105 protein-coding genes and 3 pseudogenes (1 of these 108 running past the window's edge) are annotated in these 113,177 nt (G+C 72.7%); 31 read left to right on the forward strand and 77 right to left on the reverse strand.

Annotated features, from left to right (window positions below; genetic code table 11):
• The 4 genes from ACZ7LK_RS29840 to aroA all read right to left on the reverse strand — a co-directional run.
• The coding region (locus ACZ7LK_RS29840; RefSeq protein WP_471144491.1) for a flavodoxin-dependent (E)-4-hydroxy-3-methylbut-2-enyl-diphosphate synthase at positions 1 to 176 on the reverse strand (176 nt) is incomplete at its 3' end.
• A 149-nt stretch (positions 177 to 325) separates the two neighbouring features.
• Positions 326 to 1,627, reverse strand: a complete 1,302-nt coding sequence (locus tag ACZ7LK_RS29845) for a M50 family metallopeptidase (RefSeq protein WP_469465293.1) — start codon at positions 1,625 to 1,627, stop codon at positions 326 to 328.
• Positions 1,624 to 2,874, reverse strand: a complete 1,251-nt coding sequence (gene dxr, locus ACZ7LK_RS29850) for a 1-deoxy-D-xylulose-5-phosphate reductoisomerase (RefSeq protein WP_392277848.1) — start codon at positions 2,872 to 2,874, stop codon at positions 1,624 to 1,626. Before dxr ends, ACZ7LK_RS29845 begins: the two co-directional genes overlap by 4 nt.
• Complete coding sequence (gene aroA / locus ACZ7LK_RS29855; RefSeq protein ID WP_471144416.1) at positions 2,871 to 4,151, reverse strand: 3-phosphoshikimate 1-carboxyvinyltransferase; 1,281 nt, start codon at positions 4,149 to 4,151, stop codon at positions 2,871 to 2,873. Before aroA ends, dxr begins: the two co-directional genes overlap by 4 nt.
• A gap of 295 nt (positions 4,152 to 4,446) precedes the next feature.
• Between aroA and ACZ7LK_RS29860 the strand changes: the two genes are divergently transcribed.
• The 4 genes from ACZ7LK_RS29860 (at position 4,447) to ACZ7LK_RS29875 (ending at position 8,149) form a co-directional block, all read left to right on the forward strand.
• Complete coding sequence (locus ACZ7LK_RS29860) at positions 4,447 to 5,343, forward strand: alpha/beta hydrolase (protein WP_392277846.1); 897 nt, start codon at positions 4,447 to 4,449, stop codon at positions 5,341 to 5,343.
• 14 nt (positions 5,344 to 5,357) lie between these two features.
• On the forward strand, positions 5,358 to 6,641 hold the full coding sequence (locus ACZ7LK_RS29865; RefSeq protein ID WP_469465296.1) for a serine hydrolase domain-containing protein: 1,284 nt from the start codon (positions 5,358 to 5,360) through the stop codon (positions 6,639 to 6,641).
• A 169-nt stretch (positions 6,642 to 6,810) separates the two neighbouring features.
• A complete protein-coding gene (locus ACZ7LK_RS29870) occupies positions 6,811 to 7,509 on the forward strand; it encodes an IclR family transcriptional regulator (protein WP_392277844.1) in 699 nt (232 codons plus the stop codon).
• Positions 7,510 to 7,684: 175 nt separating this feature from the next.
• Positions 7,685 to 8,149: a hypothetical protein gene (locus ACZ7LK_RS29875; protein ID WP_469465297.1), complete on the forward strand. Its 465-nt coding sequence runs from the start codon at positions 7,685 to 7,687 to the stop codon at positions 8,147 to 8,149.
• A gap of 84 nt (positions 8,150 to 8,233) precedes the next feature.
• On the opposite strand, the gene ACZ7LK_RS29880 is transcribed toward ACZ7LK_RS29875, so the two are convergent.
• Positions 8,234 to 10,171 carry an acyl-CoA dehydrogenase family protein gene (locus ACZ7LK_RS29880; RefSeq protein ID WP_392277108.1) on the reverse strand — a complete coding sequence of 646 codons (1,938 nt, stop codon included), beginning with the start codon at positions 10,169 to 10,171 and terminating at the stop codon, positions 8,234 to 8,236.
• A 518-nt stretch (positions 10,172 to 10,689) separates the two neighbouring features.
• Between ACZ7LK_RS29880 and ACZ7LK_RS29885 the strand changes: the two genes are divergently transcribed.
• Positions 10,690 to 11,151 carry an AbfB domain-containing protein gene (locus ACZ7LK_RS29885; protein ID WP_392277107.1) on the forward strand — a complete coding sequence of 154 codons (462 nt, stop codon included), beginning with the start codon at positions 10,690 to 10,692 and terminating at the stop codon, positions 11,149 to 11,151.
• Positions 11,152 to 11,221: 70 nt separating this feature from the next.
• Positions 11,222 to 11,584, forward strand: a complete 363-nt coding sequence (locus ACZ7LK_RS29890) for a hypothetical protein (protein WP_469465047.1) — start codon at positions 11,222 to 11,224, stop codon at positions 11,582 to 11,584.
• Positions 11,585 to 11,698: 114 nt separating this feature from the next.
• Here the strand turns inward: ACZ7LK_RS29890 and ACZ7LK_RS29895 are convergent, their stop codons facing one another.
• The 5 genes from ACZ7LK_RS29895 to ACZ7LK_RS29915 form a co-directional block, all read right to left on the reverse strand.
• Entirely contained in the window at positions 11,699 to 13,141 is a 1,443-nt protein-coding gene (locus ACZ7LK_RS29895) for an aldehyde dehydrogenase family protein (protein ID WP_471144419.1), read from the reverse strand.
• Positions 13,142 to 13,250: 109 nt separating this feature from the next.
• Positions 13,251 to 14,261 carry an EamA family transporter gene (locus tag ACZ7LK_RS29900; RefSeq protein ID WP_471144421.1) on the reverse strand — a complete coding sequence of 337 codons (1,011 nt, stop codon included), beginning with the start codon at positions 14,259 to 14,261 and terminating at the stop codon, positions 13,251 to 13,253.
• A gap of 201 nt (positions 14,262 to 14,462) precedes the next feature.
• Complete coding sequence (locus tag ACZ7LK_RS29905; protein WP_471144423.1) at positions 14,463 to 14,918, reverse strand: GNAT family N-acetyltransferase; 456 nt, start codon at positions 14,916 to 14,918, stop codon at positions 14,463 to 14,465.
• An 89-nt stretch (positions 14,919 to 15,007) separates the two neighbouring features.
• A complete protein-coding gene (locus tag ACZ7LK_RS29910) occupies positions 15,008 to 16,570 on the reverse strand; it encodes a PucR family transcriptional regulator (protein WP_392277102.1) in 1,563 nt (520 codons plus the stop codon).
• A gap of 140 nt (positions 16,571 to 16,710) precedes the next feature.
• Positions 16,711 to 18,753 (reverse strand): ATP-binding protein, encoded by a 2,043-nt coding sequence (locus ACZ7LK_RS29915; RefSeq protein ID WP_392277101.1) that lies wholly within the window; start codon positions 18,751 to 18,753, stop codon positions 16,711 to 16,713.
• Between the two features lie 251 nt (positions 18,754 to 19,004).
• Between ACZ7LK_RS29915 and gabT the strand changes: the two genes are divergently transcribed.
• Positions 19,005 to 20,339, forward strand: coding sequence for a 4-aminobutyrate--2-oxoglutarate transaminase (gene gabT, locus ACZ7LK_RS29920; protein WP_392277100.1), 1,335 nt, complete (start codon positions 19,005 to 19,007; stop codon positions 20,337 to 20,339).
• A gap of 133 nt (positions 20,340 to 20,472) precedes the next feature.
• Positions 20,473 to 21,252 carry a phosphatase PAP2 family protein gene (locus tag ACZ7LK_RS29925; RefSeq protein WP_471144426.1) on the forward strand — a complete coding sequence of 260 codons (780 nt, stop codon included), beginning with the start codon at positions 20,473 to 20,475 and terminating at the stop codon, positions 21,250 to 21,252.
• Here ACZ7LK_RS29925 and ACZ7LK_RS29930 read toward each other — a convergent pair.
• From ACZ7LK_RS29930 to ACZ7LK_RS29965, 8 genes are all read right to left on the reverse strand, one after another.
• On the reverse strand, positions 21,188 to 23,023 hold the full coding sequence (locus ACZ7LK_RS29930; protein WP_471144428.1) for a chitinase: 1,836 nt from the start codon (positions 23,021 to 23,023) through the stop codon (positions 21,188 to 21,190). The genes ACZ7LK_RS29925 and ACZ7LK_RS29930 overlap by 65 nt on opposite strands.
• Before the next feature lie 99 nt (positions 23,024 to 23,122).
• A complete protein-coding gene (locus ACZ7LK_RS29935; protein ID WP_469465041.1) occupies positions 23,123 to 23,581 on the reverse strand; it encodes a hypothetical protein in 459 nt (152 codons plus the stop codon).
• Between the two features lie 277 nt (positions 23,582 to 23,858).
• Complete coding sequence (locus ACZ7LK_RS29940) at positions 23,859 to 25,277, reverse strand: NAD(P)/FAD-dependent oxidoreductase (protein WP_471144431.1); 1,419 nt, start codon at positions 25,275 to 25,277, stop codon at positions 23,859 to 23,861.
• Positions 25,278 to 25,299: 22 nt separating this feature from the next.
• Positions 25,300 to 26,094, reverse strand: coding sequence for an ABC transporter permease (locus ACZ7LK_RS29945; RefSeq protein WP_392277095.1), 795 nt, complete (start codon positions 26,092 to 26,094; stop codon positions 25,300 to 25,302).
• Positions 26,094 to 27,035 (reverse strand): ABC transporter permease, encoded by a 942-nt coding sequence (locus tag ACZ7LK_RS29950; protein ID WP_469465039.1) that lies wholly within the window; start codon positions 27,033 to 27,035, stop codon positions 26,094 to 26,096. Before ACZ7LK_RS29950 ends, ACZ7LK_RS29945 begins: the two co-directional genes overlap by 1 nt.
• Complete coding sequence (locus ACZ7LK_RS29955; protein WP_392277093.1) at positions 27,032 to 28,201, reverse strand: ABC transporter ATP-binding protein; 1,170 nt, start codon at positions 28,199 to 28,201, stop codon at positions 27,032 to 27,034. Before ACZ7LK_RS29955 ends, ACZ7LK_RS29950 begins: the two co-directional genes overlap by 4 nt.
• A gap of 47 nt (positions 28,202 to 28,248) precedes the next feature.
• On the reverse strand, positions 28,249 to 29,496 hold the full coding sequence (locus tag ACZ7LK_RS29960) for a polyamine ABC transporter substrate-binding protein (protein WP_392277092.1): 1,248 nt from the start codon (positions 29,494 to 29,496) through the stop codon (positions 28,249 to 28,251).
• A gap of 62 nt (positions 29,497 to 29,558) precedes the next feature.
• A complete protein-coding gene (locus tag ACZ7LK_RS29965; RefSeq protein ID WP_469465038.1) occupies positions 29,559 to 31,064 on the reverse strand; it encodes a gamma-aminobutyraldehyde dehydrogenase in 1,506 nt (501 codons plus the stop codon).
• 175 nt (positions 31,065 to 31,239) lie between these two features.
• Here ACZ7LK_RS29965 and ACZ7LK_RS29970 point away from each other — a divergent pair, with 175 nt between their 5' ends.
• Positions 31,240 to 31,788 carry an NADAR family protein gene (locus tag ACZ7LK_RS29970; RefSeq protein ID WP_392277090.1) on the forward strand — a complete coding sequence of 183 codons (549 nt, stop codon included), beginning with the start codon at positions 31,240 to 31,242 and terminating at the stop codon, positions 31,786 to 31,788.
• A 108-nt stretch (positions 31,789 to 31,896) separates the two neighbouring features.
• On the opposite strand, the gene ACZ7LK_RS29975 is transcribed toward ACZ7LK_RS29970, so the two are convergent.
• The gene (locus ACZ7LK_RS29975; protein ID WP_392277089.1) at positions 31,897 to 32,484 is read right to left on the reverse strand and encodes a DUF4190 domain-containing protein; all 588 of its coding nucleotides are present in this window, start codon (positions 32,482 to 32,484) and stop codon (positions 31,897 to 31,899) included.
• Between the two features lie 91 nt (positions 32,485 to 32,575).
• Between ACZ7LK_RS29975 and ACZ7LK_RS29980 the strand changes: the two genes are divergently transcribed.
• The 3 genes from ACZ7LK_RS29980 to ACZ7LK_RS29990 are packed head-to-tail and all read left to right on the forward strand — an operon-like array spanning position 32,576 to position 35,075.
• On the forward strand, positions 32,576 to 33,601 hold the full coding sequence (locus ACZ7LK_RS29980; protein WP_469465037.1) for an adenosine deaminase: 1,026 nt from the start codon (positions 32,576 to 32,578) through the stop codon (positions 33,599 to 33,601).
• Positions 33,601 to 34,293: a glycerophosphodiester phosphodiesterase gene (locus tag ACZ7LK_RS29985; protein WP_392277087.1), complete on the forward strand. Its 693-nt coding sequence runs from the start codon at positions 33,601 to 33,603 to the stop codon at positions 34,291 to 34,293. The genes ACZ7LK_RS29980 and ACZ7LK_RS29985 overlap by 1 nt, the downstream gene beginning before the upstream one ends.
• Positions 34,290 to 35,075, forward strand: a complete 786-nt coding sequence (locus ACZ7LK_RS29990) for an SAM-dependent methyltransferase (RefSeq protein WP_392277086.1) — start codon at positions 34,290 to 34,292, stop codon at positions 35,073 to 35,075. Before ACZ7LK_RS29985 ends, ACZ7LK_RS29990 begins: the two co-directional genes overlap by 4 nt.
• A 19-nt stretch (positions 35,076 to 35,094) precedes the next feature.
• On the opposite strand, the gene ACZ7LK_RS29995 is transcribed toward ACZ7LK_RS29990, so the two are convergent.
• From ACZ7LK_RS29995 to ACZ7LK_RS30005, 3 genes are all read right to left on the reverse strand, one after another.
• Positions 35,095 to 35,628 (reverse strand): hypothetical protein, encoded by a 534-nt coding sequence (locus ACZ7LK_RS29995; RefSeq protein WP_392277085.1) that lies wholly within the window; start codon positions 35,626 to 35,628, stop codon positions 35,095 to 35,097.
• A 91-nt stretch (positions 35,629 to 35,719) separates the two neighbouring features.
• On the reverse strand, positions 35,720 to 35,926 hold the full coding sequence (locus tag ACZ7LK_RS30000) for a hypothetical protein (protein WP_392277084.1): 207 nt from the start codon (positions 35,924 to 35,926) through the stop codon (positions 35,720 to 35,722).
• 110 nt (positions 35,927 to 36,036) lie between these two features.
• Positions 36,037 to 37,473, reverse strand: a complete 1,437-nt coding sequence (locus tag ACZ7LK_RS30005) for a gamma-aminobutyraldehyde dehydrogenase (protein ID WP_471144436.1) — start codon at positions 37,471 to 37,473, stop codon at positions 36,037 to 36,039.
• Positions 37,474 to 37,660: 187 nt separating this feature from the next.
• Between ACZ7LK_RS30005 and ACZ7LK_RS30010 the strand changes: the two genes are divergently transcribed.
• The 6 genes from ACZ7LK_RS30010 to ACZ7LK_RS30035 all read left to right on the forward strand — a co-directional run bounded on the left by ACZ7LK_RS30010 (position 37,661) and on the right by ACZ7LK_RS30035 (position 44,181).
• Complete coding sequence (locus tag ACZ7LK_RS30010) at positions 37,661 to 38,167, forward strand: Lrp/AsnC family transcriptional regulator (protein WP_392227249.1); 507 nt, start codon at positions 37,661 to 37,663, stop codon at positions 38,165 to 38,167.
• Positions 38,152 to 39,531 carry an aspartate aminotransferase family protein gene (locus ACZ7LK_RS30015; RefSeq protein ID WP_469464481.1) on the forward strand — a complete coding sequence of 460 codons (1,380 nt, stop codon included), beginning with the start codon at positions 38,152 to 38,154 and terminating at the stop codon, positions 39,529 to 39,531. The genes ACZ7LK_RS30010 and ACZ7LK_RS30015 overlap by 16 nt, the downstream gene beginning before the upstream one ends.
• A 212-nt stretch (positions 39,532 to 39,743) precedes the next feature.
• Complete coding sequence (locus ACZ7LK_RS30020; protein WP_471144439.1) at positions 39,744 to 40,472, forward strand: ABC transporter ATP-binding protein; 729 nt, start codon at positions 39,744 to 39,746, stop codon at positions 40,470 to 40,472.
• Entirely contained in the window at positions 40,454 to 41,629 is a 1,176-nt protein-coding gene (locus ACZ7LK_RS30025; RefSeq protein ID WP_471144441.1) for a hypothetical protein, read from the forward strand. The genes ACZ7LK_RS30020 and ACZ7LK_RS30025 overlap by 19 nt, the downstream gene beginning before the upstream one ends.
• 117 nt (positions 41,630 to 41,746) lie before the next feature.
• Complete coding sequence (locus ACZ7LK_RS30030) at positions 41,747 to 42,862, forward strand: LOG family protein (protein WP_392277079.1); 1,116 nt, start codon at positions 41,747 to 41,749, stop codon at positions 42,860 to 42,862.
• 125 nt (positions 42,863 to 42,987) lie between these two features.
• A complete protein-coding gene (locus ACZ7LK_RS30035) occupies positions 42,988 to 44,181 on the forward strand; it encodes a serine hydrolase domain-containing protein (protein WP_392277078.1) in 1,194 nt (397 codons plus the stop codon).
• On the opposite strand, the gene ACZ7LK_RS30040 is transcribed toward ACZ7LK_RS30035, so the two are convergent.
• Positions 44,175 to 45,296, reverse strand: a complete 1,122-nt coding sequence (locus ACZ7LK_RS30040) for a glycosyltransferase family 4 protein (RefSeq protein ID WP_471144444.1) — start codon at positions 45,294 to 45,296, stop codon at positions 44,175 to 44,177. The two genes, ACZ7LK_RS30035 and ACZ7LK_RS30040, sit on opposite strands and share 7 nt — an antisense overlap.
• A complete protein-coding gene (locus ACZ7LK_RS30045) occupies positions 45,230 to 46,474 on the reverse strand; it encodes a glycosyltransferase 87 family protein (protein ID WP_471144446.1) in 1,245 nt (414 codons plus the stop codon). The genes ACZ7LK_RS30040 and ACZ7LK_RS30045 overlap by 67 nt, the downstream gene beginning before the upstream one ends.
• A 143-nt stretch (positions 46,475 to 46,617) precedes the next feature.
• On the opposite strand from ACZ7LK_RS30045, the gene ACZ7LK_RS30050 reads away from it, so the two are divergent.
• From ACZ7LK_RS30050 to ACZ7LK_RS30065, 4 genes are all read left to right on the forward strand, one after another.
• Positions 46,618 to 47,802 carry a sensor histidine kinase gene (locus tag ACZ7LK_RS30050; protein ID WP_471144448.1) on the forward strand — a complete coding sequence of 395 codons (1,185 nt, stop codon included), beginning with the start codon at positions 46,618 to 46,620 and terminating at the stop codon, positions 47,800 to 47,802.
• A complete protein-coding gene (locus ACZ7LK_RS30055; RefSeq protein ID WP_392277074.1) occupies positions 47,796 to 48,473 on the forward strand; it encodes a response regulator in 678 nt (225 codons plus the stop codon). Before ACZ7LK_RS30050 ends, ACZ7LK_RS30055 begins: the two co-directional genes overlap by 7 nt.
• A 70-nt stretch (positions 48,474 to 48,543) precedes the next feature.
• On the forward strand, positions 48,544 to 49,464 hold the full coding sequence (locus tag ACZ7LK_RS30060; RefSeq protein ID WP_392277073.1) for a DMT family protein: 921 nt from the start codon (positions 48,544 to 48,546) through the stop codon (positions 49,462 to 49,464).
• Positions 49,465 to 49,503: 39 nt separating this feature from the next.
• Positions 49,504 to 50,760 (forward strand): sensor histidine kinase, encoded by a 1,257-nt coding sequence (locus ACZ7LK_RS30065; protein WP_392277072.1) that lies wholly within the window; start codon positions 49,504 to 49,506, stop codon positions 50,758 to 50,760.
• A 27-nt stretch (positions 50,761 to 50,787) separates the two neighbouring features.
• Here the strand turns inward: ACZ7LK_RS30065 and ACZ7LK_RS30070 are convergent, their stop codons facing one another.
• The 9 genes from ACZ7LK_RS30070 to rpsB form a co-directional block, all read right to left on the reverse strand.
• On the reverse strand, positions 50,788 to 51,804 hold the full coding sequence (locus ACZ7LK_RS30070; RefSeq protein WP_392277071.1) for an ABC transporter ATP-binding protein: 1,017 nt from the start codon (positions 51,802 to 51,804) through the stop codon (positions 50,788 to 50,790).
• A 2-nt stretch (positions 51,805 to 51,806) separates the two neighbouring features.
• Complete coding sequence (locus ACZ7LK_RS30075) at positions 51,807 to 53,411, reverse strand: ABC transporter permease (RefSeq protein WP_471144493.1); 1,605 nt, start codon at positions 53,409 to 53,411, stop codon at positions 51,807 to 51,809.
• A gap of 35 nt (positions 53,412 to 53,446) precedes the next feature.
• Positions 53,447 to 54,541 carry a thiamine ABC transporter substrate-binding protein gene (locus ACZ7LK_RS30080; RefSeq protein ID WP_392277070.1) on the reverse strand — a complete coding sequence of 365 codons (1,095 nt, stop codon included), beginning with the start codon at positions 54,539 to 54,541 and terminating at the stop codon, positions 53,447 to 53,449.
• A 217-nt stretch (positions 54,542 to 54,758) separates the two neighbouring features.
• Complete coding sequence (gene rlmN, locus ACZ7LK_RS30085; RefSeq protein WP_392277069.1) at positions 54,759 to 55,871, reverse strand: dual-specificity RNA methyltransferase RlmN; 1,113 nt, start codon at positions 55,869 to 55,871, stop codon at positions 54,759 to 54,761.
• Between the two features lie 140 nt (positions 55,872 to 56,011).
• A complete protein-coding gene (locus ACZ7LK_RS30090; protein WP_392277068.1) occupies positions 56,012 to 57,271 on the reverse strand; it encodes a phosphatidate cytidylyltransferase in 1,260 nt (419 codons plus the stop codon).
• Positions 57,271 to 57,828, reverse strand: coding sequence for a ribosome recycling factor (frr, locus tag ACZ7LK_RS30095; RefSeq protein WP_064070288.1), 558 nt, complete (start codon positions 57,826 to 57,828; stop codon positions 57,271 to 57,273). Before frr ends, ACZ7LK_RS30090 begins: the two co-directional genes overlap by 1 nt.
• Before the next feature lie 146 nt (positions 57,829 to 57,974).
• A complete protein-coding gene (gene pyrH, locus ACZ7LK_RS30100) occupies positions 57,975 to 58,739 on the reverse strand; it encodes a UMP kinase (protein ID WP_392277067.1) in 765 nt (254 codons plus the stop codon).
• Between the two features lie 159 nt (positions 58,740 to 58,898).
• Positions 58,899 to 59,735, reverse strand: coding sequence for a translation elongation factor Ts (gene tsf / locus ACZ7LK_RS30105; RefSeq protein ID WP_392277066.1), 837 nt, complete (start codon positions 59,733 to 59,735; stop codon positions 58,899 to 58,901).
• A gap of 99 nt (positions 59,736 to 59,834) precedes the next feature.
• Positions 59,835 to 60,758 carry a 30S ribosomal protein S2 gene (rpsB, locus tag ACZ7LK_RS30110; RefSeq protein WP_392277065.1) on the reverse strand — a complete coding sequence of 308 codons (924 nt, stop codon included), beginning with the start codon at positions 60,756 to 60,758 and terminating at the stop codon, positions 59,835 to 59,837.
• A gap of 640 nt (positions 60,759 to 61,398) precedes the next feature.
• On the opposite strand from rpsB, the gene ACZ7LK_RS30115 reads away from it, so the two are divergent.
• Positions 61,399 to 61,749, forward strand: a complete 351-nt coding sequence (locus ACZ7LK_RS30115) for a peptidoglycan DD-metalloendopeptidase family protein (RefSeq protein WP_392277064.1) — start codon at positions 61,399 to 61,401, stop codon at positions 61,747 to 61,749.
• 78 nt (positions 61,750 to 61,827) lie between these two features.
• On the opposite strand, the gene ACZ7LK_RS30120 is transcribed toward ACZ7LK_RS30115, so the two are convergent.
• From ACZ7LK_RS30120 to ACZ7LK_RS30200, 17 genes and pseudogenes are all read right to left on the reverse strand, one after another.
• Entirely contained in the window at positions 61,828 to 62,388 is a 561-nt protein-coding gene (locus tag ACZ7LK_RS30120) for a TetR/AcrR family transcriptional regulator (RefSeq protein ID WP_471144494.1), read from the reverse strand.
• Between the two features lie 53 nt (positions 62,389 to 62,441).
• Positions 62,442 to 63,278, reverse strand: a complete 837-nt coding sequence (whiG, locus tag ACZ7LK_RS30125; RefSeq protein WP_392277063.1) for an RNA polymerase sigma factor WhiG — start codon at positions 63,276 to 63,278, stop codon at positions 62,442 to 62,444.
• A gap of 263 nt (positions 63,279 to 63,541) precedes the next feature.
• Positions 63,542 to 64,706, reverse strand: a pseudogene (gene dprA, locus ACZ7LK_RS30130) (DNA-processing protein DprA).
• 224 nt (positions 64,707 to 64,930) lie between these two features.
• Positions 64,931 to 66,544, reverse strand: coding sequence for a YifB family Mg chelatase-like AAA ATPase (locus ACZ7LK_RS30135; RefSeq protein WP_392277061.1), 1,614 nt, complete (start codon positions 66,542 to 66,544; stop codon positions 64,931 to 64,933).
• On the reverse strand, positions 66,544 to 66,906 hold the full coding sequence (locus ACZ7LK_RS30140; RefSeq protein WP_392277060.1) for a YraN family protein: 363 nt from the start codon (positions 66,904 to 66,906) through the stop codon (positions 66,544 to 66,546). The genes ACZ7LK_RS30135 and ACZ7LK_RS30140 overlap by 1 nt, the downstream gene beginning before the upstream one ends.
• A gap of 299 nt (positions 66,907 to 67,205) precedes the next feature.
• The gene (locus ACZ7LK_RS30145; RefSeq protein ID WP_005311352.1) at positions 67,206 to 67,514 is read right to left on the reverse strand and encodes a DUF2469 domain-containing protein; all 309 of its coding nucleotides are present in this window, start codon (positions 67,512 to 67,514) and stop codon (positions 67,206 to 67,208) included.
• A gap of 55 nt (positions 67,515 to 67,569) precedes the next feature.
• The gene (locus tag ACZ7LK_RS30150) at positions 67,570 to 68,085 is read right to left on the reverse strand and encodes an NUDIX hydrolase (RefSeq protein ID WP_392277059.1); all 516 of its coding nucleotides are present in this window, start codon (positions 68,083 to 68,085) and stop codon (positions 67,570 to 67,572) included.
• The gene (lepB, locus tag ACZ7LK_RS30155; RefSeq protein ID WP_392277058.1) at positions 68,078 to 68,824 is read right to left on the reverse strand and encodes a signal peptidase I; all 747 of its coding nucleotides are present in this window, start codon (positions 68,822 to 68,824) and stop codon (positions 68,078 to 68,080) included. Before lepB (ACZ7LK_RS30155) ends, ACZ7LK_RS30150 begins: the two co-directional genes overlap by 8 nt.
• 178 nt (positions 68,825 to 69,002) lie before the next feature.
• A complete protein-coding gene (gene lepB / locus ACZ7LK_RS30160; protein ID WP_392277112.1) occupies positions 69,003 to 69,911 on the reverse strand; it encodes a signal peptidase I in 909 nt (302 codons plus the stop codon).
• Entirely contained in the window at positions 69,796 to 70,887 is a 1,092-nt protein-coding gene (gene lepB / locus ACZ7LK_RS30165) for a signal peptidase I (protein WP_469464493.1), read from the reverse strand. The genes lepB (ACZ7LK_RS30160) and lepB (ACZ7LK_RS30165) overlap by 116 nt, the downstream gene beginning before the upstream one ends.
• Positions 70,880 to 71,617 carry a signal peptidase I gene (lepB, locus tag ACZ7LK_RS30170; protein WP_392277056.1) on the reverse strand — a complete coding sequence of 246 codons (738 nt, stop codon included), beginning with the start codon at positions 71,615 to 71,617 and terminating at the stop codon, positions 70,880 to 70,882. The genes lepB (ACZ7LK_RS30165) and lepB (ACZ7LK_RS30170) overlap by 8 nt, the downstream gene beginning before the upstream one ends.
• A gap of 70 nt (positions 71,618 to 71,687) precedes the next feature.
• Positions 71,688 to 72,038 carry a 50S ribosomal protein L19 gene (gene rplS, locus ACZ7LK_RS30175; protein WP_064070301.1) on the reverse strand — a complete coding sequence of 117 codons (351 nt, stop codon included), beginning with the start codon at positions 72,036 to 72,038 and terminating at the stop codon, positions 71,688 to 71,690.
• A gap of 129 nt (positions 72,039 to 72,167) precedes the next feature.
• Complete coding sequence (gene trmD / locus ACZ7LK_RS30180; RefSeq protein WP_471144456.1) at positions 72,168 to 72,989, reverse strand: tRNA (guanosine(37)-N1)-methyltransferase TrmD; 822 nt, start codon at positions 72,987 to 72,989, stop codon at positions 72,168 to 72,170.
• The gene (rimM, locus tag ACZ7LK_RS30185) at positions 72,989 to 73,540 is read right to left on the reverse strand and encodes a ribosome maturation factor RimM (protein ID WP_392277054.1); all 552 of its coding nucleotides are present in this window, start codon (positions 73,538 to 73,540) and stop codon (positions 72,989 to 72,991) included. Before rimM ends, trmD begins: the two co-directional genes overlap by 1 nt.
• Before the next feature lie 92 nt (positions 73,541 to 73,632).
• On the reverse strand, positions 73,633 to 73,872 hold the full coding sequence (locus ACZ7LK_RS30190) for an RNA-binding protein (RefSeq protein WP_018850017.1): 240 nt from the start codon (positions 73,870 to 73,872) through the stop codon (positions 73,633 to 73,635).
• Between the two features lie 2 nt (positions 73,873 to 73,874).
• Positions 73,875 to 74,318 (reverse strand): 30S ribosomal protein S16, encoded by a 444-nt coding sequence (gene rpsP, locus ACZ7LK_RS30195; protein ID WP_359855716.1) that lies wholly within the window; start codon positions 74,316 to 74,318, stop codon positions 73,875 to 73,877.
• 155 nt (positions 74,319 to 74,473) lie between these two features.
• Positions 74,474 to 75,067, reverse strand: a complete 594-nt coding sequence (locus ACZ7LK_RS30200; RefSeq protein ID WP_471144459.1) for a hypothetical protein — start codon at positions 75,065 to 75,067, stop codon at positions 74,474 to 74,476.
• A gap of 577 nt (positions 75,068 to 75,644) precedes the next feature.
• Between ACZ7LK_RS30200 and ACZ7LK_RS30205 the strand changes: the two genes are divergently transcribed.
• Positions 75,645 to 76,505 (forward strand): methyltransferase domain-containing protein, encoded by an 861-nt coding sequence (locus ACZ7LK_RS30205; RefSeq protein ID WP_392277051.1) that lies wholly within the window; start codon positions 75,645 to 75,647, stop codon positions 76,503 to 76,505.
• Between the two features lie 75 nt (positions 76,506 to 76,580).
• Here ACZ7LK_RS30205 and ftsH read toward each other — a convergent pair whose 3' ends face one another.
• The 6 genes from ftsH to nsdA form a co-directional block, all read right to left on the reverse strand.
• Complete coding sequence (ftsH, locus tag ACZ7LK_RS30210) at positions 76,581 to 78,464, reverse strand: ATP-dependent zinc metalloprotease FtsH (protein WP_392277050.1); 1,884 nt, start codon at positions 78,462 to 78,464, stop codon at positions 76,581 to 76,583.
• Between the two features lie 305 nt (positions 78,465 to 78,769).
• Positions 78,770 to 80,320, reverse strand: coding sequence for a signal recognition particle protein (ffh, locus tag ACZ7LK_RS30215; RefSeq protein WP_469464496.1), 1,551 nt, complete (start codon positions 80,318 to 80,320; stop codon positions 78,770 to 78,772).
• Between the two features lie 144 nt (positions 80,321 to 80,464).
• Positions 80,465 to 82,894, reverse strand: coding sequence for a [protein-PII] uridylyltransferase (locus ACZ7LK_RS30220; RefSeq protein ID WP_392277048.1), 2,430 nt, complete (start codon positions 82,892 to 82,894; stop codon positions 80,465 to 80,467).
• A 12-nt stretch (positions 82,895 to 82,906) separates the two neighbouring features.
• Positions 82,907 to 83,245 carry a P-II family nitrogen regulator gene (locus ACZ7LK_RS30225; protein ID WP_037689863.1) on the reverse strand — a complete coding sequence of 113 codons (339 nt, stop codon included), beginning with the start codon at positions 83,243 to 83,245 and terminating at the stop codon, positions 82,907 to 82,909.
• Positions 83,242 to 84,603 (reverse strand): ammonium transporter, encoded by a 1,362-nt coding sequence (locus ACZ7LK_RS30230; protein WP_392277047.1) that lies wholly within the window; start codon positions 84,601 to 84,603, stop codon positions 83,242 to 83,244. Before ACZ7LK_RS30230 ends, ACZ7LK_RS30225 begins: the two co-directional genes overlap by 4 nt.
• Positions 84,604 to 85,028: 425 nt before the next feature.
• Positions 85,029 to 86,501 carry a transcriptional repressor NsdA gene (nsdA, locus tag ACZ7LK_RS30235; RefSeq protein ID WP_392277046.1) on the reverse strand — a complete coding sequence of 491 codons (1,473 nt, stop codon included), beginning with the start codon at positions 86,499 to 86,501 and terminating at the stop codon, positions 85,029 to 85,031.
• Positions 86,502 to 86,931: 430 nt separating this feature from the next.
• Between nsdA and ACZ7LK_RS30240 the strand changes: the two genes are divergently transcribed.
• A complete protein-coding gene (locus tag ACZ7LK_RS30240; RefSeq protein WP_392277045.1) occupies positions 86,932 to 87,582 on the forward strand; it encodes a bifunctional DNA primase/polymerase in 651 nt (216 codons plus the stop codon).
• A gap of 189 nt (positions 87,583 to 87,771) precedes the next feature.
• Here the strand turns inward: ACZ7LK_RS30240 and ftsY are convergent, their stop codons facing one another.
• Positions 87,772 to 88,998 (reverse strand): signal recognition particle-docking protein FtsY, encoded by a 1,227-nt coding sequence (gene ftsY, locus ACZ7LK_RS30245; protein ID WP_392277044.1) that lies wholly within the window; start codon positions 88,996 to 88,998, stop codon positions 87,772 to 87,774.
• On the opposite strand from ftsY, the pseudogene ACZ7LK_RS30250 reads away from it, so the two are divergent.
• Positions 88,970 to 89,158 (forward strand): annotated as a pseudogene (locus ACZ7LK_RS30250) (cytosine permease); the annotation flags it as partial. The gene ftsY and the pseudogene ACZ7LK_RS30250 sit on opposite strands and share 29 nt — an antisense overlap.
• Before the next feature lie 100 nt (positions 89,159 to 89,258).
• Here ACZ7LK_RS30250 and ACZ7LK_RS30255 read toward each other — a convergent pair.
• The 4 genes from ACZ7LK_RS30255 to ACZ7LK_RS30270 all read right to left on the reverse strand — a co-directional run bounded on the left by ACZ7LK_RS30255 (position 89,259) and on the right by ACZ7LK_RS30270 (position 95,678).
• A complete protein-coding gene (locus ACZ7LK_RS30255; protein WP_392277043.1) occupies positions 89,259 to 90,677 on the reverse strand; it encodes a sugar porter family MFS transporter in 1,419 nt (472 codons plus the stop codon).
• A gap of 221 nt (positions 90,678 to 90,898) precedes the next feature.
• A complete protein-coding gene (locus tag ACZ7LK_RS30260; RefSeq protein WP_471144465.1) occupies positions 90,899 to 94,549 on the reverse strand; it encodes an AAA family ATPase in 3,651 nt (1,216 codons plus the stop codon).
• Between the two features lie 226 nt (positions 94,550 to 94,775).
• The gene (locus tag ACZ7LK_RS30265; protein WP_073754570.1) at positions 94,776 to 94,985 is read right to left on the reverse strand and encodes a hypothetical protein; all 210 of its coding nucleotides are present in this window, start codon (positions 94,983 to 94,985) and stop codon (positions 94,776 to 94,778) included.
• 411 nt (positions 94,986 to 95,396) lie between these two features.
• Positions 95,397 to 95,678 (reverse strand): acylphosphatase, encoded by a 282-nt coding sequence (locus ACZ7LK_RS30270; protein ID WP_392277041.1) that lies wholly within the window; start codon positions 95,676 to 95,678, stop codon positions 95,397 to 95,399.
• A 150-nt stretch (positions 95,679 to 95,828) separates the two neighbouring features.
• Between ACZ7LK_RS30270 and ACZ7LK_RS30275 the strand changes: the two genes are divergently transcribed.
• A complete protein-coding gene (locus ACZ7LK_RS30275; protein ID WP_471144467.1) occupies positions 95,829 to 96,680 on the forward strand; it encodes a CAP domain-containing protein in 852 nt (283 codons plus the stop codon).
• 23 nt (positions 96,681 to 96,703) lie between these two features.
• On the opposite strand, the pseudogene ACZ7LK_RS30280 reads toward ACZ7LK_RS30275, so the two are convergent.
• From ACZ7LK_RS30280 to ACZ7LK_RS30330, 11 genes and pseudogenes are all read right to left on the reverse strand, one after another.
• Positions 96,704 to 96,925 (reverse strand): annotated as a pseudogene (locus ACZ7LK_RS30280) (site-specific integrase); the annotation flags it as partial.
• Between the two features lie 24 nt (positions 96,926 to 96,949).
• Positions 96,950 to 97,144 (reverse strand): hypothetical protein, encoded by a 195-nt coding sequence (locus tag ACZ7LK_RS30285; RefSeq protein ID WP_392277038.1) that lies wholly within the window; start codon positions 97,142 to 97,144, stop codon positions 96,950 to 96,952.
• Positions 97,145 to 97,527: 383 nt separating this feature from the next.
• Positions 97,528 to 98,400, reverse strand: coding sequence for a bifunctional DNA-formamidopyrimidine glycosylase/DNA-(apurinic or apyrimidinic site) lyase (gene mutM / locus ACZ7LK_RS30290; RefSeq protein ID WP_392277037.1), 873 nt, complete (start codon positions 98,398 to 98,400; stop codon positions 97,528 to 97,530).
• Between the two features lie 121 nt (positions 98,401 to 98,521).
• Positions 98,522 to 99,406, reverse strand: coding sequence for a ribonuclease III (rnc, locus tag ACZ7LK_RS30295; RefSeq protein ID WP_471144470.1), 885 nt, complete (start codon positions 99,404 to 99,406; stop codon positions 98,522 to 98,524).
• An 8-nt stretch (positions 99,407 to 99,414) separates the two neighbouring features.
• Positions 99,415 to 99,588 (reverse strand): 50S ribosomal protein L32, encoded by a 174-nt coding sequence (gene rpmF / locus ACZ7LK_RS30300; protein WP_030496967.1) that lies wholly within the window; start codon positions 99,586 to 99,588, stop codon positions 99,415 to 99,417.
• A 2-nt stretch (positions 99,589 to 99,590) separates the two neighbouring features.
• A complete protein-coding gene (locus ACZ7LK_RS30305; protein WP_392277111.1) occupies positions 99,591 to 100,226 on the reverse strand; it encodes a YceD family protein in 636 nt (211 codons plus the stop codon).
• Between the two features lie 141 nt (positions 100,227 to 100,367).
• Positions 100,368 to 101,408: a cell division initiation protein gene (locus tag ACZ7LK_RS30310; RefSeq protein ID WP_392277035.1), complete on the reverse strand. Its 1,041-nt coding sequence runs from the start codon at positions 101,406 to 101,408 to the stop codon at positions 100,368 to 100,370.
• A gap of 99 nt (positions 101,409 to 101,507) precedes the next feature.
• Entirely contained in the window at positions 101,508 to 101,987 is a 480-nt protein-coding gene (gene coaD / locus ACZ7LK_RS30315) for a pantetheine-phosphate adenylyltransferase (protein WP_392277034.1), read from the reverse strand.
• Positions 101,988 to 102,013: 26 nt separating this feature from the next.
• Positions 102,014 to 102,598, reverse strand: coding sequence for a 16S rRNA (guanine(966)-N(2))-methyltransferase RsmD (rsmD, locus tag ACZ7LK_RS30320; protein ID WP_392277033.1), 585 nt, complete (start codon positions 102,596 to 102,598; stop codon positions 102,014 to 102,016).
• Between the two features lie 65 nt (positions 102,599 to 102,663).
• Positions 102,664 to 104,781, reverse strand: coding sequence for an ATP-dependent DNA helicase RecG (gene recG, locus ACZ7LK_RS30325; protein WP_471144496.1), 2,118 nt, complete (start codon positions 104,779 to 104,781; stop codon positions 102,664 to 102,666).
• A gap of 173 nt (positions 104,782 to 104,954) precedes the next feature.
• Entirely contained in the window at positions 104,955 to 106,541 is a 1,587-nt protein-coding gene (locus ACZ7LK_RS30330; protein WP_469464500.1) for a DAK2 domain-containing protein, read from the reverse strand.
• A 242-nt stretch (positions 106,542 to 106,783) separates the two neighbouring features.
• On the opposite strand from ACZ7LK_RS30330, the gene rpmB reads away from it, so the two are divergent.
• Entirely contained in the window at positions 106,784 to 106,969 is a 186-nt protein-coding gene (gene rpmB / locus ACZ7LK_RS30335; RefSeq protein WP_031074643.1) for a 50S ribosomal protein L28, read from the forward strand.
• 100 nt (positions 106,970 to 107,069) lie between these two features.
• On the opposite strand, the gene thiD is transcribed toward rpmB, so the two are convergent.
• Together thiD and ACZ7LK_RS30345 are read right to left on the reverse strand one after the other, a co-directional pair.
• Entirely contained in the window at positions 107,070 to 107,876 is an 807-nt protein-coding gene (gene thiD / locus ACZ7LK_RS30340) for a bifunctional hydroxymethylpyrimidine kinase/phosphomethylpyrimidine kinase (protein WP_392277031.1), read from the reverse strand.
• Positions 107,873 to 108,835: a thiamine-phosphate kinase gene (locus ACZ7LK_RS30345; protein ID WP_392277030.1), complete on the reverse strand. Its 963-nt coding sequence runs from the start codon at positions 108,833 to 108,835 to the stop codon at positions 107,873 to 107,875. The genes thiD and ACZ7LK_RS30345 overlap by 4 nt, the downstream gene beginning before the upstream one ends.
• Positions 108,836 to 109,038: 203 nt before the next feature.
• On the opposite strand from ACZ7LK_RS30345, the gene ACZ7LK_RS30350 reads away from it, so the two are divergent.
• Both ACZ7LK_RS30350 and ACZ7LK_RS30355 read left to right on the forward strand, forming a co-directional pair.
• Positions 109,039 to 109,272 (forward strand): Lrp/AsnC family transcriptional regulator, encoded by a 234-nt coding sequence (locus ACZ7LK_RS30350; protein WP_028802415.1) that lies wholly within the window; start codon positions 109,039 to 109,041, stop codon positions 109,270 to 109,272.
• A gap of 20 nt (positions 109,273 to 109,292) precedes the next feature.
• Entirely contained in the window at positions 109,293 to 109,784 is a 492-nt protein-coding gene (locus ACZ7LK_RS30355; protein WP_392277029.1) for a DUF3515 domain-containing protein, read from the forward strand.
• Positions 109,785 to 109,908: 124 nt separating this feature from the next.
• Here the strand turns inward: ACZ7LK_RS30355 and ACZ7LK_RS30360 are convergent, their stop codons facing one another.
• From ACZ7LK_RS30360 to ACZ7LK_RS30370, 3 genes are all read right to left on the reverse strand, one after another.
• Entirely contained in the window at positions 109,909 to 111,057 is a 1,149-nt protein-coding gene (locus tag ACZ7LK_RS30360) for a D-alanine--D-alanine ligase family protein (protein ID WP_469464501.1), read from the reverse strand.
• A gap of 63 nt (positions 111,058 to 111,120) precedes the next feature.
• A complete protein-coding gene (locus ACZ7LK_RS30365) occupies positions 111,121 to 112,158 on the reverse strand; it encodes an NAD(P)H-dependent glycerol-3-phosphate dehydrogenase (protein ID WP_392277027.1) in 1,038 nt (345 codons plus the stop codon).
• The gene (locus tag ACZ7LK_RS30370) at positions 112,155 to 112,907 is read right to left on the reverse strand and encodes a lysophospholipid acyltransferase family protein (protein ID WP_392277026.1); all 753 of its coding nucleotides are present in this window, start codon (positions 112,905 to 112,907) and stop codon (positions 112,155 to 112,157) included. Before ACZ7LK_RS30370 ends, ACZ7LK_RS30365 begins: the two co-directional genes overlap by 4 nt.
• A gap of 177 nt (positions 112,908 to 113,084) precedes the next feature.
• Here ACZ7LK_RS30370 and cofC point away from each other — a divergent pair, with 177 nt between their 5' ends.
• Positions 113,085 to 113,177: the 5' end (the start) of a 2-phospho-L-lactate guanylyltransferase gene (gene cofC, locus ACZ7LK_RS30375; protein ID WP_471144477.1), read on the forward strand. 606 nt of this gene lie beyond the right edge of the window; only the first 93 of its 699 coding nucleotides appear in the window; the start codon lies at positions 113,085 to 113,087; the stop codon falls past the right edge of the window.

Raw genomic sequence — 113,177 nt, forward strand, 5'->3', positions numbered from 1 at the left:
TCGGCGATCTGCTGAAGCGTGGCACCGATGTCCGAGGTCCGCGTCGTCGTCATCGACTGCACCGACACCGGCGCGTCACCACCGACGGCCACCGACCCGACCTGGATCCTGCGACTGACACGGCGGTCGGCCAACTTGGTCGGAACGGACGGGATACCGAGAGAAATCGCGGTCATCTGCTGTGCAACCCCAAGGTGTGGATCGAGGTCCCGAGATCGGCGGGCTCCGGCTTCGAGATTACAGCCCTCCCATGACACGGCCGGACACCACGGGGTGTCCGGCCGTCGTCGTTCACGCGTCCGCCTGTGGCGTGTCTACGAAATGACTAGGAGATCTTCACCGGGTTGACGATGTCCGCCACCAGGACGAGCAGCGTGAAGCAGATGAAGATCCCCGCCACCACGTAGGCGACCGGCATCAGCTTGGCCACGTCGAACGGTCCGGGGTCGGGCCGCCGGAAGACCTTCGCCACGTTCCGTCGCAGGGACTCCCAGAGCGCGCCGGCGATGTGCCCGCCGTCCAGCGGGAGCAGCGGCAGCATGTTGAAGAGGAACAGCGACAGGTTGAACCCGGCGAGCAGCGTGAGGAAGGTCGCGATGATGTTCTGGGTGGGGACGTCCAGGTTCATCACCTCGCCGCTGATCCGCGCGGCACCGACCACGCCCACCGGGGAGTCCGCCTTGCGCTCGCCGTCACCGAAGGCCGCGTTCCAGAGGTCGGGGATCTTGGACGGCAGGGCGACGATGGACTCGACACCGTTCTCGATCATGTCGCCCATGCGGTCCACGGACTGGCCGAAGCTGAGCGGCATGATCTCGGTCTTCGCCGCGAACCCGAGGTAGCCGGCCGGCACGTACTGGCCCTCGACGACCTCGCCGTCCTCGTCCTTCCGGACCACCTCGTTCTTGATCAGCGTGGGGCGCAGGGTGAGCTCCTCGCCGTCGCGGACGACGGTGAGGTCGGCGGGGCCGATGGTGTCGCGGATGCGCTGGGAGAGCGTGCCCCAGTCGTCGACCGGCTTCCCGTCGAAGGCGACGATCCGGTCGCCCTTCCGGAGCCCGGCGGCGTGCGCGGGCGACACCGGGTCGCCCTTGCGGCAGGTGTCGCGCTTCTGGCTCTGCTCGATGACGCACTTCTGCACACCGGCGACCTCGGTCGTCTGGGTCGCGTAGCCGAAGGTCATCGAGACGCCGAGGAAGATCGCGACGGCCAGGACCAGGTTCATGAAGGGTCCGGCGAACATCACGATGACGCGCTTCCACGGCGCGCGCGTGTAGAACAGCCGGGTCTCGTCGCCGGGCTGGAGCTCCTCGTACGCCGCCGAGCGGGCGTCCTCGATCATGCCGCGGAACGGGGACGTGGACCGGGCCTCTATGCGGCCGTCGTCACCGGGCGGGAACATCCCGATCATGCGGATGTAGCCGCCGGCCGGGATGGCCTTGATGCCGTACTCCGTCTCGCCCTTCCGCCGCGACCAGACGGTGGGGCCGAAGCCCACCATGTACTGGGGCACGCGGATGCCGAAGAGCTTGGCCGTGGAGAGGTGGCCGAGCTCGTGCCAGGCGATGGAGAAGAGCAGCCCGACCGCGAACAGCGCGATGCCGAGGACCGTCAACAGAATCGTCATGCGCGAGCCTCCGCGGTCGCCTTCGCCGTCAGTTCCCGGGCCCGGGCCCGGGCCCAGGTCTCCGCCTCCAGGACGTCCGGCACGGTCAGGGACGTTCCACCGGCCGGGGCGCCGTGCTCGGCGACCACCGCGGTGACCGTGTCCATGATGCCGTTGAACGGCAGCCGTCCGTCGAGGAACGCCTCCACGCACTCCTCGTTGGCCGCGTTGAACACCGCCGGGGCGGTGCCGCCCAGCTCGCCCACGCGCCGGGCGAGCCCGACGGACGGGAAGGCCTCGGTGTCGAGCGGGAAGAACTCCCAGGTGGAGGCCTTGGACCAGTCGAAGGCGGGCGCGGCGTCGGGGACGCGCTCGGGCCAGCCGATGCCGATGGCGATGGGGCCGCGCATGTCGGGCGGCGTGGCCTGCGCAAGGGTGGACCCGTCGGTGAACTCGACCATCGAGTGGACATACGACTGCGGGTGCACCACCACCTCAATCCGCTCGAAGGGAATGTCGTAGAGCAGGTGCGCCTCGATGACCTCCAGGCCCTTGTTCACGAGCGTGGCGCTGTTCACCGTGATCACCGGGCCCATGGCCCAGGTGGGGTGCGCCAGGGCGTCCTCGCGGGTGACGTGCTCCAGCTCCGCCCTCGTACGGCCGCGGAAGGGGCCGCCGGAGGCCGTGACGACCAGCTTGCGGACGTCGGCGCGGGTGCCGGCGGCGAGCGCCTGGAAGAGCGCGGCGTGCTCGGAGTCGACCGGGATGATCTGGCCCGGCTTGGCGAGGGCCTTCACCAGCGGGCCGCCGACGATCAGCGACTCCTTGTTGGCGAGGGCCAGGGTGCGGCCCGCCTCCAGGGCGGCGAGGGTCGGCGCGAGGCCGATGGAGCCGGTGATGCCGTTGAGCACCGTGTGGCAGTCGGAGGCCGCCACCTGGGTGGCCGCGTCCGGTCCGGCGAGGACCTCGGGCAGCGGCTCGGAGCCGTACCGGGCCTCCAGCGCCTCGCGCAGCTCGGGCACCGCGTCCTCGCGCGCCACGGCCACCGTGCGCACCCGCAGCCGGTGCGCCTGCTCGGCGAGGAGCCCGGCCCGGCCGCCGGCGGCGGACAGGGCGGTGACGCGGAAGCGGTCGGGGTTGCGCAGCACCAGGTCGATGGCCTGGGTACCGATGGACCCGGTGGAACCGAGGACGACGACGTCCCGGCGGCCTCCGGCCGGGTCGAAGGCGATGTGCGGGTCTGCGAGGGGGGCTGGGCTGTCGCTCATGCCCCCCATTCTTGCCGCATCCCCGCCGCGCCCGGACCCGGCATCCCCCAAGGCGCGGAGGTGAACTCCTTCCAGCGGGTGTGGAAGTCCGGGAAGGTCTTGCGTACGCAGCCGGGGTCGTCGAAGAAAACGCCGGGTGTGCGCAGCCCCGTGACGGCGAAGGACATCACGATGCGGTGGTCGCCGTGCGTGGTGATCTCGGCGGGGCGCGGCGTGCCGGGCAGGATCTCGATCCAGTCCGGGCCGGTGGTGACGGTGATGCCCATGCGCCGGAGGTTGTCGGCGCACGCCTCCAGCCGGTCGCACTCCTTGACGCGGGTGTTGGCGACGTCCTCGATGCGGACGGGGCCGTCGGCGTACGGGGCGAGGGCGGCGAGGGTCGGCATGGTGTCGGAGATGTCCCGCATGGTGACGGTGAGCCCGCCGAGGCGGCCGGTGCCGCGCACGGTGGTGCCGTCGGGGGTGACCGACACGTCGGCGCCCATCCGCCGCAGGACGTCCACGAAGCCCAGGTCGCCCTGGAGGGCGCCGGTGCCGAGGCCGGGGACGGTGACCTCGCGGCCGGTGAGGGCGGCGGCGGCGAAGAAGTAGCTCGCGGTGGAGGCGTCGGGCTCGACGGCGTACGTGGTGGCCCGGTAGCCGGTGGGCGGGACGGTGAAGACGTCGCCCTCGCGGGTGGGCCGGGCGCCGAAGGAGCGCATCATCGCCAGGGTGATCCCGACGTACGGCTCCGAGACCAGGTCCGTGACGGTGATCGTCAGGCCCTCGGCGGTGAGCGGGCCGAGCATCAGCAGGGCGGTGAGGTACTGGGACGACTGCCCCGCGTCCAGGGTGAGGGCGCCGCCCTTGATCCCGGACGCGGCGATCCGCAGCGGGTGGTGGCCCTCGGCCCGCTCGTGGCGCAGGTCCACGCCCAGGGTGCGCAGCGCGCTCGTCAGCGGGCCGAGCGGGCGGCGGCGCATCTGCGCGGAGGCGTCGAACCGGAAGTCGCCGTGCCCGGCGGCGGCGAGCGCCGGGAGGAACCGGGCGGTGGTGGCGCCGTCGCGGCAGTACACGTCCGCGGTGCCGGCGGCCGGCCCGGCCGGGCGGCCCCGCACCTGCCAGGCCCCGGGCTCGCGCCGGACGTCGTACCCGAGCGCGAGGAGGCCCTCGGCGAACCCCTCGGTGTCGTCGGAGACGAGCGGCCGGACGAGCGTGGTGGTGCCCTCGGCCGCGGCGGCCAGGAACAGGGCGCGTGCGGTGACGGACTTGGAGCCGGGGATGTCGATGACGGTCACGCCCCCATCCTGCCGCCCGCCCCGCCCCCTCCGCCGCCCGTCTCACCTGCTGGTCGGCCCGGGTGGGGGGCGGGTGCGGGAGGCCGGCCGGCGGGTGCTCGGCGTGGGGGACGTGGCCCATGACAAGGGGCCGAAGTGGCCCGGGGGGAGGGGCACTTCGACGACCACGACGTCGACGGCCCCGTGTGGCGGGCCGCGCCGGAGCGCGGAGGCGCGCCGTCCGGCGCGTGACCGGGGCGGAACGCGCGACGGACGGCGGATGACCCGGCCGGGGGCGGCCGTGAGGATGGCTCGCATGGATCCCGAACTCGAAGCGTTCCTCCCGTTCCTCCCCGACCTCGACCTCGACGACCCGGTCACCGCGCGCAAGCACTTCGCCGAGCGTGCCGCCGCGGCGCCGCCACCGGACACCTCGGCCATGGAGGTCGTGGACCGTACCGTTCCCGCCGATCCGGACGTGCCGGTGCGCGTCTACCGCCCGCACGGGGCCCAGGGCGCCATCGTCTGGCTGCACGGCGGCGGGGGCGTCTTCGGCGACCTGGACACCGAGCACCCGTGGGCCGCCCGGATCGCGGCCCTCTCCGGGGCGGTGGTGGTCTCGGTGGGCTACCGCCTGGCGCCCGAGCACCCCTTCCCGGCCGCCTTCGACGACGCGTACGCCGCACTGCTCTGGACGGCCGCGCACAGCGAGGAGCTCGGCGTCGACCCCGAGCGGATCGCGGTCGGCGGGCACAGCGCCGGTGGCGGCATCGCCGCGGGCGTGGCCCTGCGGGCGCGGGACGAGCAGGGGCCGCCGATCCGCTTCCAGCTCCTCAACCAGCCGGGGCTCGACGACCGGCAGGAGACGTGGTCGGCGCGCACCTTCACCGACACGCCCTGGATGACCCGGGCCAAGGTCGGCGCCTCGTGGCGGCACTACCTGGGCTCCGCGCCCGCGACCCCGTACGCCGCCCCCGCGCGGGCCGCCGACCTCTCCGGGCTGCCGCCCGCCCACATCACGACCGCCGAACTCTGCCCGAACCGCGACGAGGACATCACGTACGCGCTGCGCCTGCTCCAGGCGGGCGTGCCGGTCGAACTGCACCAGTGGCCCGGCACCTTCCACGGGTCCCAGGCGATCCTGTCCGCCGATGTGTCCCAGCGGCAGATCGCCGAGATCGGCGCCGCCCTCCGCCGCGCCCTGGCCGCGTGAAAGGACCTGGAGCCATGAGGATACGGATGCTGTGGTGCGCGGGCGTGGCCGCGCTGGGTGTGTGCGCGGGCATGGTGACGGCGGTCCCCGCCTCCGGTGGCACGAGGGGCGCACCGGTCCCGGGCGCGGGCCCCGCCGCGTTCGACACCGCCCGGCTGGAGTCCGCCCTGGAGGAGGTCCACCGCGCGGGGATACCGGGGGTGTTCGCCGAGGTGCGTGACTCCGGCCGGACCTGGCGCGGCGCGGCCGGGGTCGCCGACGTGCGGACCGGCCGTCCCGTCACGCCCGGGATGCGGCAGCGCGTCGGGAGCGTCACCAAGACCTTCGTCGCCGCCGCGGTCATGCAGCAGGTCGAGCGCGGCCGGATACGGCTGGACGGGCCGATCGGCGACTACCTGCCGGAGCTGGTGCCCGGGGAGCGCGGCAGGAGGATCACTGTACGGATGCTGATCAACCACACCAGCGGCATCCCCGACCACATCCCCTACGCCTTCCCGTCCCTCCAGGGGTTCCCGACCTCGCCGGACGCGTCGGCGAAGAGCGTGGACGCCAACCGGTTCCGGGAGTTCAGCCCGGCCGAGCTGATCGAGCTGGGACTCTCGGCGCCTCCCGCCGGCGAGCCGGGAGGCTCCCCGGGGGTGTACTCCAACACCAATTACGAGCTCCTCGGGCAGCTCCTGGAACGGGTGACCGGCACCCCGGCGCGGGAGTACATCACCCGGAACGTCATCGAGCGGGCCGGGCTGCGGCACACCGGGTTCCCCGACGGCCCGCGCATCGAGGGACCGCACCCGCGGATGTACGAGGGGCTGTACGGCCTGATCGACCCGCCGCGTGACTACAGCGTCTACAACATGTCCTGGGTGATGATGGGCGCCGGTCTGGTGTCGACCATGGAGGACCTCAACCGCTTCTACGCCGGGCTGCTCGACGGCCGGATCGTCGGCCGGGCCGCGCTGGCGGAGATGCAGCGCACGGTGCCGGTCATCGCCCTGGACGGCACGAGAGTCGAGTACGGCCTCGGACTGCACAAGGTCACCGTCCCGGGCTGCGGCACCTTCTGGGGGCACGACGGCACGGCCTGGGGAGCGGGGACGGTGTCCCTGACCCGGGCCGACGGCAAGCGCCAGATGTCCGTCGCGGTGAACCTGATGCGGTGGAACCAGCGGGACTCCTCCGGGAGGCCGCTGCCCCACCCGATCGACGACGCGCTGCGGGTGTTCCAGGAGCAGGCGACGTGCGGTGACGGCGCCGGCCCGGGTGACGGCGCCGCCCGGTCCGGAGGCGCCGGGCGGTGACCCTCCGGGCGGGGTCCGGCTCGTGACCCGCCGGCACGGGATGCGGGGCGACACGGCGGAACGGTTTCGCCCGGCGCGCCGGTCCGGGGAACATGGCCGCGGAACACCAAGCGCCGGGGCCGCGGCTGTTCGGGGGACGCGGCCGGGCCACGCCATCCGGGGGGATGTCATGGACGCAGCCGTACACGCGCGGACGAAGAGCCGGGGAAGAGGGGTGCTGGAGGGGGCCTTCGCCCTGCTGGAGGCTTTGCGGCAGCACGGCGAGGAGGCGGGGGTGACCGAGCTGGCGCTCGCGTGCGGCGTGCCCAAGAGCACGGCGCACCGGCTGCTGGAGCAACTGGTGGCCATGGAGGCCGTCGAGCGCCGCGGTCTGCGCTACCGGCTGGGCGCCCAGCTCTACCGGCTCGGCCAGGCCTGGCAGCCGCACCCGGGGCTGCGCGCGGCGGGCCGCCTGCCGCTGCACCGGCTGCGGGCGGCGACCGGCGGCAGCGTCGTCCTGGCCGTGCTGCGCGAGGAGCGGGCCCTGACGGTGTGTTCGGTGCCGGGCCGCGTGGAGCCGCTCGTACCGGTGCGGGACGGCGACGCGTTCGCGCTGGACACCGCGCTGGGCAGGGCGCTGCGCGGCCCGGTGCGCGGGGGCGCGGTGCTGGACCGGGAGGAGGTGGTGGCGGGGGTGTGTTGCGCCGCCCTGCCGGTGCGGTCCCCGGCGGGGACCGTGGTGGGGGCGGTGGCCGCGATGGTGGAGGCGGGTCAGCGGCTGGACGTGGTGGCGGGCCGGGTCGCCGAGACGGCCGCCGGCATCACCCGCGCGCTCACCGGTGCCGGGGGCGGGAACGGGGCCGGGAACGGGGCGCGGGCGGTCCCGTGACGGGCCCGTGGGGCGACGGCCGGGCGGTCCCGGCGCGGGACTGCCCGGGCGTGTTCCGCTCAGTGGAACGCGCGTGGATCGGGGCCGGGCGGGCGGGCATGGTGGTTCGCGTGCCGGGGGACGGCACGGCCCCGCAGGGACGTACGCGGGGCGACACACCCAAGGGGGAACCGACATGATGCGTGGAATCGCTCGAGTGGCCACGGCCGCCCTGCTCTCGCTCACCGGCGTCGCCGGGTTCGCCGGCGCGGCCCAGGCCGAGCCGATCGACTACGTCCGTATCGAGCTGCTGGAGCTGACCTGCCACCAGCAGAGCGAGGGCGATCACGACGAGGCCTACCTGAAGGTCACCGACGCCAACGGCAACGCCGTGAAGGTGTGGCCCGGAAGCCTCAAGTACCAGACGATGGGCCCGGGTTACGTGCGGTCGATGACGGACGGGAACGGCAACGCGGCCCTCGTCCTCGGCAAGCAGCAGGCCCGCACCATGACGCTGTGGGACTACGACACCACGAGCCCCGACGACAAGCTGGGGTCGACGCTCGCCACCGGCAGCGAGGCGGGCGCGGAGGTCCAGTACCGCTCGCTCGAGGGGTCCGGCGGCGTCTACACCATCGCGTACCGGGTCATCGACATCTGACGGTCTCCGGCGCCCCCGCGCCGGCGGCCGCCACGGGTGCGGCGTGCGGTCCCCCGCCGGGGACCGCACGCCGCACCCGCGCGCTCACCTGATGGGGCGGTGGACGTTCTCCCGGGTGGAGGGGCCGGGGGTGGCGTCGGCGATCCAGGCCCCGTCGCCGCTGGGGTCCAGGACGCCTTCCTCCAGCCAGCCGTACGTGCCCGACAGGACGCCCTTGACGACCTTGCGGTCGAGGTCGTCGGTGTTGTTCCACAGGCGGCCGAACAGCTCCTCGACGCGGATGCGGGACTGCCGGCAGAAGGCGTCCGCGAGCTGGTAGGCCTCCCGGCCGTGGGCCTCGGTGGTGCGCAGCAGTTCGGCGCGTACACAGACGGCGCTCATGGCGAACAGCTCGGCGCCGATGTCGACGATCCGGCCGAGGAAGCCCTGCTTGGTCTCCATGCGGCCCTGCCAGCGGGACATGGCGTAGAAGGTGGAGCGGGCCAGTTTGCGGGAGGTGCGCTCGACGTAGCGGAGGTGGGTGGACAGGTCGGCGTGGCCGGCGGGGTGGAAGTCCCCGTACGCCCCCGGGAGCTGGCCCGGGCCGGTGACGAGTTTGGGCAGCCAGCGGGCGTAGAACACGCCGGCCTGGGCGCCCGCCCTGGCCTTGTCGCCCAGCGTCTTGTCGGGGTCGATGATGTCGCCCGCCACGGCGAGGTGGGCGTCCACGGCCTCGCGGGCGATCAGCAGGTGCATGATCTCGGTGGAGCCCTCGAAGATGCGGTTGATCCGGAGGTCGCGCAGCATCTGCTCGGCGGGGACGGCCCGTTCGCCCCGGGCGGCGAGGGACTCGGCGGTCTCGTAGCCGCGGCCGCCGCGGATCTGGACGAGCTCGTCGGCGATGAGCCAGGCCATCTCGGAGCCGTAGAGCTTGGCGAGGGCGGCTTCGATGCGGATGTCGTTGCGGTCCTCGTCGGCCATCTGGCTGGAGAGGTCGACGACGGCTTCGAGGGCGAAGGTGGTGGCGGCGATGAAGGAGATCTTGGCGCCGACCGCCTCGTGGGCGGCGACCGGCTTGCCCCACTGCTCGCGTACGGAGGACCACTCGCGGGCGATCTTCAGGCACCATTTGCCGGCGCCCACGCACATGGCGGGCAGGGAGAGCCGGCCGGTGTTGAGGGTGGTGAGCGCGATCTTCAGTCCGGCGCCCTCGGGGCCGATGCGGTTCGCGGCGGGGACCCGGACGCGGTGGAAGCGGGTGACACCGTTCTCCAGGCCGCGCAGCCCCATGAAGGCGTTGCGGTTCTCGACGGTGACGCCCTCGGAGCCGGCCTCGACGATGAAGGCGGTGATGCCGCCCTTGTGCCCCTCGGACCTCGGTACGCGGGCCATGACGACCATCAGGTCGGCGACCACGCCGTTGGTGGTCCACAGCTTCACGCCGTCGATGACGTAGTCGTCGCCGTCGGGTACGGCGGTGGTGGCCAGGCGGGCGGGGTCGGAGCCCACGTCGGGCTCGGTGAGCAGGAAGGCGGAGATGTCGGTACGGGCGAGGCGCGGGAGGTAGGTCTCCTTCTGCTCGGGGGTGCCGAACTGTTTGAGCGGCTGCGGTAGGCCGATCGACTGATGGGCGGAGAGCAGGGCGCCGACGGCGGGGCTGACCGAGCCGACCAGGGCCAGGGCCTTGTTGTAGTACACCTGGGTGAGGCCGAGGCCGCCGTACTTGGTGTCGATCTTCATGCCGAGGGCGCCGATTTCCTTGAGGCCGTCGATGACGGCGTCGGGGATGCGGGCCTCGCGCTCGATCAGGGCGCCGTCGATCTTCGTCTCGCAGAAGTCCCGCAGCTTGGCGAGGAATTCCTCGCCCCGCTGGGCCTGCTCGGTGGCGGGCAGCGGATGCGGGTGGATCAGGTCGAGCCGGAAGCGGCCCAGGAACAGCTCCTTGGCGAAGCTGGGCTTGCGCCAGTCCTGTTCACGGGCGGCCTCGGCGACCTGGCGGGCCTCGCGCTCGGAGACTTTGGGCTGGTGGTGGGGGCCGGACATGTGGGCTCACCTCGCCGCGTTCGGGGGCGGCCGGCCGGTGGGTCCTACCGACCGGTGCTACCCGACCGTATTACCCGATTACGGCGGGTACGAAAAGGCGGCCGGAGCTTCCCGTCACGCGTCGCCGGTCCCGCGAGGCAAGGGGCCGGCGGGTCCCGTCCTTGTCGCCCGGGACAGCCCTCGCCCGGCACGAGGACGGGACGGGGAGTGCACGGCAACCGATCCTGGACTCTGATTTCCGCGCCCCCGAAACCCGGTCAGGTGAAATTGAAATGACAGAAGTCACGGCATTCAACTTACTCGCACCTCCACAATTGAATTGACAACCGATTCGCGACACTGGCGTCAACTCACCTGGCGGCGCATGCTGGAGGTATCACTCTCGCCCATATGGGTGCCGCAGAGCGGCGGCCCGATTCCACACCCGCACCCGCCCATGAAGATGGCGCGACGGACACCCACGGTCACGCACCTCGGAACACGGCACCCAGCGGGCACCTCACGGAGCGAGGGACATCATGTCGCCCAAACTTTCCCTGTTCTCGAACAATTTCCCGGATTTCTTCATCATCGACCGTTCGGGCCTTGCGGATATCGCCGAGATCGAAACCGATGATGACCGCAACAACGCCACGTTCGAGTGGACCGGCCCACACCTGCGCTTTGGCGAGACCGGGCAGATACGACGAGCATCTCTTCCACTGGGCTTTTGTCTGCGCATCGCCACGTTCGACGAATTCCGCATACACAGCAAGTTCTTCGAGGGCATCACCAATCCCGAGGTCGCAGCCGAGGTCCGAGAGGACTCGACCTACGAACTCGTCAGAGCGGAGATCGACCCGAACCAGGCCTCATTCCGCTCTGTGCGATTCCCTGACCGCTTCATCCGGCACCGGAACTTCCAGCTCTTCGCCGAGCAGGTGAACACACCTGCCGAGCTCCAGTCCGCGTGCTTCAGGATGAACGCACCACTCGCCTGAGGCCGACAGCCCTCACGCCCGAGCAACAAGGCCGGTCCGAGCTTCCCGCAGAAACAACCAATAGAATCATATGAGCCATCCGGAGGATTCCATGTCGCAACTCGCCAAGCTGCTTGAGTTGACCGCAGCCACGTCCCAGGACCGCGACGGGGAGGATGAGATCGTCATGAGCAGGGTGGGCGGCGTCCAATTCTTCCCCACCAGCGGCACGGTATCCATGCGCCAGGGAAGCACGACGACGCTGGACATCTTCGTGCCCATATTCGGGGGCGATGTGCAGCTCGCGCTGCACGAAGTGGATCGAGGCTCCGGCATGCCGGCAAGCCTTGTCGGGTCGGTTTCCCTCAAGCCCGAGGAAGCCGGTCGAGGAAGAATACGGAAGCAATTCGCGGGCGCCGGGGCCCTGTACGAGTTGACGTATGTAGTCAATTGAGACCGGCCGGTCGGCGTCGGTGTTGCGCGGGCCGGGCGAACAACGAAGAAGGCGGCCCGAACCCCCGCACAGTGGGTTCGGGCCGCCGGTCTGGGCCGTACGAGTGACGTGCCGTTACAGGGCCAGGCCCGTGAGGACCAGCACGCGCTCGTAGGTGTAGTCGTCCATCGCGTACCGCACGCCCTCGCGGCCGACGCCGGACTGCTTGGCGCCGCCGTACGGCATCTGGTCGGCACGGTAGGACGGGACGTCGCCGATGATCACGCCGCCGACCTCCAGGGCGCGGTGGGCGCGGAAGGCGGTCTGGAGGTCGTGGGTGAAGACGCCCGCCTGGAGGCCGAACTTGGAGTCGTTGACCGCGGCGAACGCCTCGGCCTCGCCGTCGACCTTGTGCAGGGTGAGGACCGGGCCGAAGACCTCCTCGCAGGCGAGGGTGGTGCCGGCGGGCAGGTTCTCCAGCACGGTGGGGGCGTAGGTGGCGCCGTCGCGCTTGCCGCCGGTGAGCAGCTTGGCGCCGGCCTCGACGGCCTCGTCGACCCAGGCCTCGACGCGCTTGGCGGCGTCCTCGCTGACCAGGGGGCCGACGTCGGTGGAGTCGTCGGACGGGTCGCCGGTGCCCTGGGCCTCGACGGCGGCGGTGACCTTGGCGACCAGCCGGTCGTACACGGAGGCGTCGGCGATCACGCGCTGCACGGAGATGCAGGACTGGCCGCCCTGGTAGTTGGAGAAGGTGGCGATGCGGGTCGCCGCCCAGTCCAGGTCCTCCTCGGAGGACCAGTCGCCGAGGACGACGGCGGCGGCGTTGCCGCCCAGCTCCAGGGTGCAGTGCTTGTGCGGCACGGACTCCTGGATGGCGTAGCCGACGGTGTCGGAGCCGGTGAAGGAGATGACCGGCAGGCGCTCGTCCTTGACCAGGGCGGGCATGCGGTCGTTGGTCACCGGCAGGATCGACCAGGAACCGGCCGGCAGGTCGGTCTCGGCCAGCAGCTCACCGAGGATCAGGCCGGAGAGCGGGGTGGCCGGGGCGGGCTTGAGGATGATGGGGGCGCCGACGGCGATGGCCGGGGCGACCTTGTGGGCGCACAGGTTCAGCGGGAAGTTGAAGGGCGCGATGCCGAGGACGACGCCCTTGGGGAAGCGGCGGGTCAGGCCGAGGCGGCCGGTGCCGCCGGCGTCGGTGTCCAGGCGCTGGGCGTCGCCGCCGTTGAAGCGGCGGGCCTCCTCGGCGGCGAACCGGAAGACGGAGACGGCGCGGCCGACCTCGCCGCGGGCCCACTTGATGGGCTTGCCGTTCTCGGCGGAGATCAGCCGGGCGATCTCCTCGGTGCGCTCGGCGAGCCGCTTCGACACGTGGTCGAGGGCGGCGGCGCGGACGTGGGCCGGGGTGGCGGCGAACTCGTCGACGACCGCGTGGGCGGCGGCCACGGCCTCTTCGACCTGGGCCTCGGTGGGCACGCTCACCTGACCGACGGTGCGGCCGTCCCACGGGGAGGTGACGTCGAAGGTGGTCTCGCCGGTGGCCTGGCGGCCGGCGAGCCAGAAGGCGGTGACAGTCATGAGTGGATCCGGCCCTTTCGAAGCTGTGCGGGGTGGGGGATTCCTCTGCTCACACGGTAGGGCCGGTCAGGCGCGCGGTCGCTTGTCCGGGATGGAGTGGTTCCGGGGATCAGTTTCGCCGTTCCGTACTGACGATCAGGCACACCCCCGCCACGACCACGGCGCCGCCGAGGGCGATGGGCCAGGTCACGGCCTCGCCGAGGATCAGGGCACCGAGGGCGACGGCGACAACGGGGTTGACGTAGGCGTAGGTGGCGACGAGGGAGAGCGGGGCGGACTGGAGCAGCCAGGCGTACGCGGTGAAGGCGAGCAGCGAACCGAACAGGACGAGGTAGCCGAAGGCGGTCCAGGAGCGGGCGGAGACGGCGGCCGGGTCCAGGCCGTGGTGCTCCCCGCGGAGGAGGCCGAGGAGCAGGCAGCCCAGGCCGCCGGCGACCATCTCGTAGGCGCTGGCGGTGAAGGGGTTGGCCGGCATCGGTATGCGGGAGGCGGAGAAGGACCCGACGGACCACAGGACGGACGCCACGACCACGGTGAGCACGCCGCCGATCCGCACCTCGCCGCTGAGTCCGGGGAGGGTGAGGACGGCGAGTCCGGCCAGGCCGAGGAGGACGCCGGCGTACGCGCCGGGGCCGGGGCGGTCGCCGGACACGGTGCGCAGCAGGACGACCCAGGCGGGGACGACCGCGACGAGCAGGGCGGCGAGGCCGGAGGGGACGGACGTCTCGGCGAGGACGACGAACCCGTTGCCGCCGAGGAGCAGGAGCAGGCCGACCGTGGCGGCGGACGCCAGCTGCCGGCCGTCCACCCGCAGCACGCCGATGCCCTTGCGCCAGGCCAGCAGCGCGGCGAGGAGGAGACCGGCGACGACGAACCGGGCGCCGGCGGAGAGGAAGGGCGGCATGCTCTCGACGACGACGCGGATGCCGAGGTAGGTGGAGCCCCACACCACGTACACGATCGCCAGCGCGGCCCACACGGCGCCGGTGATGCGGCGGACGGGCGCCTTGGGGCGGCCGTCCTCGGGGGCGCCGGGGGCGGGGGCGGCGGGCCCGTCGAGGGCGGGGCCGGAGGGGCTGGAGGGACTGGCGGGGTTCGGGTCTGCGGCGCGGCTTGTCATGCACCGGAGAGTATGGATCCGCTCGACGGAACGGCAAGGATCCTGCCCGACTTCGGGCAGGATCCCCTGCCGAAGGGGTGGTTTTGCGACAACGTCCGCGCCACGGCCATCGACGGTACGCCCGCGTCGACGGTACGCGCGGGACGCGGCCGGCCACCGTGACGCAGCGCCGGGGGCCGGGCCGATGCAGTCGCGCCGGCCTCAACGGCGAGGCGCCTGCGGGAGGTAGCGGCGGAAGCCCTCGGCCTGGGAGGTGAAACCGCACGCTTCGTAGAAGGTGTGGACGTACTCGTCATCCGCCGCCAGGAGCTGGACCTTGTAGCAGCCGGCCGACTCACCGAGCCGGACGGCGGCCTCCATCAGCCGACGGCCGACACCCCGCCGCTGGAACGAACCGGCCACCACGACGTTCTCCATGAACAGGATGGCCCGGCCGCCGCGCGTGAGGTTCGGGAGGACGATGCAATCCGCCGTTCCGGCCACGGTGCCGCCCGCATCGGCCACCAGGATCGTCCGTCCCTGTTGCCTTGATATGGCTGCCCAGATGGCCTCCGCGGACGCCCGGGGCAAGGGGGCATCGTCCGGGTTCAACTCGCTGTGGAGCGTCAGCACCGCTGACAGGTCCGCCTCAACCGCTGACCGCACAGTGATCTTCACGCACTGAGCCTAGAACCGGCCCAGCCCACTCGTCGCGGCAGTCGCTCGCCCAGCACAAGCGACCGCATGGGCCGGCCTCGCCCCCGGGCTCAGGGGGCGGGGGTGTCGCCGGTGGCCTTGAGGGCCAGCCACAGCTCCATACGGACGTCCGGGTCGTCCAGTGAGCGGCCCAGGATCTCCTCGACGCGGCGCATCCGGTAGCGCAGCGTGTGCCGGTGGACGCCCAGGTCGGCCGCCGCCGCGTCCCACTGTCCGTGGCGGGAGAGCCAGGCGCGCAGGGAGGCGACCAGGTCGCCGCGGCCGGTCGCGTCGTGCTCGTACAGGGCGCGGAGCAGGCCGTCGGCGAAGGCGCGCACGGCGTCGTCCGCGAGCAGCGGCAGGACCGAGCCGGCCGCCAGCTCCTCGTGCTCGACCAGGGCACGGCCGCGCCGGCGGGCCACGGACAGGGCCTGCTCGGCCTGCTTGTACGCGGCGGCGGCCGCGATGGGGCCGGCCGGGGCCGACAGGCCTATCACCACGCCCGCCTCCTCGGCCTCCTTCTCCGCGTACCCCTCGCACGCCCCGGCCACGGCACCCCCGTCCCCGGCCAGCACCACCAGCCGCTCCTCCCCCTCCGGCACGGTCAGGACCGCCTCGCCGGTACGCGCGGCCGCCGCCTCCAGGGTCTCGGCGAGCGCGGGCAGCGGCGCCTCGGCGGCCGGGTCCCGCTCCGCCGTCGCGGCTTCGGCGATCAGCAGCCGGAACGGGGCGTCCAGCAGCCCTCCGTACAGGTCGCCGGCCACCGCCCTGGCGTGGTCGGGCTCACCGGACAGCATCATGCGCAGCACCGCCGCGCCGAGCCGCTGCTCGGCCGCCTGGAGCGAGCGGGACCGCTCGGTGGTGAGCGTCAGCAGCGCAATGGCCGAATGGACGGCGTAACGTTCCGCCGTGCCGAGCGGGGCGCCCGTGCCCACGGCCAGCGCGCCGCGCACCCGCCGCCCGCTGCCGAGCGACTGGAGTTCGACCCGGTCGTCGGTGCCGCCGACCACCGCGCTCGCGGGCGCGGCCCGTTCCCGGAGCCGCTGCACGTCAGGAATGAGCCGTGCCGCCCGGCGCGCCGCCCACTCGGGCGCCGCAGCCAGTACGGCGCCGGAGGCGTCGTAGAGCGCGGCCCAGCCGTCCACGTGGGCGGCCAGCCGGGTCACCACCGCGGCCGGACCCTCGGCGAGGGCGGCCCGGGTCATCTCCCGCTGCGCCTCGAACCCGGCCGTCACGGCCCGGTACTGGTCCGCGGCGACCGCCGCCGAGACCGCCTTGGAGATGGCGAGGAACGGGGTGCGGCGCGGGACCTCCAGCAGCGGCAGGCCCTCCTCGCGGGCGGCGTCCACCAGCGCCTGCGGGGTCTCGTCGTAGTTGACGCCCACCGCGAAGCCGAGCCCGACCACCCCGGCCTCGGAGAGCCGCTTGATGTAGCGGCGCATGGCCTCGGGGTTCTCCGCGTCCAGCTTCATCGCGGTGACCATGAGCAGCTCACCGCCCTCCATGTACGGAACCGGGTCGGCGAGCTCGCTGACGTGCGCCCAGCGCACGGGCGTGTCGAGGCGGTCCTCCCCGGCGCGGACGGTGAGTTTCAGCGCCGAGTGCTGGACGAGCGAGGCGAGCGTGAGCGGCATGGCGATGACCGTCGGTCTTTCGGGAGGGGACGCGCGGAGGGCGCACGGACGAGGTACGGGGGAACTTCGCCGTCCCGTATGAACGACACCCTTCAAGTCTGCCAGGTTGTCATGTCACGTCAGGCCCCCTCGGGGGCGGCTCAGGTCCGCAGGTCGACCAGAAGCGGAGGGACATGTTCCCCCCGTACGCCCGTCAGGGACAGTACGGCATGCCCGGGCGGCACCGCGTGCGCGAGGTCGGAGGCCGACCAGCGCTGCCGCTCGACCTCCCGCACCGTCACCGCCTCGGCCGTGGCCGCCTTGCCGGTGACCAGGCGGCGCAGGAAGTGCAGGGCCTTGGTGAGCGGCTCGTCGGAGATGATCTGCCGGTTGGTCACGTCACGCGTCTGCACCCATTCGGTGCCCCAGGTCTCGGCGAACCGCCCGCCGTCCCAGGGGGCGATCCCGGCGAACGCCATCCTGCACCCCACCGCGCCGAGCAGCGGCCCGCGCAGCGCCTCCGGCACGTCCTCCAGGGTTCGCAGCGCCAGCACGACGCCCGCGTGCGCCGAGCGCAGCCGCTGGACGGCACGCACGGAGTCGGCGGTCACCGTGTACGTGGCGTCGTCCAGGACCAGACAGGCGAAGAGCGACCGGTCCGCCCGGCCCAGCGCGGCCTCGGTGAACTGCGCCAGCAGCAGCCGCGCCACGATCCGGGACGCCTCGGCGTGCCCGCGCTCCGGCAGGTCGACGCGCACCCGCAGCGGGTGCTCCACGGCCCGCAGCGACAACCGGCGCCCCTCCGCGTCGGTGCGGAAGAACCGGGCGAACGCGGGCCGGTCCAGGAACGCGATCCGCTCCGCCAGCAGCACCCCGATGTCGTCGCCCCGCTCGGCCTGCCGCTCCCGGGCGTCCAGCTCGCGGAGCTGCGCCGGGTCGCCGGACACGGCCGCGCGCAGCTCGGCCAGCGCCCCGGGCGCCCCGCCCAGCAGCTCCCGCAGCTCCGGCACGGCGGGGAAGTGGCCGTGCGCCGCGCGGTAGGGGCCGATGAGCTGGGCGACCGCGGTGGCGGCGCGGCGGCTGTCGGGGACGAGGTCGCCCACGAGGGCCTCGGCCAGCATCCGGGCGGCCTCGTCGGGGTCGTCCGCCCCGCCGTAGAGGTCCAGGTCGTGCGTGGAGTCCGGGCGCCCCACGGAGACGATCACGTCGAAGGCCTGGTCGGGGGCGAGGGCCGAGCCGTGCGCGGTCACGGCGACCACGGCGGCGCGATTGGCGAGGGCCTGGAGGCACAGGGACTCCACCACCGGGCGGACCAGCCGGACCGTCTTGCCCGACCCGGCGGGCCCGACCGCCAGCAGCGAGGTGCCGAGCACGGCGGGCTCCAGGGCGACCCCGGTCGTCCGGCGGGCGTACGGGTTGCGCGGGTGGTCGGCCGCGGTGCCGATCCGCACCTGGGCGGTGGCCAGGTCGTGCGCGGCGGTGCGGACCGGCAGGTCCCGGACGCCCGAGGGGTGCGCGCAGGCGGCCGGGCCGTGGGCCCGCACGGCGTCGGTGAAGGCGGCGAGCCGGTCCGGATGGGTCCGCACGCCCTGCCAGGCCCGCCGGATGCGGGCGTAGTCCACGTCCCGCAGGGCACCGGACCGGGTGGCCTCGGCGAGCCGGGCCGCCGCGTCGGTGAGCCCGGCCTCCCGCAGCTCGGGCCAGTCGGCGGGGTCCGCGTCCGGGGGCGGCGGCGGGGGCGGGGCGTCCTTCTTCCCCGCGTACCGGCGCCAGATCTCGGGGACGTGCCCGACGCGGGCGAAGAACACCAGGAGGCCACCGCCGACGAGGGCGTAGTACACATAGCTGGCCGCGGCCCAGGTGTCCGGCTCCGAGCGCCACTCGTCGGGGGTGAACGCCAGCAGCGGCCAGAGCCAGTAGTAGCCCAGGTACCCGTTCCAGAGCAGCGACCACAGCAGCCAGCCGCTGAGCAGCGCGATCAGGGCGCCGGCGAACAGCCGCCGGGCGGGCACCGCCTCCGGCTCCTCCGCCGGGCGCGGGCGGTGCCCGAACCGCCACACGCCGGGCTCGGCCGGGGGCCGGGGCGTGCGCAGCCACTGGGCGGTGCCGCCCCCGGCGGGTGCCGGGGCGTGCCGGGGCGGCGGCGGAACGGGCGGCTTCGCCACGTGGCCCCGCCGTGCCTCGTACGTACCGTCGGTGTCCATCGAACCCCTGCCCCCTGACCAGCCAGGTCCCGCATGTCTGTGCCCCCGTCAATCTAGCCGTCCGGTCCCGGCGGTTCACCGACCTGTGGACAACTCCGGAGCGGCGGGCCGCCGGGGGCGGCTATGTCCGTCCCGGACAAGGACACGGGCCCGACCACTCCCGAACGGAGCATGCCCACCCCCCTCCACCCCGCCTAGCCTGCGGAAGAAAGAGAAGTAGCGTCCGAAAGACCCCACCCCAGGAGCCCCGCATGACCGAAATCCCGCAGGAGCGCCGCGTCGTCACCGCCATCCCCGGCCCGAAGTCGCAGGAGCTTCAGGCCCGCCGTCTGTCCGCGGTCGCGGGCGGCGTGGGCTCCGTGCTGCCGGTCTTCACGACCCGCGCCGGCGGCGGCGTGATCGAGGACGTCGACGGCAACCGCCTGATCGACTTCGGTTCCGGTATCGCCGTGACCTCCGTGGGCGCCTCCGCCGAGGCCGTCGTGCGCCGGGCGAGCGCCCAGCTGGAGCAGTTCACCCACACCTGTTTCATGGTCACCCCGTACGAGGGGTACGTCGAGGTCTGCGAGGCGCTGGCCGAGCTGACCCCGGGCGACCACGCCAAGAAGTCCGCGCTGTTCAACAGCGGCGCCGAGGCCGTCGAGAACGCGGTCAAGATCGCCCGGTCGTACACCAAGCGCCAGGCCGTCGTCGTCTTCGACCACGGCTACCACGGCCGTACGAACCTCACGATGGCGCTGACCGCCAAGAACATGCCGTACAAGCACGGCTTCGGCCCGTTCGCGCCCGAGGTCTACCGCGTGCCGGTGGCCTACGGCTACCGCTGGCCGACCGGGCCCGAGAACTGCGGCCCCGAGGCCGCCGCCCAGGCGATCGACCAGATCACCAAGCAGATCGGTGCCGAGAACGTCGCCGCGATCATCATCGAGCCGGTGCTCGGTGAGGGCGGCTTCATCGAGCCGGCCAAGGGCTTCCTGCCGGCGATCCAGAAGTTCTCCAACGACAACGGCATCGTCTTCGTCGCGGACGAGATCCAGTCGGGCTTCTGCCGCACCGGCCAGTGGTTCGCGTGCGAGGACGAGGGCGTCGTCCCGGACCTGATCACCACCGCCAAGGGCATCGCGGGCGGTCTGCCGCTCGCCGCCGTCACCGGCCGCGCCGAGATCATGGACTCCGTGCACGGCGGTGGCCTGGGCGGCACCTACGGCGGCAACCCGGTGGCCTGCGCCGGCGCGCTGGGCGCGATCGAGACGATGAAGGAGCTCGACCTCAACGGCAAGGCCAAGCGCATCGAGGAGGTCATGAAGGGCCGCCTCGCTGCCATGCAGGAGAAGTACGAGATCATCGGCGACATCCGCGGCCGCGGTGCCATGATCGCGATCGAGCTGGTCAAGGACCCGGCGACCAAGGAGCCGAACCCGGAGGCCGCGGGCGCGCTCGCCAAGGCCTGCCACGCCGAGGGCGTCCTGGTCCTGACCTGTGGCACCTACGGCAACGTGCTGCGCTTCCTGCCGCCGCTGGTGATCGGCGAGGACCTGCTCAACGAGGGCCTCGACGTCATCGAGAGCGCGTTCGCCGCCATCTGAGCGCGCGTGCGCGCCCAGGCGTGAGCCCGGGCATGACGCAGCGCGACCGTATGTGAAGAACCCGTGGGGGGCCGATGGCGGGATGGAGATCCGGCTGTCGGTCCCCCCGTTTCCTGCCGTACGGTTTCTGCAGATGAGAGAAACACCCCGTCCGCGGGGAACCGCGGACGACTGCGGGACGGAGCCTCCCCAGCCTCGTCCTGGCCGTGCCTTCGCGCACACCACCGGAGCTTCTGGCTCCGGATCTCCTCACCGATCGGACGGTCGCCCGCCCCACACCCCCCGGGGCGCGCGGCGCACCGGTCCTGCCGGCCGCCCCGGAACCACCCCCCCTGTTCCGGGGCGGCCGGCTCTCCTCCTCCGCGCCGGGCTCCTGGCCCTCTTCGCCGTCCTCACCTGGCAGGTCCTGGTCCACGGGCCGCTCGCCCGCCTGGACGAGCGGCTCGGCCACGCCCTGATCGGCCGCGCTCCCACTCCCCTGGCCGAACTGCTGGCCGAACTCGGCGGCATGCCGGTCGCCCTGCCCGTGCTCGCCGCCGCGGCCGCGTACGCGGTGTGGCGCGGCCGGCGGGTCCAGGCGCTGTACGCGGGGCTGGCCATGGCGCTGGTACCGATCCTGGTCGTCCCGCTGAAACTGCTCGTGGACCGGCCCGGACCGCTCACCGACGCGACCGGCTACTACCCGTCCGGGCACACCGCGACCGCCCTGGTGGCGTACTGCGGCGCGGCCCTGCTGGTGCACCGGCGCCTGATGCCCGTCGCCGTGCTGCTCACGGTGGCGACGGGCATCGGACTGGTGCTGCGCGGCTACCACTGGCCGCTGGACGTGGTGGCCAGCGTGTGCCTGTTCAGCTCCATCGGTACGCGTCGAAGTTCCTGGCGAACTCCCCGCCGCCGAACCGGTCCCAGTTGACCGACCAGGTCATCAGTCCGCGCAGGCCGGGCCAGGCCCCGTGGGTCCGGTACGCGCCGCAGCCGACCGTGCGCGTGAGGCAGTCCAGCGCCCTGGTCACCTCGGCGGGCGCGATGTGGCCGTTGCCCGCCTGCGGGGAGGCCGGGAGGCCGAGGGCGACCTGCTCGGGCCGGAGGGCCGGGAAGAACCGGTCCGCGTCGCCCGCCACCGGGAAGCCGGTGAGGAGCATGTCGGTCATGGCGATGGGGAAGTCGGCGGTGCCCATGGAGTGGTACTGGCCGTCCAGACCCATGATCGGCCCCGAGTTGTAGTTCTGGACATGGAGCAGGGTCAGGTCGTCGCGCAGGGCGTGGATGACGGGCAGGTAGGCGCCGGCGCGGGGGTCCTGGCCGCCCCAGGGGCCCGAACCGTAGAACTGGTACCCCAGTTGCACGAAAAAGGTCTCGGGCGCCATGGTCAGCACGAAGCCGGGGCCGTACTTCGCCTTGAGCGTCCGCAGCGCCGAGATCAGGTGGACGACGACCGGGGTGGTGGGGTTGCGGAAGTCGGTGTCGCCGGTGTTCAGCGACAGCGAGTGGCCCTCGAAGTCGATGTCGAGGCCGTCGAGGCCGTACTCGTCGATGATCCCTGAGACGGAGGAGACGAAGGCGTCCCGGGCGGCGGTGGTGGAGAGCTGGACCTGGCCGTTCTGGCCGCCGATCGAGATCAGCACCTTCTTGCCCGCGGCCTGCTTCGCCCTGATGGCGGCCTTGAAGTCGGCGGCCGGCTCGGCGTTCGGGCACTCGGCGACCGGGCAGAGGCGGAAGCGGATGTCGCCGGAGGTCACGGAGGTCGGTTCGCCGAAGGCGAGGTCGATGACGTCCCAGGAGTCGGGGACGTCGGCCATCCGGGTGTAGCCGGAGCCGTTGGCGAAGCTCGCGTGCAGGTAGCCGACGAGGGCGTGGGCGGGCAGGCCCTGGCCGGGCGGGGTGGTGCCGCCCGGCGCGGTCGTGGCGGTGACGGTGGCCGAGCGGGCGGACTCGCCCGCGGCGTTGGCGGCCGTCACCTGGAAGGCGTACGGGGTCGCGGGCGTGAGCCCGGTGACGGTGGCCGAGGTGCCGGTCACCGTGAGGGCCCTGACTCCGCCGCGGTAGACGTGGTAGGCGGTCGCGCCGCTGACGGGGGACCAGGTGAGCGGCACGGCGGTCGAGGCCGGGGTGCCGGCGGTCAGGCCCGTGGGCGCGGCCGGGACCTGGACGGGATCGCCGCCCGGCCCCAGCAGGGAGACGTCGTCCGCGTGGTAGGCGCCGGTCCCGTACCAGCCGTGGGTGTGCACGGTGACCGAGCGGGTGCCCGGGCCGGTGCGGAAGGTGGTGGTCAGACGCTGCCAGTCGGGCGCGGACGCGGTCCAGGTGGAGACGTCGCTCGTGCCGGTGCCGGTGGCGCCCAGGTAGACGTGGCTCCCGCGCACCCAGCCGCTGAGCGTGTACGCGGAGTCCGGCTGGACGGCGATCGTCTGCGAGCACCGGGCGTTGTCGGCGCCGGACGGGGTGGCCCGGAGGGCCCCGGTGCCGCCGTGCACCGGTGAGGCGACGACGGCACCGCTGCCCGCCGTGCAGTTCCAGCCGTCGAGGCCCGCCTCGAAGCCGCCGTTGCGCGCCAGTTCGGTGTCGGCGGCGGCGGCGGGGGCGGGCGCGGCGGTGGCGGGGGGTGCGGTGGCGGTGAGCCCGCCGAGGGCCAGCAGGGCCGCCGCGGCGGACGCGGCGACGGGTCCGAGGGAGGTGCGGTCCACAACTGCCTCCGGGGGTGGGGGAATCGGGTGGAGCGCCGCACAACTTGGTATAGACCAATCGGGTTGTCAAGGTCTCCGGCACCGCACCGCCCGTCGGGTTCAGCCTGCCTGACGCCGTACCAGGTGAGCGGCCGCCTCGTGCATCGCCCGCTCCAGCAGCGCGGGGTCGTTGAGGGTGCCGCTGCCGTCGGGCACCACCAGCCAGCGCGCCCCGCCCGTCACCCGGCCCGGGTGCGGGACGGCGATCCAGGTGCCGTGGCCGGCCGCCCGCGTCCCGGTGCCGACCCAGCGCGCGGCGGTGCCCACGGGTACGAAGAAGCCCAGGCGCGCGTCGCCCACGTCGGCCAGCACCGGGCCGGGCCGGCCGACGAGCCGGCTCATCACGTCGAGGGTGGCGAGGCCGAGCTCGGCCGGGGTGATCAGCACGTCCCAGTGCCTGCCGGCGGGCAGGAGCGCCACCCCGAGGATGCTGCGCTCCCAGGCCCACCGGCAGGCGTCGGGGTCCGGCGCCACCGCTGCCAGCCATTGCACCGCGGCCCTGGCCCCCGTACCTGTCATCGCCCGCCGCCTTTCGCGTCCGTTCCGTGCCTGCCCTTCGGACAGAGCGTTCACGTGGAGGGACGCGGGCGGATGCGGATCATTACGCAGGAACGGCCCGCACCAGGGTGGTGAAACCGGGAACGGGGGCGCACACCCGGCGCACAGGGCCGGACGGCGACCGCACGGCCGGCGGCCGGAGCGGTCGGAGCCGCCCGAGCCGTCGGAGCGGCCCGAGCCGTCGGAGCCGCCCGAGCCGTCGGAGCGGCCCGAGCCGTCGACTGTCAGCCGTCGGCTGTCAGCTGTCGAAGCCGAGCCCCAGGCGGTCCATCGCCTTCAACCACAGGTTCCGGCGGCCGCCCCGGGCGTCGGCCCGGGCCAGCGACCACTTGGTGAGCCCGATGCCCGCCCAGGCGATCGGCTCCGGCGGGAACGGCAGCGGCTTGGTGCGCACCATCTCCAGCTCGGTGCGCTCGGTCCGCTCGCCCGCCAGCAGGTCGAGCATCACGTCCGCGCCGAACCGGGTCGCGCCCACGCCGAGGCCCGTGAAGCCCGCCGCGTACGCGACCCGCCCCGCGTGGGCGGTGCCGAAGAACGCCGAGAACCGGGAACAGGTGTCGATGGCGCCGCCCCAGGCGTGGCTGAACCGGAGGCCCTCCAACTGCGGGAAGCAGGTGAAGAAGTGCTCGGCGAGCTTGAGGTACGTCTCGGGACGGTCGTCGCGCTCGGGGCTGACGCGCCCGCCGAACGGGTAGATGGCGTCGTAACCGCCCCACAGGATGCGGTTGTCGGCGGAGAGCCGGAAGTAGTGGAACTGGTTGGCGCTGTCGCCGAGCCCCTGGCGGTTCTTCCAGCCGATGGCGTCGAGCTGTCCGTCCGTCAGCGGCTCGGTCATCAGCGCGTAGTCGTAGACCGGCACCGTATAGGCGCGGACCCGCTTGACCAGGGACGGGAAGACGTTGGTGCCGAGGGCGACCCTTCGGGCGAGGACCCGTCCGTAGGGCGTGCGCACCGCCATCCCGGCGCCCGCCCTGGCGAGTTCCAGGCCCCGGGTGTTCTCGTACACGCGCACGCCCAGGTCGACGCAGGCCCGCTTGAGGCCCCACGCCAGCTTGGCCGGGTGGAGCATGGCGACGCCACGCCGGTCCCACAGCCCGCCCAGGAAGGTGGGCGAGTCGACCTGGGCGCGCACGGCGTCCCGGTCGAGGAGCTCCAGGTGGCCGGCGAGACCGAGGCGGCCGGCCTGCTCGTACACCTCGCGCAGCTCCTCCACCTGGTGGGGTTCCGTGGCGACGTCGATCTCGCCGGTGCGCTCGAAGTCGCAGTCGATGCCGTGGGCTGCGACGGCCGCCTCGATGGCGTCGAGGTTCCGGATCCCCATGTCCTCCAGCGTGGCCAGCTCGTCCGGCCAGCGGGCGAGGCCGTTGCCGAAGCCGTGGGTGAGGGAGGCGGCGCAGAAGCCGCCGTTGCGGCCGGAGGCGGCCCAGCCCGCCTCCCGGCCCTCGATGAGCACGACGTCCCGTCCGGGGTCCCGCTCCTTGGCGAGAAGCGCGGTCCACAGTCCGCTGTAGCCGCCGCCGACGACGAGCAGGTCACAGTGCTCGGTGCCGGTGAGGGCGGGCAGCGCGCCGGGCTTGCCGGGGTCTTCCAGCCAGAAGGGGACGGGCTGGGCGTCCGAGAGTGATCGTGCGGCACTACGCATGGCACCTGGGGCCATGGCTTCCAACTCCCTCAATGACTCATGAGACGTGCGTACGCTTGCGCCGGCCGGCCGCGACCTGGCCGACGACGACCACCAGGACCGCGATGACGAACATCGCCGTACCGATGACGTTGATCTGGACGGGCGTGCCGCGCTGCGCCGAACCCCACACGAACATGGGGAAGGTGACGGTCGAGCCCGCGTTGAAGTTGGTGATGATGAAGTCGTCGAACGACAGCGCGAAGGCGAGGAGCGCGCCGGCCGCGATACCGGGGGCGGCGATGGGCAGGGTGACCCTGAGGAAGGTCTGCACGGGCCCCGCGTACAGGTCCCTGGCGGCCTCCTCCAGGCGGGGGTCCATGGACATGACCCGGGCCTTGACCGCCGTCACGACGAAGCTCAGACAGAACATGATGTGCGCGATGAGGACCGTCCAGAAGCCGAGCCGGGCGCCCATGTTCAGGAACAGCGTGAGCAGGGACGCGGCCATGACGACCTCGGGCATGGCCATCGGCAGGAAGATCAGCGAGTTGATCGCGCCGCGCGCCCGGAAGCGGTAGCGGACCAGCGCGAAGGCGATCATGGTGCCGAGGGCGGTGGCGCCGAGCGTCGCCCAGGCGGCGATCTGGAGCGACAGCGCGAGCGAGCCGCACAGGTCGGCCACTCCGCACGGGTCCTGCCAGGCGTCGGTGGAGAACTCCCGCCAGGAGTAGTTGAAGCGTCCCGCCGGCTTGTTGAACGAGAACACCATGACGACGACGTTCGGCAGGAGCATGTAGGCGAGGGTCAGCAGACCCGCGACGACGACGAGGTTCTTGCGGAGCCAGCGCATCAGACGAGGTCCTCCGTTCCGGCCCGGCGGATGTAGACGGTGACCATGATCAGCACGATGGCCATCAGGATGAAGGACAGCGCGGCCGCCGTCGGGTAGTCCAGCACCCGGAGGAACTGCGACTGGATGACGTTGCCGACCATCTTGGTGTCGGTCGAGCCGAGCAGTTCGGCGTTGACGTAGTCGCCGCTCGCCGGGATGAAGGTCAGCAGCGTGCCCGACACGACGCCCGGCATGGACAGCGGGAACGTCACCTTGCGGAAGGTGGTCGCCGGGGAGGCGTACAGGTCCTTGGCCGCCTCGTGCAGCCGTCCGTCGATCCGCTCCAGCGAGGTGTACAGCGGCAGGATCATGAACGGCAGGAAGTTGTACGTGAGGCCGCAGACGACCGCCATGGGCGTGGCCAGGACGCGGTCCCCCTGGGTCCAGCCCAGCCAGCCGGTGACGTCCAGGACGTGCAGGGCGTCCAGCGCGCCGACGACGGCGCCGCCGTCCGCGAGGATCGTCTTCCAGGCCAGCGTACGGATGAGGAAGCTGGTGAAGAACGGCGCGATGACGAGGACCAGCAGCAGGTTGCGCCAGCGGCCCGCCTTGAAGGCGATCAGGTACGCGAGCGGGTAGCCCAGCAGCAGGCACATGACCGTGGCGGTGCCGGCGTACAGCAGGGACCGGACGAACTGCGGCCAGTACTCGGTGAAGGCCTCCCAGTAGGTCTGGAAGTGCCAGGTCACCTGGAAGCCCTGCTCCAGGGAGCCGGTCTGCACCGAGGTGGAGGCCTGGTAGACCATCGGCAGCGCGAAGAAGACCAGCAGCCAGAGGATGCCGGGCAGCAGCAGCCAGTAGGGCACGAGCCGCTTGCGCGTGGCCGGCTTGCGCACGGCCGGTGGTGCCTCGGGGGCCTCGGGGGCCTCGGGGGCCCGGGGGGTGTCGGTGATCGTCACGCGGCGTCCTCCACCTTGTCCGCGCCCGCGTCGTCCACGGTCCCCGCGAGCATGGACTGCGCCGCGTCCAGGCCGAAGGTGTGCGCCGGGTTCCAGTGCAGGACGACCTCGGCGCCGGGGGCGAGGCGGGAGTCGCGCTCGACGTTCTGCTCGTACACCTGGAGGGCCGCGCCGGCCGGGCTGTCCACCACGTACTGGGTGGAGACCCCGATGAAGGAGGCGTCGACGATCCGGCCGGTGACCCTGTTGCGCCCGTCGGCGATCGTGCCCGCGTCGTCGGCGTGCGCGAGCGCGATCTTCTCCGGGCGGATGCCCACCAGCAGCTTGCCGCCGCTCGTGGTCGGGGCCGCGCACCGGTCGGCGGGCAGCCGCAGCGTGCCGCCGCCGGCCGTGACGACGACGTCCGAGGCGGCCTCGACGACCTCGGCCTCGATCAGGTTGGACGTGCCGAGGAAGTTGGCGACGAAGGTGGTGCGCGGGTTGTCGTAGAGGTCGGCGGGCGCGCCGAGCTGCTCGACCCGGCCGCCGTTCATCACCGCGACCGTGTCGGCCATGGTCATGGCCTCCTCCTGGTCGTGGGTGACGTGGACGAAGGTGATGCCGACCTCGGTCTGGATGCGCTTGAGCTCGAGCTGCATCTGGCGGCGCAGCTTGAGGTCGAGGGCGCCGAGCGGCTCGTCGAGGAGGAGCACCTGGGGGTGGTTGATCAGCGCGCGGGCGACGGCGACGCGCTGCTGCTGGCCGCCGGAGAGCTGGTGCGGCTTGTGGCGCGCCTTGTCACCGAGCTGCACCAGGTCGAGCATCTCGCCGACCTGCTTCTTCACCGATGTGACGCCGCGCCGGCGGAGGCCGAAGGCGATGTTCTCGTAGATGTCCAGGTGCGGGAAGAGGGCGTACGACTGGAAGACGGTGTTGACGGGCCTCTTGTACGGGGGCAGGTCCGTGACGTCCCTGTCGCCCAGGAAGACGGTGCCCGTGGAGGGCTCCTCCAGTCCGGCGATCATGCGCAGGGTGGTGGTCTTGCCGCAGCCGGAGGCGCCGAGGAGGGCGAAGAAGGAACCCTGCGGGACGGTCAGGTCGAGGGGGTGGACGGCGGTGAAGGAGCCGTAGGTCTTGCTGATGCCGGAGAGACGGACGTCGCCACCGGTGTTCGTGCTGTCAGTCATGGGTTCGCGATCCCAGGGGGTGTCGAGGGGTGGGCGAGGGCGGTGGCTCAGGCGCCGATGAGCTTGGCGAACTTCTCCTCGTACGCCGTCTCCTCCGCGCTGCTCAGGGAGCGGAAGGCGCGGGACTTCGCGGCCATCGCCTTGTCCGGGAGGATCAGCGTGTTCGACGCCAGGGCGGGGTCGATCGCGGCGAGTTCCTCGCGGACGCCCTCGACGGGGCAGACGTAGTTGATGTACGCGGCGAGCCGGGCGGCGACCGGCAGCTCGTAGTAGTAGTCGATGAGCTTCTCGGCGTTGGCCTTGTGCCGGGCCCTGGCGGGGACCAGGAGGTTGTCGCTGGAGGTGATGTAACCGGCGTTCGGGATCGCGAACTTGATGTCGGGGTTGTCCGCCTGGAGCTGGATGACGTCACCGGCCCAGGCGAGACAGGCGGCGATGTCGCCCTTGTTGAGGTCGCCGGTGTAGTCGTTGCCGGTGAACCGGCGGATCTGCTGGGTGTCGACGCCCTTCTGGAGGCGGCCCACGGCCGCGTCGAAGTCGGCGTCGGTGAACTTGCCCGGGTCCTTGCCCATGTCGATCAGGGTCATGCCGACCGAGTCGCGCATCTCGGACAGGAACGCGACCCGGCCCTTCAGTTTGGGGTCGTCCAGGAGCTGGCTGACGGAGTCGACCTTGCGGCCGCCGGTGGCCTTGCTGTTGTACGCGATGACCGTGGAGATGCCGGTCCAGGGGTACGAGTGGGCGCGGCCGGGGTCCCAGTCGGGGCGGCGGAACTGGGAGGACAGGTTGGCGTACGCGTTGGGGAGGTTCGACTGGTCGAGCTTCTGCGCCCAGCCCAGGCGGATGATCCGGGCGGCCAGCCAGTCCGTGACGCAGATCAGGTCGCGGCCGGTGTCCTGACCCGCGGCGAGCTGCGGCTTGATCTTGCCGAAGAACTCGACGTTGTCGTTGATGTCCTCGGTGTACGTGACCGTGATGCCGGTGCGCTTGGTGAACGCCTCCAGGGACGGACGCCGCTTCTCGTCGTCGCTGATGTCGATGTACTGCGTCCAGTTGGAGAAGCTGAGCCGCTTCTCCCGGGCCGAGAAATCGGTGGAGGCGGGGCCGTCGCCCTCCCGTGCGGCGGGCGGGATCCCACAGGCGCTCAGGCCGGCGAGACCGCCGAGCGTGAGCGCGCCGACGCCCGTGGCGCGCAGCATGGAACGGCGGGTGAGGGCACCCCTGCCGTTCGTGAGACTGCGCCGCATCGCGGCGAGCTGTGCCGCGGAGAGGCTGTCGGGCTGGTACTGCTCCATGCGCTGTGCCTTTCGGGTGGTGTGGCGGCGGCCGCTGGTCGGGCGGCCCGGCGCTCTCGCTGCTATCGGTCCCCGAAGATCGTGCGGTGCCAGTCCTTCCGGGCGACCGCCGTGTTGTCGTACATCACGTGCTTGACCTGCGTGTACTCCTCGAAGGAGTAGGTTGACATGTCCTTTCCGAAGCCGGACGCCTTGTAGCCGCCGTGCGGCATCTCGCTGATGATCGGGATGTGGTCGTTGATCCACACGCAGCCCGCCTTGATCTCGCGGGTGGCGCGCCCGGCGCGGTACACGTCACGGGTCCAGGCCGAGGCGGCCAGGCCGTAGGGGGTGTCGTTGGCCAGGGCCAGGCCCTCCTCGTCGCTGTCGAACGGCAGCACCACCAGGACCGGTCCGAAGATCTCGGCCTGCACGATCTCGCTGTCCTGGGGGGCGCCGGTGATCAGCGTCGGCCGGTAGTGGGCGCCGGGGCCGCGCGGCGCGCTACCGCCGGTGACGACCGTGGCGTAGGCGCGGGCGCGGTCGACGAAGGCGGCGACCCGGTCGCGCTGGGCGTGGCTGATGAGCGGGCCGAGGTCGGTGCTCTCGTCGAAGGGGTCACCGAGGCGCACGCTCGCCATCAGGTCGGCGACCCGCTCGACGAACGCGTCGTACAGCGGGCGCTGGACGTACGCGCGGGTGGCGGCGGTGCAGTCCTGGCCGGTGTTGATCAGGGCGCCGGCGACCGCGCCGTGCGCGGCGGCCTCCGGGTCGGCGTCGTCGAAGACGACGAACGGGGCCTTGCCGCCGAGCTCCAGGTGCAGTCGCTTGACGGTGGCGGTGGCGATCTCGGCGACGCGCCTGCCGACGGCGGTGGACCCGGTGAACGACGTCATCGCCACGTCGGGGTGGCCGACGAGGTGCTCGCCGGCGTCCTTGCCGGCGCCGGTGACGATATTGACGACGCCGTCGGGGATGCCCGCGTCGGTGGCGGCCCGCGCGAACATCAGGGACGTCAGGGGAGTCAGCTCGGCGGGCTTGAGCACGATGGTGTTGCCCGCGGCGATGGCCGGGAGGACCTTCCAGGCGGCCATCTGGAGGGGGTAGTTCCAGGGGGCGATGGAGCCGATGACGCCGATCGGTTCGCGGCGGACGTACGAGGTGTGGTCACCGCTGTACTCGCCCGCCGACTGGCCCTGGAGGTGGCGGGCGGCCCCCGCGAAGAAGGCGGTGTTGTCGACCGTCCCGGGGACGTCGAACTCCCGCGTCAGCTTGATCGGCTTGCCGCACTGGAGGGACTCGGCGTGGGCGAAGTCCTCCGCCCGCTCGGCCAGCAGGGCGGCGAACCGGTGCATCGCGTCCGACCGCTCGCCCGGGGTCGCGCCCGCCCAGCCGGGCAGCGCCGCCCGGGCGGCTGCCACGGCGGCGTCCACGTCGGCGGTGGAGGCCAGTGCGTACGCCAGGACCTTCTCCCCCGTCGCCGGGTCGACGACCGTGTGCTCACGCCCCGAGGTGCCGGGCCGCGGCCGCCCGTCGATGTACTGCGCCCCGGCCGCGAAGCGGTCGAGTCCCTGGAAGGAGTTGCCCATGACGCTCTCCGTTGTCCCGGCTCGAATTGAGTGCCGATCCTGACAGAGGAGGTGCCGGGCAACAAGGGATTCCGTTGTTGCCTTTTGGTTACGCGACGGAATCGGTCGACCATGTGTCGGGTGGGCGCCGATATCTCCGTACGGAGTGTCCGTGGCGGCTGCCAGACTGGCGTGCATGGAGAAGGTGCACGAGCTGATCGAGCAGGTCAGCAGGGGTGAACGCGTGAAATTCCTGCACTTCTGGGGCCACACCCCGAAGCGGGACGGCACGCTCGGGGCGAGCTGCCTGAGCCAGTGGTGGCCCTCGCCGTTCACGGTCGACGGGGTCACCTACGCGACGGCGGAGCACTGGATGATGGCGTCCAAGGCCCGGCTCTTCGGCGACGCGGACGCCGAGCGTCAGGCCGTCGAGGCGCCGAACCCGGCGCTCGCCAAGAAGGCGGGCCGCCTGGTGCGCGGCTTCGACGAGACGGTGTGGAAGCGGGAGCGGTTCCGCGTGGTGGTCGAGGGCAGCGAGCACAAGTTCGGCGCCGACCCGGAGCTGCGGGCGTTCCTGCTGTCGACGGGCGACCGGGTGCTGGTGGAGGCGAGCCCGGTGGACCGGGTGTGGGGCATCGGCCTGGCCGCCGACGATCCCCGCGCGGAGTCCCCCGCGCACTGGCGGGGCCTGAACCTCCTCGGCTTCGCCCTCATGCGGGCCCGCACGACCCTCCGCCACCCCTGACGGGCCCTGCCCCCCGTTGTGGGCACAACGGAACCGGGGCGGCGCCCCTCCGGGCTCGCTCCTCGCGGCCGGCGGGGCACCCACCCGGCAAGGCGGAGGCGCGGTGGGTCAGGCGCGGGGAAGCACCAGGGACGTGTCGAACGGGTCGTGGCCGTACTCGTCCTCGTAGTTGTCCCGGCCCTGCTCCGTCACCACCGTCCATATCAGGAACGCCAGGAACGCACCGCTCACCACGATTCCCACCGCGCCCAGGATGATCCCGGCCAGGGCCATGCCGTGGTTGTTCGCCTCGCCCCGCCGGACCTTCCCGCGGCCCACGATGCCGAAGATCAGCGCCAGGATGCCCAGGACGATCCCCAGGCCCCACGCGCAGAACAGGACCACCGAGATGATGCCGAGGACGAGCGCGGCCACGCCCATGCCGTTGGCGGGGGCCTGCTGCCAGCCGGCCTGGCCGTACGTGCCGTAGTAGCCGGGGTAGCCGTACGAGCCGGCGGGGTAGCCGTACGGGCCCGGAGGAGTCGGGGCGGGGCCGCCCGGGGCTATCGGGGGCGGCGGCAGCTCGGCGCCCGGCACGGACGTCATCGTCGGCTGGTCGTGCACCCCCGACGGCGGCCGGTAGGAGTCCACCGGGTCCTGAGGGGCCCTGCTCTCCGGCGGAGCCCACGGATCGTTGTGATCGCTCTTCTCTGACATGGGCCCTCCCCGATCGTGTCCGGTCATGCTAACGGCCGCCCTACGATGATCCCTGACCAGCCCGGCGAGCGAAGCGCACACGGAGGACCCGATGACCGACCTGCACCCCTTCATCGCGGGGCTGCCCAAGGCCGAACTGCATGTCCACCACGTCGGCTCGGCCTCGCCCCGGATCGTCGCCGAACTCGCGGCCCGCCACCCCGACTCGAAGGTCCCCACCGACCCCGAGGCCCTGGTCGACTACTTCACCTTCACCGACTTCGCGCACTTCATCGAGGTGTACCTGTCGGTGGTGGACCTGATCAGGACACCCGAGGACGTCCGGCTGCTGACGTACGAGGTGGCCCGCGACATGGCCCGGCAGAACATCCGGTACGCGGAACTCACCATCACGCCCTACAGCTCCACCCGGCGCGGCATCGACGAGAAGGCGTTCATGGCCGCGATCGAGGACGCCCGCGTGGCCGCCGAGACCGAGCTGGGCGTGATCCTGCGCTGGTGCTTCGACATCCCCGGTGAGGCGGGCCTGGAGGCGGCCGAGGAGACCGCGCGGCTCGCGGTGGACCTGCGGCCCGACGGCCTGGTCTCGTTCGGGCTGGGCGGGCCCGAGATCGGCGTACCGCGCCCGCAGTTCAAGCCGTACTTCGACCGGGCCATCGCCGCCGGGCTGCACTCCGTCCCGCACGCCGGGGAGACGACCGGCCCGCAGACCGTGTGGGACGCCCTGACCGAGCTGCGCGCCGAGCGCATCGGCCACGGCACCAGCGCCGCCGAGGACCCGGAGCTGCTGGCGTACCTCGCCGAGCACCGCATCCCGCTGGAGGTGTGCCCGACCTCCAACATCGCCACCCGCGCGGTCCTGGACATCGACGAGCACCCGGTGAAGCGGATGGTCGCCGCCGGGGTGCTGGTCACCATCAACTCCGACGACCCGCCGATGTTCGGCACCGACCTGAACACCGAGTACGAGGTCGCCGCCCGGCTGCTGGAGCTGGACGAGCGGGGCGTGGCCCGGCTGGCCAGGAACGCGGTGGAGGCGTCGTTCCTCGACCCGGCCGGCAAGGCGCGGATCATCGCCGAGATCGACTCCTACACCACCGAGTGGCTCCGCCGCTGATGCGCCCCGTCACGGTCGTGGGACACCGGGGCGACCCGTACCGCGTGCGCGAGAACACGCTCGCCTCGCTCCGCTCGGCGCTGGCGCGCGGCGCGGACGCGGTGGAGGTGGACGTACGGCTCACCCGGGACGGCGTCCCGGTACTGCTCCACGACGAGTCGCTGAAGCGGCTGTGGGGCGTCGACCGGCCGCTGGAGCGGGTCACGCTGGCCGAACTGCGCGCGCTCACCGGCCCGGACGGGGTGCCGACGCTGCGCGAGGCGCTCGACGCGGTCGACGGCCACCGGGTGATGATCGACCTGCCGGGCGCGACCGAGCGGTCGGTGCGGGCCGTCGTCGGCGCCGTACGGGAGTGCGGGGCGGGCGACCGTGTCTACTACTGCTCCAGCGCCGCCGCCATGCTGCTGGTGCGGGCCGCCGAGCCCGGCGCCGAGATCGCCCTGACCTGGACCACCCTCGCGCCGCCGCGCCCGGTGCTGCTGGCGGCGGTGGCGCCGCGCTGGCTCAACTACCGCTTCGGACTGGTCGGTCGGGAGCTCACCGAGCGCGTCCACCGGAACGGGCTGCTGGTTTCGGCCTGGACGGCCGATACTCGACGGACCATGCGTAGGCTGATCACCGACGGGGTGGATTCGATCACCACCAACCGCGTGGACGCGCTGAGCGCCGTACTGAAGGGAACCCGCACGTGAGCCCGGACAGCACAGGCAGGATCCGCACCGACATCGCGCACAACGCCCGGGTCTGGAACTACTGGCTCGGCGGCAAGGACAACTACCCGGTGGACCGGGAGGTCGGCGACCAGGTGGTCGCCATGTACCCGAGCATCGGCGAAGTCGCCCGCGCGGACCGGGCGTTCCTCGGCCGCGCGGTGACGTACCTGGCGGGCGAGGCGGGCGTACGGCAGTTCCTGGACATCGGCACGGGCCTGCCGACCGCCGACAACACGCATGAGGTGGCGCAGCGCGTCGCGCCCGACGCGCGGATCGTGTACGTCGACAACGACCCGATCGTCCTGACGCACGCCCGCGCGCTGCTCACCGGTTCGCCGGAGGGCGTCACCGAGTACATCGACGCGGACGCGCACCGGCCGGAGCGGATCCTGGAGGCGGTCCGGCCGGTCCTGGACCTGGACCGGCCGGTCGCGGTGATGATGCTCGGCATCCTCAACTTCGTGCTGGACACCGACGAGGCCCGCTCGATCGTGAAGACGCTCATGGCGGGCGTGCCGTCCGGGAGTTACCTGGTGCTGACGCACCCGACGCTGGAGCTGGGCGGCGAGGGCAACGCCGAGGCGATGGAGTTCTGGAACAAGAACGCCACGCCGCCGATCACCGCGCGCGACCGGGCCGAGTTCGCGTCGTTCCTGGACGGTCTGGAGGTGCTGGAGCCGGGCATCGTGTCGTGCGCGAGCTGGCGGTTCGCGGCGGCGGCCGAGGTGGCCCAGTTCGGCGCGGTGGCCCGCAAGCCGTAGCCGCCGCGCCGCCGGGGCGTCAGGCGACCAGGGCCCGGACGCCGGTGACCGGGGCGGTCAGCGCCTCCAGGCGCTTGATCAGGCGGCGTACGAACAGCAGCGGGACGACTCCGAAGACCCCGAAGGACATGTCGATCACCGACCACCAGAAGGGGATGCCCCGGATCGGTCCGCAGATCAGGGCGAGCGGGATGATCCCGGCGCACGCGATCATGCCGAACTCGATCACCCAGATGTTGCGTACGGGGTCGCGGTAGGGACCGTAGAAGGCGACCGCGATGACGAGGTGCGCGAAGGCGAGCCAGTCCGTGCCGTAGAGGAGGAACGGGTAACGCGCGTCGGCGGTGTCGAGGCCGGCGCGCACGCGCGTGATCCATTCCTGGAGACCGGGGAAGGCGTCGGCCACGGGGGACGCCCAGCCGTTCAGGGCGTCCTGGAGCAGGTGCAGCTCGGTGACGAGCGGGAAGGCCGTCGCCCCGCTCAGCACCAGGCAGACGATGAAAACGACCAACCACACACGTATACGCCGCAGGAGGGCGCGGGTCTCGCTCATTACCGCAGCGTACGACCGTGCCGGTCAGGGGCCGACGCCGGTCCCCCGCCGGTGCGCCGGACGGGGGACCGGCGGGGGACCGGCGGCGGTGCTACCGGCCGGTGGCGTCGTCCTCGTCGGCTTCCACGCCCTTGAGCGGTTCGCCGCCTTCGGTGCCCTCTCCTGGGCGGTAGCCCTCGGCCGCGCTCGCGGTGCCGGGGACGGTGCGGTGGCCGGCCTGGCGCTCGGCGCCCGAGTGGGCTCCGGGCTCTTCCTCGGCGCGCTCGCGGGCGCGGTCCTGTGGCGTCCTGTCGTTCATGTCACCTCCCGGGTCGGCGCTCCGGGTACCCGTGTGCGGGTGGCCCACACGCCGGGGGAACGACCGCGGGCGGGCCGGAGGTCCGGCCCGCCCGCGGGGTGCGGCGGTGATCAGCCGAGCGAGGTCATCACGTGCTTGACGCGCGTGTAGTCCTCGAAGCCGTACGCCGAGAGGTCCTTGCCGTAGCCGGACTTCTTGAAGCCGCCGTGCGGCATCTCCGCGACCAGCGGGATGTGGGTGTTGATCCAGACGCAGCCGAAGTCCAGGGCCTTGGACATGCGCATCGCGCGGGCGTGGTCCTTGGTCCAGACGGAGGAGGCCAGGGCGTACTCGACGCCGTTGGCGTACTCCAGGGCCTGCTCCTCGTCGCGGAACGACTGGACCGTGATGACGGGGCCGAAGACCTCGTTCTGGATGATCTCGTCGTCCTGCTTGAGGCCGGAGACGACGGTCGGGGCGTAGAAGTAGCCCTTGTCGCCGACCCGGTGGCCGCCCGCCTCGACCTTGGCGTGGGCGGGGAGGCGGTCGATGAAGCCGCTGACCTGCACGAGCTGGTTGGCGTTGTTCAGCGGGCCGTAGAGCACGTCCTCGTCGTCCGGCTGCCCGGTCTTCGTCCCGGCGGCGGCCTTGGCGAGGGCGGAGACGAACTCGTCGTGGATGGACTCGTGGACCAGGACGCGGGTGGCGGCCGTGCAGTCCTGGCCGGCGTTGAAGAAGCCGGCCACGGAGATGTCCTCGACGGCCTTGTCGATGTCGGTGTCCTCGAAGACCACGACCGGGGCCTTGCCGCCCAGCTCCAGGTGGACGCGCTTGACGTCCTTGGCGGCGGACTCGGCGACCTGCATGCCGGCGCGTACGGAGCCGGTGATCGACGCCATGGCGGGCGTGGGGTGCTCGACCATGGCACGGCCGGTCTCGCGGTCGCCGCAGATGACGTTGAAGACGCCCTTGGGGACGATCGAGCCGATGATCTGGGCGATCAGCACGGTGGACGCCGGGGTGGTGTCCGACGGCTTGAGGACGACCGTGTTGCCGGCGGCGAGCGCCGGGGCGAACTTCCACACGGCCATCATCATCGGGTAGTTCCAGGGGGCGACCTGCGCGCAGACACCGACCGGCTCGCGGCGGATGATCGAGGTCAGGCCCTTCATGTACTCGCCGGCGGACTTGCCCTCCAGCATCCGGGCGGCGCCCGCGAAGAAGCGGATCTGGTCCACCATCGGGGGGACCTCTTCGGTGCGGGTGAGCTCCAGCGGCTTGCCGGTGTTCTCCGACTCGGCCGCGACGAGGTCCTCGGCCCGCTCCTCGAAGGCGTCGGCGATCTTCAGCAGTACCTTCTGGCGCTCGGCCGGCGTGGTGTCGCGCCAGGCCGGGAAGGCGGCCGCGGCCGCCTCCATGGCGGCGTCCACGTCCGCCTGCCCGGAGAGCGGAGAAGTGGCGTACACCTCGCCGGTGGCCGGGTTGACCACGTCGATGGTCCGTCCGTCGGCGGCGTCCCGGAACTCCCCGTTGATGTAGTTGCGCAGACGACGCAGCTCGGTGGTCACTTGCCACCCCTCCTGTCGGTCTCGTGGTGCTCGGTGACTCAGGTGTCCAAGTACTGGACAGGCCCACCCTAGTCGCTGAGGCGACGATTCCGACAGGGCCGACGCTCCATAACTTCGGATTCAGTGGGATTACAACTCCTGAACGACGGATTTCCTCGATCTGGGGTTGCGCGAGTGACGAGACTCGGTGCAGAGTGAAGGCGTGGCCAGTCGAAGCGCAGACCCCAGGGCCGGGAACGGATCGTCACCGACGATCGACGCCGTATCCCTGGCGATCATCGAACAGCTCCAGGAGGACGGGCGCCGCCCGTACGCCGCCATCGGCAAGGCCGTCGGCCTGTCCGAGGCGGCCGTGCGCCAGCGCGTCCAGAAACTCCTCGACCAGGGCGTCATGCAGATCGTCGCCGTGACCGACCCCCTCACCGTCGGCTTCCGCCGTCAGGCGATGGTCGGCATCAACGTCGAGGGTGACGTGGAGCAGGTGGCGGACGCGGTGACGGCCATGGCCGAGTGCGAGTACGTGGTGATGACCGCGGGCTCCTTCGACCTGATGGTGGAGATCGTCTGCGAGGACGACGACCACCTCCTGGATGTGATCAACAAGCGCATCCGCACACTCCCCGGCGTGCGCTCCACCGAGAGCTTCGTCTACCTCAAGCTCAAGAAGCAGACCTATATGTGGGGAACCCGATAGCCGTGAGCAAGGACCTCTCCAAGACCGCCTACGACCACCTGTGGATGCACTTCACCCGCATGTCGTCGTACGAGAACAGCCCCGTCCCGACCATCGTCCGCGGCGAGGGCACCTACATCTTCGACGACAAGGGCAAGCGCTACCTCGACGGCCTCGCCGGCCTCTTCGTGGTCCAGGCCGGCCACGGCCGGACCGAGCTCGCCGAGACCGCCTACAAGCAGGCCCAGGAGCTCGCCTTCTTCCCGGTGTGGTCCTACGCCCACCCGAAGGCCGTCGAGCTCGCCGAGCGCCTCGCGCACCACGCGCCCGGCGACCTGAACAAGGTCTTCTTCACCACCGGTGGCGGCGAGGCGGTCGAGACCGCCTGGAAGCTGGCCAAGCAGTACTTCAAGCTGGTGGGCAAGCCCACCAAGCACAAGGTCATCTCCCGCGCGGTCGCCTACCACGGCACCCCGCAGGGCGCCCTGTCCATCACCGGCCTGCCGGGCCTGAAGGCCCCCTTCGAGCCGCTGGTCCCCGGCGCGCACAAGGTGGTCAACACCAACATCTACCGCGCCCCGATCTTCGGCGACGACCCCGAGGCCTACGGCCGCTGGTGCGCCGACCAGATCGAGCAGCAGATCCTGATGGAGGGCCCCGACACCGTCGCCGCGGTCTTCCTGGAGCCGGTGCAGAACGCCGGTGGCTGCTTCCCGCCGCCGCCCGGGTACTTCCAGCGCGTGCGCGAGATCTGCGACCGGTACGACGTGCTGCTCGTCTCCGACGAGGTCATCTGCGCCTTCGGCCGCCTCGGCACCATGTTCGCGTGCGACAAGTTCGACTACGTACCGGACATGATCACCTGCGCCAAGGGCATGACCTCGGGCTACTCCCCGATCGGCGCGTGCATCATCTCCGACCGCCTGGCGGAGCCGTTCTACAAGGGTGACAACACCTTCCTGCACGGCTACACCTTCGGCGGCCACCCGGTCTCCGCGGCCGTGGGCCTCGCCAACCTCGACATCTTCGAGCGCGAGAACCTCAACCAGCACGTCCTGGACAACGAGTCCGCCTTCAAGGCCACCCTGGAGAAGCTGCACGACCTGCCGATCGTCGGCGACGTCCGCGGCAACGGGTTCTTCTACGGCATCGAGCTCGTCAAGGACAAGGTCACCAAGGAGTCGTTCAACGACGACGAGACCGAGCGCGTCCTGTACGGGTTCCTCTCCAAGGCGCTGTTCGACAACGGCCTGTACTGCCGGGCCGACGACCGTGGCGACCCGGTCATCCAGCTTGCGCCGCCGCTGGTCTCCGACCAGTCCACGTTCGACGAGATCGAGCAGATCCTCCGGGCCACCCTCACCGAGGCCTGGACGAAGCTGTGACCCTCGGCGTGATCGTCCGATCGTAGGCTGAACGCGGCCCGGGTCCTGCCCCATCCGAGTGAGATGGGCGGACCCGGGCCGTGTGCTGTCCGGACAGCCGCCTCGCCACTCCCTACGGTTCCTGTGACCGATCCGCCCTACCATCGTTCCGCCGTACGGGGGAACAACGTACGGGGGAACGACACATCAGAACCGATACCGAGGTGTACGCCATGGTGGCCCCGCCGGACAACGACGTGCTCTGGGCACGTGCCCTGCACCACTCCCACAACGGATCCCCCGCGCTCCAGGGTGTCTCCCTCGGCGTGCGTGAGGGCGAGATCCTGGCGGTGAGCGGGCCGCGGGGAAGTGGCAAAACGACTCTGCTGCGCTGTCTGTCCGGCCGGCTCGTCCCCCGCGAGGGCGAGGTCTGGTACAACAGCGTGCCCGTCCACACCATGAGCCCCCTCCAGCGCGAACGGCTGCGCCGTGACCGCTTCGGCTGGATCGGCCCCGAGCCCGGCCTGGTCCCCGAGCTCACCGCCTGGGAGAACACCGCCCTGCCCCTGATGCTGCGCGGCACCTCCCGCCGGGCCGCCAAGGCCGCGGCCCTCGACTGGCTGGACCGGCTCGACGCCGGCGACTGCGCGCGCAAGCGGCCCCGCGCCCTGCTCCAGGCCCAGCGCCAGCGCGTCGCCATCGCGCGCGCCCTGGTCACCATGCCGTCCCTGCTGTTCGCCGACGAACCCACCGCACCCCTGCACCGCGCCGACGGCGCCCAGGTGCTGCGCACCCTGACCGCCGCCGCCCGGTCGCACCGCATCACCGTCCTGCTCGCCACGCACGACCCGGAGGTGGCGGCGCTCGCCGACCGCACGGCGCACCTGCTCGACGGCCGGCGCGTCAACTCCGTGCACCTCGACGGAGCGGAGGGCCGCGACGCGTGCTCGCTCTCCGTCTAGCCCGCGGCACCCACCCCCTGGTGCTGCTGCGCCGGCTGCTCGTCGCCGCCGCGTCGGCCGGGGTCGGTTTCCTGCTGCTGTGCGCCCTGGGGTACGCGATCGGGCACCCCGGCGAGTCGCAGGTCTCCCTCACCCGGCTGGCCTGGTGCGCCCTGCCGCTCGCCGCGACCGTGCACTTCGCCGTCGCCGTCGCCCGGACCGACCCCGCCACCCGGCCGCGTCCGGGCCTGTCGGCGATCGGCCTGGGCCCCGCCCGGCTCGCCGCCGTCGCCGCCACGTCCACCGCCGTGGCCTGCACGCTCGGCTCGATGGTCGCGCTGCTGGTCTTCCTGCACCTGCGCGGCGACCTCACCGGCCTGCCCTTCGACGGGGCGTCGGCGGACCTGCTCGGGGCGGGCCGGCCCCTGCCGCTCGCGGCCGCGCTGACCCTGCTCGCGATCGTGCCGGTCGTCGCGTCCTGCTCGGCCGCCCTGGCCCTGCGGCCCCGCCGCAAGGCGGCCTTGGACGACGACCCCGACACCGCCGAGCCGGCCGCCGCGACGACGCCGGCCGGGCTCCCGTGGGGCGTGGCGCTGATGGCGCTGGGCGTGGCGATCGAGACGTACGCCTCCCGGGGCGGCGGGGGCGGTGCGGCGGCCGTGGCGCTGCCGGACGGCTTCGGCGGCGGTCCGGCGGGCGTGCTGGCGGGCTGGGCGCTCACCGCGGTGGGCCTCGCCGTCGCCGGCCCGGGGCTGACGCATCTGACGGGGCGGCTGCTCCAGACGTTCCGGCCCGGTGTGCTCCGGCTGCTGGCGGGACGGGCGCTGATGGACGAGGCGCGGCGCATCGGCCGGCCGCTAGGCGTCTCCTGCGCGGTGGCCTCGGCGACGATCGGGGCGATCACCCTGTACGAGCGGGGCGACTCCTCCCATCCGTTCGGCCCGCTGACCGGGCTGGGCGCGGCCCTGGTGATGACGTGCACCACGGCGACGCTGCTGACCGCGGCGCTGGAGTCCCGGCAGACCCGGGTCACCACCAAGGACGCGCTGCTGCGGCTGGGCGCCTCGGCCTCGACGCTCCGGCTGGCCGTGGGGCTGCGCGCCCTGGCGCTGCTGGCCGTGTTCGTCCCGCTGACCTGGGCCGTCGCGGAGCTGGCCGCGCTGCCGCTGCGCGGGTAGGACCCGCCGGGGGCCCGGCCGCGGTGGTGTCCCCGGGCGGGCCGGGCGGCCGCGCGCCGGGCGCGGGTGGCGGGGCGCGGGCACGGGGCGCCGGGCGCGGGTGGCTATCGTGGCGGCATGGCGCACATACCCGGACCCGGCCACGACCGCGAACTGGAGACCCTCCAGGAGTTCGACGAGGTGGCCGCGCGCGGCAGTCTCGCCGGATTCCGGCTCCAGTCACTCGACCTGACGGACCGTACGGGCGCGCTGCTCGCGCTCCCCTCGGCGGGCGCCGTGTTCCTCGGCTGCCGGATGGACCCGGAGGCGGCCGCCAAGGTGCGGGCCGACGGGGCACTGGTCTTCCCGCCCGTGCCGGACCTGCCGTTCGACCCCTACCGGGGGCTGCTGTACTCCCCCGGCGAACTGTTCGCGGGCCTCGCGGAGCAGGGGTACGAGCGGACGCCGGACGCGCTCTCCTACGCCTGGTTCCAGCGGACGAAGGCGGACGGCGACGTCTTCGGGTCGATGCTGCGGGCGGTACACGACGACGCGGTCTCCGACGCGCTGGACGAGCACCTGGACGGGGCGCGGGTCGTCGGGGTGATGGGCGGCCACGCCATGGCGCGCGGCACCGACGCGTACGCCGGCGCGGCCCGCCTCGGCCGCAGCCTCGCCCGCGCCGGGCTGACCGTCGCCACCGGCGGCGGGCCCGGTGCCATGGAGGCCGCCAACCTGGGCGCCTACGCCGCCCCCCACGACGACGCCATGCTGGAGGAGGCCCTCCTCCTGCTCGGCAAGGAGCCGTCGTTCGTGCCGTCCGTGGGCGACTGGGCGCGGGTGGCCTTCGAGGTCCGCTCCCGCTGGCCGGAGGGCGGCGACTCGGTGGGCATCCCGACCTGGTTCTACGGACACGAGCCGCCCAACGCCTTCGCGTCCCACATCGCCAAGTACTTCGCGAACGCCACCCGCGAGGACGGGCTGCTGGCCCGCTGCAACGCGGGTGTCGTCTTCCTCCCCGGCGCGGCCGGCACCGTCCAGGAGGTCTTCGACAACGCGACCCCCAACTACTACGGCTCCCGGGGCGAACCGACCCCCATGGTGCTGGTCAACCGCACCCACTGGACCGAGCACCTGCCCGCCTGGCCCCTGCTGGAGGCCCTGGCCGCCGGCCGCCCCATGGAGGCGCGCATCGCCCTGGTGGACGGTGTGGAGGAGGCCCCGGAGGCGCTGCGGCGGCTCGGCGGGGGGTAGGCCGCGGGCGCCTCCTTGAAGCCGTATGGCCCACCAGGCGGGCGTCGTTGGCGCGGCCGCCGGATGCTGGGCCGTGAGCGCCCCGGCAGGGCCGGGCGCCAGCGACTTCCAGGAGGTACGCAGGCATGCGTGCAGCGCCCACCCGCCGCGGACGCCCCTTCCGCACCCGACTGAGACTGACCGCCGCCCTGGCCGTGACCGGGGCCTGTGCCGCCGGCCTGCTCGCCGGACCGGCACAGGCCGAGGGGCGGCACCCGGACAGCCGCGACCGCGAGCTGCGCCGGGCGCTGGAGGAACTGGTGGGGCCCCCGGACGGGCCGCCCGGGGCCATCGCCCTGCTGCAACGGGGCCGGGACGTGAAGGTCTACCGGGCCGGTGTGGCCGACGCGGACTCCGGACGGCCGCCGCACCCCGGTGACCACATGCGCGTGGCCAGCATCGCCAAGGCGTACAGCGGGGCCGTCGCGCTCCAGCTCGTGGACCGCGGGAAGCTGCGGCTCGGCGACACGATCGGCAAGCGGCTGCCGCGGCTGCCCAAGGCGTGGCACAAAGTGACGCTCCGCCACCTGCTCCAGCACACCAGCGGCCTGCCGGACTTCACCGAGGACCCGGACTTCCAGCAGGCGGTGGCGGCCGACCCGCGCCGCGAGGTGGACCCGCACACGCTGCTGGACTTCGTCGCCGACCGGCCCCTCCTCTTCAAACCGGGCTCACGGTACCGGTACGACAACTCCGACAACACCGTGGTGGCCATGATGGCGGAGGCGGCGACGGGCCGTCCGTACGAGGAGTTGCTGCGCGGGCTCGTCATCCGGCCGCTCGGCCTGCGCGACACCAGTCTCCCCCGGGGGCACCTGCTTCCCCGTCCCTACCTCCACGGCTACGACTTCGAGCCGGACGGGCCACTGGAGGACGTCAGTACCGCCTTCAGCGCGTCGCTCTTCTGGGCCTCGGGCGGGGTCGTCTCCACCCCGAACGACCTGAACGCCTTCATGCGCGCCTACGGGAGCGGCCGGCTGCTGTCGAAGGAGACCCGGAAGCAGCAGACGAAGTGGATCAAGGGCTCCTCCGTGAACCCCGGTCCCGGCCGCAACGAGGCGGGCCTCGCGCTGTTCAAGTACACGACCCGCTGCGGTGTGGTCTACGGCCACACGGGCACCATCCCGGGCTACACCCAGCTCGCCGCCACCACACCGGACGGCGGACGCTCCCTGACATTCACCCTCACCTCCCAGGTGAGCCGGCAGCAGACGCCGGAGCTCCTGGCGCGGATGCGCCAGGTGCAGGAGGACTTCGTCTGCGAGTTGCTCCGTCACTGAAGCAGCCGGGCGAGCGTGTCGTACGTACGGTCCCACGTCCATGCGCGACGGATCCGGTCACGGCCCTTGTCCCCCATCACCCGGGCGGCATGACGGTCCGTCAGCAGCTCCGCCAGCCGGGCGGCGACGGCCGTGACGTCCCGCCCGTCGACCACGTGGCCGGTCTCCCCGTCCCGTACGGTGTCGGGCGCGCCGCCCGAGTCGCCCGCGAGGACCGGCAGACCGGCCGCGGCCGCCTCCAGGTACACGATGCCGAGCCCCTCCACCTCCAGTCCGCGCCTGCGGGTGCGGCAGGGCATGGCGAACACGTCGGCGGCGGCGTAGAAGCGCGGCAGGTCGGCGTGCGGGTGGCCGCCCGCGAAGACCACCGCGCCGGTGACCCCGTGGGCGGCGGCCAGGCGTCGTAGGCGGCCCTCGTACGGCCCGGCGCCGACCAGCAGCAGGTGGGCGTCCGGCACGCGCGCGTGGATCAGCGGCAGGGCGCGGACCAGGGTGTCCTGGCCCTTGCGGGGGACCAGGCGGGCGGCGCACAGGACGACGGGCGCGTCCCCGAGTCCGTAGTGGCGGCGTACGGGGCCCGCGTCCCCACCCGGCCGGAACACCCCGGCGTCCACCCCCGGGATCAGCCGGGCGAGCCGGGCGCCCGGGCCGAGCGCCGCGCCGATGGGCGCCCGGGTGCTCGCGGCCAGGTAGGTGACGACGTCCACCTCCGCGCCGATGCGCCGCAGCAGGGCGCGGGAGCCGGGCGTACGGGCCCACCACACCTCGTGGCCGTGCGTCGTGGCGACCAGCCGCCGCACCCCGGCCTCGCGCCGCAGCCGGCCGGCCATCAGCCCGAGCGGGGCGGCGGCCCCGAACCAGACGGTGTCGCAGCCGTACGCGCGGGCGAGCGCCACCGTCCGCGCGGTCGCGCCCGGCGTGGGCAGCAGCGTCCGGACGCGGTCGCGGACGACCGGGTACGGCAGGGCGGCGTCGTGCGCGGCGGCACCGGCCTCCGACGACGTGTGGACCACCACCCCGCCGGGTGGGAAACGGTCCGTCATGGCCTTCACGAACGTCTCGATACCGCCCTGCCGGGGCGGGAAGTCATTGGTGACGACGAGCGTACGGTGCACGGGATCTCTCCGAGGCAGGCGAGCAGGACGAACGGGTGGACGAGGTAGCCGAAGCGGGTGGCGGGCATGAACGCGATCGCGAGCGTCAGCCCGAGCGCGAGCCGCCCGGCCGCCGCCCGTACGGTCCTGGGCGCGCGGACGGCCAGGGAGGCGGCGAGGAGCAGGGCGCTCACCACCAGCAGCACCGCCGCGACGACGGTGCCGCCGGGTACGTGCGCGGCCAGAAGCCGCCCCGGGAAGGGGCTGGCGGCGGGCGAGCCCGTCCCGGTCAGCCCCAGCGGGAAGGCCACGACGTGCTCGTGGAAGGCCCCGGGGTTCCCGGCAGCCACCGGCACGCCGACCGCCCCCGCGACCCCGACCGCCACCCCCGCGCACCGCGCCACGGCCCGTCCGGGGGACCCCGGCCCGTCGGGGGCGGTCTTCCGGCGGGGCGCGACGGGCGGCCACGACGGGACGGGGCGGTGCTCTCGCCGCGTGCTCCCGGGGACGGGCTCCTCGGGCGGCGCCGGACGACGGGGCCGGGGCGGGGGCGTGCCGCGGCGTGTCGCCAGCAGCACCAGCGCGACCGGCAGCGCGGGCCACGCCGTCCACTTCAGGGCCGCCGCCGCCCCCAGCGCGAGGCCCGCCCGCCCCGCCCGGCCCCGGCCCGCCTGGGCGAGACCCAGGCACATCAGGCCGGCGACCGGCAGATCGACACCGCCCACCGCCAGCGGCAGGGAGACCAGCGGGCAGGCCGCCACCCATGCCACCCGGCGGGGCGCGGCCGCGGCGACCGAGGCCAGGAACACCGCGCCCATCCACCACCGCGGGTCCCCCGGCAGCGCCCCGAGGACGGCCATCCCCGGCAGGTACGGGTTGTAGTCGGCGAGCCCGCCCGGGTCCGGTGCGTAGGGGGTGCCGGTCGCCATCAGCGACGCGCCCGACCGCTCGACGACGGCCACTTCGAGCTGGCCCCGGCCGGTCGTCACGAGCAGCACCAACGGCACCGCCACCGCCCCCAGCAGGGCCGCGCCCACGGCCGTACGACGGTGCCGGGCGAGCAGCGCCGCCGTCGCGTAGCCGAGCGCCGCCGCCACGCCCCATGTCCGGTGCGGGGCCAGGTCCGTCACCGCGGCGAGCGCGCCGGCGACGGCGGCGCAGCCTGCCCAGACGGCCCGCGCCGCCCTCAGCTCGATCATGTGGTCGAGGCTAGGAAGACCTCGACTCCCGGACGTCACCCCTGGATCCGGTCTCCCAACTCCACCCGTGGCATGAGCGGCGGCCCGTGGATCAACCCGTGCTCCGACGCGCGCCCCGCCCGCGTCCCGCGAGAATCGGGGTCATGAACGCGCTCGTCCGGACTCTGCGCCGCACCGTGGCCTCGCCCGCGTACCCCTGGGTCACGGGGGCCCTGCTCACCGTGTGCACGGTCGTCGAGCTGGCGCTGGTGCCCGGATCGCCGTGGGTGGCCGGATCGGTCCTGGTCTCGTCCGCGTCCCTGATGTGGCGCCGCGTACGGCCGGAGACGGCCCTGCTGACGGTCGCGGCCGCGTTCATCGGGTTCGGTGCGGACGTGAGCCTGTACCTGGTCACGGTGATCAGCGGTCTGACGGGGCTCTACACCCTGGGCCGCCACCGGGTGCAGCACCCGGCGGTGCTGGTGGGGGCGGGGGGCGTGGCGTCGCTGGGGGTGAACCTGGTCCACGTCCGGGAGTGGGCCACCCTGTCCCCGGCGGCCGGTCCGTCCCTGCTGGAGGGCCACCGGCTGGACCCGGGCCTGTACGCGGAGACGTTCCTGCTGACCGTCGTCGTCCTGGGCGCGGTGAGCGCCGGGGACGCCGTACGGGCGCGCGAGGAGGCGCGGGACGAACGGGCCGCCGCGCAGGAGAGGTTGCTGGCGATGGAGCGGCGGCAGGCGGCAGAGGCCGAGCGTGCCGCGATAGCCCGGGAGCTCCACGACGTGGTCGCCCACTCCGTGTCGATGATCGCGGTGCAGGCGGAGAGCGCCACGTACACCACTCCGGACCTGTCCCCACAGGCCCGCGAGGCTCTCCAGCAGATCGCCGGTACGGCCCGCTCGTCGATGACCGAACTGCGCCGTCTGCTGGGCGTGTTGCGCACGGGCCGGGAGGACCGGGCCGCCACCGCGCCGCAGCCGACGCTCGACGGGCTGGACGACCTGGTGGAGCAGCACCGGGCGGTGGGCGGCAGCGCCGACCTCCGGGTGAGCGGCGAGCGGGTCGCGCTGCCGGCCGGGTGGGAGCTGTCCGCGTACCGGATCGTGCAGGAGGCGCTGACCAACGCGCGCAGGCACGCCCCCGGGGCCCATACGGTGGTGGACATCGGGTACGGGCCGGACCGGCTGGCGATCCGCGTGGCGGACGACGGTCCGGGCCCGGCCGGGCACGACGGCACGGGCCACGGGCTGGCCGGGATGCGCGAGCGCGCCGTGCTGCTGGGAGGACACCTCCGCACCGGTCGGGGCGCGGAGGGCGGGTTTGTGGTGGAGGCGGAGCTCCCGTGGTGATCAGGGCGATCGTGGCCGACGACCAGGCGGTCGTACGTACCGGTTTCGTCAACCTCCTGTCGACCCAGGAGGACATCCTGGTGGTCGGCGAGGCGGAGGACGGGGTGCAGGCGGTCCGGGTGGCGGCCGAGCAGCGGCCCGACCTGGCGCTGCTCGACATCCGGATGCCGCACCGGAACGGCGTCGAGGCGGCCCGGGAGATCCTCGCCGCGTCCGGCGGGGCGACGAAGGTGCTGATGCTGACGACCTTCGACCTGGACGAGTACGTGTACGACGCGCTGGCGGCGGGTGCCGGCGGGTTCCTGCTGAAGGACGCGACGTTCCCGGAACTGCTGCACGCCGTCCGGGTGGTGGCGCGTGGTGACGCGCTGCTGGCGCCGTCCGTCACACGGCGGCTGATCGCGGAGTTCGCCCGCCAGCGGGCGGGGGTGCCGCGGCCGCGGCCGGTCGAGGGGCTGACGGCGCGGGAGAGGGAGGTGCTGGTGCTGATCGCCCGGGGCCTGTCGAACGCCGAGATCGCCCAGGCGCTGTCGATCACCGACCACACCGTGAAGACGCACATCAACCGGCTGTTCGCGAAGATGGGCCTCCGGGACCGGGCACAGGCGGTGATCCTGGCGTACGAGCTGGGTCTGGTGCTGCCGGGCCGTGACGTGTCCGCGCCCGGCTGAGGGAGGCAACGTCCGGCGCCGATCTCTCGTCTGGCAGGGGTAACCACCTGACCGATGAACGGAGCCGGACGTGCTCATAGGACTGCTGACGGCCGTCGCGGCCTCGATCTGTTACGGCACGGGCTCCGTGCTCCAGGCCGTCGGGTCCCGCCGGTCGGCCCGTCGGGAGGCGGCGGACGGCCTGACGACCCAGCACGGCGGGCCGTCCCTGGCGTCGACCGCCAAGGCGGCGACGACGTGGGAGTTCGTCGTCGGTACGGTGCTCGACTTCGTCGGATTCGGGCTGGGGGCGCTGGCCGCGCGGATGCTGCCGCTGTTCCTGTCCCAGACGGTGATCAGCGCCAACCTGGTGATCACCGCCGTGCTGAGCGTGCGGCTGCTCGGGCTGCGGCTGAACCGGGCCGAGTGGACGTCGATCGGTGTCGTCTGCTCGGCCCTGGTGCTGCTGGCGACGGCCGCCGGGGCGGAGGGTGACGGGCACACGCCGGTCGCCACGCACTGGTGGCTGCTGGCCGTGTCGCTGCTGCTGATGGCGGGCGGCACGGTCGTGGTGCGGCTGCTGGGCGCGCGGGCGGCGGTCCTGGCCGGTCTGCTGTCCGGGCTGGGCTTCGGCGCCCTCGGGGTCGGCGTGCGCGTGCTGGACGGCGTCGACCCGTTCGACCCGGGCGCGCTGCTGGCGGACCCGGCGCTGTACGCGATCCTCGTCGCGGGGGTGGGCGGGATGTACCTGCACACGGTGGCGCTCCAGATCGGTTCGGTGAACGGGGCGACGGCGGCGCTGGTGGTGGGCGAGACCGTGCTGCCGGGCGCGATCGGTGTGCTGTGGCTGGGGGACGCGTCCCGGCCGGGGCTGGGCTGGCTGGCGGTGGCGGGGTTCGTCCTGGCGGTCGCGGGCGCGGTCGCCGTGGCGTGGTTCGGGGAGCCGGAGGGCGGGGAGCCCGGGGCGGTGCGGGAGCCCCGTGCGCCGGGGGAGCTCGCCCGCGTCGGCTGAGCGGCCCCCTCGTAGACTCCCGGTCGGGGGAGATGAGACATGGGGCTACGGCTCACGATAGGTGCCACGATCACCGCGACCGCCGCGCTCGCCGCGCTGGTGACGGGCGTGCAGGTGCCGCGGCTGATGGAGGACCGGGCCCGGGACCAGGCGATGGAGCGGCTCCTGTTCGCCGAGCGGGCCTACCTGGAGGACGGGCGGGTCAGCTTCGGGCTCCGGGTCAACCCGCCCAACCTGCCGGACGAGCTGCGCCGCACCGTCCTGGCGGGCCGCCGCGCCACCTTCGTCCAGCCGTACGGGGAGCGGCGGCGGATCTGGGCGGCCACCGCCGTCGGCGACGACGTCCTGGCGCTGAAGCAATTCGAGGACCCGCTGTCGGACGAGCTCCAGACGGGCATGCTGCGGGCGGGTGTGGTCGGGACGGCGGTCGCCACCCTGATCGGCCTGCTGCTCGCGACCCGGCTGGGGCGGCGGCTGCGGCTGTCGGCCCGCCGGGCGGAGCAGATCACCGGGGGTGACCTGGACGCCCGGCTCCCGCAGCGGGGGCGGGACGAGATCGCCACCCTCACCCGGGCGGTCAACACCATGGCCGACGCCCTGGCGGAACGTTTGCGCGCGGAGCGCGAGGTGACCGCGAACATCGCGCACGAGCTGCGCACACCGGTGGCCGGGCTGGTCGCCGCGGCCGGGCTGCTCCCGGACGGCCGGGCGGAGTCGATGGTGAAGGAACGGGTGGCGCGGATGCGGGACCTGATGGAGGACGTCCTGGAGGTGGCCCGCCTCGACAACGGCGGCGAGAAGGCGGACGTACGGCTGGTGGAGCTGGGCACACTGGCCCGCCGGGCGGTACGGGCGGCGGAGGACGCGGCGGTCCGCCTTGACATCGTTGCCGACGCGCTGGTGGAGAGCGATGCGCGGCGGGTGGAGCGGGTCCTGACGAACCTGGTGAGCAACGCGCTGCGCCACGGTGCCGCACCGGTCGTGGTGGAGGTCGAGCACGGTGTGGTCCGGGTGCGGGACCGGGGCGCCGGCTTTCCCGAGCACCTGCTGGCGCACGGGCCCCGGCGGTTCCAGACCAGCGCGGTGGGCAAGGGGCTGGGCCTGGGCCTGACCATCGCGGCGGGCCAGGCCCGGGTGCTCGGCGCGCGGCTGGTCTTCACCAACCCGGAGGGCGGCGGGGCCTGCGCCGTACTGGACCTGTCGGCGTCGGTACGCGACGCCGCACCGGACCACCCGCCGGGCCCCGCCCGCGACCGCACGCCGGGCCACCCGCCGGACGCGCCGTCCCGGGGGTGAGCCCCCCGGCGGCCGGGCGGCGGCCCGTCAGTCCAGGACCACCACCTCGTCGGCGGTGAACGTCACGCCCACCACGGCCCCTTCGGCGGGCGCGTCCCGCAACGGGCACTCGGCCTCCAGGACGGGCCCGGTCTCCGGGCGGAGCCGTACCGCCACGTGGTGGCCCCGGAAGGTACGCCCCTCGGCCACGCACCGCAGCCCCTCGGCGGGGTCGCCCATCCGCACGCCCGCGGGCCGCACCAGGACCCGGGCGGTGCCCTGCGGCGACCCGGCCGGCACCGGGACCTTGCCCCACGCCGTGTCGGCCGCCTCGCCGCTCACCGTCGCCGCCACCACGTTGTCGAAGCCCAGGAAGCGGGCGACGAACGCGGAGGCCGGGCGCTGCCACACCTCCAGCGGCGTCCCGCTCTGGGCGATGCGCCCGTCCCGCATGACGACCACCCGGTCGGCGAGCGCGAACGCCTCGCCCTGGTCGTGCGTGACGGCCAGCACGGTGGTGCCGAGCCGCCCGAACAGCCCCCGCAGCTCGACCACGAGCCGTTCGCGCAGCCCCCGGTCGAGCTGGCCGAGCGGTTCGTCCAGCATCAGCAGCCGGGGGCTCGGGGCCAGCGCCCGCGCGAGCGCGACGCGCTGCTGCTCGCCGCCGGACAGGGCGGCGACGGCCCGCCGTTCGGCGCCCGGCAGGCCCACGAGGTCCAGCAGCTCGGTCACCCGGGCGGCCTGTTCCTTCCGCGACGCGCCGCGCATCCGCAGCCCGAACGCCACGTTCCCGCCGACGTCCCGCTGCGGGAAGAGCTGGTGGTCCTGGAACATCAGCCCGACGCCCCGCCGGTGCACGGGCACGCCCGCCTGGTCGGCGCCGTCGAGCAGGACCCGGCCCCCGTCCACCGGCTGGAGCCCCGCGACCACCCGCAGCAGGGTCGACTTGCCGCTGCCGCTCGGGCCGAGCAGGCACACGATCTCGTGGTCGGCGACGTCCAGCGACACCGCGTCCACGGCGACGCGGGATCCGAAGCGTACGGTCACGTCCTGAAGAGCGAGCATGGTCACAGCTCCCCGGACCGGTCGACGCGGATTCGTTCGAGCAGCAGCAGGGCCACCGCGCACACCACCATCAGGATCGTCGAAAGGGCCATGGCCTGGCCGTAGTTGAGGTCGCCGGGCCGCCCCAGCAGGCGGGCCACCGCGACCGGGAGGGTCGGGTTGTCCGGCCGGGCGATGAACACGGTGGCCCCGAACTCCCCCAGGGAGACGGCGAACGCGAAGCCCGCCGCCACCAGCAGCGCCCTGCGCACCAGCGGCAGGTCCACCTCGCGCCACACCCGCCACGGCGAGGCGCCGAGGACCGCCGCCGCCTCGCGCAGCCGCGCGTCCACCGCGCGCAGCACCGGCAGCATGGTCCGGACCACGAAGGGGACGCCGACCAGGGCCTGGGCGAGCGGCACCAGGATCCACGAGGAGCGCAGGTCGAGCGGCGGTTCGTCCAGGGTGATCAGGAACCCGAAGCCGACGGTCACGGCGGACACCCCGAGGGGCAGCATCAGCAGCGCGTCGAAGCCGCGCACCAGCCGTCCCGGGCGCCGGGTGAGCGCGGCGGCGGCGAGCCCGCCGACCAGGAGCGCGATCGTGGTCGCGGCCAGGGCGTACTCCAGGGAGTTGCCGATGGCCTCGACCGGCGGGACGAGGAACGTGCCGCCGCCGGCGTCCGCGTCCTGGAGCGCCCGGTAGTAGCCGAGCCCGCCGGCGAAGGAGCGCTGGACGAGCACCCCGAGCGGCAGCACGAGCAGCAGCGCCACGGTGAGGAGCACGCTGCCGAGCAGGGCCCACTGGCCGGCACCGCGCGGCCGCCGGGCGGTCAGGCCGGCGTCCACCAGCCTCAGCGCGCTCTCCCGCCTCCGTACCGTCCGGGCGTGGACGGCGAGGACGGCGCCGACGGCGGCGAACTGCACCAGCGTGAGCACCGAGGCCGTCGGCAGGTCCAGTAGCTGGGCGGTCTGCCGGTAGATCTCCGCCTCCAGCGTGCGGTACGCGGGCCCGCCGAGGATCTGCACGATGCCGAAGGAGGTGTACGTGAAGAGGAAGACCATCAGCGCGGCGGCGGCCACCGCGGGCCCGAGCGCGGGCAGCGTCACCCGCCGCCAGGCGCCGAAGCGCGAGGCGCCCAGCACCCGCGCGGCCTCCTCCTGGCGCGGGTCGAGCTGCGCCCACAGGCCGCCGACCGTCCGGACGACGACCGCGTAGTTGAAGAAGACGTGGGCGAGGAGGATCGCCCACACGGTCGTGTCGAGCCGGACGCCCCACAGCTCGTCGAGAAGCCCGCCCCGGCCGAGGAGCGCGAGGAAGGCGGTGCCGACGACGACGGTCGGCAGCACGAACGGCACGGTGACGACCGCCCGCACGAGCCCCCTGCCGGGAAAGTCGAAGCGGGCGAGGACGTACGCCCCGGGCAGGGCAATCAGCAGGGTGAGCGCGGTGGAGGCGAGTGCCTGCCAGGTGGTGAACCAGAGCACGTCGAGGATGTCCGGACGGCCCAGCACGTCGCCGAGCCGCCCGAGCTGCCAGACGCCGTCCTCCGTACTCAGCCCGCGCCCGACGATGGCGACGACGGGGTAGGCGAAGAAGACGGCGAAGAACGCCACGGGCAGGACCATGAGCCCCGCCCGCAGCGCACCGCCCGTGCGGGTGGTTACTTCAGGACGAGCGAGGACCACGACTGGATCCACCCGTCGCGCTTCTGGGCGATCTTCTCGGGGGCGACGGTCCGGGCGTCGGCCACCTTCACCCCGTGCTTGGTGAACAGTGCCGGGAGCACGGCGTCCTTGGCCACCGGGTTCACGAACATCTGGAGCGGCATGTCCTCCTGGAACCGCTTGCCGATCAGGAAGTCGATCAGGGCCTTGCCGCCGTCGGGGTTGCCGGCGCCGTTCAGCAGACCCGCGAACTCGGTCTGCCGGAAGCACGTACCGGTGGAGACGCCGGTCGGCGCCTCGGCCGGCTGCGGCTCGGAGTAGAGCACCTCGACGGGCGGGCTGGAGGCGTACGACACCACGAGCGGCCGGTCGCCCTTGGCCTTCTTGCCGCCGGCCGAGCCGGAGAACTCCTGGTTGTAGGCGAGCTCCCAGCTGTCGACGACCTTCACGCCGTTGGCCTTGAGCTTCTTCCAGTAGTCCTGCCAGCCGTCGTCCCCGTACGCGGCGGCCGTGCCGAGCAGGAAGCCCAGGCCGGGTGAGGAGCGCTCGGGGTTCTCGACGACGAGGAGGTCCTTGTACGCGGGCTTGGCGAGGTCGTCGAAGGTCTGCGGCGGCGCCAGCTTCTTGTCCGCGAAGTACTTCTTGTCGTAGTTGACGCAGATGTCACCGGTGTCGACGGGCGTGACCCGGTGCTTGTCCTTGTCGAGCTGGACGGCGTCGGGGACCCGGTCCAGGCCCTTGGCCTCGTACGGGTCGAAGAGGCCGCTGTCGAGCGCGCGGGACAGCAGGGTGTTGTCGACGCCGAAGAAGACGTCGCCCTGGGGGGCGCCCTTGGTGAGGATCGCCTTGTTGACGGCCTCGCCCGCGTCGCCGCTCTTGAGGACCTTGACGGTGTAGCCGGTCTGGCGGGTGAACTCCTTCAGGACGGCCGGGGAGGCGTTGAAGGAGTCGTGGCTGACGAGCGTCACGGTCTTCGACGTCGTCCCGCCGTCGGCGGCGTCCTTGCCGGACTCGCCGCCGCAGGCGGTGAGCGCGGTGGCGCCCAGCGCGGCGGCGAGGGCGCCGACCGCGATCTTCTTGGTGGTGCTCACTGAGATTCCTCCTGGGGGTGACCAGGAAGAGACGCGGCCCTGCCCACCGCCATCGGCGGTGGGCAGGGCGCAACAGCTCGAGTAACGACCGAACTTCCTACCCAGAATGACCTGGGCGAGGTTCAGAGGGTCTGCGGCCTGGACGGTTGCCGCACTCTCAGCGCTGTGGCGCTCCCCTGTCGGAATATGCAGATGTGTTCGAGGCCAGACTACAAGCTCACCGCTCGGCGGCCGCGAGCTGTCCACAGGCACCGTCGATCTCCTGCCCGCGGGTGTCACGGACGGTGACCGGTACGCCGTGGGAGGCGATGGCCTCGACGAACGCCTTCTCGTCCTCGGGGCGGGACGCGGTCCACTTGGAGCCGGGGGTCGGGTTGAGCGGGATCAGGTTGACGTGGACGCGCTTGCCCTTGAGCAGCCGGCCCAGGAGGTCGCCCCGCCAGGCCTGGTCGTTGATGTCCCGGATGAGGGCGTACTCGATGGAGACGCGGCGGCCGGACTTCTCCGCGTACTCCCAGGCCGCGTCCAGCACCTCCCGGACCTTCCAGCGGGTGTTGACGGGCACGAGGGTGTCGCGCAGCTCGTCGTCGGGGGCGTGCAGCGAGACGGCGAGGCGGCACTTGAAGCCCTCGTCGGCGAACCGGAGCATCGCCGGGACGAGGCCGACGGTGGAGACGGTGATGCCGCGCTGCGACAGTCCGAGCCCGTCGGGCTCGGGGTCGGTCAGCCGCCGGATGGCCCCGACGACCCGCTTGTAGTTGGCGAGCGGCTCGCCCATGCCCATGAAGACGATGTTGGACAGCCGCGCGGGCCCGCCGGGCACCTCGCCGTCGCGCAGGGCGCGCATGCCGTCGACGATCTGGTGCACGATCTCGGCGGTCGACAGGTTCCGGTCGAGCCCCGCCTGGCCGGTGGCGCAGAACGGGCAGTTCATGCCGCAGCCGGCCTGGGAGGAGATGCACATCGTGACGCGGTCGGGGTACCGCATGAGGACGGACTCGACGAGCGTGCCGTCGTGCAGCCGCCACAGGGTCTTCCGGGTGGTGTCGTCGTCGCACGAGATGTGCCGCACGACCGACATCAGGTCCGGCAGCAGCTCCGCGGCCAGCTTCTCCCGCGAGGCGGCGGGGATGTCCGTCCACTCGGCGGGGTCGTGCGCGTACCGCGCGAAGTAGTGCTGGGAGAGCTGCTTGGCGCGGAAGGGCTTCTCGCCGATCGCGGCGACGGCCTCCTTGCGCTCGGCGGGCGTCAGGTCGGCGAGGTGCCGCGGCGGCTTCTTGGCTCCGCGCGGGGCGACGAAGGTGAGCTCTCCCGGTGCGGGGCGTGGCATGACCTGGTACTCCTCAGTGGGGACGAGGCCGCGGTACGTGAGCCGGGAGACCTCACCGGATGATCCCCGCGCGGGCCGCGGGGCCGAAAGGGCCCGCCGCGACCGTGCGACGAGCCCTTCCAGGGTAACCGGACCTCGGTTCAGCCTGTTCCCACGAAGATCACCATGAGCAGCCACACCACGGGCGCGGTCGGCAGGAGCGAGTCCAGCCGGTCCATGATGCCCCCGTGACCGGGCAGGAGCGTGCCCATGTCCTTGATCCCCAGGTCCCGCTTGATCATGGACTCGCCGAGGTCGCCCAGGGTGGCGCTGGCCGCGACGGCCAGGCCCAGCAGCAGGCCCTGCCACCAGGCGCCGCCGTCGATGGCGAACTCCATGCACAGCGCGCCCGCCGCCATGGCGAACGCCACCGCGCCGAGCAGACCCTCCCGGGTCTTGCCGGGACTGATGCGGGGAGCGAGCTTGTGCTTGCCGAAGCGCCAGCCGACGGCGTACGCCCCGGTGTCGCTGACCACGGTGAGCAGCAGGAAGGTGAGCACCCGCCACGGACCGTCGTCGGCGGTGAGCATCATCGCCACGAACGTCGCCAGGAACGGCACGTAGAACGCGGCGAAGACGCCGGCCGTGACGTCCTTCAGATAGCCCTCGGGCGGTTCGGTCATCCGCCAGACGAGCACCGCGAGCGCGGTGAGCGCCATGGCGACCCAGGCGCCCTCGGCGCCGCGCACGTACCCGGCCACCACCATGGCCGCACCGCCGACGGCGAGCGGCACCAGCGGGGCCTTGATGGCCTTGCGCTCCTGGAGGCGGGAGGTCAGCTCCCACAGCCCGACCACGACGGCGACGGCTATCACGCCGACGAACACGGCCTTCCAGATGAACAGCGACGCGACGATCACCGCACCGAGACCGACGCCGACCCCTATGGCGGCCCGCAGGTCGCGGCCGGCCCGCTTCTTCTGCGGACCGGACGGCGAGCCGGGCTGCTCACCGGACGGCGAACCGGAGTGCCGGCCGGAGTGCCGGCCGGGCTGCGGGTCGGGCTGCTCCGGAGGCCGGGGCGCTCCCGACGGCGGGATGGGCATGGGCTCCTGCGGGTTCTCCGGCTGCCGGCGCCGCGGCCGGTGGTGCGGCGGCTGCGGCTGTGGCTGCGGCATCTCGTCGCGGAACGGGGGACCGCTCAGCGGAGCGGTCCCCCGGTCGCGGTCGTCCTGGTCTCCGCCGGTGTCTCCACCGGCGGGAACGTCGGGCACGATGGGCATGGGCCGAGTCTGCTGTGCCTCATGCCCGTCGTGGGCGGGACCCGCCGGGGCTGCCGGAGCGAACCCCGGGTGGTACCCCTGGTCGGGCGGACCCCATGGACCGCCTGCCGGCGGGGCCCCCCAGGAAGAGTCGTTCATCAGACCTCGAGCAGCTCGGCTTCCTTGTGCTTGAGCAGCTCGTCCACCTGCGCGACGTACTTCGCGGTGGTGTCGTCGAGCTCCTTCTCCGCGCGGCGGCCCTCGTCCTCGCCCACCTCGCCGTCCTTGACGAACTTGTCGATCGTCTCCTTGGACTTGCGGCGGACCGAGCGGATCGAGATCTTGGCGTCCTCGGCCTTGCCCTTGGCGACCTTGATGTACTCGCGGCGGCGCTCCTCGGTCAGCTCGGGGAACACCACACGGATGATGTTGCCGTCGTTGCTCGGGTTGACGCCGAGGTCCGAGTCACGGATGGCCTGCTCGATGTTGCGCAGGGCGCTCTTGTCGAACGGGGTCACCACGGCCATGCGGGGCTCCGGCACGGAGAACGACGCCAGCTGGTTGATCGGCGTGGTGGCACCGTAGTAGTCGGCCACGATCTTGTTGAACATGGCCGGGTGCGCGCGCCCGGTACGGATCGCGGCGAAGTCCTCCTTGGCGACCAGGACGGCCTTCTCCATCTTCTCCTCTGCTTCGAGGAGGGTCTCTTCGATCACCACTTGCTCCTGCGTGTCTATGAGTAGGCCCGGCGTACAAAGGGCTGCGGAACCTGCGTCGCGTCTGTTCCCTGCACGGTGTCCGACCGGCAGGGCTTTGTCCATCCCCTCGCGGGGCGCCCCGGGGTTGTCCGGGGGACCCGGGATCAGGTCCTGGTGCCCTGGTCGCTCACGAGAGTGCCGATCTTCTCACCCTTCACGGCCCGCGCGATATTGCCCGCCGCGAGCAGCTCGAAGACGAGGATCGGGAGGTTGTTGTCGCGGCAGAGGGTGATGGCGGTGGCGTCGGCGACCTTGAGGTCGCGGGAGAGCACCTCGCCGTACTCCAGCGCGTCGAACTTCACCGCGTCCGGGTTGGCCTTGGGGTCGGAGTCGTAGACCCCGTCCACCCCGTTCTTGCCCATGAGGAGCGCTTCCGCGTCGATCTCCAGGGCACGCTGGGCGGCGGTGGTGTCGGTGGAGAAGTAGGGCATGCCCATGCCCGCGCCGAAGATCACGACGCGGCCCTTCTCCAGGTGGCGCACGGCCCGCAGCGGGATGTACGGCTCCGCGACCTGGCCCATGGTGATGGCGGTCTGCACCCGGGAGTCGATGCCCTCCTTCTCCAGGAAGTCCTGGAGGGCGAGGCAGTTCATGACCGTACCGAGCATGCCCATGTAGTCGGAGCGGGCCCGGTCCATGCCGCGTACCTGCAGCTCCGCGCCGCGGAAGAAGTTGCCGCCGCCGATCACGATCGCGATCTCCGCGCCGTCGCGGACGACCGCGGCGATCTCGCGTGCGATGGCGTGTACGACGTCGGGATCGACGCCGAGGCCACCACCGCCTGCGAACGCCTCGCCGGACAGCTTCAGCATGAAGCGGCCGACCTTTTTACCGGTGTTGTCGTCGCCCTTTGCGGCGCCCTGGTTCATGGAGATCTCCTCGTGCACATACGAAGAAGGCCATTGCCGGTGGGTGTTGTGGTCCCTACGGCAATGGCCTCCTCGTCAGATCTGTGGCCGCCGGCGCTCACGCGACCGACCGTCCACTGGGAAAACCCTAGCGGGCTCCCGCGTCGAGCGCGTACCGGCTCAGATGCCGACCTTGATGCGGGTGAAGCGCTTCAGGGTGACACCGGCCTCGTCCAGGACCTTCTGGACGGACTTCTTGTTGTCGAGCGCGTACGGCTGGCCCAGGAGGGTGGCGTCCTTGAAGAAGCCGTTGAGGCGACCCTCGACGATCTTCGGGAGCGCGGCCTCGGGCTTGCCCTCGGCGCGGGTGGTCTCCTCGGCGACGCGGCGCTCGGCCTCGACGACCTCGGCCGGGACGTCGTCCTTGGAGAGGTACTTCGGGGCGAAGGCGGCGATGTGCTGCGCGATGCCCTTGGCGACCTCGGCGTTCTCCTTGTCGAGCTCGACGAGGACACCGATCTGCGGGGGCAGGTCGGGCATGGTGCGGTGCATGTACGCCGCGACGTAACCGCCGGAGAACTGCGCGAAGCGGTCCAGGACGATCTTCTCGCCGAGGTTGGCGTTGGCCTCGTCGACGTACGCCTGGACGGTCTTGCCGGGCTCGATCTCGGACGCGAGCAGCGCCTCGACGTCGGCCGGGGAGGTCTTGGCGACGTGCTCGGCCAGGGCCGTGGCGACGCTCTGGAACTTCTCACCCTTGGCGACGAAGTCCGTCTCGCACTTGAGCTCGACGAGGACACCGGAGGTGTTGTCGCCGGCGATCACGGAGACGACGGCGCCGTTCTCGGCGGAGCGGCCCTCGCGCTTGGCGACGCCCTTCTGGCCCTTGATGCGCAGCGCCTCGACGGCCTTGTCGACGTTGCCCTCGGCCTCGTCCAGCGCCTTCTTGCAGTCCATCATGCCGGCGCCGGTGAGCTCGCGGAGCTTCTTGACGTCAGCGGCGGTGTAGTTCGCCATGATCTGTAAGTCTCTCTCGAAGTCTGGAAGATCTACGAAGATCTACGGGTGGACGGCGGGGGCCTTGTGAGCCCCCGCCGTCGATCCGAACCTGAAAGGTCAGGCCTGCTCGGCGTCCGCGGCCGGAGCCTCGGCGGCGGGCGCCTCGGCGGCCGGGGCCTCGGCGGCCGGGGCCTCGGCGGCCGGGGCCTCGGCAGCGGCCTCGGCCGGCTTCTCGGCGGCCTCGTCGGAGTCCGCCTTCTTCTCGCCGCCCTCGAGCAGGTCGCGCTCCCACTCGGCCAGCGGCTCGCCGGCGGCCTTCTCGCCCGGCTTCTGGTCGCCGGTCGCGGCGCCGGAGCGGGCGATGAGGCCCTCGGCGACGGCGTCGGCGATCACGCGGGTGAGCAGGGTGACGGAGCGGATCGCGTCGTCGTTGCCCGGGATCTTGTAGTCGACCTCGTCGGGGTCGCAGTTGGTGTCGAGGATCGCGACGACCGGGATGTGGAGCTTGCGCGCCTCACCGACGGCGATGTGCTCCTTCTTGGTGTCGACGATCCAGACGGCGCTCGGCACCTTCTGCATCTCGCGGATGCCGCCGAGGGTCTTCTCCAGCTTGGCCTTCTCGCGCGAGAGGACCAGGAGCTCCTTCTTGGTGAGACCCGAGGCCGCGACGTCCTCGAAGTCGATCGCCTCGAGCTCCTTCAGGCGCTGGAGGCGCTTGTAGACGGTCGAGAAGTTGGTGAGCATGCCGCCCAGCCAGCGCTGGTTGACGTAGGGCATGCCGACGCGGGTCGCCTGCTCGGCGATCGCCTCCTGCGCCTGCTTCTTGGTGCCGACGAACATGATGGAGCCGCCGTGCGCGACGGTCTCCTTGACGAACTCGTAGGCGCGGTCGATGTACGACAGCGACTGGAGCAGGTCGATGATGTAGATGCCGTTGCGCTCGGTGAAGATGAAGCGCTTCATCTTCGGGTTCCAGCGACGGGTCTGGTGACCGAAGTGGACGCCGCTCTCCAGCAGCTCCCGCATCGTGACGACGGCCATGGCCGTATCTCCTTGGTTCTCGGTTATGTCCTGACGCCCCGACGCGCCGTGCCACGAGTGGACCGAAGAGCGCTGCCACGACTTGTGAGGGTGGTGGCGGGGCGTGCGAAGTCGACCCGGTGGCCCGGGTCGCCAGAAGAAGTGTACGGGACCCCGGCAGCCCCGGGTGACGGCGCTGTCCACAACCGGCCGGTTGTCCACGGATCGAGTCCATGATCAGCGCGGCCGGGCCCGTCCGCGCCACATTCTGCGCATGTACTCGACCGTGGTCGCCCTGCTCCTGTCCGTGATCCCGCCCGTGGTCCCGTCGGGGGGCCCGCCCGTGGTGCCGTCCGTGATCCCGCCCGTGATCCCGGCGGGGATCCAGCCCGCGGTGCCGTCCGTGGTCCCCTCAGGGGCCCAGCCCGCGGTGCCGTCCGCGGTCCCGGCAGGGATCCCGCCCTTCGTCCCGCCGGGGGTCCGGTCGGGGGTCCGGTCGGGGGTCCGGTCGGGGGTCCGGTCGGGGGGCCCGCCCGCTTATCCCTCGGTGCCGGGCGCCGTGCCGGGCGCGGCCGCGGTGTGGCCGGTGGGGCCGCCGCGCCCGGCGGTCGTGCGGGGGTGGGAGCCTCCGGCGTCGGCGTACGGCCCGGGGCACCGTGGCGTGGACCTCGCCGCACCGCCGGGTACGGCGATCCGTGCGGCGGCGGCCGGCCGGATCGCGTTCGCGGGCCCGGTGGGGGGCCGCGGTGTCCTGTCGGTCGTCCATCCGGCCACGGGCGCCCCGCCGCTGCGCACCACCTACGAACCGGTCCGCCCCCTGGTGCGGCCGGGCGCCGAGGTCACGGCGGGCCAGGTGGTGGCCGTGGTGGCGCCGGCACCCCGCTCCCACTGCGGCACCGGCGCGTGCCTGCACTGGGGGCTGCGCCGGGGCGATGCCTACCTCGACCCGCTGTCGCTCCTGCCGCCGGCGCTGCTGACCCGGCCCCCGTCCCGTCTGCTGCCGCTGCTGTGAGGCGGGCCGGACGGTTCACGGGTTCACGGCATCACGAATGCACGGCGTCACTGGGGGCGGCCTCACGGGCTCGGGGGATCACGCCCCGCGGACGCCCCGGAGGGCCATCGAGACGGCCGTGTCGGCGATGGCCGAGGGGTGCTCCGCCGCGCCCAGCTCGATACGGCGCACCGCGGCGTCGACGACGCCCTGGAGCAGCATCGCGGCCAGCCGCGGCTGCTCCTGGCCCAGCTCCGCCAGCGCCTCCACGACCATGGCGACCAGGCCGCCGTGCGCCGCGCGGATCTTCTCCCGGGCCCCGTCGTCCAGCTCGCTCGCGGAGATCGCGACGACCGCCCGGTGCCGCCGGTCGCCGACGAGGTCGAGCTGGGTGCGGACGTAGGCCTCGACCTTGCCCTCGGGGGTGTCCGCCCACTCCATCGCCGCCTCGACCTCCGCCGCCCATACGGGGAAGTCGACCGCGCACAGTTCCTCGACGACGGCGGCGCGGGAGCGGAAGTACTCGTACACGGACGACCGGGCCAGGCCGGTGCGCTCGGCGAGGGCGGGGAAGGTCAGCGCCTCCGTCCCGCCTTCGGACAGCAGGGAACGCGCGGCGTCCAGCAGGGCGCCTCGCTGCATGGTCCGGTGCTCGGCCACGGAGGCCGCTCGAATCCTGGGCACGGCTCCACTCTACGACCGGGTGTTCGGCGTCAGCGGCCTACATCGGCCAGCTTCGCCCGCAACTGGAGTACCGACTTGGTGTGGATCTGGCTGACGCGGCTCTCCGTGACGCCCAGCACGTTGCCGATCTCGGCCAGGGTCAGGCCCTCGTAGTAGTAGAGCGTGACGACCGTCTTCTCCCGTTCGGGCAGGGTGTTGATGGCCCGGGCGAGCAGCCGGCGCAGCTCGCGGCCCTCGGCCACCTCGACCGGGTCGTCCGCGGCGGTGTCCTCCAGGGTGTCCATGAGGCTGAGCCGGTCGCCGCCCTCGCCGCCCACGTGCAGCAGCTCCTCCAGGGCCACCACGTTCGCCAGGGACAACTGGCTGAAAACGGCGTGCAGTTCCTCCAGGGCGATGCCCATCTCCCTGGCGACCTCGCCCTCCGAGGGGGTCCGCCGCAACTGGGCCTCCAGGGTGGCGTACGCCCGCTCCACGGCCCGTGCCTTCTGGCGCACGGAGCGGGGGATCCAGTCGAGGGCGCGGAGTTCGTCGATCATCGCGCCGCGGATCCGGGTGATGGCGTACGTCTCGAACTTGATCGACCGCCCGATGTCGAACTTCTCGATCGCGTCGATGAGCCCGAAGACCCCGGACGACACGAAGTCGGCCTGCTCCACGTTGGACGGCAGACCGACGCTCACCCGGCCCGCGACGTATTTCACCAGCGGCGAGTAGTGCAGGATCAGCTGTTCCCGCAGCCGCTCGTCGCCCGTGTCCTTGTACGACCGCCACAGCTCGTCCAGGGACGAGGGTGCGGGCGGGCGCACGGTGCTCCGGGCAGCGGGGGGCACCGCTGCGCGGTCGGACCCGGAGGTGTGCTGGGGCATGCGTCGCCTTGAGCCGTTCTGCTGGGTGTGAGGGGGGACGGGGGAGGGGGACGGGATGCGGAGGGGGTAATTCTGGTGAGCGTAGCGTGACCGTGGAGTCGCAGTGAGCTAAGGCCACCGGATCGTGGACCCGCGGGGGCGTGCCGTCGGCCGCATCTTCGAAAGGAGCCCATGAGGCCGACCGGGCGCGGGTCGGCCCCCCGGGCGTCGCCGGGAAAGCTACGAGGGTCATCGGCATCACCTTTTCACCCGAATGCTCCTGGTCAAGGACCGCCTCGCCGGGCGTTCGGGCGATGTGCGGCGGCGGCCGTCAACTGCCAGGTGTCGCCGTGGCGTTCGACGAACCCCAGGGAGTGGAGTTCGTACAGCCTGCCGAGCGCCTCGTCAACGGTGGTCCCGGCGTCACGCGCGATCTCGTCAACGGTGGCGGTCCTCCCGCGTGCGGGCAGCGCCTCCAGCACGCGCGCGCCGGCCGGGTCGAGGAGGTCCCTCGGCAGGACCGGCCCGCGCCGGGGCGGGGCAAGCTCGCCGATGTGCCCGACCAGTTCGGCGACCTCGGCGGCGTCGGTGACCAGCTCGGCCTCGCCGCGCAGCAGCTCGTGCACACCCGCGGAGAGGCCGCTGGTCGCCGGGCCGGGGACGCCCATGGTGAACCGGCCGAGCCGCTGAGCGGCGCGGGCGGTGACCAGCGAACCGCTGCGGTACTCGGCCTCCACGACGACCGTGCCCCGGGTGAGCGCGGCGATCACCCGGTTGCGCAGGATGAACCGGCTCGGCGTGGGATGGGCGCCCGGCGGCAACTCGCCGACGACGAGGCCCTGTCGCGCGATGCGCCTGATCAGCTCGGTGTGGCCGCGCGGATAGGCGGTGTCCACCCCGCACGCCAGCACGGCGACGGTCGCCCCGCCGGCCGCCAGCGCGCCCCGGTGCGCGGCGCCGTCGACGCCGAAGGCCGCGCCCGAGACGACGACCCAGCCGCGCTCGGCGAGCCCGGAGGCGAGGGACGCCGCCATGTGCGCCCGGAGTGCAGGCCCGCGCCCCGACGACGGCCACGGACCGCAGCGCCCAGTGGCGGAGGTCGGGCCCGCCGCGCACCCACAGGCCGACGGGCCGGCCGTCCCCGAGGTCGTCGAGCTGGCTGGGCCACTCGGCGTCGCCCGGCACGACGAACCGCCCGCCGACCGCCTCGACCGCCGCCAGGTCCCGCTCCGGCTCGGCCCGGGCGGCCCGCGCCCGGAAGCCCTGGATCCGTTGCTCGCTCGCCCCGCCGAGCGCCTCGTCGTCGTACGGCACGGTCGTCAGCCGCCTCAGCAGCTCCACGGGCCCCAGCTCGCGCAGCCACCGGCCGCCGTGCTCATCACCCGGTTCGACGACCCGCGTCAACGCCGCTCGCGCCCGTCGCTCCCGCTCGGTCACCTGCTCGGTCATTCCGCTCCCCCGCTCTCCCCGATGTCCGTGGTGCGCGCCCCGTGATCCCGCGCACCCCCACCCGCCTCGCCGTGCGCCCGCGCTCCGGCCGGGACCGCCCCCTCGGCGGCCGGTGCCCCGCCCGGCGATCCCCGCGTCACCGGCGGACCGCCCCCGCCCACCGCACGGGCCTCCCGCTTCCCGGCGCCCGGTCCCGCGTGCCGCCCCGCCGGGGCGGCCGCCGGTCAGCCCCGCTCCCCCACCGCCACCGGGACGCCCCGGGCGATCCCGGTGCGCAGCTCCAGCGCCAGGTGGACGTCCTCGGGACCGGGGCGGTCACGGCCCGCGAGGTCGGCGACGGTCCACGCGACCCGCAGGACCCGGTCCAGACCGCGCGCGGTGAGCAGGCCCCGCTCGATGTCCCGCTCGGCGGTGGCGAGGGCGCCCGGGCCGACCTGCCAGCGCGTGCGCAGCTCATGGCCCGGCACCTCGCAGTTGACGTTCCAGGGCGTGCCGTCGAGGCGGGCCGCGGCCCGGTCCCGGGCATCCCGCACCCGTGCCGCGACCGCCGCGGTGGACTCGCCCCGCCCGCCGTGGGCCAGCAGGTCCGCCCGGGTGACCGGCTCCACCTCGACCCGCAGGTCGACCCGGTCGAGCAGCGGTCCGGACAGCCGGGCCTGGTAGCGCCGGATCACCGACGCGGGGCATTCGCAGCCCGCCCCGGTCAGGGTGTGCCGCCCGCACGGACAGGGGTTGGCGGCCAGCACCATCAGGAACCGCGCCGGGAGCCGCACCACGCCCGCGCTGCGCGCCACCACCACATGGCCCGACTCCAGCGGCTGCCGCAGCGCGTCCAGCGCCTTGCCGGAGAACTCCGGGGCCTCGTCCAGGAAGAGCACCCCCCGGTGCGCCAGCGAGACGGCACCCGGCCTCGGCAGCCCGTTACCACCGCCGATCAGGGACTGCATGGTCGCGGAGTGGTGCGGGGCGCAGTAGGGCGGCCGGTGCACGAGCGGTTCGCCGGGCGGCAGGAGGCCCGCCACCGAGTGCACGGCGGTGACCTCCAGGGCCTCCTGGCGGGTGAGCGGCGGCAGGACGCTCGGCAGCCGCTCGGCGAGCATGGTCTTGCCCGCGCCCGGCGGGCCGGACAGCAGCAGGTGGTGGCCGCCGGCCGCCGCGACCTCCAGGGCGAGGCGCGCCCGGCGCTGCCCGGCGACGTCCGCCAGGTCGGGCCCGTCGGCGGGATCGGGGCTCAGTCCGGTGCCCACCCCGGCGCCCGGCACCAGCAGCCCGGCCAGCATCGCGTCGGGGCGCCCCGTCTCGTCCGGTTCCTCCTGGGGCACCGGCTCGTCGGCGAGGACGGCGATCAGCTGCCGCAGCGTCCGCACCCCGAGGACGGAGACTCCGGGGACCAGGGCCGCTTCCCCGGCCGTCTGCTCCGGGACGACGACCTGCCGGTAGCCCGCCTCGGCGGCCGCCAGCACCGCCGGCAGGACGCCGCGCACCGGCCGGACCCTGCCGTCCAGCCCCAGCTCGCCGATGAGCACCAGGTCGGCGATGGTCCTGGGGTCCACGCGCTCGGCCGCCCCCAGCACCGCGGCGGCCACGGCCAGGTCGAAGCCGGAACCGCCCTTCGGCACGGAGGCCGGGCTGAGCCCGACGGTCAGCTTCTTCTGCGGCCACTCGGCGTCGGAGTTGACGATCGCCGCCCGCACCCGGTCACGGCTCTCCGTGAGGCTCTTGTCCGGCAGCCCGACCAGGGCGAACGTCGCCACGCCCGGCTCCAGGTCCGCCTGCACCTCCACGACCACGCCCTCGACCCCGACGAGGGCCACCGAACAGGTCCGCGCGAACCCCATCAGGCCACCCCCCGGACGTGCTCGACGAGGGGCGCGCCGCGCCGGGGCAGCAGTACCCCCACCAGATCGATGCGCACCCCGCCCGCCGGTGGTCCGCCGTGGCGCTCCAGCCAGCACGCCGCCAGCCGCCGCAGCCGCTCCGCCTTCGCGGGTGTCACCGCCGCCATCGGGTGCTCGAAACCGCTCCCCCGGCGGGTCTTGACCTCGCAGATGACCACCGTGTCGCCGTCACGGGCGACGATGTCGACCTCCCCGGCCCGCCCGCACCGCCAGTTCCTGGCGAGCGTGGTCATCCCGGCCTCGCCGAGCCGGCGGACCGCCAGCTCCTCGCCGTACCGCCCCAGTGCCCCCGTCGCGTTCATCCCGGCACCACCTCCGGCACCGACTCTGACGCGTCGGTGCCGGACCTGTGGATCTTGGTGGACAACCGGTCCCTTGGGGACAACTCCGTCCCCCACACGGGTGACCACCGATAACCGGCGCACCCCGGCGCACCACGGTGAACGGCCGGTGCGCAGAGGGCCCCGGCGGGCGGTACGGCTCCGGTGCGGCTCCGGGCGGTTCAGGGGGTGTCTTGCCGATCTTGCCGGGCTCACGCCCGGCACCGCGCCTCGCCGCGTTGTCGTCGGTCGCCGATCCGGCCCGATCGGCAAGACACCCGCTAGCTGCCGGGCAGCTCCAGGTCGCTCTTGTTGAGCTCCTCGATGTTCACGTCCTTGAAGGTCAGCACGCGCACCTGCTTCACGAAGCGGGCCGGCCGGTACATGTCCCAGACCCAGGCGTCGGCCATGGACACCTCGAAGAACACCTCGCCCTGCACCGAGTGCACCTGCATCTCGTAGTCGTTGGTGAGGTAGAAGCGCCGCTCGGTCTCGATCACGTATTTGAACAGACCGACGACATCGCGGTACTCCCGGTAGAGCTTCAGCTCCATCTCGGTCTCGTACTTCTCGAGGTCCTCGGCGCTCATGGCATGTTCCCCTTCAGCCGTGCGTGCCCCCATTGTGCGCCAGTGCCCCGGGCCCCTAAACGATGTCGGGGGCCAGGACCACCGGTGTGGCAGGGGGTCCCTCGGCGAGCAGCGTGCGCAGCAGCCCGGCGAGTCGTGTCGGGTACACCGTCTCACGGGCCGCCGACAGTTCGGCGGAGGTCCACCACCTCAGCCCCGCGACGCTCCGGGACTCCAGCTCCGTCAGGGCGCCGAGGACCACCGCCGTCCGGGTCGTACGGGCCAGGTAGTACCACTCGTCCTGGTGCCAGCGCCGTCCGGCGAAGGGGAAGGCGCATTCCCGCTTCCACAGCACCGGACCCAGTTCCACGTCCGTGAGGCCGGTCTCCTCGGCGAGCTCCCGCAGCGCGGCCTCCTCGCGCGTCTCGTCGCCCTCGACCCCACCGCCCGGGGTGAACCACCAGGTGACGGACGGATCGTCCGGTTCGTGGCCGTGCAGCAGCAGGATCCGGTCCTCGGGGTCCAGCAGCACCACACGGGCCACCCGGCGCAGCGGCGTCTCCTCGGGCCCGGGCACGGTCCCCTCAGACACGGACGGCGGTCTTCCGGCCCGCGCGCTTCCGTGACCGCGCCAGCCCGCCGGCGACCGGCCCGTACGCCGCGCCCCCCAGGATCAGTACCGCCCCGGCCACCACCGATCCGGCCGCGAGCTTCACCGGGCCGGGCCGGGACACGCCACCGGGGAGGGCCGCGAAGCCCTCCGGCCGCTCCACCATGGCGGCGGGCGGCCAGGCCACGGCGTCCACCCGTGCGGTCACGGCGCTGCGGGGCACCGAGCCGTGTCCGGGGTCCTGGAGGTGGACGCGGGAGTCCTGGGAGGTCCCGCGCTCGTCGCCGAGCAGGAAGAGCTGGCCCTTGGGGACCCTGGCCGTGAAGGTGGTCATGGAGGCGGGCCCCTGGGCGCGCAGATACGGTTCCTCGACGGCCTTGCCGTTGATCGTGAGCCGGCCGCCGCTGCCGCAGCAGGCCACCTCGTCACCGCCGACGCCGACGACCCGTTTGACCATCGGCAGGTCGCCCCAGGCCGCGTCCTCGAACACCACGACGTCACCGCGGCGCACCTCGGAGCCGTCTATCCGCTGCGCGAGCACCCGGTCCCCGGCGTCGACGGTCGGGGACATCGACTCGGTCGGCACGGTGTACGGCTGGTACTCGACCGCGCCCCAGACGAAACCGCCGAGGAAGAGCACACAGCCGACGGCCACGGCCAGTCCCGACAGCGCGCTGCCGAGACGGCCGCGGCCGTCGTCCGTCGTCACGTTCTTGCCCATCCCAGCGCCCTCCGCCTCGGAGATCGACGATCTGGGACGGCACCCTACCCGCGCACCCCTACTCGGCGGTATGCCCGCCGGAGCCCGGACCGCCGTGGCCGGGACCCGGCCGGAGCCCGGACCGCCGGAGCCCCCGGACCGCCGGAGCCCGGACCGCCGCCCCGCGCGTCGCGGAGGGTCAGCCGTCCCGCCGCTTGCGCCGCCACAGGACGACGGGCAGCGCCACAGCGAGGCCCAGCGCGCCGGGGCCCGCCGTGCGGGCGACGTCCGTCGCCACGGCGGCCGCGTTCAAGCCCGGCTGGTCGAAGGTGTCCGGCACCGGCAGGGTGGACCAGCGGGTGACCGGCCAGGCCACCACGATCGCGCGTCCGACGACCTGGTCGTTGGCGACCGTGCCGCTGCCGGGCAGCTCCTGGTGGTAGCGGGAGTCCAGCGAGTTCTGCCGGTTGTCGCCCATCACCCAGATGCGGCCCTCGGGCACCTTGATCGGCCCGAACGGCTCGTCGTCGCACGGCGTGGAGCCGGGAGCGATGTAGGAGGTCTCGTTCAGCGGCTTGCCGTTGACGACGACCTTGCCGCCCTTCTTGCAGCTCACCGTGTCCCCGCCGACCGCGATGACCCGCTTGATCAGGTCCTTCTCCTCGGCGGACGGCATGAGGCCGATGAAGCTCAGGAACTTCTGCACCGGGTTGGGGTCGGGCGCGGGCTCGTCCAGCCAGCCGCCCGGGTCGTGGAAGACGACGACCTCGCCGCGCTCCGGCTCCGAGCCGAACCAGGGGGTCAGCTTGTCCACCAGCACCCGGTCGCCGCGCTGGAGGGTGTTCATCATCGAGTCCGAGGGAATCGAGAACGCCTGCACCAGGAACGTCTTGATCAGCAGCGCCAGCAGCAGCGCGATGCCGACCAGCAGCGGCAGTTCCTTCCAGAAGGAGCGCGGCCTGCGCGGCTCCTGGGGACCGGCGTCGTCGCCGTCACCCGGACCGGTCGTGGACGGGGGCTCCTCGACGGGACCGGAAGAGGAAGGCTCGCCGAACCGCTCCGGCCTGTCCTCGGGCCCTTCGTGTCCGGATCGCGCGCCGACCGCCAAATCCCCCACATCCACTCCTCACTCCGTGCAACCGCCTGCGCCACAGCAGGGGCAGGCCCACCACTCCCATAACGAGCGGGAGTTCCGCAGGGGTCGGGAGCCCGGTCAATCCGTTCACATTCCGAGAGGACACACTATGCGACGCGCCGAGTGCCGTCGCCGTCCCCGCCCGTGAGTCCGGGACGGACGCGAACGTGTCCTGTTCCTCGAGTCTGCGCCAGTGGGCGAACGGCCAGGCGATGACGACCGCCCGTCCGACGACCTCCTCCTCCGAGACCGTCCCCTGGTACGCCTCGTTGAGGTGGAACCGCGAGTCCGCAGAGTTCGACCGGTGGTCCCCCATCACGAAGATCCGCCCGGCCGGCACCTTCACCTCGAACGGGATCGTGGAGGGCACGTCCCCGGGGTTCAGGTACGGCTCGGTGAGCGGTACGCCGTTGACGGTGAGCCGCCGGTCGGCGTCGCAGCACTTGACGGTGTCCCCGCCGATCGCGACGACCCGCTTGATCAGGTCCTGCTCGTCCTCGGAGGGCAGCAGGCCGATGAACGTCAGCGCCTGCTTGACCTGCGCGACGACCACCGGGTCGTCCTTCTTGGGCGTCTGCTCCTGCCGGAGCCAGCCGCCGGGGTCCTTGAACACGACGACGTCCCCGCGCTGCGGCGTCGAGCCGAACCAGGGGGTGAGCTTGTCGACCAGGACGCGGTCGTCGATCCTGATCGTCTGCTCCATGGAGCCGGACGGGATGACGAAGGCCTGCACCAGGAAGGTCTTCAGGACGAGCGCGATCATCAGGGCCACGGTGATCAGGAGCGGTATTTCCTTGACCGCCGACCGGCGCCGGCGCCGCTTGACCTTGCGGGCCAGTTTGCGCCGTTCCGCGCGCCCGGGCAGCGGCCGGGTGCCGTTGGTGGGCCGAGAGCCGGTGGGCAGCCGGGTGTCCGCCCGGTGGCTGCCCTGCTTGCCGCGGTTACCCATGGCCTACGCCCGCCGCCGGCCCGGGTACGTCCTGGAAGGCGCCCGACCGCGCGAGGCCCGACCAGCGTCCGAACGGCCAGCCGATCCAGTCCGCCCGCCCGATCACCCGCTCCACGGGGACCATGCCGCCGCCCGGGGAGCCGAGGTGGTCCCGGGAGTCACGCGAGTGGCTGCGGTGGTCCCCCATGACCCACAGGGTGCCCGGGGGCACCACGATGTCGAAGGGCACCGCCGAGGGCGGGCCGTCGGGGTGCAGGTAGTCCTCGTCCACGGGTACGCCGTTCACCTGGAGCCTTCCCCCCTCGTCGCAGCACTTCACGCGGTCGCCCCCCACCCCCACGACGCGCTTCACGAAGTCGGTGTCGGCGGGCTCGGCGAGGCCGAGTGCCGCGGCGGCCCCGTGCAGCAGAGCGGCGACGGGATTGCGCTCCGGCACCTCCTGGACGAAGGACCCGGTGCCGTCGAAGACGATCACGTCCCCCCGTACCGGCTCGGAACCGAAACGGTACGCCAACTTGTTCACCAGCACCCGGTCCCCGATCCGGAGCGTGGGCTCCATGGACCCGCTGGGGATCTGGAAGGGCTGCACCACGAAGTGGCTGAACAGCAGCAGGAAGACGGCGCAGGCGAGGCCGGTCAGCCCCGCACGCCGCCGGAAAAGCACGGAGCGCGACCGCTCCTCCGGATCGGAGGAACGGTCGCGCTCTGTGTGCTGTGCTTCGGTGTCCATCGGAGCCAGATGGTATCCGGCCCTCCTGTGCTCAGTCCGGAGCCGAGGCGCGACGGGGGTGAGCCGGAGCTCAGTTGTCGCGCTTCTCCTTGATCTTCGCGGCCTTGCCGCGCAGCTCACGGAGGTAGTAGAGCTTGGCGCGACGGACGTCACCGCGGGTCACGAGCTCGATCTTCTCGAAGATCGGGCTGTGCACCGGGAAGGTGCGCTCGACGCCGACGGAGAAGGAGACCTTGCGGACGGTGAACGTCTCGCTGACGCCCGCGCCCTGGCGGCGGATGACGACACCCTTGAACTGCTGGATACGCGAGCGGTTGCCCTCGATGACGCGAACGTGGACGTTCACGGTGTCGCCGGGACGGAACGCCGGGACGTCGGTCCGCAGGGACGCGGAGTTGACGGCGTCGAGCACGTGAGCCATGTGTGTCTGCTTCCTCGCTGATGCCACAGGTCATCAACGGAATTCGTAACGAGAATGGGGTGCTGATCGCGTCGGACGGGCGTCGTGTCCCCCTGTGGCAGGGGCGCACGCCGGACGTACAGCAGCGGCCTATTCTTCCACGGCCGGGGGCCTGCGCCAAAATCGGCCGTCCGGCTCCGGGGCCCAGCCCAGCATCGAGAGGGTTTCGCGGTCCTTCTTGTCGAAGGCCGAGGCGTCGCAGCGCTCGATCAGGTCGGGCCTGCTGCGGGCGGTGCGCCGCAGTGCCTCGTCCCTCCGCCAGCGGGCGATCTTCCCGTGGTGACCGCTGAGCAGCACGTCGGGGATGCCGCGCCCGCGCCACTCGGGCGGCTTGGTATAGACGGGGCCCTCCAGCAGGTTCGCCATCGCGCCGGGCGCGAAGGAGTCGTCGCGGTGGGACTCGGCGTTGCCGAGGACGCCGGGCAGCAGGCGCGCCACGGCCTCGGTGACCACCAGGACGGCGGCCTCCCCGCCGGCGAGCACGTAGTCGCCGATGGACACCTCGTGGACGGGCATCCGGGTGGCGTACTCGTCCATGACGCGGCGGTCGATGCCCTCGTACCGGGCCGGGGTGAAGACCAGCCAGGGGCACCGGGACAGCTCCACGGCGACCTCCTGGGTGAAGGGCCGCCCGCTGGGGGTGGGGACGACCAGCACCGGTCCGTGCGCGCCGGCCTCGTAGCCGGAGGCGAGGACGTCGTCCAGGGCGTCGCCCCAGGGGTCGGTCTTCATGACCATGCCCGGGCCGCCGCCGTACGGGGTGTCGTCGACCGTGTTGTGCCGGTCGTAGGTCCACTCGCGGAGGTCGTGCACATGGACGTCGAGCCGGCCGCGCGCGCGTGCCTTGCCGACGAGGGAGACGTTCAGCGGTTCCAGGTACTCGGGGAAGATGGTGACGACGTCGAGCCGCATCAGCCCTCGTCCTCCGCGTCCCTGGTCGAGGCGATCTCGGCGCGGTCGTCGATGAGGCCCGGCGGCGGGGTGATGACGGCCTTCTGCGCGTCCAGGTCGATCTCGGCGACGATCTCCTCGACGAAGGGGATCATGACCTCGCTGCCGTCGGGCCGTTCCACCACGAAGAGGTCCTGCGAGGGCAGGTGCGAGATCTCGGTGATCCGGCCGACCTCGGTGCCGTCGGCGAGGACGACGTCCAGATCCATCAACTGGTGGTCGTAGTACTCGTCGGGCTCCTCCGGACGCTCGTCCGGGTCGACGTCGGCGATGAGCAGGGTGTTGCGCAGCGCCTCGGCGGCGTTGCGGTCCCGTACGCCCTCGAAGCGCAGCAGCAGCCGGCCGCTGTGGACCCGGCCGGTCTCGATGGTCAGCGGCCCGGCGGAGGCGGGGTCCGTGGCCAGCACGGCACCGGGCCCGAGCCGCAGCTCGGGCTCGTCGGTACGCACCTCGACGGTGACCTCGCCCTTGATGCCGTGCGCGCGGCCGATCCGTGCGACTACCAGCTGCACGTCTTCATCTCTCCTGTCCTACGACGACGGGCCGGGGTGGGCCGTAGCCCTCCCCGGCCCGGGCCGGATTCACGGTAAAACTGCCGACTTGCTCAGTGGACCTGGTCCACGTCGACGAGGTCGACGCGGATGCCACGGCCGCCGATGGCGCCCACGACGGTGCGAAGGGCGCGGGCGGTGCGGCCGTTGCGGCCGATCACCTTGCCGAGGTCGTCCGGGTGGACCCGGACCTCCAGCACGCGCCCCCTGCGCAGGTTGCGCGAGGCGACCTGCACGTCGTCGGGGTTGTCGACGATGCCCTTCACGAGGTGCTCGAGAGCCTCCTCGAGCATGCTCAGGCCTCGGTCGACTCGGTGGACGCGGCCTCGGCCTCGTCCGCCTTCTTGTCGGCCTTCTTCGCCTTCGGGGTGATGGCCTCACCCTTGGCGTCGTCGCCCTCGAGCGCCTTGGCGAAGGCGTCGAAGGAGGCGCGCTTGTCTTCCTTGGCCGCCGGGGCGAGCAGCGGCTTCTCCGGGGCCGGGAGGCCCTTCACCTTCTGCCAGTCGCCGGTGAGCTTCAGGATCGCGAGGACCGGCTCGGTCGGCTGGGCGCCGACGGACAGCCAGTACTGCGCACGCTCCGAGTCGACCTCGATGCGCGACGGGTTCTGCACCGGGTGGTACAGGCCGATCTCCTCGATGGCCCGGCCGTCACGGCGGGTACGGGAGTCGGCGACGACGATGCGGTAGTGAGGCGAACGGATCTTGCCCAGACGCTTCAGCTTGATCTTGACTGCCACGGGTGTGGTGTCTCCTGGTCTTGACGTGGTTGGGCACAACGAGATGCCGCGTGGGGTTGCGGTACTCGAGTGCCCGATGGACGCGTCAGCCGGAGGAGAGAGGGGTCCTGTTCGACTGTCGAGTACAGCTAGCCATTGTGCCACACCACGCCGGGTCAGCCTGCCGCGCCCACGACTTCCGGGATGCGGAAGGGCTTCCCGCAGCCGCCGCACACGATGGGCGCCTGCGCGAGGACCGAGGGCACGACCCGTACATTGCGGCCGCAGTCGCACACGGCCTTGACCCGTACGCCGCCGCCGGAGGAGCCGTGCCGGGCGGCCGGCCCGCGGAAGGAGCGCTTGGTGTCGGCCGCCGTGGCGACCGTGTGGGCCTTGAGGGCGCGCTGGAGCCGCTCGATGGTCGGGCGGTACCTGCGCTTTGCCTCGGGGCTGAGCGTGACCAGCGAGAAGCCGCTGCTGGGGTGCGGCTCCTCGGAGTGGTCCAGGCCCATCTCCTCGGCGATCGCCAGGAATCTGCGGTTGTGGTAGCGGCCGGCGCGCGAGGTGTCCCGGACGCCTCGCGCGGCGGCGATGCCGTGGACTGCCTCGTGGAGCAGTCGCTCGAAGGAGAGCTCGGCGCCACACGCGGACGACGACTCTCCGATCAGGGATTCGGGCGCGGCGAGATCGGGCAGTTCGGGGTGGTGCCGCTGAATGTCGGCCCACGCCTGTGCCAGCTCTGCGGCGAGAACAGGTGGTGTCGTGCTCACGTCGTGAACAACGAGCCGGAGGGCCCGCGGGTTCCATTCCGGGGCATCCCAAATAATTTGCACGTACCCGTCAGTTGCCGTTGATGCGTCCGGACGAGGGCCAGTGCGCTGATCTGCGGAGAAGCCGCGCAGGTCCCAACAAGGTGGTACGTAGCGGCGTGTACGCCCCGGCGTGCGAACAGGCCGTGCGCGCCGGTCGCCGACCGGGGCGGGGGGCGCTCGGAACGAGAGGCCCGCCAGTGTCCAGGGCGACAGTACCGGGACCGTCCGCGCCGGGCTGCACCGCCCCCGCGCCGGACCCGACACTCGGGATGTCGCCGCAGGTCAGCGGGGGTGGTCGGGCCGGGGACGCGGTTCTGGCATGGCGGGAATCACCGACCGCCTCCACTATGGGAGATGGCTCGCGCCGCACTCGGGGGCGCACGACCGGGGCACGCAAGCATTGCGCCCCCACCCCTGGACTTGGGGGCGGATGCGGAGTTCCCTGGCTACGGGGAGTGCGAGCGCATGCACACGGGGGCTGTCAATCAGGGCACAGACGCACAGAAGGACCTCTCGGCGGATTGGGGCGCTTTCGATGACACCTATGCTCGTCCAGCACCACCCCCACCCGGCCTCGGCCCCTCCGGCTTCGGACGCGCCCGGCCGTGCCCGCGACTGGGCGGAGATCCAGGAACGGATGCTGGTTCCGCTCTACGAAGCGGTGTACGAGCATCTGGAGGTCGGTACCGGCACGCGGCTGCTCGGTCTCGGATGCGGTTCCGGCCTGGCCCTGCTGATGGCCGCGGCGCGCGGCGCGCAGGTCACGGGCGTCGACTCGGACCACGCACGCGTGGACCTGGCACGTGAGCGGCTGCTCCCCGAGGGGAGCGCGCGGGGCTCGTCCCGGCTCGGCGGGACGCGGCTCCTGTACGGCGGGCCCTCGGACGCCGCGGACCCGGCCCGTCCGGCGTACAACCTCATCACCGCCTTCCAGCCGATCGGCTGCGCCGAGGGTGATTCCGACGGGCTGGCACCCGCGCTCGCGGAGGCCGTGCCGCTGGCGGAGCGGGGCAGCGCGGTGGTGCTGGCGGGCTGGGGCCCGCCGGAGCGGTGCGCCACGTCGGCGGTGCTCCGGGTGGCGAGCCGGCTGACCGAACGGCTGCGCACGGGCGCGACCTGGCGCCCGGCCCTCCGGGACGACCTGGAGGAGGTGGCCGCGCGGGCGGGCCTGCGGCCGGACGGCTCGGGACGGGTGGCGTGCCCCTTCGGGTACGCGGACCTGGACAGCGCCGTGCGCGGGTTGTTCTCGACCGGCCTGTTCGACCCGGCGGTGGCCGCCTCGGACCAGGCGACGGTGGAGAAGGAGGTCACCGAGGCCCTCCACCCGCACGTGCGCCACGACGGCACCGTGTGGATGCCCAACGTGTTCCGCTACCTGGTCGCCCGGACACGCTGACGTCCGGACGGGCGGCGGCGCCGGCGGGCGGCCGGGCGTGGTGTCCGGGCAGGTGACGTCCGGGCGGGCCGGGGATCATTCCTTGGCGAGCCGGGAGATGCCCGCCGCCCGGTAGGCCGCCTCCTCCTCCAGCGTCTCGTTCTCCAGGAGCGCCGCCGCCAGCGCGTCCAGCCGGGGGCGGTGCTCCTCCAGTTGCCGGCAGGCGCTCTCGTAGCACTCGTCCACGATGCGGCGCATCTCGTGGGCGACCTGGTCCAGCGTCGCGGGCGCCGCCGACAGTCCGTACGCCTGCTGCGCGTCGCCGGGGATGGCGCTGAGCCGGCCGACCCGCTCGCTCATGCCCCAGCGGCCCGCCATGCCGCGCGCGATGTTGGAGACCTGCTCCAGGTCGCTCTCCGAGCCGGTGGTGACGACGCCGAAGACGATGTGCTCGGCCGCCATGCCGCCGAGCGCCCCGATGATCCGGCCGCGCAGGTACTCCTCCGTGTAGGCGTACTTGTCGGCGTCCGGGGTCGAAAGGGTCACGCCGAGGGCCCGCCCGCGCGGCACGATGGTCACCTTGCGGACCGGGTCGGCGCCGGGCTGGAGCATGCCGAGCAGCGCGTGGCCGCTCTCGTGGTACGCGGTGCGGCGGCGTTCCTCCAGGGGCATGACCAGGGAGCGTTCGGCGCCGAGCTGGATCTTCTCCAAGGCGTGCGAGAAGTCCGGAGCGGTGACCTCGTGCTGCCGGCGCTTGACCGCGAGGAGCGCGGCCTCGTTGGCGAGGTTGGCCAGCTCGGCGCCGGTCATGCCCGGGGTGGTGCGCGCCACCTGGGCGAGGTCCACGTCGCCGGAGAGCGGAATGTCCCGGGTGTGGATACGGAGGATGGCCTCGCGGCCGCCCCGGTCGGGCGGGCTGACGTGCACGATCCGGTCGAAGCGGCCGGGCCGGGTCAGCGCCGGGTCCAGGACGTCGGCGCGGTTGGTGGCCGCGATGACGATGACGCCCTCGGAGCCGGAGAAGCCGTCCATCTCGGTGAGGATCTGGTTCAGCGTCTGTTCCCGCTCGTCGTGCCCGCCCATGGCGGCGCCGCCGCCCCGGGCGCGGCCGATGGTGTCGATCTCGTCGATGAAGACGATCGCGGGGGCGACCTTGCGGGCCTCGTTGAACAGCTCGCGCACCCGGGAGGCGCCGACGCCGACGATCATCTCGATGAACTCGGAGGCGGAGGCCGAGAAGAACGGCACGCCCGCCTCCCCCGCCACCGCTCGCGCCAGCAGCGTCTTGCCGGTGCCGGGCGGGCCGGCCAGCAGCACACCGCGCGGCATCTTGGCGCCCATCCGGCGGTACGCCTGCGGGTTGCGGAGGAAGTCGACGACGTCGTTGAGTTCCTCGGCCACCTCGTCGATCCCCGCGACGTCGGCGAAGGTGGTGCGCTGCCCCACTTCCAGCTCGACCGGCTTGGGCGGGGCCTTGCGGCCGAGCATGCCGCCGGCCCCGAGCCCGGTGCCCCGCATCCGCCGGGCGACGAGCAGCCACAGCACGACCAGCAGCAGGATGGGGGCGAGCGAGTACAGCAGGTTGGCCAGGACGCTCGGCTTGGAGACGACCGGCTTGGCCGTGACGGTGACCTTCCGCTTCGTCAGCTGGGCCCAGAGGTCGTCGTCGGCGAACGCGGGCCGCTGGGTGGTGAAGCGCTCCTTGTTCTTGAGCTCGCCCTCGATGGCGTCGCCCTTGGAGTAGATCTTGGTGACGTTCCCGTCCGCCACCTGCCGGCTGAACTCGGTGTAGGAGAGGCTCCGCTCGTCCCCCTCACCGAAGACGGACAGGGCCAGATTGGTCAGGCCGAAGACGGCCAGGGCCGCGAGGAGCAGCCAGACCCAGTTGGGGGTCTTGCGGCGCGTCGGGGACGGCGGCGGTGCTCCTTCGGAGCGCCAGGGCTGGTCGGTGCGATCGCGCGGGGGTACGGAATTGGCCACGGAGCCATGATGCGAGCTACCGGCGCGAGCGGCATGGCGGACACATCGCCCGGCCCTCACCGGTGCCCGGCAGTGCGCCGGACGGACCAACGGGAGCCGGGTCGGCGAGGAGACCGGGCGGCCAAAGCCCCCGGACGGACGGGGAAGACCGACGGCCGGAGTCCCCGGACGGACGGGGAAGACCGTACGGCCAAAGCCCCCGGACGGACCGGGAAGGCCGGACGGACCGGGCCCGGAACGGACCGGGCCCCCGGAACGGACGAAGGGCGCCCACCCCCCGGGTGGACGCCCTTCATGACCGCTGGTCAGCCCATGAACTTCTTGAACTCGTCGGGGAGCTCGAAGTCCTGGCCGGGCTGCCCGGCCGGAAGGCCGAACGCCCCGCCCTGCTGGGCCTGCTCGCGGCGGGCGGCCTCGGCCTGCTCCTCGGCCTTCCGCTTCATCGGGTTGCCGCTCTTGCGCTTGCCCTTGGCCTGCTTCTGCTGCTTCTTCTGCCGGCCCGGCCCGCCGCCCATGCCCGGGATGCCCGGCATGCCGGGCATGCCGCCGCCCTGGGCCATGCGCGACATCATCTTGCGAGCGTCGAAGAACCGCTCGACCAGCGACTTGACCGCGCTGACCTCGACGCCGGAACCGCGGGCGATGCGCGCCCGGCGGGAGCCGTTGATGATCGTGGGGTCCTGGCGCTCGGCGGGCGTCATCGACTTGATGATCGCGGCCGTACGGTCCACGTCACGCTCGTCGATGTTGTTGATCTGCTCCTTCATCTGGGCCATGCCGGGGAGCATGCCGAGCAGCTTGGAGATGGAGCCCATCTTCCTGACCTGCTCCATCTGGGCCAGGAAGTCGTCGAGGGTGAAGTCCTTGCCCTTGCTGCTCGCCAGCTTGGAGGCCATCTTGGCGGCCTCTTCCTGGCTGAAGGTCTGCTCGGCCTTCTCGATGAGCGAGAGCACGTCGCCCATGCCGAGGATGCGGGACGCCATGCGGTCCGGGTGGAACGCGTCGAACTCGTCCAGCTTCTCGCCGTTGGAGGCGAACATGATCTGGCGGCCGGTGACGTGCGCGATGGAGAGCGCGGCACCACCGCGGGCGTCGCCGTCGAGCTTGGAGAGCACCACGCCGTCGAAGCCGACGCCGTCCCGGAAGGCCTCGGCCGTGTTGACCGCGTCCTGACCGATCATGGCGTCGACGACGAAGAGGACCTCGTCCGGGTTGACGGCGTCGCGGATGTCCGCGGCCTGCCGCATCAGCTCCTGGTCGATGCCGAGGCGGCCGGCGGTGTCGACGATGACGATGTCGTACTGCTTGGTGCGGGCGTACTCGACGGAGTCCTTGGCGACCTGCACCGGGTCCCCGACGCCGTTGCCCGGCTCCGGCGCGTAGACGCCGACCCCGGCGCGCTCGGCGACGACCGAGAGCTGGTTGACGGCGTTGGGGCGCTGGAGGTCACAGGCGACGAGCAGCGGCGAGTGGCCCTGGCCCTTGAGCCAGAGGCCGAGCTTGCCGGCGAGGGTGGTCTTACCGGCACCCTGGAGACCGGCGAGCATGATCACGGTCGGGGCGGTCTTGGCGAACCGCAGCCGGCGGGTCTCGCCGCCGAGGATGCCGACGAGCTCCTCGTTGACGATCTTGATGACCTGCTGGGCGGGGTTCAGCGCCTGGGAGACCTCGGCCCCGAGCGCCCGCTCCTTGACCTGCTTGATGAAGGACCGCACGACGGGCAGCGCCACGTCGGCTTCCAGCAGTGCGATACGGATCTCGCGGGCGGTGGCGTCGATGTCCGCCTCGGACAGGCGCCCCTTGCCCCGGAGGTTCTTGAATGTCGCTGCAAGGCGGTCGGAGAGGGTATCGAACACGGTGGTCGCGGATCCTCGGGTGTCGGTGGCGGGTCCCCCCGGTTCGAGCGGAGCCGAGAACTGGGGGAAAGGCGGATGGTCGTCCCCCAGGGTATCCGCCCCGCGCGGCTGAGCATCAGCCCCGCCCGGAAGCGGACCCCCGGGCTACCGGTCGCGCAGGTCGGCCTCCAGGCCGCGGGCCACCTCGGAGGCCTCCGCGGCGGGGAGCGGGGCGCCGGCCGCGTCCGTGACGTAGAACGCGTCGACCGCGTTGGCGCCCAGGGTCGAGACGTGGGCGCTGCGCACGCGCACGGCGGCCGTCTCCAGGGCGTGGCCGATGCGGTACAGCAGGCCGGGGGCGTCGTGGGCGCGGACCTCGATGACCGTGGCCAGCGTGGAGCCGGCCGCCGCGACGGTGACCCGCGGCGGCGGGGCGGCGACCCCGCGGCGGCGCGGGTAGGCCGCCTCGCGCTCGGCCAGCCGGGCGGTGACGTCCAGGGAGCCGTCGAGGACGCGCACGAGGTCGGCGCGCAGCCGGGTGGCCTGCGGGAGGGACCCGTACTCGGCGGCGACACGCCAGTTCAGGACCAGGACGGCGGCCGGGCCCAGCTCGGTGGGCAGGTCGATGGCGCGGAGGTCGGCGGAGCGGACGGTGAGGCGGTGCAGGGCGAGCACCCCGGCGACGGCGGGCAGGACGCCCGGCTGGTCGGGCAGGGCGATGAGGAGCTCGACGCCGACCGGTTCGGGCTCCGTGGTGTCGGACGGGTGCTCGGCGTGCAGGGTGAGCACGGGCTCCCCGGTGCGGAGGGCCTCGACGGCGAGACGTTCCTCCTCGGCGCCGGGTGCCGGGGGCTCCGGTGCGGGCGGGGTCTCGCCCGCGAGGACGCCCGCGACCCGTTTGACCAGGTCGGCGACGAGCGAGGCGCGCCAGGAGGACCAGGCGGCGGGGCCGGTGGCCAGGGCGTCGGCCTCGGTGAGGGCGTGCAGCAGCTCCAGGGTCGAGGGGGAGCCGACGGCGGCGGCGACGGACCGGATGGTCGCCGGGTCGTCCAGGTCGCGGCGGGTGGCGGTGTCCACGAGCAGGAGGTGGTGGCGTACGAGGGTGGCGAGCACGGCCGCGTCGGCGGCGTCGAAGCCGATCCGGCCGGCCACGTCCCGGGCGATGGTCTCGCCCGCCACCGAGTGGTCGCCGGGCCAGCCCTTGCCGATGTCGTGCAGGAGCGCGGCGACCAGGAGGAGGTCGGGGCGGCCGACGCGGCGGGTGAGCGCGGAGGCGCGTACGGCGGTCTCCACCAGGTGGCGGTCGACGGTCCAGGTGTGCACCGGGTTGCGCTGCGGGCGGCAGCGGACGCGCTCCCAGTCCGGGACGAGACGGCTGACCAGGCCCCCGGCCTCCAGCGCCTCCCAGACCGGGACGGTGGACTCGCCCGCGCCGAGGAGGGTGACGAGCTGCTCGCGGGCGTCGGCCGGCCAGGGCTCGGGCAGCGGCTTGGCGGTGGCGGCCAGTAGGCGTACGGCGTACGGCGACAGCGGCAGGGCGGACTGGGCGGCCGCGGCGGCGGCGCGCAGCGGGAGGACCGGGTCGCGTTCGGGCCGGGCGGTACGGGCGAGGACGACCTCGCCGTCCATCTCGACGACGCCCTCGGCGAGCGGGGTGCGCTCGATGGGCGGTTTGCCGCCCAGCATCTTCCGCAGCCGGGGGCGTACGGACCGGGCGCGCAGCACGCGGTTCACCTCGCGCCAGGTGACGTCACCGGCGTACGAGATGGTGCGGGCGGCCTCGTACACCTGGCGGAGCAGAACGTCGGCGTCCAGGACGCCGAGGGCGCCGGCCACCTGGTCCTGCTCCTGGAGGGCGAGGCGGTCGGTGGCCCGCCCGGTGACGAGGTGGAGCGCGTCGCGGGTGTCGAGCAGGGTGCGGCGCGCGTCGGCGAGCCCTTCGCGCGGGGCGTCGGCGAGCCAGGAGGCGGCGACCGCGCGGAGGGCGGTGGCGTCGCGCAGGCCGCCGCGGGCCTCCTTGAGGTCGGGTTCGAGGAGGAACTGGAGCTCGCCCTGGCGTTCGGCGCGCTCGCGGCACAGTGCGTCGAGTTCGGGCAGCCGCTTGGGGGCCTGGTTGCGCCAGTCGGCGAGGACGGTCGTACGCAATCCGGCGACCAGTCCGTGGTCGCCGGCGACGGCGCGGGCGTCGAGCAGGCCGAGCTGGACCCTGAGGTCCTCGGCGGCGGCCTTGCGCGCCTCGGCGGGGGTGCGGACGGAGTGGTCGAGGGCCAGGCCGAGGTCCCAGACCGGGTACCAGATGCGGTCGGCGAGGGCCGCGACGGTGGCGGGGTCGGCGCTGCCGTCGTGGAGGAGGAGCAGGTCGAGGTCGCTGCGGGGGGAGAGTTCGCCGCGGCCGTAGCCGCCGACGGCGACCAGGGCGGTGCCCCGGGGCGGGGCGGCGGCCGCGTGGAGGGCGCTCAGCCAGTCGTCGGTGAGCCGCGCGAGGGCGGCGCGGCGCGGCGGCCCGGACCGCGTCTCCTCCGTGAGGAGTCGCAGCCGGGCCGCCGCGTAGCCGCTGGGTCCCGAGTCGTCGCCGGTCACATCGGTACTCGTCACCCAAGGGCTCCTTTACAGTGCGTCGGGTCCGCGTTCGCCGGTGCGGACGCGTACGGCGGTCTCGACGGGGACGCTCCACACCTTCCCGTCACCGATCTTGCCGGTCCGGGCCGCCTTCACCACCACGTCGATGAGCTGTTCGGCGTCCTCGTCCTCGACCAGCACCTCGATGCGGATCTTGGGGACGAGGTCGACGGTGTACTCGGCGCCCCGGTAGACCTCGGTGTGGCCGCGCTGGCGTCCGTAGCCGCTGGCCTCGGTGACGGTCAGGCCCTGGATGCCGAAGGCCTGGAGGGCCTCCTTGATCTCGTCCAGCCGGTGCGGCTTGACGACCGCGGTGATGAGCTTCATGCGTCCACCTTCTTGTTCCGCTGCTGAGCTGCTGCCCCGGTCTCCGCCCCGGTCGGTACGGCCTTGCGCGATCCGGCGCCGCCGCCCGCTCCGCTGAAGTCGTACGCGGTCTCGGCGTGCTCGGCCTGGTCGATGCCCCGGACCTCGTCGTCCTCGCTGACGCGCATGCCCATCACCTTGTCGATGACGAAGGCGAGGAGCGCGGAGACGGCCAGGGAGTAGGCGAGGACCGCGAAGACCCCGGTGGCCTGCTTGCCGAGCTGCTCCAGGCCGCCGCCGTAGAAGAGGCCCTTGGCGTCGGACTGGACACCGCCGGTGGCGAAGAAGCCGACGAGCAGGGAGCCGACCACACCGCCGACCAGGTGGACGCCGATCACGTCGAGGGAGTCGTCGTAGCCGAACCGGTACTTCAGGCCGACGGCCATGGCGCAGAGCAGACCGGCGATCGCGCCGATGGCGATCGCGCCGAGCGGCGAGCAGGAGCCGCCGGCGGGGGTGATGGCGACGAGGCCGGCGACCGCGCCGGAGGCGGCACCCAGGGTGGTGAAGGCGCCGTGGCGGATCTTCTCGTACGCGAGCCAGGCCAGCATGGCGGCGGCGGTGGCCACCTGGGTGTTGACGAACATCACCGCACCGACGCCGTCGTCGTTGCCGAGCCAGGAGCCGGCGTTGAAGCCGAACCAGCCGAACCACAGCAGGCCGGCGCCGAGCATGACCAGCGGCAGGCTGTGCGGGCGCATCGGGTCCTTCTTGAAGCCGACGCGCTTGCCGATGACCAGGATGACGCCCAGCGCCGCGGCGCCGGCGTTGATGTGGACGGCGGTGCCGCCCGCGAAGTCGATGACGCCCATCTCGAAGAGCCAGCCGCCGGTGCCCCACACCCAGTGGGCGACGGGGAAGTAGACGACGGTGACCCACAGGGTGATGAACAGCGCCCAGGCGGTGAACTTCACGCGGTCGGCGAGGGCGCCGCTGATCAGCGCGGGGGTGATGATCGCGAACATGAGCTGGAAGACGGCGAAGACGTACACCGGGATGGTGTAGCCGTCCCACAGCTCGGTGATCCCGATGCCACTGAGCCCGACGTAGTCGGACGACCATCCGACGACGGAGCCCGAGTCGGTGCCGAAGGCGATGCTGAAGCCGTAGAGCACCCACAGGATCGTGACGATCCCGAGGCTGATGAAGCTCATCATCAGCATGTTGAGGGTGGATTTGACGCGGACCATGCCTCCGTAGAAGAAGGCGAGGGCCGGTGTCATCAGCATCACCAGGGCGGAGCAAATGAGCATGAACCCGGTGTTGGCGGCAGACAGCGTGGGTGTGTCTGCGGCAAGGGTCGTGATGCCTGGGGGCATCGGCGTCTCCTCGTCGTCGGTACGGCCTGTGCGGGGCGGAGCCGGGCTTGCGCGGCTATGAGGGGTGGCCGGTTATGAGCCAGAGATTCGCGCAGCGCGGTTTCCGTCGATGCCGCACGATGTTTCGCCGCAGTGACGAAGAGGGCCGGTGTGTTACGCCGCTATGAACCGCCGGGTCACGAGGAAGTAACGGGCGTACCCTCGCGCACGACACGGGACCGGCCGCGACAGTCACCCTGCTGACCTGGCAATGGGGGAGCCGAGTCGGGCTGTACGGGGTGACGGTCGCGGCCGGGGTCTGGCGGTGTGGCGGTGGTCCGGGGCGGTGACGGTGGCGGTGTGGCGGTGGTCCGGGGCGGTGACGGTGGCGGTGTGGCGGTGGTCCTGCGGTGTGGCGGTGGCGGTGGTCCGGCGGTGTGGCCGGATCAGACCGCTTCGGCGGTCTCGGGGAGCTGGGCCGTGAGGATGTCGGTGAGCCGGACCACCTCGGGTACGTCGCCGAAGTCGCGGGCGGCGGTGTCGACGGTCTTGCGCAGCCGGGTGTTCACCCGCTCGGAGCGGATCCGCCGGGCGACGCCCAGGGCGGACTCGGCCAGCTTGGTGGCCTCCTCCGGCTCCCGCTTGAGCAGGTGCACGGTGGCCATGCCGACCAGGTTGAGCGCGTACGACCGCTGGTGGTCCTCGTCCTTGGCGAAGAGGTCCACGGCCCGCTGCATCACGGGTTCCGCGAGTGAGGCGTACGTGGGGCTGCGGCCGGCCACATAGGCGAGGTCGCGGTAGGAGTGGGCGTTCTCCCCGTTCAGCTCGGCCTCGGAGAAGAAGTGGATCCAGTCGGGCTCGGGCTCGTCGTCCAGGCCGGCGTCGGCGAAGGTGTCCTCGGCCATGCGCACGGCCCGCTTGCACTTGCTGGGCTGGCCCATGTTGGCGTACGCCCGGGCCTCCATCGCATACAGCATGGCCTGGGTGCGGGCGGTGGCGCAGTCACGGCTGCCGTACTGGGCGAGGTGGATGAGCTCCAGGGCGTCGTCGGGCCGGCCGAGGTGGATCATCTGGCGGCTCATGGAGGACAGGATGTACGAGCCCAGGGGCTTGTCGCCGGCCTCCTTGGCGGCGTGCAGGGCCAGCACGAAGTACTTCTGGGCGGTGGGCTGGAGGCCCACGTCGTAACTCATCCAGCCGGCCAGCTCGGCCAGTTCGGCGGCGCACTTGAACAGGCGCTGCGCGGTCGCGGACGGCTGCGGTTCCTGGAGCAGGTCGGTGACCTCGTGGAGCTGGCCGACGACCGCCTTGCGGCGCAGCCCGCCCCCGCACTGGGCGTCCCACTGGCGGAACATGACCGTGGTGGACTCCAGCAGGTCCAGCTCGGCGCGGGAGAGCCGGGTGCCGCGGCGCGGGGCGGCCTGCTCGGGGCGCGCGGGTTCGGCGGCCGGGGTGGGGACGAGCCAGCGCTGCATGGGCTCGATCAGGGCCGGGCCGGCCGCCAGGGCGAGCGAGGTGCCGAGGAAGCCCCGGCGGGCCAGCATCAGGTCGCTGCGCGAGAAGTCGCTGAGCAGTGCCACGGTCTGGGGGCCGGCCCAGGGAAGGTCGACGCCGGACACCGAGGGTGACTGGTGCGCGGTGCGCAGACCGAGGTCCTCGACCGCGACGACGCTCCCGAACCGCTCGGAGAACAGCTCGGAGAGGATCCGCGGGATCGGCTCGCGCGGCTGCTCGCCGTCGAGCCAGCGCCGTACGCGGGAGGTGTCCGTGCTGATGTGGTGTGCGCCCATCTGGCGCGCCCGGCGGTTCACTTGACGCGCGAGCTCGCCCTTCGACCAGCCGCTGCGCACGAACCACGAGCTCAGCCGCTCGTTCGGGCGCTTCCCGGCATGCGTCCCGTCTGCGCCACTGCCGCCCACTGAAAAGCCCCCATCCGCCGAATCACCCTTGCCCGAACCCGTTATCAGCATGCCGTGAACCGCGGTCGCCCGTCGGGAGGTTGCACCCTTCGAACAGGGAACCGGCTTGCCTCCGACATACCCACCGGCGCGGACGCCACCCCGGAGGTTCGTGCACTGAAAGTAATCCTACGATCACCCGTCCGGCGAGGTCGTTTCCGTAAACGCCACCATTCGCCACCCCTTCGAATGAACTCCCCTGCCGCCAGGCGCGATTCACTTGACACCACGACAATCGGGAGTCGGCGGACCGTAGTGCGGCGAGGCGCGCGCCATGGACCGCACCACCCGGCGCACCACCGCGCACCGCCCGTCGGGGCACGGTGGCGACGGAGCGTCACCGTTGCGCTCCGCGTCGTAACCACCGGCGAGTTCCACCGTTGGAGGGGACATGGGCTTCACGATCGGCGGCACCCGCATCCTGTCCGGCTCGCGGCGGCGCGGCGCCCGCGCCACGGAGTGCACCGTGGTGGCGGAGTACACCGGCCTGTGGGGCTGGGACGTGGTCCCGGGCGCCCGGGCGGTGTCCGGCCGGTGCTCCTGCGGCGACCCGGCCTGTACGGCCCCGGGCGCCCATCCGCTCGGGTTCGCCCCCGAGGTGCCGGCGGGCTCGACGCTCGACACGGTCACCGAGGTGTGGTCGGGGTTCCCGGGCGCGGCGCTGATGCTGCCGGTGGGCCGGGCGTTCGACGTGCTGGAGGTCGCCGAGGCGGCCGGCCGGCCGGCGCTGGTCCGGCTGGAGCGGATGGGTATCCCGCTGGGCCCGGTGTGCGTGACGCCGACGGGCCGCGCCCAGTTCTTCGTGGCGCCCGGCGCGGCGGCGGAGCTGCCGGAGCTGCTGTACCGGATGGGCTGGGACGACGCCGACCTGGACCTGCGGTGCCTGGGCCCGGGCGCCCACATCACGGCGCCTCCCTCGGACCACGGGGGCCTGGGCCCCTGCCGCTGGCTGCGCCCGCCGAGCCTCGACGCGGGCGCCCCGCCCCAGGCCCGGCTGCTGCTGGGCACCCTGGCGTACATCTGCCACCGGTCGGGGACGTGACGGCGACGGTACGGACGTGACGCGGCCGGGGCGGACACGACCGGGGCGGGCCCTTCCGCGACGCACACCAGCGCCGCACCTGACGTGACGCGGCCGGGGCGGCGCCTCCTCTCGGGAGGTGCCGCCCCGGCCGCTGTGCCGGCCCGCCGCACCCGGCGGCCGGCCCGTACCGGACGGGCGTCCGGGGTGTCAGTCCCCGATCAGGGCGTCGACGAAGGCCTCCGGCTCGAACGGCGCCAGGTCGTCCGGGCCCTCGCCCAGGCCGATGAGCTTCACCGGCACGCCCAGCTCCCGCTGGACCGCGACGACGATGCCGCCCTTGGCGGTGCCGTCCAGCTTGGTGAGCACGATGCCGGTGATGTCCACGACCTCCGCGAAGACCCGCGCCTGCACCAGGCCGTTCTGGCCGGTGGTGGCGTCCAGGACGAGGAGCACCTCGTCCAGCGGGCCGTGCTTCTCCACAACGCGCTTGACCTTGCCGAGCTCGTCCATCAGACCGGTCTTGGTGTGCAGCCGGCCCGCGGTGTCGATGAGGACCACGTCCGCGCCCTCGGCGATACCTTCCTTCACCGCGTCGTAGGCGACCGACGCCGGGTCGCCCGCCTCCGGGCCGCGCACGGTCCGGGCGCCGACCCGCTCGCCCCAGGTCTGGAGCTGGTCGGCGGCCGCGGCGCGGAAGGTGTCGGCGGCGCCGAGCACGACGGACTTGCCGTCGGCGACCAGGACCCGGGCCAGCTTGCCGGTGGTCGTGGTCTTGCCGGTGCCGTTGACGCCGACGACCATGACGATGCCGGGCGTGTCGAGGTCGCTCTCGGTGTGGACGGTGCGGTCCAGGTCGGTGCCGATCAGGGCGAGGAGTTCCTCGCGCAGCAGACCGCGCAGCTCCTCCGGCGTCCGGGTGCCGAGGACGCGCACCCGCTCGCGCAGGCGCTCCACCAGTTCCTGGGTGGGGGCGACGCCGACGTCCGCGGTGAGGAGGGTGTCCTCGATCTCCTCCCAGGTGTCCTCGTCGAGGTGCTCCCGCGACAGCAGCGTCAGCAGGCCCTTGCCCAGGCTGTTCTGCGAGCGGGCGAGCCGGGCGCGCAGCCGGACCAGCCGGCCGGCGGTGGGCTCCGGGATCTCGATCTCGGGTGCGGGCGGGGCCGCGACGAGCGGGTCCTCGACGGCGGCGGGGGCCTCCAGGGCCTCTTCGGCCGTCGGGAGGTCCACCTCCTCGATGGTGCGGCGCGGTTCCTCCCGCGGTGTCTCCGCCTCCTCGCCGACGTGCGGCTCGGTGGGCGGAGCGGTGATGGTCGGCGTGCTCGACGGCGCCTGGGGCGGCGGCAGCTGCTTCTTCTTGCGGCTGCTGACCACGAGGCCGCTGATCGCGCCGACCGCGACCAGAGCGATGACTACAGCAAGGATGACGATTTCCATAACCCGTCCAGTATCGGCCACGACCGCCCCGACGGACGGTCTCGGACATGCACCCGGTCACATCCGGGAGCTGTTCCCCACGTGTGTCGCCGCGAACATCAGTGTGCCGCTGCTCACCGTGGGGGCGGGACTGATCGTCTTCAACGGGCTGAACCTCTGGTGCTCCCCGCACCTGCTCGGGGAACACGTACTGCCCCGGCTCAAGGCCGTCGGGGCCTGAACCGGGGCAGTTCTCGTTCCGAGGAGAGGGGCAGCGGGGTTTAGCCCATCTCCTCCAACGCCTTGCCCTTGGTCTCCTTCACGTACTTGAGCACGAAGGGGATGGAGAGCACGGCGAAGACCGTGTAGATGACGTAGGTGCCGGAGAGGTTCCAGTCCGCCAGGGACGGGAAGCTCGCGGTGATGGCCCAGTTGGCGATCCACTGGGCGGAGGCGGCGACGCCGAGGGCGGCGGCGCGGATCCGGTTGGGGAACATCTCGCCGAGGAAGACCCAGACCACCACGCCCCAGGAGAGGGCGAAGAAGAGCACGAAGAGGTGGGCGGCGACCAAGGCGACGACACCCTGGGTGGTGGGCAGCTTGCCGCCGACGAGATCGGCGGAGAAGGCCCAGGCCTCGAAGGCGAGGGCGATCGCCATACCGGCGGAGCCGACCAGGGCGAGCGGCCGGCGGCCGACCCGGTCCACCAGGATCATCGCGATCACCGTGCCGATGATGTTGATGATCGACGTGGTGAACGAGTAGAAGAACGAGCTCGACGGGTTGATGCCGACCGACTGCCACAGCGTCGAGGAGTAGTAGAAGGCCACGTTGATGCCGACGAGCTGCTGGAAGACGGACAGGCCGATGCCGACCCAGACGATGGGCAGGAAGCCGAAGCGGCTGCCGAGCAGGTCGCGGAAGGTCGACTTGTGCTCGCGGCGCATGGCGTTCTCGATCTCCCGGACGCGGGCGTCCAGGTCGACCCCCTTGCCCTCGACCTCGGCCAGGACCTCCTTGGCCCGGTCCTTGCGGCCGACGGAGATCAGGAACCGGGGCGACTCGGGGATCGCGAAGGAGAGCAGGCCGTAGAGCACGGCCGGGACGACCATGACGCCGAGCATCCACTGCCAGGCCTCCAGGCCGGCGATCTCACCGCGCTGGTCGCCGTCGGCCATGTTGAGGATGGCCCAGTTGACGAGCTGCGAGACGGCGATGCCGACGACGATCGCGGCCTGCTGGAAGGAGCCGAGCCGGCCGCGGTAGGCGGCGGGGGCGACCTCGGCGATGTAGGCCGGGCCGATCACCGAGGCCATGCCGATGGCGAAGCCGCCGACCACGCGCCACACGGCGAGGTCCCACAGGGCGAACGGCACGGCGGAACCGACGGCGCTGATGGTGAACAGGACGGCGGCGATCTGCATGCAGCGGATGCGGCCGATGCGGTCCGCGATGCGGCCGGCGGTCGCGGCGCCGATGGCGCAGCCGATCAGGGCGATGGCGATGACCTGGGCGAGGGTGCCGGAGCCGATCTCGTACCGGTGGCGGATGGCCTCGACGGCACCGTTGATGACGGAGCTGTCGTAGCCGAAGAGGAATCCGCCCATCGCGGCGGCGGCCGTGATGAAGATGACATGGCCGAGGTGGTCGGGATGGGCCTCTCGGGCCCCCGACGCCGGCGGCTGCGCTGTGCTGGTCACGTGAACTCCTGGTACCCGGCGCCGTCGCCGGGCATGGGGGGCGAGCCCTTCCAGTGGCGCACAACTTCACGCCGCCCACCACTTGAAGGTAAAAGCAACGCTGAAGAGACTATTCCTTCAAGTTTCGAAGTCAAGAGTCATTGGACTATGAATCTGAGCGCACGGCGTGTCGGCTTGCGTTCAGAAGATGAAACCAACTGGCCTCGGGGCCGGCGGAGGCCTCACCGCAGGCGCTGGCTGATGACCTTCGAGACGCCGTCCCCCTGCATGGACACCCCGTACAGCGCGTCGGCGACCTCCATCGTGCGCTTCTGGTGGGTGATCACGATCAGCTGCGAGCTCTCCTGGAGTTCCCGCATGATCCTGATCAGCCGCTGGAGGTTGGTGTCGTCCAGCGCCGCCTCGACCTCGTCCATCACGTAGAACGGACTCGGCCGTGCCTTGAAGATCGACACCAGCATGGCCACGGCCGTCAGCGACCGCTCCCCGCCGGACAGCAGCGACAGCCGCTTGACCTTCTTGCCCGGCGGACGGGCCTCGACGTCCACGCCCGTGGTGAGCATGTTGTCGGGATCGGTCAGCACCAGCCGCCCCTCGCCGCCCGGGAAGAGCCGCGAGAAGACCCCGTCGAACTCCCGGGCCGTGTCGCGGTACGCCTCGGTGAAGACCTGCTCGACGCGTACGTCCACCTCCCTCACCACCTGAAGGAGGTCGGCCCGTGTCTTCTTCAGGTCCTCGAGCTGCTCGGACAGGAACTGGTGACGCTCCTCCAGCGCCGCGAACTCCTCCAGCGCCAGCGGGTTCACCTTCCCGAGCTGTTGGTACGCCCGCTCGGCCGACTTCAGGCGTTTCTCCTGTTCCGCGCGGACGAAACGTCCCGGCCGGTTGCGGGGGTGGTCCGGGTCGTCCGGCAGCTCCTCCCCCTCGGCGGACGGCGACGGCGGCACCGGCTGGTCGGGCCCGTACTCGGCGACCAGCGCGCCCGGCTCCACACCCAGCTCCTCCAGCGCCCGGGTCTCCAGCTGCTCGATCCGCAACCGCTTCTCGGCACCCAGCACCTCGCCCCGGTGCACCGAGTCGGTGAGCTTGTCCAGTTCGCCCTTCAGCTCCCGGCCCCGGACCCGGGCCGCCGCCAGCTCCCGCTCGCGGGCCGCCTTGGCCGCCTCGGCCGCCGCCCGCTCCCGCTCCGCCCGCACCAGGGACACCTCGACGTGCGCCAGGAGCTGGCGGGCACCGGACGCCACCGCTCCGGCGACGCCGGCCTCGTGGCGCAGCCGGGCGCGGCGCTCATCGGCCCTGGCCCGCGCCTCCCGCTCGGCCCGGGCGGCCCGGTCGAGGGAGTCGGCGCGCCCGGCCAGCCCCTTGACCCGCTCCTCGTGCGTACGGACCTGGAGGCGGGCCTCCATCTCGGTCTGGCGGGCGTTCGCGCCGTCGGCGGAGAGCCGGTCGCGCACCGAGGTGTCGGGCTCCTCCTCGACCGGGGTCTCCTCGGCGACCAGCAGCCGCTCCGCCAGCTCCTCGGCCTCCTCGGTGGCCCGCTCCAGGGCCTCCTGGGCCCGGGCGGCGGCCGCCGCGGTCCGCTCGGCCTCCCCCGCGGCGCCCCGCGCCTGCCCGGCCAGCCGCCCCAGCGCCTGCGCGACCGAGGACTTCTCCCGGTCCGCCGCCCGGCGCCGCTCGGCCAGCTCCTCGACCCGGGCGGCCGCGGCCCGGCGCCGCTCGCCGGCCGCCGCCTGCGCGGCGGCCAGCTCCTCGCACCGTACGGCCAGCCGGGCCAGTTCGGCGGCGGCCTCGTCCACCGAGGCCTGGACCTCCAGGAGGCTGGGCGCCCCCGCCGAACCGCCCTGCGCGAAGTGCGCGCCCAGCACGTCGCCCTCGGCGGTGACGGCCACCAGTCCGGGGCGGGCGTACACCAGGTCCTCGGCGTCCTCCAGCCCGGCGACCACGACCACGTTCCGCAGCAGCCGCCGCACCGCGGGCATCAGCTCGTCGGGCCCGCGCACCAGATCCGCCGCGTAGATCCGTCCCTCTCCGCGGCCCCGCTCGCCGTGCTCGTCGGGGCCCGCTCCCCCGGCGGCCAGGTCTTCGGGACCCGCTCCCCCGGGCCGCTGCTCCCCGGAGGCCTCCCCCCGGCCCCGCTCCGCCGGTCCGTCCGGCGGCCCGGCCAGCAGCAGGGCGGCGCGCCCCGCGTCCTGCTTGCGCAGAAGCCGGATGGCCTCCGCGGCCGCCGCCGGGTCCCGTACCGCGATCGCGTCGGCGGCCGCGCCCAGGGCGGCGGCGACCGGCACCTCGTACCCGGGCGCGACGGTCAGCAGCTCGGCCGCCGGGCCCAGCAGGCCGGCCGGCCGGTCCCCGGCGTCCAGCAGCGCGCCGGTGCCGTCCTTGCGGCGCAGGCCCAGCGAGAGGGCCTCGTGCCGTGCGGCCACGGCCGCCCGCCGCCGCTCCGCCGCGGTGGCGTCCTCCCGCGCGGCACCGAGGGCCGCCTCGGCGTCGGCCAGCTCCCGCTTGGCCGCCTCGTGCCGCTCGGCCAGCTCGGCGTCGCCGGCGTCCAGCCCGTCGACCTCCGCCTTGAGCGCCTCGTACTCCTCCTGCGCGGTGACCGCCCGCTGCCGCGCCTCGTCGCGGGCGGCGGCCAGCCGGTCGATCTCCGCCTGCGCGGAGGCGGCCCGGGACCGGGCCGCGCCGACCTGTCCGCTCAGCCGGGCCAGGCCCTCGCGCCGGTCGGCGATCGCCCGGGCCAGGTCCTTCAGGCGCCGCTCCTCCACCGCCAGTTCCCGCTCCAGCTCGGCGCGGTGGGCGACGGTGTCCTCCAGCGCCCGCCGGGCCGCCTCCAGCGCGGCCTCCAGCTCCGCCTCCTGCTCGCGGACCCGGGCGGCCTCCCGCTCCAGGTCCTCGGGGTCGCGGCCGCGCCGCTCCTCGACCGGCGCGGCGGTGGCGCTCTTCACCCGCGCGTCGGCCAGCGAGACGGTGCCGCGCACCCGCTCGGCGAGCTGCGACAGCTCGTACCAGGTCTGCTGGGCGCGCTGGAGCCGGGGCGTGAGGAGGCGGACCTCCTCCTCCAGCTCCGCCTCCCGGCCGAGTGCGGCCGTCAGGGCCGCCTCCGCCCGCTCCTTGCGCTCCTTCAGCGCGGCCTCGTCGGCGATCTCGGCCGCCAGCGCTTCCCGGAGGCGTACGAGGTCGTCCGCGAGCAGCCGCAGCCGGGCGTCGCGGAGGTCGGCCTGGATGACGGCGGCCCGGCGGGCCACGGCGGCCTGCCGTCCCAGGGGCTTGAGCTGGCGGCGCAGCTCGTCGGCGAGGTCCTGGACGCGGGCGAGGTTGGCCTGCATCGCGTCCAGCTTCCGCAGCGCCTTCTCCTTGCGCTTGCGGTGCTTGAGGACGCCGGCGGCCTCCTCGATGAACGCCCGGCGCCCCATCGGGTCGGCGTGCAGGACGGAGTCGAGCTGGCCCTGCCCGACGATGACGTGCATCTCCCGGCCGATGCCGGAGTCGCTGAGCAGGTCCTGGATGTCGAGGAGCCGGCAGGTGTCGCCGTTGATCTGGTACTCGCTGCTGCCGCCCCGGAACATGATCCGGGTGATGGTGACCTCGGCGTAGTCGATGGGCAGCGCGCCGTCGGAGTTGTCGATGGTGAGGGAGACCTCGGCCCGGCCGAGCGGCGGGCGGCCGGTCGTCCCGGCGAAGATGACGTCCTCCATCTTGCCGCCGCGCAGCGACTTGGCTCCCTGCTCTCCCATGACCCAGGAGAGCGCGTCCACCACATTGGACTTGCCCGAGCCATTGGGCCCCACGACGCAGGTGATTCCCGGTTCGAACCGGAGAGTGGTGGCGGAGGCGAACGACTTGAAGCCGCGCAGGGTCAGGGCCTTGAGGTGCACGCCCCCGGACTTTACCCGCCGCTTCCCGTTTGCCCCATGAACACGAAGGGCAGATCAGACGGTAAGGATCAGTGGAACGCCGGGTGACGGCGGAGGGAAGGACGGAGTTCCCGGGGGAGGAAAAGAAGAAGGGACGCCGAAGCGTCCCTTGCATATCTCGCGAGAGTGTTTCTCACCCTGCCCGATACCGACGTGCCGATACGGGCCTGGCCGACGGGGGCTGGGTTCAGGTGAGCGCAGGCTCCGCCTTGGGTACGTCGATGTCGATGCCGTCGAGCAGCGACTCGCTGTGTGCGGCGGCGTTCAGCGCGTCGTTCTCGGACTGAATCCGTACGAGCTCGGACTCGAGGTCCTGCACGCGCTGCTGAAGCCGTCGCATCTCGGCGAGAAGTCGCGGGTCGGAACCGCCGACATAACCGAGAAGCGCCTTTGCCATGACTTTTGGTCCTCCACACTGAGTGACCGACCGAAGCGGTGTGGGTCGTGAGGGAATGGCACCCGCGGAGTCCGGCAGTGGGTGGTGCCGCTGCGGTTCTTACTGCCAAACAGCTAAGGTGCGCGGGGCTTCCAGAGTCTCACCAAAAAGTTTGACGGTCAACACGATCACGCCCCGCATCAAGGGGCGACCGGGGGCCTGCGGCCACGAACGGCGCGGCGGCGGCTCTCTCAGCGGTGCCCTGGGGCGTGACGACCGCACGGACCGGGCCGTGGATCATCCTTACCCGCGCAGCCTGGCACGGACCGCCGTTCTTGGCAACCACCAGGCCGTTTCTCCCCGCGCACATGCCCACGGCAGCTCCGCCGGGGCGTCCCGGGCCGGCGCGGGGAGGCCCCGGGACCAAGATCGTCAGCGGATCGCGAAGCCGTCGTAACCACCGCGCGGGGTGTCCCAGATCTCAGTCACCCCGTCGACACTTCCGGGTGTGTCGCCGGAGCGAAGCCACTCCAGCAAACGGTGGCAATTCTCACTCGGGCCCTCGGCCACCACCTGCACCCTGCCGTCGTCAAGATTCAGGGCGAAGCCGGTGAGGCCTCCGATCTCCAAAGCATTTGCCCTGGTGAACCAGCGGAAGCCCACTCCCTGTACTCGGCCGCGCACCCAGGCGGTGAGCCGTGCGTCTTCTTTCATGGCTGCACGCTAACCGGCCAATTGCACTCGGAGCACTTCTCCCCCACCCGTCATGGCGTACAGTCCCGACGAAATGGCCTCACCCGTTCGGGCGAGCGACCGACTGACCTTGATGTCCTGACCAGACGTCGACGCAGGAAGGCACAGCAGATGGGACGCCACCGGAAGAACCGGGCCGTGGTGCCCGTACGCACCGGGCTGCTCGGCGCCTCCGCCGCGATGGCGGTGGGCGCCGTCGCCGTGGCCTCCGGCCTGCTCCCCGGTGGCGACACCTTCACCATCGGCGGCAGCGGCTCCGGCGAGCGCGTACACGCCGGGGGCGCCCCCGAGCTCACCACCCAGGGCGGCGCCGACGCCACGCCCCAGCGCCCCTCGACGGCCGCGAGCCGGAGCTCGGAGCGGACCCTCGCCCCCTCCCGGACCGCCACGCCGACCCCCTCCGCCCCGTCCCCCTCCGCGCCGCGGACGACGAAGCCTCCGGCCCCCCGGAAGACGGCCGCCAAGAGCGCCGTGCCCACGCGCCCGGTCACACCGACCCCCGCGCCCGAGCGGACCGTCGAGCGGCCGGCGCCGCCCGCGGTTCCCGTCCCGTCCTCCGCCGCTGCCGCCGCCGACAACGGCCGGGAGGCGGCCGCCGAGGCCGCGGTGCTCACCCTGGTCAACGCCGAGCGCGCCAAGGTGGGCTGCACCCCGGTGCAGGCGTCCCGCGGACTCGGGGCCCTGGCCGGCGCGTACAGCCGGGACATGGCCGAGCGCGGCTTCTTCTCGCACACCGACCCCGACGGGGCCTCGCCCTGGGACCGTGCCGCCACCGCGGGCGTCCAGGGGCTGGCCGCCGAGAACATAGCCCGGGGCCAGGCGGACGCCGAGGCCGTGATGGAGTCCTGGATGAACAGCGACGGCCACCGTGCCAACATCCTCAACTGCGACTACACGCGGCTGGGCGTCGGCGTGCACTTCGCCGACGGCGGCCCCTGGTGGACCCAGGACTTCGGCTTTTGAGATAAGCGCCGGTCAGAGCGCTATCAGCCCTGCTGGGCCGTCTCGGGACCGTCATCCGTAGCCCTTGAGGTACCGAAGACCGCATCCACGGCGGCCCGCGTACGGGTCTGGCTGGACGGCATCAGGTGCGTGTACGTCCGCAGAGTGAAGCCGGGACCGTGATGGCCCAGGTATTCGCCGAGGGCCTTGATGCTCTCGCCCGCGTCAAGCAGCACGGATGCGCAGAAGTGCCGTAGGGCGTGCATGTCATGGAATCAGCCTCACGGCGCTCAGGGCGCCCAACCCTGATCGACATTTTTCTTGCGCTCCCGGCGCTTCAATGCGCTCCGGATTAGCAAGTAGGTCGCAATGGCGATCAGGGTCATCCCCATGAGGATCAAGATTGCCCCGATGACGATCAGGATCGTCCCGATAAGGATCAAGATCGTCCCGATGATGAGAAGGAAGATGGCGAGGACGATCACGGCTGCCTCCTGTCCCCCTCCCGACTCTGGCTCCGTCACCTCTCCAATGCAACCACTTCCGGATGAAACGGCGCGGTGTACCGCCCGGCGATGCCCGTCTGCTGAGGTCCGACCCATTCGGGCCGGGTCGTAGCACCTGTGGGGACGTCCCAGGTCATGGCACCGGCTACCACGGCCGGGGAAGTCGGTACCGTCGAGCGCCTTCCCGGGCCTTCACGGAGCCGTGAAAGGGTGCTCGACGGCGACCGACGCTGACAACCGTTGACGGCTCAGCCGCAGGTCACAGCGTTGATCGGTCAGACGACCGCAGGTCAGAGAACCGGCATGTCACTTCTTCGGCTTCTGAGCCGTCGCCGTCAGCGGCCCGCGCCCCGCCGGGAGCGTCAGGCCGGGGTGCGGGGCGCGATGCGCGGGGGTCGCTGGCAGCGCGGGCAGTAGTAGCTGGAGCGGTTCATCCAGGGACGGCGGCGCATCGGGGTGCCGCAGCGCCGGCAGGGCTCGCCCTCGCGGCCGTACGCGTCCAGGGAGCGGTCGAAGTAGCCCGACTCGCCGTTGACGTTGACGTACAGGCTGTCGAAGCTGGTGCCGCCGACCGCGAGCGCCGCCGTCATCACGTCCCGCACATGACCGAGGAGCTCGGCGGAGCGGGGGCGGGTGAGGCTCGCCGTGGGACGGTCGTAGTGGAGGCGGGAGCGCCACAGCGCCTCGTCCGCGTAGATGTTGCCGACACCGCTGATCAGCGACTGGTCGAGCAGCGCCCGCTTGACCGTCGTACGCCGCAGCCGCAGCGCCGTGTGGAAGGCGGCGTCGTCGAAGGCGGGGTCGAGGGGGTCGCGCGCGATGTGGGCGATCGGCAGGGGCAGCCCGTCCGGGGTGTTCTCGTGGAGGGAGAGCCCGCCGAAGGTGCGCTGGTCGACGAAGCGCAGTTCGGTGCCCCGCTCGTCGTCGAAGCGGACGCGGATCCGGAGGTGCTTCTCGTCGGCCGCGTCCTCCGGCCGCACGAGCAGTTGCCCGCTCATGCCGAGGTGTCCGAGGACGGACGCGTCGGTGTCGTCCAGCGGCAGCCACAGGTACTTGCCGCGCCGCCGGGCGATCCCGAAGCGGTGCCCCGCCAGCCGCGCGGCGAAGTCCTCGCCGCCGGCGAGGTGCCGCCGTACGGCACGGGGGTGCAGGACCTGGACGTCGGAGACGGTCCGCCCGCTGACCCAGCGCTCCAGGCCGCGGCGTACGACTTCGACCTCGGGCAGCTCGGGCACGTCGCTCCTTCGCGCGGTCGTGAGAAAGCCCCGTCGCGTGTTTCCCCCCGCGCCCGGGGGCGGAGGGGGAGCGACGGGGTGGAAGCGAACGGACCGGGCCGGACACGGCCCGGTCCGGGATTCAGGCCGAGGCCCCGGAGACCGAAGAGGGGTCGGCGACCTCTTCGGGACCGGAGTCCGGGCCGGTGGTGTTCCCACCGGGTTCCGTGCCCGCGTCCGAGCCGGATCCGGCCGCGGCCGCTGCCGCCGCCTCCCGCTCGTCCGCCGCGGCGCGGATGGCCCGCCAGGCGGCCTCCGCCGCCTGCTGTTCCGCTTCCTTCTTGCTGCGGCCGGTGCCGGTGCCGTACGAGACACCACCGACGCGGGCAGCAGCAGTGAAGGTCTTCTCGTGGTCCGGTCCGGTCTCGGTGACCAGGTACTCCGGGACGCCGAGACCCTCGGCCGCGGTGAGTTCCTGGAGGCTGGTCTTCCAGTCCAGGCCGGCGCCGAGGTTCGAGGACTTCTCGATCAGCGGGTCGAAGAGCCGGTGCACCAGCTCGGACGCCGCTTCGAGGCCCTGGTCGAGATAGACCGCGCCGATCACCGCTTCGAGGGTGTCGGCGAGGATGGATGCCTTGTCCCGGCCCCCGGTGCCCTCTTCGCCCCGGCCGAGCCGGATGAAGGAGCCCAGGTCGAGGCCGCGGCCGACCTCCGCCAGCGCACGCGAGTTGACCACCGCGGCCCGCAACTTGGCCAACTGGCCTTCGGGCAGGTCGGGGTGGGTGCGGTACAGCGTGTCCGTGACCACCAGGCCGAGCACGGAGTCCCCGAGGAACTCCAGCCGCTCGTTGGTGGGCAGACCGCCGTTCTCGTACGCGTACGAACGGTGGGTCAGCGCACGCACCAGAAGGGCGGACTCGAGGTGGTACCCGAGCCGCCCTTCCAGAAGCGTGTGGGACGAGGCCGTGTTTTCCGCCTGCTTCTTGGCGTCATCCGCCATTTTGTGGCTAGACACGGTGCCTCTCACCAGCCCGCTCAGACCGAGAGGACCTGGCGCTTGTTGTACGTGCCGCAGCTGGGGCACGCGATGTGCTGCTGCTTCGGCTCCTGGCAACGCTCACACGAAACCAGGGTGGGGACCGCAGCCTTCCACTGCGACCGGCGGTGGCGCGTGTTGCTGCGCGACATCTTCCGCTTCGGAACAGCCACGGCTACTTCTCCTGCTTCTCGTCGACGCCCGCTTCGGCGCCGCTCATGTTGTCCTTCTCGCCGGTCCCGAGTGAATCGGCGAGTCCCTGCAGTGCCGCCCAACGGATGTCGACGGCGTCATGGTGGTGGTCCGGGTCGTCGTTGAGGTTGGCGCCGCATTCGGCGCACAGCCCCGCACAATCCTCCCGGCACACCGGCTGCATCGGCAGTGCGAGCACCACCGCATCACGCAGCACCGGCTCGAGGTCGAACATGCCGTCCTCGAGGGGGGTCATGTCCTCGTCGTCCTCGGCATCGTCGTCCGCGGCCGCGTGGCGGCCCCGGTCGTCGGTGTCGGGGTACGAGAACATTTCCTGGAAGTCCGCCGCGACATCCTGGCGCAGCGGCTCCAGACACCTTACGCACTCCCCCTCGGCCGTCGCACGGGAGGTGCCTGTGACGAGCACCCCTTCCATGACCGACTCGAGGCGGAGGTCCAGCTCGACGGGCGAGCCCTGCGGTACGCCGATGACCCCGTCGATGCCGAGGTCCGCGGGGGCCTCGACGGTGCGGGAGATCCGCTGGAGGGCACCGGGACGCCGGCCCAGCTCGTGCGTGTCGAACACGAGGGGGTTGCGGTGGTCGAGGCGCGTACTCAGGGTTCTTCCTGCTTTCGGATCGTCTGGGGGCGGCCCGCGCAGCGGATGTGGAGCCGTTGCGGGCACGCGGGATCGCGGACGTACTCGCGACCGAAGAGCCAGGATACTGGACGCTCCGCCCACAGCCCAATCCGGGCCGGATCAGTGCCCCTGCCCGTGACCCTGCTCGTACTGGCGGAGCTGATCCAGGTCGATCATGCTCGTGTCGAAGAAGCTCGTCTCGTCGAGCGCGGCTGCCCGCGGCTGCTGCTGGGGCGGCTGCGCCTCGTAGGGCGCGGCGTACGGGGCCTGGGCGTCCGCGCCGGGGTACGGCTGCTGCGGATAGCCCTGGCCCTGGTCGTAGCCCTGGTAGGCGTACGGGTCGGACTGGTAGGCGTACGCGTCCTGGGGCGGCTGGTACGCGTACGGGTCGGGCTGCTGGGCCGGGACGGGGGCGGCGGCCGGCTCCGGGTCCGCCAGCTCGGCCAGGCCGGCCAGGTAGTCGGCGTCGCTGGTGTGCTGCCGTCCGCCGCCCGCCGCGTCCTGGGCGGCCATGTGGGCACCCAGGTCGTCGGTGGCGATCCGGCCGTGCAGCTTCTGGCGGCCGCGCCCGACGGCCTCCAGGGTCTTGGTCAGTACGGCCTCGAAGGCGCTGATCTTGGCGTCGACGTACTCGTCCGCGCGCCGGACCAGGGTCTGCGGGTCCGCGCTGTACTCGGGGGCGTCCTCGTCCGCGTACCCCTGGTCGTCCAGGCCGGGCCCCCGGCCGAGGAGCTTCTCCCGGCCGCGGTCGACGGAGCCGATGGTCTTGGTGAGGACCACCTCGAAGTTGGCGAGCTTGGAGTCGACGTAGTCGTCGGCCTCGGCGCGGATCTCCTCCGCCTCCCGGCGGGCCTCGGCGAGGATCCGGTCGGCCTCCTCCTGCGACTGGCGGGCGACCTGGGTGTCGGAGATCAGCGAGCCGCGTTCGGCGTGGGCGGCCTCGATGATCCGCGTCGCCTCCTGCCGGGCCTGCTCGACAAGCTGCTCACGGTCGCCGATCAGCTCCTGGGCCTGGGCCAGCGAGCCCGGCAGGGCCTGGCGCAGCTCGTCGAGCATCGCGAGCAGCTCGGCGCGGTTGACCACGCAGGAGGCCGACATGGGCATGGAACGGGCGCTCGCGACCGTCCCGACGATCTCGTCGAGCTTCTTCTGCACGTCCACCGTGTGCTCGCCACTTCCTACAACCGGTTTGGAGACGGACGGGACGACTGTAAGGCCAGCCGGCGGCTCCCCGACACCGGGTGACGGGCCGTCAGCCGGTCACTTGCCGCCCAGGCGCTCGACCAGGGCCCGGTGCACCACGGGCGGGAGCAGGTGCGAGACGTCACCGCCCCAGGCGGCGACCTCCTTGACCAGCGAGGACGACAGGAAGCTGTAGGTCGGGTTCGTCGGCACGAAGAGCGTCTCCACGCCGGACAGCCCGTTGTTCATCTGGGCCATCTGGAGCTCGTAGTCGAAGTCGCTGACGGCCCGGAGCCCCTTGACGATGGCGGGGATGTCGCGCTCCTTGCAGAAGTCGACGAGCAGGCCGTGGTGGGACTCGACCTTGACGTTGCCGTACTCACCGGTGACCTGGCGGATGAGATCCATCCGCTCCTCGACCGTGAACAGGCCCTGCTTGGCCTGGTTGATCATCACCGCCACGTGCACGACGTCGTACAGCTTGGAGGCGCGGGCGATGATGTCGAGGTGTCCGTTGGTGATGGGGTCGAACGACCCCGGACAGACTGCGCGGCGCAACTGGATTCCCTCGCTCTCCGAACCGGTCATCGTGCGTCTTCGCACGTAGAGGCGGCGCGACCGTACCAAAACGTTCCCTCGCCGTAGCGACGGGCCCGCAGTGGTGCGAAACCGTCCGGCCAGGCGAATTCTCCGCCTCTGGTGCTGCGCTCCACGGTGACGAGCGCGCCGTCGGCGAGCCAGCCTTTGGTGCGGAGTGTGAGGAGGATCTCTCCAAGATCGTCGTCCGGGACGGCGTACGGCGGGTCGAGGAAGACGATGTCGTACGGGTCGGAGGGCGCCGGGGTCGTCACGATCTGTTCCGCTTTGCCGGCGCGGACCTCGGCGCCGGGCAGGCCGAGGGCGCGCACGTTCTCCCGGACCGTACGGGCGGCCCGCTGATCGGCCTCCACGAGCAGGGCGTGGGTGGCGCCCCGGGAGAGCGCCTCCAGGCCGACGGCGCCGGAGCCGGCGTACAGATCGGCGACGCGGGTGCCGTGCAGCGTGCCGAGGAGCGCCTCCCAGGTGGAGAACAGCCCCTCGCGTGCCCGGTCGGAGGTGGGGCGGGTGCCGTTGCCCGGCGGCACGGCCAGGCGGCGTCCGCCGGCCGCACCGGCGATCACGCGGGTCATCTGAGGTCCTTAACCGGTGGGTGCTGGTGTCTCCACGATATGGGTTCACCGCGCCCGCGCACCGCTCAGCCCTTCTCCAGGTACTGCTCGCGCTCCTTGTCGAGCAGGGCGTCCAAGGCGGTGCGCAGTTCGGGCAGACGCTCCAGACCGGGGTCGGCGGCGACGACGGCGACCGCCTCCTCGCGGGCGGCGGCGATGACCTCCTCGTCGTCGATGACGGCCAGCATGCGCAGCGAGGACCGGACCCCGGACTGGGCCTGGCCCAGCACATCGCCCTCGCGGCGCTGTTCGAGGTCGATACGGGAGAGCTCGAAGCCGTCCAGGGTCGAGGCGACGGCCGCCAGGCGCTGCCGGGCGGGGCTCGCCTCGGGCATCTCGGTGACCAGCAGGCACAGCCCGGGGGCGGAGCCCCGGCCGACCCGGCCGCGGAGCTGGTGGAGCTGGGAGACGCCGAACCGGTCCGCGTCCATGATCACCATGGCGGTGGCGTTGGGGACGTTCACGCCCACCTCGATGACGGTCGTCGCGACCAGGACGTCGGTCTCGCCCGCGGCGAAGCGGCGCATCACGGCGTCCTTGTCGTCGGGGGCCATCCTGCCGTGCAGCACCTCCACGCGGAGGCCCGCCAGCGGGCCCCGGGTCAGCTGCTCGGCGATGTCCAGCACGGCCAGCGGGGGCCGCTTCCCGGCGTCGTCCTGCGTCTTCTTCTTGTCGTCCTCCTCGTCGCCGATCCGGGGACAGACCACGTAGGCCTGGTGGCCGTTGCCCACCTCCTCGCGGACCCGCTCCCAGGCGCGGGCCAGGAAGTGCGGCTTGTCGGCGGCCGGCACCACATGGCTGGCGATCGGCGAGCGGCCGGCGGGGAGCTGGTCGAGGACGGAGGTCTCCAGGTCGCCGAAGACGGTCATCGCGACCGTCCGGGGAATGGGCGTGGCGGTCATGACCAGCAGGTGCGGCGGCTGCTTGCCCTTGCCCCGCAGGGCGTCGCGCTGCTCCACCCCGAACCGGTGCTGCTCGTCCACCACCACCAGGCCCAGGTCGTGGAACTGCACCTTGTCCTCGATCAGCGCATGGGTGCCGATGACGATGCCCGCCTCGCCGGTCACCAGGTCCAGCAGCGCCTGCCGCCGCGCGGCGGTGCCCATGGAGCCGGTCAGCAGCACCACCTTGGTGGCGTGCTCGGCCCCGCCGAGCATCCCGCCCTCGGCCAGCTCGCCCATCATCTCGGTGACGGACCGGTGGTGCTGCTGGGCGAGGACCTCGGTGGGGGCGAGCATCGCGGCCTGCCCGCCCGCGTCGACCACGGCGAGCATCGCCCGCAGCGCCACCATCGTCTTGCCGGAGCCGACCTCGCCCTGGAGGAGCCGGTGCATGGGGTGTTCGGTCGCCAGATCGCCGAAGATCTCCGCCGACACCTTCTCCTGCCCCTCGGTGAGGGTGAACGGCAGCTTGGCGTCGAAGGCGTCCAGCAGCCCGCCCGGCACCGGCTTGCGCGCCACGGCCGGCAACTGGGTGTCCGCGTACCGCCGCCGGGCCAGGGCAACCTGGAGGACGAACGCCTCGTCCCACTTGAGCCGCTCCCGGGCGTCGTCGACGTCCGCCTTGGTGCGCGGGCGGTGGATCTTGCGGAGGGCGTCCGGCAGGTCGGTGAGGCCCCGCCCCTCGCGGAGCGCGGGGGGCAGCGGGTCGACCGCCTCCGCGGCGCTGGGGAGCACCGCGTCGACCGCCTTGGCGATCTTCCAGGACTCCAGCTTGGTGGTGGCCGGGTAGATCGGGATGAGCGCCCCCGCCCAACTGTCCACGGCGCTCTCGCCGTCCTCGCCGCGCAGCAGCTCGTACGCGGGGTGGGCGAGCTGCGTCTTGCGGTTGAACACGGAGACCTTGCCGGCGAACATCGCGCGGGTGCCGGGCAGCAGGTCCTTGTGGGGCTTGTGGACGCCCTTGCCGAAGAACACCAGTTGCAGCCGGCCGCTGCCGTCGGTGATGGTCACCTCCAGCCGCTGGCCGCGCCCCTTGGCGCCGTTGAACGTCAGCACGCGCGCGTCCGCGACGCGGGCGACCACCGTGACGTGCTCGTCCAGCGGGAGGTCGGCGAGCGTGGTGAGCTCGCCGCGCTCGGCGTACCGCCGCGGGTAGTGGTGGAGCAGGTCGCCGACGGTGTGCAGGTCGAGGTGCTCGGCCATCACCTTGGCGGTGGCGGCGCCGAGCTGCTTCTTCAGTGGTTCGTCGAGAGCTGACACGTCTCCATTGCACACCACGCCACTGACAGGCGGCCGCAGCCGGAGCCGTGCCCCCACCCGCCGGGCCGCGGTCGGCGTACGGCCCGGGGCGGGGCGGGCGTGCGGGGGGCTCGGCGTTATTCGACGCCGATGAGGAGGAGGGGGGCCTGGGGGCCGCCCGGGTAGGTGACCGTGTCGACCGCGAGGTGGGTCTCGCGTACGTGGGTCTCCAGCCGCTCCGCCAGCGTCGCGGGGGCGTCGTCCGCCACGACGAGCGTCACCAGCTCGCCGCCCGCCGAGAGCATCCGGTCCAGGACCGTCACGGCCGTGACGGCCACGTCCTGGCCGATCACCGCGACGTCGCCGTCGATCAGGCCGAGCACGTCACCGGCCTGGCACACGCCCGCGGACGTGAACGACCGGGCCTCGGCGACGGCCAGTTCGCCGTACCGGGTGGCGCCCGCCGCGGCGGTCATGGCGACGACGTCCTCGTCGAAGCGCCGCTCGGGTTCGTGGACGGCCAGGGCGGCGATGCCCTGGACGGCGGCGCGCGTCGGGACCAGGGCGACCCGGACGCCCTCCGCGCGGACCTGCTCGGCGGCGGCGGCCGCGGTGTGCCGCAGGGCCGCGTCGTTCGGCAGCAGGACGACCTCCCGCGCCCGGGCGCGCCGGATCGCGTCGACGAGCTCGCCACTGGCGGGCGGCTCCCCGGGGCGGGCCAGCACCGTCGTGGCGCCCGCCTCGGCGCACAGGCGCGCGAGGCCCTCTCCGGGCAGGACGGCCACCACCGCGCGGCCCTCCCGCCGCTCGGGCGCCGGGTCCGTACCGAAGTGCGTGATCCGGATCCGGTACGGGCGGCCCGCCTCGACACCCGCCTCCACCGCAGCCCCGGCGTCGTCCACGTGGACGTGGACGTTCCACAGCCCGTCGCCGCCCACCACGACCAGGGAGTCGCCGAGCGCGTCGAGCCGGTCGCGGAGCCGGGCCACGGCCGCCTGGTCGGCCTCCAGCAGGTAGATGACCTCGTAGGCGGGCCCGGCCTCCGAGCAGGACTCCAGGGCGGGGGCGGCCGCCCGGGGCACCCGCGGGGCGCGCGCGGGCGCCTCGCCGGACAGCGCCTGCACCAGCGCGCCCAGCACCGTGACGAGCCCGCGCCCGCCGGCGTCGACCACGCCGGCCCGCTCCAGGACGGCGAGCTGGGCGGGCGTGGCCTCCAGGGCGGTCCGGGCGCCCGCGTACGCGGCGCGGGCGACGGCCACCACGTCCTCGCCCCCCGCCGCGGCGGACGCGGCCGCGGCGGCGACGCTCAGGATCGTGCCGTCGACGGGGTGGGCGACCGCCTCCCGGGCGGAAACGGAGGCCTGGCGCAGCGCCCTGACCAGGTGGTCTCCGTCACGTCCTTCGGCGAGGACCTCGCTCATGCCCCGCAGCAGTTGCGACAGGATGGTCCCGGAGTTCCCCCGGGCGCCGATCAGCGCGCCGTGCGCCATGGCGCGGACGGTGTCGGCGAAGTCGGGGGCGTCGATCGCGGAGAAGACCGCTTCCACCGCCTGGGAGGCGGACTCGACGGTGAGGTAGAGGTTGGTGCCGGTGTCCCCGTCCGCGACCGGGTAGACGTTGATCGCGTCGATCTCCTCGCGCTCCCGGCCGAGCGCCTCCAGCGCCAGTGAGCACCAGCTACGGACCACTGCGGGATCGAGCGCCTGCGGCAGGGTCTGCGGCACCTGGTGTCCTCCTTGAGCAGGGCTGACTGCACCGCAGGGTAGACCCCGGGCGGGCCGGGGTCCCGGGGCGGGGGCCGGGCGGACCGTGGTAGTTTCGTTGAACCGGAGCAGTCGTTGTATGCTGCTCCGGTTGCCCGATGAAAGTCGGGCCATTCCCCCGGCAACGCCACTTCAGTCATCCAGATCTGATTCCGGCTCGCCGGATTTCACTGTAAGTGCATCTGAAGTCTTTGGAGTGACCCGTGGCTGCCAACTGCGACGTCTGCGGCAAGGGGCCGGGCTTCGGCAACAACATCTCGCACTCGCACCGCCGTACGTCTCGTCGCTGGAACCCGAACATCCAGCGTGTGCGTGCAGTGGTCGGTGGGACGCCGAAGCGGCTCAACGCTTGCACCTCGTGCATCAAGGCCGGCAAGGTCTCGCGCTAACGCCGACGACGGTTCGTCGTAGCGCAGCCTCTGCGGTTGCCTTGAAAGCCGGTCCACCCTTGGGTGGACCGGCTTTTCGCCGTGCCCGAAGGCCCCGCGGCTAGCCGCGCAGGGCCCAGCCGTGGTCCACCGGGCCGATGCCGCCGCCCAGCGCGAAGCCGGCCGCGATGGCCCCGGTCACGTACTCCTTGGCCCGCCGTACCGCGTCGGGCACGGTCAGGCCCAGGGCGAGGCCCGCGGCGACCGCCGAGGCCAGGGTGCAGCCCGTGCCGTGGGTGTGCCGGTTGTCGTGGCGCGGGGCCCGCAGCCAGTGCTCCTCCGTGCCGTCGGTGAGCAGGTCCACGGCGTCGGCCGTGGCCCCGGGCAGGTGGCCGCCCTTGATGAGCGCCCAGCGCGGGCCGTACTCCAGGACCGCTCCGGCGGCCCGCCGCAGGTCCTCCTCGCCCGTCACCGTCACGCCGGTGAGCCGGGCCACCTCGTCCAGGTTGGGCGTGGCGACGGTGGCGGCCGGCAGCAGCAGCTCGCGTACGGAGTCGAGGGCGGAGGCCGCCAGCAGCGGATCCCCGTGCTTGGACACCCCTACGGGGTCGACGACCACGGGCGCGTCCGTCCCGGCCAGCAGCTCCGCCACCGCCTCCACGAGCGGCGCCGAGGCCAGCATGCCGGTCTTCACGGCCTGGACGCCGATGTCGTCGACGACGCTGCGGTACTGGGCCCGCACCGCCTCCACCGGCAGTTCCCAGGCGCCCTGGACGCCGAGGGAGTTCTGCGCGGTGACGGCGGTGATCACGCTCATGCCGTGCGTACCGAGCGCCAGCATGGTCTTCAGGTCCGCCTGGATGCCGGCGCCGCCGCCCGGGTCGGACCCGGCGACGGTCAGGACGCGCGGGGGTGCGGGCCGGGTCACTCGTCGTCCCCGAAGTGGTCCCAGCCGCCCTGGGCGTGCCAGGGGGCGCCGTCGACGGTCACCTGGGGCAGGGCGGAGGGGTTGAGGACCTCGCCGATGACCTTCCAGCGGGCGGGCAGCTTCACGTCGGGCGGGAAGGTGGCGACGATCGCGTGGTCCTCGCCGCCGGTGAGGACCCACTGCATGGGATCGACGCCGACGGCCTGGCCGATGTCGTTCATCTGGGTCGGGATGTCGATGAGCCCGGAGCGCAGGTCGATGCGGACCTTGCTGGCCTCGGCGATGTGCCCGAGGTCGGCGATCAGGCCGTCGCTGACGTCGCACATGGCGGTGGCGCCGAGCCCGGCGGCCGCGGGGCCCGCGTGGTAGGGCGGTTCGGGCCGCCGGTGGGCCTCGACGAAGGCCCGCGGCGAGCGGAACCCGCGGGAGAGGACCGCGTAGCCGGCCGCCGACCAGCCGAGCCAGCCGGTGTAGGCCACGACGTCGCCGGGCTGTGCCCCGCCGCGGGTGACCGGTTCGTGGTTGCGGAGGTCGCCCAGGGCGGTGATGGAGACGGTGATGGTGTCGCCGCGCACGACGTCGCCGCCGACCACGGCCGCGCCCGCGACCTGGCACTCGTCGCGCAGCCCGTCCATCAGCTCGGTCGGCCAGGTGACCGGCAGTTCGGCGGGGACGACGAGGCCGAGGAGCAGCGCGGTCGGTACGGCACCCATGGCAGCGATGTCCGCGAGGTTCTGCGCGGCGGCCTTGCGGCCGACGTCGTAGGCGGTGGACCAGTCGCGGCGGAAGTGCCGTCCCTCCAGCAGGATGTCCGTGCTGGCCACCACGCGCCGGTCGGGTGCGGCCACGACCGCGGCGTCGTCGCCGGGCCCGATCCGTACCGCCGGGGTGGAGGTGAGCCGGGAGGTGAGCTCCCTGATCAGCCCGAACTCCCCCAACTCTCCGACAGTGCCCTTCATCGCTGTGCCCCTTCTGCCCCAGTGCGGTTGCGGTCGCGACCCGTCACTGCTGTAGGTACCGTCAAGTAGACCGTCAACTCGGTGCTTCGTGCGCCGGCCTCGCGCGCCACCGGCCGCGCGGGTCTCCCCGCTGCCCGCGACGACGCGGTACCGTGGCGTCCCTTTCTTCCCCACAAGATCCTCGTGGCCGCCCTGGAGGTTCCGTGGTACAGGCGTACATCCTTATTCAGACCGAGGTGGGCAAGGCGTCGACGGTCGCCGAGACCATTTCCAAGATCCCGGGGGTGATCCAGGCCGAGGACGTCACAGGGCCGTACGACGTGATCGTGCGCGCCCAGGCCGACACGGTCGACGAGCTCGGCCGCATGGTGGTCGCCAAGGTCCAGCAAGTGGACGGGATCACGCGAACGCTGACCTGCCCGGTCGTACACCTGTAGCCCCCGTCTACCCTGGGCCGGTGACGTCTTCGCACCGGCTTCGCCGCTTGCCCGCCCTGCCCGTCGCCGTCGTGGCCGCCACCGTACTGCTGGCGGCCACGGGCTGTTCCTCGACGGACGCGCAGCCGTCCGTCGCGGTTCCCAGCCCGCCGCCCGAGGAGGCGGCCCTGTGCGGCGCGCTGCACGAGGAGCTCCCGGAGACCGTCGCGGGACTCGACCGGAGTGATCCGGAGCCGGGTTCCGAGCTGACCGCCGGTTGGGGGGACGGGGCGATCGTACTGCGCTGCGGCGTCCCCCGGCCCGCCAGGATGAGCGATCCCCGCGCCCAGGCGATCGAGGCGGGCGGTGTGAACTGGATGCTGGAGCAGCGGAAGGGCGACGGGCCGCGTTTCACCTCGACGTATCGCAAGACGTACGTGGAGGTGTCGATGGGCGAGCGCTTCGCGCACGACGCCAGTCCGCTCGCCGCGTTCGCCGACGCCGTGAAGAAGACGGTCCCCCCGAGCGTCTAGGTCATGTCCGCAGGGCTCCCGGCCGGCCCGGGGGTCTCCCCCGCCCGTGGCCGGCCCCGACGACGCCCGTGACCGTCTCCGGTCACGGGCGTCGGTGCGGTGCGGCGCGGGCGCCGTGCGGGGCCTACCGCAGGCCGGTCGGGCGGCGCAGGGCGGCCTGGAGGAGCCGGTCGACGAGCTCCGGGTAGGCGATCCCGCTCTCCTGCCACATGCGCGGGTACATGGAGATCGGCGTGAAGCCCGGCATGGTGTTGATCTCGTTGATGACGAACTCGCCCTCGTCCGTGAGGAAGAAGTCCGCGCGGACCAGCCCCTCGCAGGACGCCGCCTCGAAGGCGGCGACGGCGAGCCGCTGCACCTCGGCGGTCTGCTCCGGGGTGATCGGGGCGGGCACGACGCCGGAGGCCGAGTCGATGTACTTGGCCTCGAAGTCGTAGAAGTCGTGGTCGGTGACGGGCGGGATCCAGGCCGGCACGGACGCGCGCGGCCCGTCCTCGAACTCCAGCACGCCGCACTCGATCTCGCGGCCGGTGAGCAGCGACTCCACGATGACCTTGGGGTCGTGGCGCCGGGCCTCCTCGATGGCGGCGTCGAGGCCGGAGAGGTCGTCGACCTTGGTGATGCCCATGGAGGAACCGCCGCGGGCGGGCTTCACGAAGAGCGGCCAGCCGTGCTCGGCGGCGAATCCGACGATCCTGGCACGGGCGGCGGAAGGATCCTGCTCCCACTCGCGGGGGCGGATCACCTCGTACGGGCCGACGGGCAGGCCGAAGGAGACGAAGACCCGCTTCATGTACTCCTTGTCCTGGCCGACGGCCGAGGAGAGCACACCGGCGCCCACGTAGGGCACCCCGGCGAGCTCCAGCAGCCCCTGGAGGGTGCCGTCCTCGCCGTAGGGGCCGTGCAGCATGGGGAAGACGACGTCGACGTCGCCCAGCGCCTTGGGGACCGCGCCGGGCTCGCTGTAGACGACCTCGCGGCTGCCCGGGTCGACGGACAGGACGACGCTGCCCTCGTCGGACCCGGTGAGGTCGGCGACGGTCGGCAGCGTGCGGTCGGCGATGGCCATCCGCTCCGGCTCGTCGGCGGTCAGCGCCCAGCGGCCGTCGGTGGTGATGCCGATGGGCAGCACGTCGTACTTGTCCCGGTCGATGGCGCGCAGGACGGCGCCGGCCGTGACGACGGAGATGGCGTGCTCGGAGCTGCGGCCGCCGAAGACGACGGCCACGCGCGGCTTGCGCCCGGTGCTGGTGGGGAGGTTCTCGCTGCTCATATCGCGATGAGCGTACCTGCTCCCCCCGGCGGCGTCAGCGACCGCGTGGCCGCCTGTCCGCTGTCAGCGCCGCTCGGGCTTGGCGGCGCGCGACATCAGCTCCTTGAGCGCCACCATGGGCGGCTTGCCCTCGTGGACGATGCCGACGACGGTCTCGGTGATGGGCATGTCGACGCCGTGCCGCCGGGCCAGATCGAGTACGGACTCGCAGGACTTGACGCCCTCGGCGGTCTGCCGGGTGACGGCGATGGTCTCCTGGAGGGTCATGCCCTTGCCGAGGTTGAAGCCGAAGGTGTGGTTGCGGGACAGCGGCGAGGAGCAGGTGGCGACCAGGTCGCCGAGGCCGGCGAGGCCGGAGAAGGTCAGCGGGTCGGCGCCCATCGCCAGGCCGAGACGGGTCGTTTCGGCCAGGCCGCGGGTGATGAGCGAGCCCTTGGCGTTGTCGCCGAGGCCCATGCCGTCGGCGATGCCCACGGCCAGCCCGATCACGTTCTTCACGGCGCCGCCGAGTTCGCAGCCGACGACGTCGGTGTTGGTGTACGGGCGGAAGTAGGGGGTGTGGCAGGCGGCCTGGAGCCGCCGCGCGACGGCCTCGTCGCGGCAGGCCACGACGGCCGCCGCGGGCATGCGGGCGACGATCTCCTTGGCCAGGTTGGGGCCGGTGACCACGGCGACGCGGTCCTCGGGCACCCCGGCGACCTCCTGGAAGACCTCGCTCATCCGCTTGGCGCTGCCCAGTTCGATCCCCTTCATCAGGGAGACCAGGACGGTGTCCGGGGCGAGGTCCGGGGCCCAGGCGGCGAGGTTGCCGCGGAGCGTCTGGGAGGGGATGGCGAGCACCGTGAAGTCGGCGCCGTGCGCGGCTTCGGCGGGGTCGGTGGTGGCGCGCACCGACTCGGGGAGTTCGGTGCCCGGGAAGTAGTCGGGGTTGGTGCGCGTGGTGTTGATCGCGTCGGCGATCTCCTTGCGGCGGCCCCAGAGGGTCACCTCGCAGCCCGCGTCCGCGAGCACCATGCCGAAGGCGGTGCCCCAGGATCCGGTGCCGAAGACGGCTGCCTTGACGGGGCGGCCCGCCGGGCCCGCCGTGTCGGGGCGTGTCACTTCGCTTCCTCCCCCGCGGCTTTGCGCCGCTGTTCCAGACGGGCCTTGCGGTGGTCGTACGGCGCGGCGGGGGCCTTCTCGCCCCGGACCTCCTCCAGGAGGGCGGTGATCGCGGCCATGATGACCTCGGTCGCCTCGCGCAGCACCTCGGGTGTGGGTTCCTTGTCGTAGAACCGGCTGAGGTCCACGGGGGGTCCGGCCTGTACGACGAGCGTCTTGCGGGGGAAGAGGCGGAGCTTGTTCTCCTTGGCGTACGGCGGCATCGCCAAGTTGGCGCCCCACTGGGCGACCGGGATGACCGGGACCTTGGTGAGCAGGGCGACGCGGGCGGCGCCGGTCTTGCCCGCCATGGGCCACATGTCCGGGTCGCGGGTGAGGGTGCCCTCGGGGTAGAAGGCGACGCACTCGCCCCGCTCGATGGCGGCGACGGCGGCGCGGAAGGCGTCCAGCGCGTTGGTCGTCTCGCGGTAGACGGGGATCTGTCCGGTGTTGGTGAGCATCATGCCGACGAACGAGCCCTTGAACAGGGCGGCTTTCGCGAGAAAGCGCGGAACCCGTCCGGTGTTGTACTGATAGTGCGCGTACGACAGGGGGTCGAGGTACGAGTTGTGGTTGACCGCGGTGATGAATCCGCCGTCGGCCGGAATGTGCTCCATTCCCCGCCAGTCCCGCTTGAACAGAACCACCAGTGGTGGTTTTGCGATGACCGCCGCAAGGCGGTACCAGAAGCCGATTCTGCGGCGGGACACTCGGACACCTTCCTCTGGGACTGGTTCGCCGGGGGTCAAGTGTCGCCCCAGCCCCCTGGTCTGTCGAGAACACCGTACGCCCCGCCCCCGGCACCGTTGCTCCGGGTCGCACCGGTGCCGCGCCACAATGGGCCCCGTCAGTCCCGGCCCGCCGGACGGCCGTCGTGCCGCCGGGCGGTGGCCGCCGTACGAGAAGGGGAGCACGCCACGAACGCCGACCCGACCGGCTCCTGGTCCCTGATCGTCCCGCTGAAGCCGCTCGTCCTGGCC

The sequence above is a fragment of the Streptomyces sp. NPDC039423 genome, assembly GCF_055598725.1.

Coding starts and splice junctions, on each gene's coding strand:
- ACZ7LK_RS29845 (WP_469465293.1), bottom strand. CDS start 1,627: ATGACGATTCTGTTGACGGTCCTCGGCATCGCGCTGTTCGCGGTCGGG.
- dxr (WP_392277848.1), bottom strand. CDS start 2,874: ATGAGCGACAGCCCAGCCCCCCTCGCAGACCCGCACATCGCCTTCGAC.
- ACZ7LK_RS29860 (WP_392277846.1), top strand. CDS start 4,447: ATGGATCCCGAACTCGAAGCGTTCCTCCCGTTCCTCCCCGACCTCGAC.
- ACZ7LK_RS29865 (WP_469465296.1), top strand. CDS start 5,358: ATGAGGATACGGATGCTGTGGTGCGCGGGCGTGGCCGCGCTGGGTGTG.
- ACZ7LK_RS29870 (WP_392277844.1), top strand. CDS start 6,811: ATGGACGCAGCCGTACACGCGCGGACGAAGAGCCGGGGAAGAGGGGTG.
- ACZ7LK_RS29875 (WP_469465297.1), top strand. CDS start 7,685: ATGATGCGTGGAATCGCTCGAGTGGCCACGGCCGCCCTGCTCTCGCTC.
- ACZ7LK_RS29880 (WP_392277108.1), bottom strand. CDS start 10,171: ATGTCCGGCCCCCACCACCAGCCCAAAGTCTCCGAGCGCGAGGCCCGC.
- ACZ7LK_RS29885 (WP_392277107.1), top strand. CDS start 10,690: ATGTCGCCCAAACTTTCCCTGTTCTCGAACAATTTCCCGGATTTCTTC.
- ACZ7LK_RS29890 (WP_469465047.1), top strand. CDS start 11,222: ATGAGCCATCCGGAGGATTCCATGTCGCAACTCGCCAAGCTGCTTGAG.
- ACZ7LK_RS29895 (WP_471144419.1), bottom strand. CDS start 13,141: ATGACTGTCACCGCCTTCTGGCTCGCCGGCCGCCAGGCCACCGGCGAG.
- ACZ7LK_RS29900 (WP_471144421.1), bottom strand. CDS start 14,261: ATGACAAGCCGCGCCGCAGACCCGAACCCCGCCAGTCCCTCCAGCCCC.
- ACZ7LK_RS29910 (WP_392277102.1), bottom strand. CDS start 16,570: ATGCCGCTCACGCTCGCCTCGCTCGTCCAGCACTCGGCGCTGAAACTC.
- ACZ7LK_RS29915 (WP_392277101.1), bottom strand. CDS start 18,753: ATGGACACCGACGGTACGTACGAGGCACGGCGGGGCCACGTGGCGAAG.
- gabT (WP_392277100.1), top strand. CDS start 19,005: ATGACCGAAATCCCGCAGGAGCGCCGCGTCGTCACCGCCATCCCCGGC.
- ACZ7LK_RS29925 (WP_471144426.1), top strand. CDS start 20,473: ATGAGAGAAACACCCCGTCCGCGGGGAACCGCGGACGACTGCGGGACG.
- ACZ7LK_RS29935 (WP_469465041.1), bottom strand. CDS start 23,581: ATGACAGGTACGGGGGCCAGGGCCGCGGTGCAATGGCTGGCAGCGGTG.
- ACZ7LK_RS29940 (WP_471144431.1), bottom strand. CDS start 25,277: ATGGCCCCAGGTGCCATGCGTAGTGCCGCACGATCACTCTCGGACGCC.
- ACZ7LK_RS29945 (WP_392277095.1), bottom strand. CDS start 26,094: ATGCGCTGGCTCCGCAAGAACCTCGTCGTCGTCGCGGGTCTGCTGACC.
- ACZ7LK_RS29955 (WP_392277093.1), bottom strand. CDS start 28,201: ATGACTGACAGCACGAACACCGGTGGCGACGTCCGTCTCTCCGGCATC.
- ACZ7LK_RS29960 (WP_392277092.1), bottom strand. CDS start 29,496: ATGGAGCAGTACCAGCCCGACAGCCTCTCCGCGGCACAGCTCGCCGCG.
- ACZ7LK_RS29965 (WP_469465038.1), bottom strand. CDS start 31,064: ATGGGCAACTCCTTCCAGGGACTCGACCGCTTCGCGGCCGGGGCGCAG.
- ACZ7LK_RS29970 (WP_392277090.1), top strand. CDS start 31,240: ATGGAGAAGGTGCACGAGCTGATCGAGCAGGTCAGCAGGGGTGAACGC.
- ACZ7LK_RS29975 (WP_392277089.1), bottom strand. CDS start 32,484: ATGTCAGAGAAGAGCGATCACAACGATCCGTGGGCTCCGCCGGAGAGC.
- ACZ7LK_RS29980 (WP_469465037.1), top strand. CDS start 32,576: ATGACCGACCTGCACCCCTTCATCGCGGGGCTGCCCAAGGCCGAACTG.
- ACZ7LK_RS29985 (WP_392277087.1), top strand. CDS start 33,601: ATGCGCCCCGTCACGGTCGTGGGACACCGGGGCGACCCGTACCGCGTG.
- ACZ7LK_RS29995 (WP_392277085.1), bottom strand. CDS start 35,628: ATGAGCGAGACCCGCGCCCTCCTGCGGCGTATACGTGTGTGGTTGGTC.
- ACZ7LK_RS30000 (WP_392277084.1), bottom strand. CDS start 35,926: ATGAACGACAGGACGCCACAGGACCGCGCCCGCGAGCGCGCCGAGGAA.
- ACZ7LK_RS30020 (WP_471144439.1), top strand. CDS start 39,744: ATGGTGGCCCCGCCGGACAACGACGTGCTCTGGGCACGTGCCCTGCAC.
- ACZ7LK_RS30030 (WP_392277079.1), top strand. CDS start 41,747: ATGGCGCACATACCCGGACCCGGCCACGACCGCGAACTGGAGACCCTC.
- ACZ7LK_RS30035 (WP_392277078.1), top strand. CDS start 42,988: ATGCGTGCAGCGCCCACCCGCCGCGGACGCCCCTTCCGCACCCGACTG.
- ACZ7LK_RS30045 (WP_471144446.1), bottom strand. CDS start 46,474: ATGATCGAGCTGAGGGCGGCGCGGGCCGTCTGGGCAGGCTGCGCCGCC.
- ACZ7LK_RS30050 (WP_471144448.1), top strand. CDS start 46,618: ATGAACGCGCTCGTCCGGACTCTGCGCCGCACCGTGGCCTCGCCCGCG.
- ACZ7LK_RS30065 (WP_392277072.1), top strand. CDS start 49,504: ATGGGGCTACGGCTCACGATAGGTGCCACGATCACCGCGACCGCCGCG.
- ACZ7LK_RS30070 (WP_392277071.1), bottom strand. CDS start 51,804: ATGCTCGCTCTTCAGGACGTGACCGTACGCTTCGGATCCCGCGTCGCC.
- ACZ7LK_RS30075 (WP_471144493.1), bottom strand. CDS start 53,411: ATGGTCCTGCCCGTGGCGTTCTTCGCCGTCTTCTTCGCCTACCCCGTC.
- rlmN (WP_392277069.1), bottom strand. CDS start 55,871: ATGCCACGCCCCGCACCGGGAGAGCTCACCTTCGTCGCCCCGCGCGGA.
- ACZ7LK_RS30090 (WP_392277068.1), bottom strand. CDS start 57,271: ATGAACGACTCTTCCTGGGGGGCCCCGCCGGCAGGCGGTCCATGGGGT.
- pyrH (WP_392277067.1), bottom strand. CDS start 58,739: ATGAACCAGGGCGCCGCAAAGGGCGACGACAACACCGGTAAAAAGGTC.
- tsf (WP_392277066.1), bottom strand. CDS start 59,735: ATGGCGAACTACACCGCCGCTGACGTCAAGAAGCTCCGCGAGCTCACC.
- rpsB (WP_392277065.1), bottom strand. CDS start 60,758: ATGGCCGTCGTCACGATGCGGGAGCTGCTGGAGAGCGGCGTCCACTTC.
- whiG (WP_392277063.1), bottom strand. CDS start 63,278: ATGCCCCAGCACACCTCCGGGTCCGACCGCGCAGCGGTGCCCCCCGCT.
- ACZ7LK_RS30135 (WP_392277061.1), bottom strand. CDS start 66,544: ATGGGGTTCGCGCGGACCTGTTCGGTGGCCCTCGTCGGGGTCGAGGGC.
- ACZ7LK_RS30140 (WP_392277060.1), bottom strand. CDS start 66,906: ATGAACGCGACGGGGGCACTGGGGCGGTACGGCGAGGAGCTGGCGGTC.
- ACZ7LK_RS30145 (WP_005311352.1), bottom strand. CDS start 67,514: ATGAGCGCCGAGGACCTCGAGAAGTACGAGACCGAGATGGAGCTGAAG.
- lepB (WP_392277058.1), bottom strand. CDS start 68,824: ATGGGCAAGAACGTGACGACGGACGACGGCCGCGGCCGTCTCGGCAGC.
- lepB (WP_469464493.1), bottom strand. CDS start 70,887: ATGGGTAACCGCGGCAAGCAGGGCAGCCACCGGGCGGACACCCGGCTG.
- lepB (WP_392277056.1), bottom strand. CDS start 71,617: ATGGACACCGAAGCACAGCACACAGAGCGCGACCGTTCCTCCGATCCG.
- rplS (WP_064070301.1), bottom strand. CDS start 72,038: ATGGCTCACGTGCTCGACGCCGTCAACTCCGCGTCCCTGCGGACCGAC.
- trmD (WP_471144456.1), bottom strand. CDS start 72,989: ATGCGGCTCGACGTCGTCACCATCTTCCCCGAGTACCTGGAACCGCTG.
- ACZ7LK_RS30190 (WP_018850017.1), bottom strand. CDS start 73,872: ATGCTCGAGGAGGCTCTCGAGCACCTCGTGAAGGGCATCGTCGACAAC.
- ACZ7LK_RS30205 (WP_392277051.1), top strand. CDS start 75,645: ATGACACCTATGCTCGTCCAGCACCACCCCCACCCGGCCTCGGCCCCT.
- ACZ7LK_RS30225 (WP_037689863.1), bottom strand. CDS start 83,245: ATGAAGCTCATCACCGCGGTCGTCAAGCCGCACCGGCTGGACGAGATC.
- ACZ7LK_RS30230 (WP_392277047.1), bottom strand. CDS start 84,603: ATGCCCCCAGGCATCACGACCCTTGCCGCAGACACACCCACGCTGTCT.
- ACZ7LK_RS30240 (WP_392277045.1), top strand. CDS start 86,932: ATGGGCTTCACGATCGGCGGCACCCGCATCCTGTCCGGCTCGCGGCGG.
- ftsY (WP_392277044.1), bottom strand. CDS start 88,998: ATGGAAATCGTCATCCTTGCTGTAGTCATCGCTCTGGTCGCGGTCGGC.
- ACZ7LK_RS30265 (WP_073754570.1), bottom strand. CDS start 94,985: ATGGCAAAGGCGCTTCTCGGTTATGTCGGCGGTTCCGACCCGCGACTT.
- ACZ7LK_RS30270 (WP_392277041.1), bottom strand. CDS start 95,678: ATGAAAGAAGACGCACGGCTCACCGCCTGGGTGCGCGGCCGAGTACAG.
- ACZ7LK_RS30275 (WP_471144467.1), top strand. CDS start 95,829: ATGGGACGCCACCGGAAGAACCGGGCCGTGGTGCCCGTACGCACCGGG.
- rsmD (WP_392277033.1), bottom strand. CDS start 102,598: ATGACCCGCGTGATCGCCGGTGCGGCCGGCGGACGCCGCCTGGCCGTG.
- recG (WP_471144496.1), bottom strand. CDS start 104,781: ATGGCCGAGCACCTCGACCTGCACACCGTCGGCGACCTGCTCCACCAC.
- ACZ7LK_RS30345 (WP_392277030.1), bottom strand. CDS start 108,835: ATGAAGGGCACTGTCGGAGAGTTGGGGGAGTTCGGGCTGATCAGGGAG.
- ACZ7LK_RS30360 (WP_469464501.1), bottom strand. CDS start 111,057: ATGAGCAGCGAGAACCTCCCCACCAGCACCGGGCGCAAGCCGCGCGTG.